General features: G+C 65.1%; 108 protein-coding genes, 2 tRNA genes and 1 pseudogene (2 of these 111 running past the window's edge). 68 read left to right on the top strand and 43 right to left on the bottom strand.

Annotated features, from left to right (window positions below; translation table 11 throughout):
- Window positions 1–826, top strand: partial view of a dTDP-glucose 4,6-dehydratase gene (gene rfbB, locus R3D65_RS03140; RefSeq protein ID WP_371273776.1) — the 3' portion only. 236 nt of this gene lie to the left of the window's left edge; the window shows 826 of its 1,062 coding nt (coding positions 237–1,062); its start codon lies off the left edge, out of view; the stop codon is at window positions 824–826.
- Window positions 823–1,734, top strand: coding sequence for a dTDP-4-dehydrorhamnose reductase (gene rfbD, locus R3D65_RS03135; RefSeq protein ID WP_371273775.1), 912 nt, complete (start codon window positions 823–825; stop codon window positions 1,732–1,734). Before rfbB ends, rfbD begins: the two co-directional genes overlap by 4 nt.
- 78 nt (window positions 1,735–1,812) lie before the next feature.
- On the opposite strand, the gene R3D65_RS03130 is transcribed toward rfbD, so the two are convergent.
- Window positions 1,813–4,569 carry a M10 family metallopeptidase C-terminal domain-containing protein gene (locus R3D65_RS03130; protein ID WP_371273774.1) on the bottom strand — a complete coding sequence of 919 codons (2,757 nt, stop codon included), beginning with the start codon at window positions 4,567–4,569 and terminating at the stop codon, window positions 1,813–1,815.
- Between the two features lie 312 nt (window positions 4,570–4,881).
- Between R3D65_RS03130 and R3D65_RS03125 the strand changes: the two genes are divergently transcribed.
- The 4 genes from R3D65_RS03125 (at window position 4,882) to cysQ (ending at window position 9,001) form a co-directional block, all read left to right on the top strand.
- A tRNA-Gln gene (locus R3D65_RS03125) sits at window positions 4,882–4,956 on the top strand.
- Window positions 4,957–5,346: 390 nt separating this feature from the next.
- Window positions 5,347–6,252 carry a sulfate adenylyltransferase subunit CysD gene (gene cysD, locus R3D65_RS03120; protein WP_371273773.1) on the top strand — a complete coding sequence of 302 codons (906 nt, stop codon included), beginning with the start codon at window positions 5,347–5,349 and terminating at the stop codon, window positions 6,250–6,252.
- The gene (gene cysN / locus R3D65_RS03115; protein ID WP_371273772.1) at window positions 6,252–8,165 is read left to right on the top strand and encodes a sulfate adenylyltransferase subunit CysN; all 1,914 of its coding nucleotides are present in this window, start codon (window positions 6,252–6,254) and stop codon (window positions 8,163–8,165) included. The genes cysD and cysN overlap by 1 nt, the downstream gene beginning before the upstream one ends.
- A 5-nt stretch (window positions 8,166–8,170) precedes the next feature.
- Window positions 8,171–9,001, top strand: a complete 831-nt coding sequence (gene cysQ, locus R3D65_RS03110) for a 3'(2'),5'-bisphosphate nucleotidase CysQ (protein WP_371273771.1) — start codon at window positions 8,171–8,173, stop codon at window positions 8,999–9,001.
- On the opposite strand, the gene R3D65_RS03105 is transcribed toward cysQ, so the two are convergent.
- Window positions 8,988–10,319 carry an HlyD family type I secretion periplasmic adaptor subunit gene (locus R3D65_RS03105; RefSeq protein WP_371273770.1) on the bottom strand — a complete coding sequence of 444 codons (1,332 nt, stop codon included), beginning with the start codon at window positions 10,317–10,319 and terminating at the stop codon, window positions 8,988–8,990. The genes cysQ and R3D65_RS03105 overlap by 14 nt on opposite strands.
- Before the next feature lie 29 nt (window positions 10,320–10,348).
- Complete coding sequence (locus tag R3D65_RS03100; RefSeq protein WP_371273769.1) at window positions 10,349–12,142, bottom strand: type I secretion system permease/ATPase; 1,794 nt, start codon at window positions 12,140–12,142, stop codon at window positions 10,349–10,351.
- 311 nt (window positions 12,143–12,453) lie between these two features.
- On the opposite strand from R3D65_RS03100, the gene R3D65_RS03095 reads away from it, so the two are divergent.
- Window positions 12,454–13,581 (top strand): DegT/DnrJ/EryC1/StrS family aminotransferase, encoded by a 1,128-nt coding sequence (locus R3D65_RS03095; protein WP_371273768.1) that lies wholly within the window; start codon window positions 12,454–12,456, stop codon window positions 13,579–13,581.
- Window positions 13,582–13,597: 16 nt separating this feature from the next.
- On the opposite strand, the gene R3D65_RS03090 is transcribed toward R3D65_RS03095, so the two are convergent.
- Window positions 13,598–14,845, bottom strand: coding sequence for an MFS transporter (locus R3D65_RS03090; protein WP_371273767.1), 1,248 nt, complete (start codon window positions 14,843–14,845; stop codon window positions 13,598–13,600).
- A 127-nt stretch (window positions 14,846–14,972) separates the two neighbouring features.
- Between R3D65_RS03090 and R3D65_RS03085 the strand changes: the two genes are divergently transcribed.
- Window positions 14,973–15,791 (top strand): methyltransferase domain-containing protein, encoded by an 819-nt coding sequence (locus tag R3D65_RS03085; RefSeq protein WP_371273766.1) that lies wholly within the window; start codon window positions 14,973–14,975, stop codon window positions 15,789–15,791.
- A 6-nt stretch (window positions 15,792–15,797) separates the two neighbouring features.
- On the opposite strand, the gene R3D65_RS03080 is transcribed toward R3D65_RS03085, so the two are convergent.
- From R3D65_RS03080 to R3D65_RS03055, 6 genes are all read right to left on the bottom strand, one after another.
- Window positions 15,798–17,408, bottom strand: a complete 1,611-nt coding sequence (locus tag R3D65_RS03080) for a GMC family oxidoreductase (protein WP_371273765.1) — start codon at window positions 17,406–17,408, stop codon at window positions 15,798–15,800.
- A 129-nt stretch (window positions 17,409–17,537) separates the two neighbouring features.
- Window positions 17,538–18,500, bottom strand: coding sequence for a fumarylacetoacetate hydrolase family protein (locus R3D65_RS03075; protein ID WP_371273764.1), 963 nt, complete (start codon window positions 18,498–18,500; stop codon window positions 17,538–17,540).
- Window positions 18,501–18,511: 11 nt separating this feature from the next.
- Window positions 18,512–19,282: a cyclase family protein gene (locus tag R3D65_RS03070; RefSeq protein WP_371273762.1), complete on the bottom strand. Its 771-nt coding sequence runs from the start codon at window positions 19,280–19,282 to the stop codon at window positions 18,512–18,514.
- Between the two features lie 61 nt (window positions 19,283–19,343).
- On the bottom strand, window positions 19,344–20,651 hold the full coding sequence (locus R3D65_RS03065) for a TRAP transporter large permease (protein WP_371273761.1): 1,308 nt from the start codon (window positions 20,649–20,651) through the stop codon (window positions 19,344–19,346).
- Window positions 20,651–21,193, bottom strand: a complete 543-nt coding sequence (locus tag R3D65_RS03060) for a TRAP transporter small permease subunit (protein ID WP_371273760.1) — start codon at window positions 21,191–21,193, stop codon at window positions 20,651–20,653. The genes R3D65_RS03065 and R3D65_RS03060 overlap by 1 nt, the downstream gene beginning before the upstream one ends.
- Before the next feature lie 98 nt (window positions 21,194–21,291).
- Window positions 21,292–22,356: a C4-dicarboxylate TRAP transporter substrate-binding protein gene (locus R3D65_RS03055; protein WP_371273758.1), complete on the bottom strand. Its 1,065-nt coding sequence runs from the start codon at window positions 22,354–22,356 to the stop codon at window positions 21,292–21,294.
- 139 nt (window positions 22,357–22,495) lie between these two features.
- On the opposite strand from R3D65_RS03055, the gene R3D65_RS03050 reads away from it, so the two are divergent.
- Window positions 22,496–23,185, top strand: a complete 690-nt coding sequence (locus tag R3D65_RS03050; RefSeq protein WP_371273757.1) for a TetR/AcrR family transcriptional regulator — start codon at window positions 22,496–22,498, stop codon at window positions 23,183–23,185.
- Here R3D65_RS03050 and R3D65_RS03045 read toward each other — a convergent pair.
- A complete protein-coding gene (locus R3D65_RS03045; protein WP_371273756.1) occupies window positions 23,125–24,093 on the bottom strand; it encodes a LysR substrate-binding domain-containing protein in 969 nt (322 codons plus the stop codon). The two genes, R3D65_RS03050 and R3D65_RS03045, sit on opposite strands and share 61 nt — an antisense overlap.
- Window positions 24,094–24,190: 97 nt before the next feature.
- Between R3D65_RS03045 and R3D65_RS03040 the strand changes: the two genes are divergently transcribed.
- Window positions 24,191–25,777, top strand: coding sequence for a trimethylamine methyltransferase family protein (locus tag R3D65_RS03040; RefSeq protein WP_371273755.1), 1,587 nt, complete (start codon window positions 24,191–24,193; stop codon window positions 25,775–25,777).
- An 88-nt stretch (window positions 25,778–25,865) separates the two neighbouring features.
- The gene (locus tag R3D65_RS03035) at window positions 25,866–27,911 is read left to right on the top strand and encodes an FAD-dependent oxidoreductase (protein ID WP_371273754.1); all 2,046 of its coding nucleotides are present in this window, start codon (window positions 25,866–25,868) and stop codon (window positions 27,909–27,911) included.
- 59 nt (window positions 27,912–27,970) lie between these two features.
- On the opposite strand, the gene R3D65_RS03030 is transcribed toward R3D65_RS03035, so the two are convergent.
- The 8 genes from R3D65_RS03030 to R3D65_RS02995 all read right to left on the bottom strand — a co-directional run bounded on the left by R3D65_RS03030 (window position 27,971) and on the right by R3D65_RS02995 (window position 33,515).
- Window positions 27,971–28,123, bottom strand: a complete 153-nt coding sequence (locus R3D65_RS03030) for a hypothetical protein (RefSeq protein WP_371273753.1) — start codon at window positions 28,121–28,123, stop codon at window positions 27,971–27,973.
- Between the two features lie 125 nt (window positions 28,124–28,248).
- A complete protein-coding gene (locus tag R3D65_RS03025; protein ID WP_371273752.1) occupies window positions 28,249–29,553 on the bottom strand; it encodes an O-antigen ligase family protein in 1,305 nt (434 codons plus the stop codon).
- A 260-nt stretch (window positions 29,554–29,813) separates the two neighbouring features.
- A complete protein-coding gene (locus tag R3D65_RS03020; RefSeq protein ID WP_371273751.1) occupies window positions 29,814–30,575 on the bottom strand; it encodes an SDR family NAD(P)-dependent oxidoreductase in 762 nt (253 codons plus the stop codon).
- Between the two features lie 42 nt (window positions 30,576–30,617).
- Window positions 30,618–31,652: a transketolase family protein gene (locus tag R3D65_RS03015; RefSeq protein WP_371273750.1), complete on the bottom strand. Its 1,035-nt coding sequence runs from the start codon at window positions 31,650–31,652 to the stop codon at window positions 30,618–30,620.
- A complete protein-coding gene (locus tag R3D65_RS03010; RefSeq protein ID WP_371273749.1) occupies window positions 31,649–32,500 on the bottom strand; it encodes a transketolase in 852 nt (283 codons plus the stop codon). Before R3D65_RS03010 ends, R3D65_RS03015 begins: the two co-directional genes overlap by 4 nt.
- Window positions 32,501–32,647: 147 nt before the next feature.
- On the bottom strand, window positions 32,648–32,911 hold the full coding sequence (locus R3D65_RS03005; RefSeq protein ID WP_371273747.1) for a DUF6522 family protein: 264 nt from the start codon (window positions 32,909–32,911) through the stop codon (window positions 32,648–32,650).
- The gene (locus tag R3D65_RS03000; protein WP_371273746.1) at window positions 32,908–33,018 is read right to left on the bottom strand and encodes a hexameric tyrosine-coordinated heme protein; all 111 of its coding nucleotides are present in this window, start codon (window positions 33,016–33,018) and stop codon (window positions 32,908–32,910) included. The genes R3D65_RS03005 and R3D65_RS03000 overlap by 4 nt, the downstream gene beginning before the upstream one ends.
- Window positions 33,019–33,098: 80 nt before the next feature.
- Window positions 33,099–33,515, bottom strand: coding sequence for an Rrf2 family transcriptional regulator (locus R3D65_RS02995; protein ID WP_371273745.1), 417 nt, complete (start codon window positions 33,513–33,515; stop codon window positions 33,099–33,101).
- A gap of 86 nt (window positions 33,516–33,601) precedes the next feature.
- On the opposite strand from R3D65_RS02995, the gene R3D65_RS02990 reads away from it, so the two are divergent.
- Together R3D65_RS02990 and R3D65_RS02985 are read left to right on the top strand one after the other, a co-directional pair.
- Complete coding sequence (locus tag R3D65_RS02990; protein ID WP_371273744.1) at window positions 33,602–34,024, top strand: group III truncated hemoglobin; 423 nt, start codon at window positions 33,602–33,604, stop codon at window positions 34,022–34,024.
- A gap of 90 nt (window positions 34,025–34,114) precedes the next feature.
- Window positions 34,115–34,816, top strand: coding sequence for a 5-formyltetrahydrofolate cyclo-ligase (locus tag R3D65_RS02985; protein WP_371273743.1), 702 nt, complete (start codon window positions 34,115–34,117; stop codon window positions 34,814–34,816).
- Between the two features lie 81 nt (window positions 34,817–34,897).
- Here the strand turns inward: R3D65_RS02985 and R3D65_RS02980 are convergent, their stop codons facing one another.
- Window positions 34,898–35,050: a hypothetical protein gene (locus R3D65_RS02980; protein WP_371273742.1), complete on the bottom strand. Its 153-nt coding sequence runs from the start codon at window positions 35,048–35,050 to the stop codon at window positions 34,898–34,900.
- 386 nt (window positions 35,051–35,436) lie between these two features.
- A tRNA-Pro gene (locus R3D65_RS02975) sits at window positions 35,437–35,513 on the bottom strand.
- Between the two features lie 205 nt (window positions 35,514–35,718).
- Between R3D65_RS02975 and R3D65_RS02970 the strand changes: the two genes are divergently transcribed.
- Complete coding sequence (locus R3D65_RS02970; RefSeq protein ID WP_371273741.1) at window positions 35,719–37,236, top strand: phosphomannomutase/phosphoglucomutase; 1,518 nt, start codon at window positions 35,719–35,721, stop codon at window positions 37,234–37,236.
- 25 nt (window positions 37,237–37,261) lie between these two features.
- The gene (locus tag R3D65_RS02965; RefSeq protein ID WP_371273740.1) at window positions 37,262–39,505 is read left to right on the top strand and encodes an AGE family epimerase/isomerase; all 2,244 of its coding nucleotides are present in this window, start codon (window positions 37,262–37,264) and stop codon (window positions 39,503–39,505) included.
- Window positions 39,506–39,509: 4 nt separating this feature from the next.
- Here the strand turns inward: R3D65_RS02965 and betB are convergent, their stop codons facing one another.
- From betB to betC, 3 genes are read right to left on the bottom strand one after another with little or no spacing between them, the layout of a single operon-like run.
- Window positions 39,510–40,973, bottom strand: coding sequence for a betaine-aldehyde dehydrogenase (betB, locus tag R3D65_RS02960; RefSeq protein WP_371273739.1), 1,464 nt, complete (start codon window positions 40,971–40,973; stop codon window positions 39,510–39,512).
- An 18-nt stretch (window positions 40,974–40,991) separates the two neighbouring features.
- Window positions 40,992–42,677, bottom strand: coding sequence for a choline dehydrogenase (gene betA, locus R3D65_RS02955; protein WP_371273738.1), 1,686 nt, complete (start codon window positions 42,675–42,677; stop codon window positions 40,992–40,994).
- A gap of 1 nt (window position 42,678) precedes the next feature.
- Window positions 42,679–44,205: a choline-sulfatase gene (gene betC, locus R3D65_RS02950; protein ID WP_371273737.1), complete on the bottom strand. Its 1,527-nt coding sequence runs from the start codon at window positions 44,203–44,205 to the stop codon at window positions 42,679–42,681.
- Between the two features lie 230 nt (window positions 44,206–44,435).
- On the opposite strand from betC, the gene R3D65_RS02945 reads away from it, so the two are divergent.
- Complete coding sequence (locus R3D65_RS02945) at window positions 44,436–45,602, top strand: acetyl-CoA acetyltransferase (protein WP_371273736.1); 1,167 nt, start codon at window positions 44,436–44,438, stop codon at window positions 45,600–45,602.
- Window positions 45,599–46,345: an SDR family NAD(P)-dependent oxidoreductase gene (locus R3D65_RS02940; protein ID WP_371273734.1), complete on the top strand. Its 747-nt coding sequence runs from the start codon at window positions 45,599–45,601 to the stop codon at window positions 46,343–46,345. Before R3D65_RS02945 ends, R3D65_RS02940 begins: the two co-directional genes overlap by 4 nt.
- On the opposite strand, the gene R3D65_RS02935 is transcribed toward R3D65_RS02940, so the two are convergent.
- Window positions 46,285–47,088, bottom strand: coding sequence for a DUF3750 domain-containing protein (locus R3D65_RS02935; protein ID WP_371273733.1), 804 nt, complete (start codon window positions 47,086–47,088; stop codon window positions 46,285–46,287). The genes R3D65_RS02940 and R3D65_RS02935 overlap by 61 nt on opposite strands.
- 76 nt (window positions 47,089–47,164) lie before the next feature.
- Between R3D65_RS02935 and R3D65_RS02930 the strand changes: the two genes are divergently transcribed.
- Window positions 47,165–48,172 (top strand): asparaginase, encoded by a 1,008-nt coding sequence (locus R3D65_RS02930; protein ID WP_371273732.1) that lies wholly within the window; start codon window positions 47,165–47,167, stop codon window positions 48,170–48,172.
- A gap of 17 nt (window positions 48,173–48,189) precedes the next feature.
- Here the strand turns inward: R3D65_RS02930 and R3D65_RS02925 are convergent, their stop codons facing one another.
- On the bottom strand, window positions 48,190–49,560 hold the full coding sequence (locus tag R3D65_RS02925; RefSeq protein WP_371273731.1) for a TIGR03808 family TAT-translocated repetitive protein: 1,371 nt from the start codon (window positions 49,558–49,560) through the stop codon (window positions 48,190–48,192).
- 109 nt (window positions 49,561–49,669) lie between these two features.
- On the opposite strand from R3D65_RS02925, the gene R3D65_RS02920 reads away from it, so the two are divergent.
- Window positions 49,670–50,884, top strand: a complete 1,215-nt coding sequence (locus tag R3D65_RS02920) for an AI-2E family transporter (protein WP_371273730.1) — start codon at window positions 49,670–49,672, stop codon at window positions 50,882–50,884.
- Between the two features lie 64 nt (window positions 50,885–50,948).
- Window positions 50,949–52,265 carry a phospholipase D family protein gene (locus R3D65_RS02915; protein WP_371274345.1) on the top strand — a complete coding sequence of 439 codons (1,317 nt, stop codon included), beginning with the start codon at window positions 50,949–50,951 and terminating at the stop codon, window positions 52,263–52,265.
- A gap of 207 nt (window positions 52,266–52,472) precedes the next feature.
- On the opposite strand, the gene R3D65_RS02910 is transcribed toward R3D65_RS02915, so the two are convergent.
- From R3D65_RS02910 to R3D65_RS02895, 4 genes are all read right to left on the bottom strand, one after another.
- Window positions 52,473–52,871: a type II toxin-antitoxin system death-on-curing family toxin gene (locus R3D65_RS02910; RefSeq protein WP_371273729.1), complete on the bottom strand. Its 399-nt coding sequence runs from the start codon at window positions 52,869–52,871 to the stop codon at window positions 52,473–52,475.
- Window positions 52,868–53,089: an AbrB/MazE/SpoVT family DNA-binding domain-containing protein gene (locus R3D65_RS02905; RefSeq protein ID WP_371273728.1), complete on the bottom strand. Its 222-nt coding sequence runs from the start codon at window positions 53,087–53,089 to the stop codon at window positions 52,868–52,870. The genes R3D65_RS02910 and R3D65_RS02905 overlap by 4 nt, the downstream gene beginning before the upstream one ends.
- A 73-nt stretch (window positions 53,090–53,162) precedes the next feature.
- The gene (scpA, locus tag R3D65_RS02900) at window positions 53,163–55,292 is read right to left on the bottom strand and encodes a methylmalonyl-CoA mutase (RefSeq protein ID WP_371273727.1); all 2,130 of its coding nucleotides are present in this window, start codon (window positions 55,290–55,292) and stop codon (window positions 53,163–53,165) included.
- Window positions 55,289–56,725, bottom strand: a complete 1,437-nt coding sequence (locus tag R3D65_RS02895; protein ID WP_371273726.1) for a methylmalonyl-CoA mutase family protein — start codon at window positions 56,723–56,725, stop codon at window positions 55,289–55,291. Before R3D65_RS02895 ends, scpA begins: the two co-directional genes overlap by 4 nt.
- A gap of 223 nt (window positions 56,726–56,948) precedes the next feature.
- On the opposite strand from R3D65_RS02895, the gene R3D65_RS02890 reads away from it, so the two are divergent.
- The gene (locus R3D65_RS02890) at window positions 56,949–58,541 is read left to right on the top strand and encodes a helicase HerA-like C-terminal domain-containing protein (RefSeq protein ID WP_371273725.1); all 1,593 of its coding nucleotides are present in this window, start codon (window positions 56,949–56,951) and stop codon (window positions 58,539–58,541) included.
- A gap of 71 nt (window positions 58,542–58,612) precedes the next feature.
- On the opposite strand, the gene R3D65_RS02885 is transcribed toward R3D65_RS02890, so the two are convergent.
- Together R3D65_RS02885 and R3D65_RS02880 are read right to left on the bottom strand one after the other, a co-directional pair.
- Window positions 58,613–59,368 carry a L,D-transpeptidase gene (locus R3D65_RS02885; protein WP_371273724.1) on the bottom strand — a complete coding sequence of 252 codons (756 nt, stop codon included), beginning with the start codon at window positions 59,366–59,368 and terminating at the stop codon, window positions 58,613–58,615.
- A 163-nt stretch (window positions 59,369–59,531) separates the two neighbouring features.
- Window positions 59,532–60,194, bottom strand: a complete 663-nt coding sequence (locus R3D65_RS02880; RefSeq protein ID WP_371273723.1) for a haloacid dehalogenase type II — start codon at window positions 60,192–60,194, stop codon at window positions 59,532–59,534.
- Between the two features lie 158 nt (window positions 60,195–60,352).
- Between R3D65_RS02880 and R3D65_RS02875 the strand changes: the two genes are divergently transcribed.
- The 4 genes from R3D65_RS02875 (at window position 60,353) to R3D65_RS02860 (ending at window position 63,524) form a co-directional block, all read left to right on the top strand.
- Window positions 60,353–61,219: a branched-chain amino acid aminotransferase gene (locus R3D65_RS02875; RefSeq protein WP_371273722.1), complete on the top strand. Its 867-nt coding sequence runs from the start codon at window positions 60,353–60,355 to the stop codon at window positions 61,217–61,219.
- Window positions 61,220–61,344: 125 nt separating this feature from the next.
- Window positions 61,345–61,947 (top strand): superoxide dismutase, encoded by a 603-nt coding sequence (locus tag R3D65_RS02870; protein ID WP_371273721.1) that lies wholly within the window; start codon window positions 61,345–61,347, stop codon window positions 61,945–61,947.
- Window positions 61,948–62,142: 195 nt separating this feature from the next.
- On the top strand, window positions 62,143–62,592 hold the full coding sequence (locus tag R3D65_RS02865; protein WP_371273720.1) for a cytochrome c: 450 nt from the start codon (window positions 62,143–62,145) through the stop codon (window positions 62,590–62,592).
- Window positions 62,593–62,615: 23 nt separating this feature from the next.
- Entirely contained in the window at window positions 62,616–63,524 is a 909-nt protein-coding gene (locus R3D65_RS02860; protein ID WP_371273719.1) for a cytochrome c, read from the top strand.
- Between the two features lie 42 nt (window positions 63,525–63,566).
- Here the strand turns inward: R3D65_RS02860 and R3D65_RS02855 are convergent, their stop codons facing one another.
- The 4 genes from R3D65_RS02855 to msrB all read right to left on the bottom strand — a co-directional run bounded on the left by R3D65_RS02855 (window position 63,567) and on the right by msrB (window position 68,362).
- On the bottom strand, window positions 63,567–65,066 hold the full coding sequence (locus R3D65_RS02855) for an MFS transporter (protein WP_371273718.1): 1,500 nt from the start codon (window positions 65,064–65,066) through the stop codon (window positions 63,567–63,569).
- A gap of 95 nt (window positions 65,067–65,161) precedes the next feature.
- Window positions 65,162–65,623 (bottom strand): YqaA family protein, encoded by a 462-nt coding sequence (locus tag R3D65_RS02850; RefSeq protein WP_371273717.1) that lies wholly within the window; start codon window positions 65,621–65,623, stop codon window positions 65,162–65,164.
- Window positions 65,616–67,721, bottom strand: a complete 2,106-nt coding sequence (locus R3D65_RS02845; protein WP_371273716.1) for a S9 family peptidase — start codon at window positions 67,719–67,721, stop codon at window positions 65,616–65,618. Before R3D65_RS02845 ends, R3D65_RS02850 begins: the two co-directional genes overlap by 8 nt.
- 245 nt (window positions 67,722–67,966) lie before the next feature.
- Window positions 67,967–68,362: a peptide-methionine (R)-S-oxide reductase MsrB gene (msrB, locus tag R3D65_RS02840; RefSeq protein WP_371274344.1), complete on the bottom strand. Its 396-nt coding sequence runs from the start codon at window positions 68,360–68,362 to the stop codon at window positions 67,967–67,969.
- A gap of 228 nt (window positions 68,363–68,590) precedes the next feature.
- Here msrB and R3D65_RS02835 point away from each other — a divergent pair, with 228 nt between their 5' ends.
- The 8 genes from R3D65_RS02835 to R3D65_RS02800 all read left to right on the top strand — a co-directional run bounded on the left by R3D65_RS02835 (window position 68,591) and on the right by R3D65_RS02800 (window position 75,197).
- On the top strand, window positions 68,591–70,936 hold the full coding sequence (locus R3D65_RS02835) for a putative monovalent cation/H+ antiporter subunit A (RefSeq protein WP_371273715.1): 2,346 nt from the start codon (window positions 68,591–68,593) through the stop codon (window positions 70,934–70,936).
- Window positions 70,937–70,939: 3 nt separating this feature from the next.
- Window positions 70,940–71,359, top strand: coding sequence for a Na+/H+ antiporter subunit B (locus tag R3D65_RS02830; RefSeq protein ID WP_371273714.1), 420 nt, complete (start codon window positions 70,940–70,942; stop codon window positions 71,357–71,359).
- Window positions 71,359–71,736 carry a Na+/H+ antiporter subunit C gene (locus tag R3D65_RS02825; protein ID WP_371273713.1) on the top strand — a complete coding sequence of 126 codons (378 nt, stop codon included), beginning with the start codon at window positions 71,359–71,361 and terminating at the stop codon, window positions 71,734–71,736. The genes R3D65_RS02830 and R3D65_RS02825 overlap by 1 nt, the downstream gene beginning before the upstream one ends.
- Before the next feature lie 8 nt (window positions 71,737–71,744).
- A complete protein-coding gene (locus tag R3D65_RS02820) occupies window positions 71,745–73,310 on the top strand; it encodes a Na+/H+ antiporter subunit D (RefSeq protein ID WP_371273712.1) in 1,566 nt (521 codons plus the stop codon).
- A complete protein-coding gene (locus R3D65_RS02815; protein ID WP_371273711.1) occupies window positions 73,307–73,780 on the top strand; it encodes a Na+/H+ antiporter subunit E in 474 nt (157 codons plus the stop codon). Before R3D65_RS02820 ends, R3D65_RS02815 begins: the two co-directional genes overlap by 4 nt.
- Window positions 73,777–74,109, top strand: coding sequence for a cation:proton antiporter (locus R3D65_RS02810; protein WP_371273710.1), 333 nt, complete (start codon window positions 73,777–73,779; stop codon window positions 74,107–74,109). The genes R3D65_RS02815 and R3D65_RS02810 overlap by 4 nt, the downstream gene beginning before the upstream one ends.
- Window positions 74,106–74,459: a monovalent cation/H(+) antiporter subunit G gene (gene mnhG / locus R3D65_RS02805; protein WP_371273709.1), complete on the top strand. Its 354-nt coding sequence runs from the start codon at window positions 74,106–74,108 to the stop codon at window positions 74,457–74,459. Before R3D65_RS02810 ends, mnhG begins: the two co-directional genes overlap by 4 nt.
- A 306-nt stretch (window positions 74,460–74,765) precedes the next feature.
- Window positions 74,766–75,197, top strand: coding sequence for a MucR family transcriptional regulator (locus tag R3D65_RS02800; RefSeq protein WP_371273708.1), 432 nt, complete (start codon window positions 74,766–74,768; stop codon window positions 75,195–75,197).
- A 125-nt stretch (window positions 75,198–75,322) separates the two neighbouring features.
- Here the strand turns inward: R3D65_RS02800 and R3D65_RS02795 are convergent, their stop codons facing one another.
- Window positions 75,323–75,601, bottom strand: a complete 279-nt coding sequence (locus R3D65_RS02795; protein WP_371273707.1) for a cytoplasmic protein — start codon at window positions 75,599–75,601, stop codon at window positions 75,323–75,325.
- 170 nt (window positions 75,602–75,771) lie between these two features.
- On the opposite strand from R3D65_RS02795, the gene R3D65_RS02790 reads away from it, so the two are divergent.
- Both R3D65_RS02790 and R3D65_RS02785 read left to right on the top strand, forming a co-directional pair.
- Window positions 75,772–76,230 (top strand): helix-turn-helix domain-containing protein, encoded by a 459-nt coding sequence (locus R3D65_RS02790; protein WP_371273706.1) that lies wholly within the window; start codon window positions 75,772–75,774, stop codon window positions 76,228–76,230.
- A 1-nt stretch (window position 76,231) separates the two neighbouring features.
- The gene (locus R3D65_RS02785; protein WP_371273705.1) at window positions 76,232–77,035 is read left to right on the top strand and encodes a DUF6456 domain-containing protein; all 804 of its coding nucleotides are present in this window, start codon (window positions 76,232–76,234) and stop codon (window positions 77,033–77,035) included.
- A gap of 45 nt (window positions 77,036–77,080) precedes the next feature.
- On the opposite strand, the gene R3D65_RS02780 is transcribed toward R3D65_RS02785, so the two are convergent.
- Both R3D65_RS02780 and R3D65_RS02775 read right to left on the bottom strand, forming a co-directional pair.
- Complete coding sequence (locus R3D65_RS02780) at window positions 77,081–77,518, bottom strand: SufE family protein (protein ID WP_371273704.1); 438 nt, start codon at window positions 77,516–77,518, stop codon at window positions 77,081–77,083.
- A gap of 172 nt (window positions 77,519–77,690) precedes the next feature.
- Window positions 77,691–77,924 (bottom strand): DUF5330 domain-containing protein, encoded by a 234-nt coding sequence (locus R3D65_RS02775; RefSeq protein ID WP_371273703.1) that lies wholly within the window; start codon window positions 77,922–77,924, stop codon window positions 77,691–77,693.
- A gap of 518 nt (window positions 77,925–78,442) precedes the next feature.
- Here R3D65_RS02775 and R3D65_RS02770 point away from each other — a divergent pair.
- Genes R3D65_RS02770 through R3D65_RS02760 form a run of 3 tightly spaced genes read left to right on the top strand, consistent with a single transcriptional unit; the run spans window position 78,443 to window position 81,442 of the window.
- Window positions 78,443–80,212 (top strand): sensor histidine kinase, encoded by a 1,770-nt coding sequence (locus R3D65_RS02770; RefSeq protein WP_371273702.1) that lies wholly within the window; start codon window positions 78,443–78,445, stop codon window positions 80,210–80,212.
- Complete coding sequence (locus R3D65_RS02765) at window positions 80,187–81,044, top strand: peptidoglycan-binding protein (RefSeq protein WP_371273701.1); 858 nt, start codon at window positions 80,187–80,189, stop codon at window positions 81,042–81,044. The genes R3D65_RS02770 and R3D65_RS02765 overlap by 26 nt, the downstream gene beginning before the upstream one ends.
- Before the next feature lie 50 nt (window positions 81,045–81,094).
- On the top strand, window positions 81,095–81,442 hold the full coding sequence (locus R3D65_RS02760; protein WP_371273700.1) for a DUF1491 family protein: 348 nt from the start codon (window positions 81,095–81,097) through the stop codon (window positions 81,440–81,442).
- Here R3D65_RS02760 and R3D65_RS02755 read toward each other — a convergent pair.
- Window positions 81,429–82,469, bottom strand: coding sequence for a hypothetical protein (locus R3D65_RS02755; protein ID WP_371273699.1), 1,041 nt, complete (start codon window positions 82,467–82,469; stop codon window positions 81,429–81,431). The genes R3D65_RS02760 and R3D65_RS02755 overlap by 14 nt on opposite strands.
- 166 nt (window positions 82,470–82,635) lie before the next feature.
- Between R3D65_RS02755 and R3D65_RS02750 the strand changes: the two genes are divergently transcribed.
- Window positions 82,636–82,809 carry a hypothetical protein gene (locus R3D65_RS02750; RefSeq protein ID WP_371273698.1) on the top strand — a complete coding sequence of 58 codons (174 nt, stop codon included), beginning with the start codon at window positions 82,636–82,638 and terminating at the stop codon, window positions 82,807–82,809.
- An 8-nt stretch (window positions 82,810–82,817) separates the two neighbouring features.
- Here the strand turns inward: R3D65_RS02750 and R3D65_RS02745 are convergent, their stop codons facing one another.
- From R3D65_RS02745 to R3D65_RS02735, 3 genes are all read right to left on the bottom strand, one after another.
- Window positions 82,818–83,372 (bottom strand): DUF1254 domain-containing protein, encoded by a 555-nt coding sequence (locus tag R3D65_RS02745; protein ID WP_371273697.1) that lies wholly within the window; start codon window positions 83,370–83,372, stop codon window positions 82,818–82,820.
- Window positions 83,365–83,949, bottom strand: coding sequence for a DUF1214 domain-containing protein (locus R3D65_RS02740; protein ID WP_371273696.1), 585 nt, complete (start codon window positions 83,947–83,949; stop codon window positions 83,365–83,367). Before R3D65_RS02740 ends, R3D65_RS02745 begins: the two co-directional genes overlap by 8 nt.
- A gap of 86 nt (window positions 83,950–84,035) precedes the next feature.
- Complete coding sequence (locus R3D65_RS02735) at window positions 84,036–86,222, bottom strand: transglycosylase domain-containing protein (RefSeq protein ID WP_371273695.1); 2,187 nt, start codon at window positions 86,220–86,222, stop codon at window positions 84,036–84,038.
- Window positions 86,223–86,516: 294 nt separating this feature from the next.
- Here R3D65_RS02735 and R3D65_RS02730 point away from each other — a divergent pair, with 294 nt between their 5' ends.
- From R3D65_RS02730 to R3D65_RS02590, 29 genes and pseudogenes are all read left to right on the top strand, one after another.
- Entirely contained in the window at window positions 86,517–86,963 is a 447-nt protein-coding gene (locus R3D65_RS02730) for a hypothetical protein (protein WP_371273694.1), read from the top strand.
- Complete coding sequence (locus tag R3D65_RS02725) at window positions 86,953–88,263, top strand: DNA-packaging protein (RefSeq protein WP_371273693.1); 1,311 nt, start codon at window positions 86,953–86,955, stop codon at window positions 88,261–88,263. Before R3D65_RS02730 ends, R3D65_RS02725 begins: the two co-directional genes overlap by 11 nt.
- A gap of 26 nt (window positions 88,264–88,289) precedes the next feature.
- Complete coding sequence (locus R3D65_RS02720) at window positions 88,290–89,513, top strand: phage portal protein (protein ID WP_371273692.1); 1,224 nt, start codon at window positions 88,290–88,292, stop codon at window positions 89,511–89,513.
- Window positions 89,506–89,850, top strand: coding sequence for a DUF6107 family protein (locus R3D65_RS02715; RefSeq protein WP_371273691.1), 345 nt, complete (start codon window positions 89,506–89,508; stop codon window positions 89,848–89,850). Before R3D65_RS02720 ends, R3D65_RS02715 begins: the two co-directional genes overlap by 8 nt.
- A gap of 8 nt (window positions 89,851–89,858) precedes the next feature.
- Window positions 89,859–90,524: an HK97 family phage prohead protease gene (locus tag R3D65_RS02710; RefSeq protein ID WP_371273690.1), complete on the top strand. Its 666-nt coding sequence runs from the start codon at window positions 89,859–89,861 to the stop codon at window positions 90,522–90,524.
- 2 nt (window positions 90,525–90,526) lie between these two features.
- A complete protein-coding gene (locus R3D65_RS02705) occupies window positions 90,527–91,795 on the top strand; it encodes a phage major capsid protein (RefSeq protein ID WP_371273689.1) in 1,269 nt (422 codons plus the stop codon).
- A gap of 118 nt (window positions 91,796–91,913) precedes the next feature.
- Window positions 91,914–92,483, top strand: coding sequence for a head-tail connector protein (locus R3D65_RS02700; RefSeq protein ID WP_371273688.1), 570 nt, complete (start codon window positions 91,914–91,916; stop codon window positions 92,481–92,483).
- A gap of 1 nt (window position 92,484) precedes the next feature.
- Window positions 92,485–92,820: a phage head closure protein gene (locus R3D65_RS02695; RefSeq protein ID WP_371273687.1), complete on the top strand. Its 336-nt coding sequence runs from the start codon at window positions 92,485–92,487 to the stop codon at window positions 92,818–92,820.
- Window positions 92,821–92,852: 32 nt separating this feature from the next.
- Window positions 92,853–92,999, top strand: coding sequence for a hypothetical protein (locus R3D65_RS02690; protein ID WP_371273686.1), 147 nt, complete (start codon window positions 92,853–92,855; stop codon window positions 92,997–92,999).
- Window positions 92,980–93,399, top strand: coding sequence for a DUF3168 domain-containing protein (locus tag R3D65_RS02685; protein ID WP_371273685.1), 420 nt, complete (start codon window positions 92,980–92,982; stop codon window positions 93,397–93,399). Before R3D65_RS02690 ends, R3D65_RS02685 begins: the two co-directional genes overlap by 20 nt.
- Before the next feature lie 74 nt (window positions 93,400–93,473).
- Window positions 93,474–93,887, top strand: coding sequence for a phage major tail protein, TP901-1 family (locus tag R3D65_RS02680; RefSeq protein ID WP_371273684.1), 414 nt, complete (start codon window positions 93,474–93,476; stop codon window positions 93,885–93,887).
- Entirely contained in the window at window positions 93,887–94,261 is a 375-nt protein-coding gene (locus R3D65_RS02675) for a gene transfer agent family protein (protein WP_371273683.1), read from the top strand. Before R3D65_RS02680 ends, R3D65_RS02675 begins: the two co-directional genes overlap by 1 nt.
- A gap of 29 nt (window positions 94,262–94,290) precedes the next feature.
- Window positions 94,291–94,455 (top strand): annotated as a pseudogene (locus tag R3D65_RS02670) (rcc01693 family protein); the annotation flags it as partial.
- Between the two features lie 18 nt (window positions 94,456–94,473).
- Window positions 94,474–95,040 carry a phage tail tape measure protein gene (locus tag R3D65_RS02665; RefSeq protein ID WP_371273682.1) on the top strand — a complete coding sequence of 189 codons (567 nt, stop codon included), beginning with the start codon at window positions 94,474–94,476 and terminating at the stop codon, window positions 95,038–95,040.
- A 10-nt stretch (window positions 95,041–95,050) separates the two neighbouring features.
- The gene (locus R3D65_RS02660; RefSeq protein ID WP_371273681.1) at window positions 95,051–95,686 is read left to right on the top strand and encodes a TIGR02217 family protein; all 636 of its coding nucleotides are present in this window, start codon (window positions 95,051–95,053) and stop codon (window positions 95,684–95,686) included.
- Complete coding sequence (locus R3D65_RS02655; RefSeq protein ID WP_371273680.1) at window positions 95,683–96,573, top strand: DUF2163 domain-containing protein; 891 nt, start codon at window positions 95,683–95,685, stop codon at window positions 96,571–96,573. The genes R3D65_RS02660 and R3D65_RS02655 overlap by 4 nt, the downstream gene beginning before the upstream one ends.
- Window positions 96,570–97,016 (top strand): NlpC/P60 family protein, encoded by a 447-nt coding sequence (locus tag R3D65_RS02650; RefSeq protein ID WP_371273678.1) that lies wholly within the window; start codon window positions 96,570–96,572, stop codon window positions 97,014–97,016. The genes R3D65_RS02655 and R3D65_RS02650 overlap by 4 nt, the downstream gene beginning before the upstream one ends.
- A gap of 13 nt (window positions 97,017–97,029) precedes the next feature.
- Complete coding sequence (locus R3D65_RS02645) at window positions 97,030–100,917, top strand: glycoside hydrolase/phage tail family protein (protein WP_371273677.1); 3,888 nt, start codon at window positions 97,030–97,032, stop codon at window positions 100,915–100,917.
- Window positions 100,918–100,933: 16 nt separating this feature from the next.
- A complete protein-coding gene (locus tag R3D65_RS02640; protein WP_371273676.1) occupies window positions 100,934–101,140 on the top strand; it encodes a hypothetical protein in 207 nt (68 codons plus the stop codon).
- 98 nt (window positions 101,141–101,238) lie between these two features.
- Window positions 101,239–101,541, top strand: a complete 303-nt coding sequence (locus tag R3D65_RS02635; RefSeq protein ID WP_371273675.1) for a hypothetical protein — start codon at window positions 101,239–101,241, stop codon at window positions 101,539–101,541.
- A 75-nt stretch (window positions 101,542–101,616) separates the two neighbouring features.
- Complete coding sequence (locus tag R3D65_RS02630) at window positions 101,617–102,282, top strand: winged helix-turn-helix domain-containing protein (RefSeq protein WP_371273674.1); 666 nt, start codon at window positions 101,617–101,619, stop codon at window positions 102,280–102,282.
- Between the two features lie 17 nt (window positions 102,283–102,299).
- On the top strand, window positions 102,300–103,676 hold the full coding sequence (locus R3D65_RS02625; RefSeq protein WP_371273673.1) for a sensor histidine kinase: 1,377 nt from the start codon (window positions 102,300–102,302) through the stop codon (window positions 103,674–103,676).
- 59 nt (window positions 103,677–103,735) lie between these two features.
- Window positions 103,736–104,167, top strand: coding sequence for an RT0821/Lpp0805 family surface protein (locus tag R3D65_RS02620; RefSeq protein ID WP_371273672.1), 432 nt, complete (start codon window positions 103,736–103,738; stop codon window positions 104,165–104,167).
- Between the two features lie 74 nt (window positions 104,168–104,241).
- Complete coding sequence (gene ccmI / locus R3D65_RS02615) at window positions 104,242–105,417, top strand: c-type cytochrome biogenesis protein CcmI (protein WP_371273671.1); 1,176 nt, start codon at window positions 104,242–104,244, stop codon at window positions 105,415–105,417.
- A 16-nt stretch (window positions 105,418–105,433) separates the two neighbouring features.
- Window positions 105,434–105,883 carry a cytochrome c maturation protein CcmE gene (gene ccmE / locus R3D65_RS02610; RefSeq protein ID WP_371274343.1) on the top strand — a complete coding sequence of 150 codons (450 nt, stop codon included), beginning with the start codon at window positions 105,434–105,436 and terminating at the stop codon, window positions 105,881–105,883.
- A gap of 25 nt (window positions 105,884–105,908) precedes the next feature.
- The gene (locus tag R3D65_RS02605) at window positions 105,909–107,903 is read left to right on the top strand and encodes a heme lyase CcmF/NrfE family subunit (protein ID WP_371273670.1); all 1,995 of its coding nucleotides are present in this window, start codon (window positions 105,909–105,911) and stop codon (window positions 107,901–107,903) included.
- Complete coding sequence (locus R3D65_RS02600; protein WP_371273669.1) at window positions 107,900–108,376, top strand: cytochrome c-type biogenesis protein CcmH; 477 nt, start codon at window positions 107,900–107,902, stop codon at window positions 108,374–108,376. The genes R3D65_RS02605 and R3D65_RS02600 overlap by 4 nt, the downstream gene beginning before the upstream one ends.
- Before the next feature lie 59 nt (window positions 108,377–108,435).
- On the top strand, window positions 108,436–109,671 hold the full coding sequence (locus tag R3D65_RS02595; RefSeq protein WP_371273668.1) for an alpha/beta fold hydrolase: 1,236 nt from the start codon (window positions 108,436–108,438) through the stop codon (window positions 109,669–109,671).
- A 121-nt stretch (window positions 109,672–109,792) separates the two neighbouring features.
- Window positions 109,793–110,686 carry the 5' portion of a Do family serine endopeptidase gene (locus R3D65_RS02590; RefSeq protein ID WP_371273667.1) on the top strand. Its footprint extends 639 nt past the window's final position, so the window shows 894 of its 1,533 coding nt (coding positions 1–894); its start codon is at window positions 109,793–109,795; the stop codon falls past the right edge of the window.

The following is a 110,686-nucleotide window of genomic DNA, read 5'->3' as shown; positions in this document are numbered from 1 at the left end:
CCTGGCCGCCGAAAGCCATGTCGACCGTTCCATTGACGGGCCGGAGGTTTTCATCGAGACGAACATTGTCGGCACGTTCCGGCTCTTGAAGGCCGCGCGCGCGCATTTCGAGAGCCTGGCGGGGGAGGCGCGGGAGCGTTTTCGATTTCATCACATCTCCACCGACGAGGTGTTTGGCGATCTGCCCTTCGACGAGGGCATCTTCACCGAAGACACGCCCTACCGTCCCTCGTCGCCCTATTCGGCATCCAAGGCGGCATCGGATCATCTGGTCCAATCCTGGCACCATACCTATGGGCTGCCGGTCGTGATGACGAACTGCTCCAACAATTACGGGCCGTATCATTTTCCTGAAAAGCTGGTGCCCAAGGTGGTTCTCAGCGCTTTGGAAGAGCGCGCGCTGCCTGTCTATGGCAAGGGCGAGAACGTGCGTGACTGGCTTTATGTCGATGATCATGCCGCCGCTCTGGAATGTGTCGCGATCACCGGGAAGGTGGGCCGCAGCTACAATATCGGCGGCCGCGCCGAGCGCAGGAACATCGAGGTCGTGCATGTGATTTGCGACATTCTCGACCGCAAGCGGCCGCGTGCTTCCGGCGCCAGTTACCGCGACCTGATCGCCTTCGTGACCGACCGCCCGGGCCATGACCGGCGCTATGCCATCGACCCGTCCCGGATTGAGAGCGAACTGGGCTGGTCGGCGGCCGAGACATTCGAAAGCGGCATGGAACGCACCGTCGATTGGTATCTGGACAATGAATGGTGGTGGCGGCCCTTGCACAACACGATCGGTGAACGGCTGGGAACGGGAAAGGCGGCGAAATGAGGGTTCTGGTGACCGGCAGGCACGGGCAGGTCGCACATGCCCTGGCTGAGCGCATGGCCTGTTCGGACGGGCTGTCGGCCGTTTTTGCCGCACGGCCCGAACTCGATCTGGCCGATCCGGATTCGATCCGGCGGACCATCGCCGCGCATCAGCCCGATGTCGTCATTTCCGCGGCCGCATACACGGCCGTCGATCTTGCCGAGGATGAGCCTGAGGCCGCCCACGCGCTCAATGCCGTTGCGCCGGGCGTGATCGCGCAGGCCTGCCGCGCCGCCGGCGCCCGGCTCCTCCATCTGTCGACCGATTATGTGTTTTCCGGTGAGGCCTCTGCGCCTTATCGCGAGGACGATGCAACCGCGCCGCTGGGCGTTTATGGCAGGACCAAGCTGCTTGGCGAGGAGGCCGTGCGCCAGGCCTTGCCCGATGCGCACATGATTGCCCGGACAGCCTGGGTCTACAGCCCGTTCGGCAAGAATTTCGTCAAGACCATGCTCCGGCTGGCCGAAACGCGCGATGAACTGGCCATCGTGGCGGACCAGTATGGCAACCCGACTTCGGCCTTCGATATCGCGGACGGGCTGCTTGCGGTTCTGGATACCTGGCGTGACGGCTCGAGGACAGGGCTTGGCGAGACATATCATCTTGCCGGAAGTGGCGAGGCGAGCTGGTATGACCTGGCGTCCCATGTCCTGAACGAAAGCGCGGCACTGGGCGGTCCCACGGCACGGGTCAGGCCGATCCCGGCATCGGACTATCCGACGAGGGCCAGGCGGCCGGCCAACTCGCGCCTCGATACGGGCCACTTCACAGCCGCATTCGGATATGCCGCGCCAGATTGGCGGCCGTCCAGCGCGGCGGTCGTGGCACGTCTGCTGAGCGGGCAAGCCGCTGCAGAACCCTTGACCTGAATGCCGAACGGGCGGCCCTGGGAGCCGCCCGCCTGCGTGGTCTCGTTCATGTTTGCCCGCGCAGAAGGGCAGGGCGGATCAGAACACGAAGTCGCTTGCGTCGAGGTCGGCGAGAGCGACATGGGCGAGCGTGATCGTGTCGCCGCCGCCCGCATCGATCAGCACATCGGTCCCGCTCTGGCTCATCATGCCTTGCAGGTCGGCGAAATCGGTGATCGCGGACACGCCCGACAGGTCGATCCTTTCGCCGGCGCTCGAAGCGTCGAAGTCGGTGATCCGGTCCTGGCCGAAACCTTCGGCGAAGACGAACAGGTCGTCGCCCGCCCCGCCGGACAGCACGTCATTGCCCGCCCCGCCGATCAGCGTGTCATTGCCGCCGCCGTCGATAATGGTGTCGTCGCCATCGCCGCCGTCGATCACATTGGCCCGCCAGTCGCCGGTCAGCGTGTCACCATGGGCCGAACCGGTGAGGTTCTCGAAGCCGATGGCCGTGTCGCCTTCTGCATCGCCGCCGGAGGCAAAGATCTTGCTGTAGCCGTACAGGCGAACATCCACCGCTGCGGACGATCCGGCATAGCTGAGCGTGTCCGTGCCGCCGCCGCCGTCGAGCGTGTCGGCGCCGCGCCCGCCCTCGATCGTGTCATTGCCCGCCCCGCCGCCGCCGGAAAGCGTGTCATTGCCGCCACCGTCGAGAATGGTGTCGTCGCCCGCGCCGCCGTCGATCACATTGGCCCTCCAGTCGCCGGTGAGCGTGTCCGAAAGGGCCGAGCCGGTGACATTCTCGAAGCCGGTGGCCGTGTCGCCCGCCGCATCGCCTCCCGAAACGATCGCCTCGCCCGCGCCGTACAGGCGCACATCCACCGCTGCGCCCGAGCCGGCATAGCTGAGCGTGTCCGCGCCGCCTCCGCCCGTGAGCGTGTCGGCGCCCGCGCCGCCTTCGATGACGTTGTCGCCATCGTCGCCGGTCAGGGAATCGGAAAGGGCCGAGCCGGTGAGGTTTTCAAAGCCCGACGATGTATCGCCCTGCGCGTCGCCGCCCGTGGCTGCCGTTTGTGAGTTCAGCGTCACGGTTACACCGGAAGCTGATCCGGCATAGCTGAGCGTGTCGATGCCGGCGCCGCCGGTGAGTGTGTCGGCGCCCGCGCCACCCTCGATCAGGTCATTCCCGTCGCCGCCATCGACGCTGTTGGCACCGGCATCGCCGAACAGCGCGTCGTTGAAAGAGGAACCGATGACATTCTCGAAACCCGTCGCCGTGTCGCCTTGCGCATCGCCCCTTAAGACAATGGCGGCGGCCGCGCCGTTCAGTGCGACGTAAACCTGGCCGCTGGAGGAGGCATAGCTCAGCGTGTCGATACCGTCGCCGCCATCGAGCACGTCCGCGCCTGCGCCCCCGTCGATCGTGTCGTCGCCCGCGCCGCCCGAAAGCGTGTTCGCCGCCGCATTGCCCTGGATCATGTCCGCGCCGGTGCCGCCAATCGCGTTCTCGATCACCGTGCCGCGGGAGATCGCCATGTTGTACGTGCCACCAAGGACACTGGACAGGGAACCGTCCCGCAGATCGATCGTCTGTGCCCGGTATTCGCCCGACATGTCGATGGTGTCGATGCCGCCGTCGTCATGCACCATGAAACTCGTGCGGTCGAAACTGGCCGCGAGGTCGAGCGCCGTGTCGCCGGTATTGGCGTTGAAGCCGTAGGTGGTATCGCCGGTGCGCGTATCCGTGCTGCGCCCGTAGAACGCTTCCGCCGCTATGGCGTCAGCGAGCATGGGCGTCAGCATGTCGTAAAATGTGCCTCCGACATAGGAATTTTCGTAGGGGCTGAAATACGACATGATCGTATAGACATGCGAGTCGTTCAGATAGAAATTGTCGGTGCCGTAACTCGCGCTGCCATTGTAGTTGCCGGAGTGATAAAGCCCGAGCGCATGGCCGATTTCATGAATATAGGTCTGGTAGGAATAGGTGTTGAAGCCGGTGCCATAGGTGTTGATCCAGTCCTCGGTCACCATGATGTCGGCATGTGAGAGATACCAGGCGCCGTTCACGGATGTGTATTGGCTGCGCGTATAGGCCGCCAGGCCGGTTTCCGAATCGTCGAACGTGATCTCGCCGCCGGTGTCGACTTCCACAAAGGCCAGGCCCGTCAGGTCTGACCATTGCTGCAGCGCCGCGCGGGCCAGCGCCTGACCATCGGTTGTCAGCGCCGTGATGTCCACCGAAATCCGGCCGTCCGTCCCGGCGTCGAAGGGCGATGGATAGCCGTCATGATTGATCAGTTGCCATGCGATTTCATCCAGCGTGAAATCCATTCCCGCGTCATTGGCCTTGACGGCGGTGAGAATGTAGTCGCCGGAATAGAAGTTCGAGGACGCCGCCTCGATGTAATAGGTTCCGCTTGTTTGCGCGGTGAACCCGATCCACGGATCGCGGGCGCCGCTTCCGTCATAGACCGTCGGGTCCGCATCGTCGTTCACGCTCAGGATTGTTCCATTCGCGTCCCGGACCCGCAGCAGCGAATCGAAGATGCCGTCATCACCGAATCCGTGAAGCCGGAATTCATAGGCCTGACCCGCCGTGAGATCGATTGCGTACCAGTCGTTATCCTCAGGCGTTTCGATCGTTCCGTAGAGCGAGATACCTGTATCGAGGATGCCGGCCGTGGCTGTGGTATCGCCCGCATCCCCGGTTTCAGAGGCCGGGCCGAGGCCGCTGGCCGCGATGCCGCCGGGCAGGCCGGTCTGGTCGAGCGCCGTGCCGGGCGCGTTCAGCGTTTCGCCTGGAACACCGATACAGCTCGGCGCGCCCGGGATGTTCGAGCACAAGGTACACATGATGTAAGCCCCCGCCTAAAATGCCGGTCCATCATGGCATCCGCACGAGCCGGCGATGGACTTTCAAGCCTTTCACCCGGCTGGACAACGAAACCGCACGACGCGTCCACCCGCTCACCTGTCGTATCGGGAATTTCTTTCGACGAGGTTCCTGATTTAAGAAGATTTTTCCGTAAGGCGCCTGTTTTCGGAGGGTCCCCGACAAGGGTGGGCGAGGGCAGGGTCTGCGCCAGGAAAAATCGGCGCCTTCAGGGCGCGCCAAGGCGTTGCAACCGCAGCGGCTTTGCGTTACATGGCCTGCCGAGGCCGCGATGGGGCGTAGCCAAGCGGTAAGGCAGCGGTTTTTGGTACCGCCATGCGCTGGTTCGAATCCAGCCGCCCCAGCCATCGGCCCTTCGCGGCCGTGCAAGGCCTGTTGCCCGGCCATCCCTTCCCGAATGACAGACAGCCCGTGCAAGCCTGCGCGGCCGGCTCCGCTTCGTCAGCGCATTTTCGCGGCAAGAAATAAGAAATACAGGTTAAACTTATGTTATTAAATAGTATTTGCATTGGTGCGGACTTTTGTGACAAGGCATTCCCTCGTTTCCGACGTCCACCGCCGCCTGGGCGCCATCATTGACGCTGCGCGGAGGCGATGGAAAGTTTTTGCCCGAATGGGGCAGATAAACGAAAGAAACCATCCTTGCCTGGTGCAGCACCGGCTGCCAAACAGGGGCAACAAGCGCATGACGGGCCGTATGGCGAGACGGAGCCTGCCCGAAACATTCAGGAAGACCGATGACACGACCCATGACGCACCTGGAAAGGCTGGAGGCGGAAGCCATCCACATTTTCCGCGAGGTTGCCGCCACGTTCTCAAAGCCGGTGATGCTTTATTCCATCGGCAAGGATTCCTCGGTGATGCTGCATCTGGCGCGGAAGGCCTTCTGGCCGGCAAAGCCGCCATTTCCGTTCCTGCATGTCGATACCGGCTGGAAGTTCCGGGAGATGATCGCGTTCCGCGACCGCATGGCCTCGGAACTGGGATTCGATCTCCTGGTTCACCAGAACGAGGACGGCCTGCGTGAGGGCGTTGGCCCGTTCTCGCATGGCTCCGGCACCCATACCCATGTCATGAAGACGGTTGCGCTGCGCCAGGCGCTCGACAAATACGGTTTCGATGCCGCATTCGGCGGCGCGCGCCGCGACGAGGAGAAGTCGCGCGCCAAGGAGCGCATCTTCTCCTTCCGCAATGCCAGCCATGGCTGGGATCCCAAGAACCAGCGCCCGGAAATGTGGAAGACCTACAACACGCGCGTGGGGCAGGGGGAATCGATCCGCGTCTTTCCGCTGTCCAACTGGACCGAGCTGGATATCTGGCAGTATATCTACCAGGAAAACATCCCCATCGTGCCGCTCTACTTTGCCGCGCACCGCCCCGTTGTCGAGCGCGACGGCATGCTCATCATGAAAGACGACGACCGGATGACGCTCAAGCCGGGAGAAAGCGCAGAGTCGCGCCTCGTCCGCTTCCGCACGCTGGGCTGCTATCCGCTGACCGGCGCCATCGAATCGGGCGCCGACACGCTGGAGGCGATCATCAAGGAAATGCTGATCGCACGCACATCCGAGCGCCAGGGCCGCCTGATCGACCACGACGAATCCGGATCCATGGAAAAGAAGAAGCGCGAAGGCTATTTCTGATGACCGCGAATACCCAGTCCCTGACGCCCGACCGGATTGCCGAAGATGTGCGCGTGTTCCTGGCCGAGCAGGAGCAGAAGTCGCTGCTGCGATTTCTTACCTGCGGTTCGGTGGATGATGGCAAGTCGACCCTGATCGGCCGTCTGCTCTACGATACCAAGCTGATCTTCGAGGATCAGCTCGCTGCCCTCGAACGCGATTCGCGCAAACACGGCACCGTCGGCGAGGACATCGACTTCGCGCTCCTGGTTGACGGGCTCGAAGCCGAGCGCGAGCAGGGCATCACCATCGACGTCGCCTACCGCTTCTTCGCCACCTCGAAGCGCAAGTTCATCGTCGCCGACACGCCCGGCCACGAGCAGTATACGCGCAACATGGCCACCGGCGCGTCAACCGCGGATCTGGCGGTGGTGCTGATCGACGCGCGCAAGGGCGTGCTTCAGCAGACCCGGCGCCATTCGTTCATCGCTTCCCTGCTGGGCATCCGGCAGATCGTGCTGGCGGTGAACAAGATCGATCTTGTGGATTATGACCAGGACGTCTTTGACCGGATCGTTGCCGATTACCGGGCCTTCGCCTCCGCGCTCGGGTTCGATGCCATCCAGGCAATACCGATGTCGGCACGCCATGGCGACAATGTCACGGCCAGGTCTGACCACATGCCGTGGTATGAGGGCCCGGTATTGCTGGAGCATCTGGAAACGGTCCGGGTGGACGAGGCGCTGGGCGGCAAGCCGCTCCGCATGCCGGTGCAATATGTCAACCGACCGAATCTCGATTTCCGTGGCTTCTGCGGCACGATCGCTTCCGGCGTGGTGAAGCGGGGCGATCCGGTCGTGGTCGCCAAGTCGGGCAAGGCGTCGAAAGTCAGGCGCATCGTCACCATGACCGGCGATCTGGACGAAGCACAGGCCGGGCAGGCGGTCACGCTGCTGCTGGAAGACGAGATCGATGTCTCGCGCGGCAACATGCTCGTCGATCCGGAAAACCGTCCGCATGTCGCCGACCAGTTCGAGGCGCGCCTCGTCTGGTTCGATGACAATGCCATGATTCCCGGACGGTCCTATATCCTGCGCACCGAATGCGACCAGGCGCCGGCCACCATCACGGCGCTGAAATACCGCATTGATGTCAACAGTTTCGCCCATGAGGCCGCCAGGCACCTCGATCTCAACGAGGTCGGAGTGGTCAACATTTCCGCCCAGGCCCCCTTCGCCTTCGATGCCTATGGCGACAATCGCGTCACCGGGGCTTTCGTGCTGATCGACCGGCTCAGCAACGCGACCGTCGGCGCCGGCATGATCACCCATCCGCTGCGCCGCGCGCTCAACGTGCATTGGCAGGCGCTGGATGTGAACAAGCAGGCCCGCGCTGCCCAGAAGCACCAGAAGCCGGCGGTGCTCTGGTTCACCGGCCTGTCCGGGTCCGGCAAGTCCACGATAGCCAACCTGCTGGAGAAGCGGCTGCATGCGGAAGGCCGCCACACCTATATCCTCGACGGAGACAATGTCCGCCACGGCCTGAACCGCGATCTCGGGTTCACCGAGGAAGACCGCGTCGAGAACATCCGGCGCGTGGGCGAGGTCTCGCGGCTGATGGCCGATGCCGGCCTGATCACGCTCGTCTCCTTCATCTCGCCCTTCCGGGCGGAGCGCCGCATGGTGCGTGAGATGATGGAAGAGGGCGAGTTCGTCGAGATCTTCGTCGACACACCCTTCGAGGAATGCGCCCGCCGCGATCCCAAGGGACTCTATGCCAAGGCCCTGCGCGGCGAGATCAAGAACTTCACGGGTGTGGACTCGCCCTATGAAGCGCCGCAAAATGCCGACATTCACCTGCGTACAAGCGGCCGCGCGGCAGAGGAACTGGCGGACGAGATCGAAAGCTGGCTGAAGGAGCGGGGCTATTGCTGAATGACATGAAGACAGTCGGCATCGCTGATCCGGCCGCCATTCTGGGCGTGTTCGAAGCCCTGGCGCTGGCAGCCGGCGCCGAGATCATGGAGGTCCGCCGCACGGGCGTTTCGGCGGAAACCAAGGCTGACGACTCACCGGTGACCCAGGCTGACCGCCGCGCCGAGGCGGTCATTCTGCGCGGGCTTGCCCAGTCCTTTCCCGAAGTGCCGGTCGTGGCCGAAGAGGAAGTGGCTGCCGGGCGGGTGCCGGACACAGGGAAGGGGCCTTTCATCCTGGTCGATCCGCTTGACGGCACCAGGGAGTTCATTGGCGGCAAGCCTGACTTCACCGTCAATATCGCGCTTGTCATGGGCGGCGAGCCGGTGATCGGCATCGTTCACGCGCCGCAGCGCGGGCAGGTATGGACGGGGCGGCCGGGATTGGCCGAAACCGCAGCCGTGGTTGGCGGCAAGCTGACCGGCCGACGGCCGGTTGCCGGCGCGGCCTGCGCCGAGCCGCCGCGCATGGTGGCTTCACGCTCGCACCGCACCGCCGAGACCGACGCCTTCATCGCCCGTTTCGGCAATTGCGAAACCGTTGCCGTGGGTTCGTCCCTGAAGTTCTGCCTTCTGGCCGAGGGCACGGCTGACATCTATCCCCGCTTCGGACGAACGATGGAATGGGACACGGCGGCCGGGGACGCGGTGTTGCGCGCCGCCGGCGGCGTGACACTGTGCACCGATGGCGCCCCATTCCTCTACGGCAAGCGCAACCAGTCCGGCGATTCGGACTTCGCCAATCCGCATTTCATCGCTGTCAGCGGTCAGGCGCGCGCGCGCCTCATTCTTCCCTGAAGGCGCGGCTGACCGAGTCCATGATCGGCTTGGCCAGGTATTCCGCGAAGGTTCGTTCCTCTGTGCTGATGAAGGCTTCCACCGGCATGCCGGGGAGGATCTGGTCTGCCGATAGCGCGCTCGAAGCCGCCGCGTCGATCTTCAGGCGGGCGACGTAATAGGACGTCTGCTGCCGCGCATCGGTGATCCGGTCGGCGGAGAGATAGACCAGTTTGCCGGGAAGCTCAGGCGTCGTGCGCGTGTTCAGGCCCGACAGGCGCAACTTCGCATCCTGTCCGACATGAAGATTGTCGATCTCGCGCGGGTCGATCTGCGCTTCGACGATCAGGTCGCGCGTGGTGGGCAGGATTTCCAGGATGTCCTTGCCCGGGGCGATCACCGTGCCGGGTGCGTTTGCCATGGAGCGGACAACGATGCCGTCGACATTCGAGCGGATTGCGGTGCGGTCGAGGACGTTCTGAGCCGCGAGGATCTGCTCCTCGACATCGGCCAGCTTGTTCCGTGCATCGGTCAGCTCCGTCACGGCCGATTCGACCCGTTGGCTGGTCAGCCGTTCCTGCTGCTCCTGCGCCTCCACGACCTGGATGCGGGTTCTGGCCAGTTGCGATTCCATTTCCCCGAGGCGTCCGGTCAGGTCGGCCTCGGTGCGCACCAGCGCTGTATATTCGGAACGGTTGGTCAGTCCCTGGTCAAGCAGACCCTTCTTGCGCGCCATTTCCTCCGCGATCACCGCAATCTGGGCCGTCAGGGATGTCTTCTGCGCCGCAAGGCCGGTCTTGTTGGCTTCCAGCGCGGTCTTGCGCTGATCGAGGATGCTCAGCTCGGTCTGGTGGCGACCGAGTTTCGCCTCGAACTGGCTTGTCTGTTCCACCATGGCCCGCTGGAAGTCGCCGTTGCCGGCGAGCGGATGGTTGTCCGGCGCGGACAATCCGGCGGCGCCGTCGCGTTCGGCTTCCAGCCGCAGGATTTGCGCCTGCAGGCCGGCCGCCTGTTTCTCCAGCCGGTTCAGGTTGACCCGGGCGAGTGTGTCGTCGAGATGCAGCAAGACCTGCCCGGCCACCACCCTGTCGCCTTCATTGACATGAATCTCGCTGGCGATACCGCCTTCCAGATGCTGGATGACGATGTTCTGGCCTGCCGCGGCGACGATGCCCGGCGCAATCACCGCGCCGTCCAGCGGAGCGGTGAACGACCAGATGCCGAAGCCGCCGGCGATCACGGCCACTGCCAGATAGCCGGCCTTCACCAGCGACCCGCTCGACCGGTTGATGGACCGGGTCCATTGCGTGCCGCGTTCTGCGGTTTCGTCCTGTTTCACGGCTTGGAACCTTCCGGGATGTGCGTTCATCAGGCCTGCTCCGCATGGCTTGGGATGGTCATGCCTGCCGCCTGCTTCCGTGGCGCCGGTTCTGTCCGGGTCCGTGGCGCGTGGGCCGTGGCCGGTGCAGCGGGCATCCGTGCCGCCGGGACGGGGGAGGCGCGTTCACCCTTCGCCAGCGCTTCGAGCACGGAGTGCGTCGGACCAACCATGTCGATCATGCCCCGATTCATGACCAGCAGCCGGTCGCATAGCGGTGCGATCGAGGTGCGGTGCGTGATGATGATCACGGTGCGCCCGTCGGCCTTGGCATGGCGAAGGGCCGTCTCAAGCGCCGCATCGCCTGCATGGTCGAGATTTGCGTTCGGCTCGTCGAGCACGAGGATCGCGGGGTCGCCATAGAGCGCGCGTGCCAGCGCCAGCCGCTGCCGCTCGCCGCCGGACAGGCGTTCGCCATTGCCGCCGATATCCGTGTCATAGCCTTTCACCCGCCCCACGATCAGGTCATGGGCGCCGGCCTTTCGGGCTGCGGCGATCACGTCCTCGTCACGGAAACCGGGCTCGAAGCGCGCGATGTTCTGGGCGATGGTGCCGGGGAAGAACTCGATCTCCTGACCGAGATAGCCGACATGCCGGCCCCGGTCGGCGTCGACCCATTGCTTGATATCGGCGTTGTCATAGGAAATGCTGCCCTGGCCGGGCCGGATCGCTCCGACGATGAGCCGCGCCAGGGTGGATTTTCCCGCCCCGCTCGGCCCGACAATGCCAATGCATTCGCCGGCCCTGATGTCGAGGCTTGCCCGCTTGACGACCGGTTCGGCGCCCGGCGCCGCATGCGGCAGGGAATAGGTGACATTGTCCAGCGTGATCGCTCCGGTGGGCGCGGGAAGGAGAACGGAGGTCTCGTTCCGGTCGCCATCCAGATCCGCCAGCGGCATGATATGGCGCAGCGCCGTCCACGCGGTCTGGATGCTGCGCCATGCACCGATCACCTGGTCGAGCGGCTGCAGGGCGCGCCCGGAAATGATGGAGGCGGCGAAAATCATGCCGGCCGTCATCTCGCCCTCAAGCACGTAATAGGCGCCGACCCCCAGAATGCCGATTTGCAGCCCCATCCGGATGAATCGCGAAAGGCCGGAGAACAGCGCGTTGATGCGCTGGTAACGGTCGTTTTCCGCAACTGCTTCACCCATCTTGCCGCCCCATTGCTCGATGACGTTGAACGTCATCCCCATGGCGCGGATCGTCTCGTTGTTGCGCGCATAGGTTTGCGCCAGTGCGTTGCTTCCGGCCATCGCCCTGGTGTGGCGCGAAAGCCGGCCGCGCGTCATGAGCTGGTTGGCGACGGTGATGGCGACGAGCAGAATCACGCCCGAGAAGGTCAGGTAGAAAAGCGCCGGATGAACGAAATGGAGCAGCAGCAGGAAAAGCGGCGCAAACGGCAGGTCGAAAAGGAAGAACAGCGTCCGCGAGGTGATGAAATTGCGCACCGTTGCCAATTCGTTGACCGGCTGGATGTCGCCCGTCCCCGCCTTCGGCCCGTACATGGCCAGATGCAGCGCCTTGGAGGCCAGTGCCGCGTCGAGCCTGTTGGCGACCCGTGAGGCATAGATCGAGCGGACCGCTTCCAGAAAGCCCATCAGCATGAAGGCGGCCATGAAAATGACCGTGATATAGAAGAGGGTGCTCATGCTGCCCGATGTCAGAACGCGGTCGTACATCTGGAGAAGATAGAGCGGCTGCACCATGAGAAGCGCGTTGACGATCAGAGAGAACAGGCCGATCTCCAGGATCGCTCTGCCGAAAATGCTCTTGAGGCTCATCCCGCGAACTTTCTGCGTCTCGCCGCCGAACCGGGCCGGGAGGGTCGCTCCAGGTTGTCCGGGGCCAGGTCGGTTTCCCGTCAGGCGCACTGTCGCAGTGCACGAGCCGGTGGGTGGAACCATTGCCTCCGATGAGAGGAAATGGCGTCGTGGGGGCGACTGCGTTTGTGAAGAATATTTCTTAACATGCAATGAAACGTGTTCCCCCCGATAAGCCGGATCGGCTAAACCGGCGCCATGATTTTGCCGGCCGACGAGGCTCTCCGCGCACCGCCCGGCCGGTTCAACACGTATCGGGGCAGAGACAGGGCATGGGTATTCCGTTTATCGATCTGGGCGCGCAACAGGCAGGCATCCGCAGCCGCATTGACGCGGCCATCGCCGAGGTGCTGGACAGCGGCGCCTATGTGATGGGGCCGAAAGTGGCCGCCTTTGAAAAGGAACTGGCCGCCTTCTGCGGAGCGAAACACGCCTTGGCCTGCGCCAATGGCACGGACGCGCTGATGTTGGGCCTGATGGCCTTCGGCATCCGCGCTGGAGATGCGGTTTTCGTACCGTCCTTCACCTTCGCCGCGACGGCGGAAGTCGTGCCCTGCATGGGGGCGGTTCCCTTCTTCGTCGATATCCTGCCCGGCACCTTCAACATGGACCCGCAGAGCCTGAAGCGCTGCATCGTGGCGGCGCGCGACATGGGGCTCAACCCGCGCATGGTCGTGCCCGTGGACCTGTTCGGCCTGCCCGCCGACATGGCGGCCATCCAGCCGGTTGCCGACGAGGCCGGCCTCGTCGTCATGTGCGACAGCGCGCAAGGCTTCGGCGGACGCATCGGCAACCGCATGACCGGAACCTTCGGCAAGTTGACGACGACGTCTTTCTTCCCCGCCAAGCCGCTCGGCTGCTATGGTGATGGCGGCGCGATCTTCACCGATGATGATGAGATCGCCGCGCTGGTCGACAGCTACCGTATCCATGGCAAGGGAACGGACAAGTACGACAATGTCCGCATCGGCATGAATTCGCGCCTCGATTCCATCCAGGCGGCGATCCTCTCGGTCAAGCTGTCGATCTATGCCGAGGAAATCGAGGCGCGCAACCGCATTGCCGCGCGCTATAACGCGCTTCTGAACGACAAGGTCATCGTGCCGCAGGTCGCTGAAGGATTCGAATCTGTCTGGGCGCAATACACCATCCGCATGCCCGACGCGCGTACCCGCGGCGAAGTGCAGGCGCACCTGTTTGCCAACGGCATTCCCACCGCGATCTACTATCCGATCCCGCTGCATCGCCAGACCGCCTACGATGCCTTCCCCTCCGATCCGGCAGGAATGAAGGCGACCGATCTGGCCGCCGACGAGGTGCTGAGCCTGCCCATGCACGCCTATCTCGACGAGAAGACGCAGGACCGCATCGTCAACACGCTGGCCGAGGCGCTCGCCTGACCGGCGCCGGCCTGGCTCAGGTCGGCAAGGCCCGGTCGCGCCGCGGCCGTCCGCGCCAGAGCAGGAAACCCATGACCGCGACATTGACCAGGTTCCAGGCAATGCCGTTGACGAACGCGGCCTGGTAGGATCCGGTCATGTCGTAGATGGCGCCCGACATCCAGCCGCCAATGGCCATGCCGATGATCGTTGCCATGATGACGAGCCCGGTTCTCTGTCCGGCTTCGGCCGCCGGCATGAACTCGCGGACGATGATCGCATAGCTCGGCACGATTCCGCCCTGCGACAGGCCGAAGATGAACGAGACCACATAGAGCGAGGTCAGGCCGTCCGATGGCAGGTAGAGCACCAGCGCCAGGCCCTGGCCGAGCGAGCCGATGAGAAGGGTGCGAACCCCGCCGATCCGGTCGGCCAGCCAGCCCGACGCAAGGCGCGAGAAAATTCCCGCGCCCAGCATCAGCGCCAGCATGTCTGCGCCGCGCGCCACGCCATAGCCAAGATCGGCGCACAGCGCCACGATATGCACCTGCGGCATCGACATGGCGATGCAGCACGCCAGCCCCGCGATGAACAGCACGGATTGAAGCGAGGCCGGTGACAGTCCCGCATCCATCGGCTGGAAACCCGCTGGCCGTGCCCCGGCGGCTGGCGGCAGGCCGCGCGGCGAGGCACGGCGCATCAGGCCGGTCAGCGGGATCATCAGCGCGACGCAGGCCACGCCGATGACGGCATAGGTCAGCCGCCAGCCGCCCGCTGCCATGAGCGGCTGCATGATCAGCGGCCAGAACGTGCCGGCCAGGTAATTGCCGCAGGCGACGACCGCGATGGCGATGCCGCGCCGCCGGGCGAACCAGTGCGAGATGTCTGCCAGCAGCGGTGCGAAGGCAGCCCCTGCACCAAGCCCGATCAGGCATTGCAGGCCGGCGACCAGCCAGAAGACAGGTGAGGCGGCGCACAGCAGGAAGCCCGCGCCCAGCAGCGTGGCGGCCAGCGCCAGCGGCAATGCCGTCCCGTGCCGGTCGATCAAGCGGCCGACCAGCAGGTTGCCGAGCGCGAAGCCGACCATCGTCAGCGTATAGGCGAGCGACGCCTCGGAGCGGTCGAGGCCGAATTCCGCCTCCATGGCCGGCAGGACGACGACGACGGACCACATGCCCGCACCGCCAACCGTGCCATAGGCCAGGCAGGCGGCCATGCGCAGCCATGCATAAGACCCGTCAATGTCGTCGCCCGTGCCGGGCGCCGCTGAAAACCAGGGACGCATCAACGCCTCCGTTACCCATGTCGTTTGGGGCTTTCCGTCCCGTGGCAGCCGGGCTAAAGCCTTGGTGGCAGGAAGGTATGCCGGTTGCCTCCGCACGAAAAGCACGAAATGGCGCAGGATCACGGATATGACGGAATTCGATGAGGACAGGCTGGCGGAAGCCTATGAGCGTGCGCTGAGGCTGGAAAAGGCCGGCGACATCGACGGCGCCGAAGCGGCATGGCGCGAAGTGCTGGCGCTCGATCCGGCCGACCATTGCGGCGCCTCCGTGCGCCTGGCCGCGCTCGGCCGCGCGCCCGATCCCGACAAGGCGCCCGACGCCTATGTCGAAACCCTGTTCGACCAGCACGCCGCCGCCTTCGACGACATTCTCGTGGAGCAGCTTGGTTATGCCATCCCGCTGCAACTGCGCCAGATGCTGCTCGATCATGCGCCCGGACCCCACGCGCGCGGTCTGGATCTGGGCTGTGGAACGGGGCTGACCGGCAGCGCCCTGGACGGCATGGTTGCCGACTTCATCGGTGTCGATATCTCGGAGCGCATGATAGAGATGGCCGACGAGCGGGACGTCTATGACGGCCTCTATGTCGCCGAGGCCGTCGATTTCGTGGAGAATGTCGAGGACGAAGCGCCCTGGGATTTCGTCGCCGCCACCGATGTCATGCCCTATCTTGGCGATCTGGAGCGTATCGTCGCGGGCGTGGCGAAACGCACCAATCCCGGCGCCATTTTCGCCTTCTCCACCGAGACCATGGCCGATGAGGCAATCGGGGAAAAGGGCTGGAAGGTCACGCCGAAGCACCGCTTCGCCCACAATCCCGCCTATTTGCAGGCGGTGCTGTCGCGGCACGGATTCACCATCACGCATATCGAGCCGGTCACGGTGCGCATGGACGAGGGTCAGCCCATTCCCGGCCATCTCGTGCTGGCGCGCAAGGTGAACTGAGCGCGCTCAGGCCGCCTTCGCATCCGCACGGATCATGTCGGCGGCCTTTTCGGCGATCATCAGCACCGGCGAATTGGTGTTTCCGGACGTGATCGTCGGCATGACGGAGGCATCCGCCACGCGCAGGCCTTCCAGCCCATGCACCTTGAGCCGCCCGTCCACCACCGCCATCGGGTCCGATCCCATCTTGGCCGTGCCCACGGGGTGGAAGATGGTCGTGCCGATGGCGCCTGCCGCCTCCACCAGGTCCTCGTCGCTCTGGAATTGCGGCCCCGGCATGAATTCCTCCGGGTGGTAGCGCTGCACCGGTTCCTGCGACACGATCCCGCGCGTGATGCGGATGGCGCGTGCTGCCACCTGCTGGTCATGGGCAGTGGACAGGTAGTTGGGCTGGATCGCCGGATGATCCGCCGGATCGGCCGAGCGGATCCGCACATGGCCGCGGCTGTGCGGGCGCAGGTTGCATACCGAGGCGGTGAAGGCGGGGAAGGGGTGCAGCGGCTCGCCGAACTTGTTCAGCGACAGCGGCTGCACGTGATATTGCAGGTCCGGATAGTCCAGAGCCGGGTCGGATTTCGTGAACGCGCCAAGCTGCGAGGGCGCCATCGACATCGGCCCGGTGCGCCGCAACATGTATTCCAGCCCGATTCGCGCCTTGCCGAAGAGCGAGGCAGCGCGCTGGTTCAGCGTCTCGACGCCGCTCACCTTGAAGGCCATGCGCAATTGCAGATGATCCTGCAGGTTCTCGCCCACGCCGGCCAGGTCGTGCAGCACGTCGATTCCATGTCCTTGCAGCACCGCGCCGGGGCCGATACCAGAAAGTTGCATGATCTGGACGCTGCCGAGCGATCCGGCCGACAGGATCACCTCGCCGCGCGCCCTCGCTTCCATGGCCTGCCCGTTGCGCCTGAAGGCCACCCCGGTCACCCGCTTGCCGTCCAGGATCAGCCGGCTGACCTGTGCGTTCGTCATGACGGTCAGGTTGGGCCGGTTCATGGCCGGCCGCAGAAAGGCCTTGGCCGTGTTCCAGCGCCAGCCATTGCGCTGGTTGACGCGGAAATAGGCGACGCCCTCGTTGTTGCCGCGGTTGAAATCGTCGGTGGCGGGAATGCCGGCGGCCACGCAGGCATCGCGGAATGCATCGAGAATGTCCCAGCGAAGCCGCTGTTCCTCCACCCGCCATTCCCCGCCCGCGCCGTGCATCTCGTCCGGCCCGGCATAATAATCTTCCGACTTCCTGAAATAGGGCAGAACGTCATCCCAGCCCCAGCCCGTGTTGCCGAGCTGGCGCCAATGGTCATAGTCGCCCTTCTGGCCGCGCATGTAGATCATGCCGTTGATGGAGGAGCAGCCGCCCAGCACGCGCCCGCGCGGATAGAGCAGCGAGCGCCCGTTCAGGCCCTTCTCCGCCTCGGTGGAATAGCCCCAGTCGGTGCGCGGGTTGCCGATGCAGTAGAGATAGCCGACCGGCACATGCACCCAGATGTAATTGTCCTTGCCGCCGGCTTCCAGCAGCAGGACCCGTTTGCCCGCGTCTTCCGACAGACGGTTGGCCAGCGCGCAGCCCGCCGTGCCCGCGCCCACGATGACATAGTCGAATTCGCCGATCGGAGCCATGGCCTCCCCTCCTGAACGCCCGCTGCCGGAACCGCCGGCATCCTCTTGATTTCCATGATGGACCGAGTGGCGCGCCAAGGAAAGGGCAGCATGTGCAAACCGGATGGCGCTTCCTTGCACGCCGCCGCTTCACCCTTGCGCGATGACCATGTTCCGCAAGGTGCCGATACCCTCCACCTCCAGTTCCACGATGTCGCCGGATTGCAGGTAGCGGTTCTGTTCCAGCCCGCAGCAATTGCCCACCGTGCCGGAACCGATCACTTCGCCCGGATGCAGCGTCTCGTCGGCGCTGACATGGGCGATGATTGCGTCGAAGCCGTGCAGCATGCCCGACGTGTCCGACGTCATCCAGGGCGTTCCGTTGACGCGCACCTCCACCTTGAGCGCCTGCGGGTCGGCGATCTCGTCACGCGTCACGATCCACGGGCCGAGCGCATTTCCGCTGTCGAAGCTCTTGCCCTTGGCCGGGCCGAGCATGCCCTGCATCTCCTTCAATTGCGCATCGCGCGCGGAGAAGTCGTTGAAGATCGTGTAGCCGAAGACATGCTCGAAGGCGGCGTCCTTCCCGATATTCTTGCCGCGCCGGCCGATGATGGCGGCGAATTCCAGCTCGAAATCCATGAATTTCGAATAGCGCGGCCAGGTCACGGTTGCTTCCGGCCCGATCACCGAGAATCGGTTGGTGATGTAGTAGATCGGCAGGTCGCGATAGACGGCGGGCACGTCGTCGGGCAGAGCCGTCTCGGGTTCCGGCTGGCCTTGCAGTTTCGCCGCCAGTTTCTGCATCCCTGCCGGTGCCTGGCGCACATGCAGCGGATAGACCGAGGCGTCGCGCATCTGCGGCGGCACGGGCAGGGGCGCGAGCAGCTTCACGTCGGCCATGGCGATCCGGTGCTCCGGGCCGGCCCGCTCCAGCGCCATGCGGGCAATCGCCATGCCGTCCTCGCCCGCCTCGATCAGCGTCAGCATGGTGTCGAGAACCCCGCGTGACTCTGCCCCGGCGGCCGCCTTCAGGTCGATCATGGCGGCGCCGTCATCGATCACGGCGCCGATTCTCTGTTGCAGGTCTTTCTCGTAAGTCGCGAGTTTCATTTTGCTTTCCTTCAATCGCGGAAAATGGCGACCGGCCGGCACCAGCCCGCGCTGGCCGCCTTCACCTTCACGGGGAAACACGCCACTTCGAAACCGGTTGCAGGAAGGCTGTCGAGATTGGCCAGTTTCTCGATATGGCAATAGCCATGCACCATGCCGGCGCGGTGGCCCTCCCAGATCAGCGAGGCATCGCCGGTTTCCGCCACCCGCTTCGCCGTATGGACGAAGGGCGCATCCCAGCTCCAGGCATCCGTGCCGCAGACCCGCACGCCCCGGTCGGTGAGATAGAGTGTCGCATCGCGGCCCATGCCGCAGCCCGTCGCCACGTAATGCGGCTGCCCGTAGGCGGCCCCGGCAGCGGTGTTCACGAGCACGATGTCGCCGGCGGCAAGCTCGTGGCCGATGGCCTTGAAGGCGGTCTCCATCTCGTCTGCCGTCACCACGTGGCCGTCTGCGAAATGGCGGAAGTCGAGCTTCACGCCACGTCCCCAGCACCATTCCAGCGGCACCTCGTCGATGGTGATGGCGCGCTTCCCGCCATCCATGGTGGAGTGGTAGTGATAGGGCGCGTCGATATGGGTTCCGTTGTGTGTGGACAGCGTCACCTGTTCCACCGCCCAGCCTTCGCCGCCGGGAAGCTGGTCGCGCGTGACGCCGGGAAAGAAGGACAGAAGCTGTTCCGCCGTGTCGTTGTGCCCGAAATAGGCGATCTTGGGACCGAGGCCCGGCGGATCGGCATAGTCGGTATTTTCCAGCGGGTTGGACAGATCGACGAGTCTCATGGTCTCTCTCCGTTTGTGCCGGGCCCGGATCGCCCGTCTTGGCTGCGGGAAGGGCGCATGGCTACCGCCCCAGGATGAATGTGACGATGGCCGGAAAGGCGATGACGGCAATGAGCGTGACCGCCATGACCAGCGCGAAGGGCGCTGCCCCGATGAACACGTCCTTCAGTTCCACGCCCGTGCCCCTCAGCGTCGAGGTGACGACGAAGACGGAAATGCCGAGTGGCGGCGTCAGCAGGCCGATCTCGATGGCCATGACGGTGATGAGGCCGAAATGCACCGGGTCGATCCCCAGCCCCTGGGCGATGGGAAAGGCCAGCGGCACGGTGACCAGCATGATCGACGCGCTGTCGAGAATGGTGCCGAGCACGACGAGGATGGCGCTGAACAGGAGCAGGAAGCCGAACGGCCCGAGGCCGGCCTGCGTGGCCCAGTTCGTCACCGCGCCCGGCACGCCGGAAAAGGCCAGCATCCGGCCATAGATCGCCGCGCCGATGATGAGAAAGCACACCGCGGCCGTGATATGGCCTGTCTGGACGGTAATGCGCCAGGCCGAGGTCGCATCGAGACGGCGCATGGCGAACGCGATGGCCAGTGCGGCGAAGGCGCCGACGGCGCCGGCCTCCGTCGGCGTGAAGAAGCCCAGATAGATGCCGCCCAGAACGATGGCGGCGAGAAAGACCACCGGCAGCAGCATGCGCCGGCGAACGGGATCGCCTTCGGCATCGCCGGCAAGCGCGCCCTTGCCCACCCGCTCCGGCCGCGTCAGCCCGATGAACACGATCCAGGCGGCAAAGCCCGCGGTCAGCAGCAGGCCGGGACCGATGCCGCCCAGGAACAGTTCGCCGATGGAACTGTCGGTCAGCACCGCGAAAAGGATGAGCAGCAGGCTCGGCGGGATCAGCATGCCGAGCACCGAGGATCCGGCCACCACGCCCGCAGCGAGGCGCTTGTCATAGCCCGCGCGGATCATTTCCGGCACCGAGACCTTCGCGAAGACGGCCGCCGAGGCGATGGAAATGCCGGTGATTGCGGCAAAGACGGCATTGGAGAAGACCGTGGCGATGCCAAGCCCGCCGGTAATGCCGCGCAACAGGCGCGAGATCACCGCGAACGTGTCCCGCCCCAGCCCCGTCTCGGAAACGGCGATGCCCATCAGCACGAACAGTGGCACCACGCCGAAGGCATAGTCGGCGATGGAATCGGTAGCGGCCAGCGCCACGAAGTTCAGCGCCAGCTTGAGCTTGCCGGTGATCGCCCAGACACCGAACAGCGAGACGGTGGCCAGCGCGATGGCCACATGCATGCCGCCCCAGATCAGCACGAGAATGGCGGCCAGCGACACGATTCCGATGGTCAGCGGCTCCATCAGCGGTCCTCCGCCGGTGCTGCGCCCGTTCGCGCCCGGTCAACGGCCTGCCAGCACTGGATGAGATAGGACAGGGACAGCAGCGCCGAACCGGCGACGATGATCGCGAGAAACGGCCAGACCGGGAGCACGAAATGGCCGACCGCGCCCTCGAACTCGCCACGTTCATACGCCTTGATGAGGCGCGGCCAGACGGTCCAGGCAAGGGCTGCGGTCAGCGCCGCGCCGGTCGCTTGCGCGAAGGCATCGAGCCCGTGCCCCAGCCGCGGCTTGCGCCGGATCAGGGCGGCAAGAAGCCCGTCGGACCGGATCATCTGCCCGGACACATGCGTATGCGTGATCTGCAGGAAGACGATGCCGACAATCGAGAATTTCACCATTTCCGGCACCCCGGCAATGGGTGAGGCCAGAAAGTTCCGGCCTAGCACATCGGCGACGATCAGAACCATCAGCAGGATGATCCACGCCGTCGCGGCCACATTGGCCAACACGGTGACGCCGGAAAAGACGCGCGCAAAGGCATTGGTCGATTGTCTGGACATGGCAGGCCTTACGCGGCTGGCTATGGCTCGATGGCAGGGCGGGAGCGCGGGCCGGGGGCGGATGCCGCGCCCCCGGTGAGGGGCTCAGGTGAGCCGCCTCATTCCTTCGACCAGTCGCGGATCAGGTCCTCGCCCGCGGCCTGCTGTTTCGCCATGAAGGCCTTCAGCACCTCGGTACCCGCCAGTCCGGCGGCATCCTGTGCCTTGGCCCAGTCCATGGCGATGTTGGGCAGCGCGTCGGCCCAGCGCTTGCGCTCGCCCGCCTCCATCTCGGAGATTTCTGCGCCCGCAGCCTCGAGCGCCTTGTAGGCGCCGGCGACCCGCGCTTCCAGGCCCGAACGATAGGCCTTGGCATAGGCCGCCACGCCGGCGCGGATGGCCTCCTGCACCGCTTCGGGCTGTTCCTCGAACCAGCTCTTCTTGGCCACCAGGGCGCCTGCATATTGCGCGCCGAAATGCACCTTGGTGATGTATTTCGCCTGCTCGGCCAGCTTGGCCGGCGCTGCCGCCGTCGGAAACACCACCACGCCATCGATGACGCCGGTCTGCAGGTCGTTGTAATAGGTGGTGAGGTTGCCGGACACGCCGACCGCGCCCGTTTCCTTCAGCCAGTTGACCGCCGGTCCCGGCGCGCCGATCTTCTTGCCCTTCAGGTCGTCGATGGAGGAAACCGGGAATTTCGTGATGAGAAAATAGTCCTCCAGCCCGAAGCCGCCGGAGAGGTATTCCAGATCCTTGTCTTCCCACAGCTTGCGCATGTCGGGAATTTCCTCGTGCATCTGCTCGATGGCATCGAACACGACAGCGGCATCCGGCGAATGGAAAGGCGTGACATAGGACACGTTCTGCAACGGCAGCAGCGACGCCTCGAACAGGCTGGAGACGACGCCGATCTGCGCCAGTCCTTCCTCCATCGCCTCCAGTTCGCCGCCCACCTTGGCCAGCGTGCCGCCATAGGCCTCGGTCCAGTTTACCGTGTGGCCGGTGCCTTCCAGCGCCTTCTCGACGGCCGGGATGAAGGCTTCCGGGATGAGCTTGACCCAGAGAAAGACCGGCGGGTGGCCGGCCACGGTCGTGATGTCGATCTCGTCCGCATGTGCGGCAGGTGAAGACAGAAAACTGGCGGCGAGCAGGCTCGCGGCCATGAAGGTTCTGCGAAGCATGACGGTCCTCCCAAATGACCTGATCGGATGCCGGGCCTCCCAACCCGGACGCTCTCCCGCGCGGCATCCGCCATGCGCAGGGACTGGAAAACTATCTGTACGTATGTATTAATTGTCAAGACGAAGTCGGGAGGCCGATGTGAAGGCAGGAGGCAGGCAGCGGGAGGACGGCCGGGTGCTGCGTGGCGAGGCGACGCGCGAACGTGTGCTGGACGCCGCCGAGCGGCTGTTTGCCGATCATGGCTTCGATGCCGTCTCGATCCGCCAGATCGCCCAGGAAGCGGAGGTGACGCTGGGCGTTGTCGGCTTTCACTCCGGCTCCAAGGAAGCGCTCTTCTCCACCATCCTGAAGCGCCGGGTGGACATGCTCTCGGCCGGCCGCCGGGCCGCGCTCGACCGGTTGCTGGCTGAAAAGGGCAGGGGGGCGATCACCCTGCGCGATCTCATGGCGGCCTATATCGATCCCTATATCGATTGCGCCTGCGCCGGCGATCCGCAATGGCTGGCCTATGCCCGCCTCATTGCGCACACCGCCGGCGACAGCCGCTGGTACCCGGCCGTCAAGGATCTCTATGACCCGATGGCCCTTGTCTATCTCGACGAGATCGCCGCGCTGTGTCCGCAGGCATCGCGGGAGAAACTGGCCGCCGCTTTCGTCATGTCGGTGGCCGCCATGCTTTCCACCGTGGCCTCCACCACCCGCATGGCGGCACTGGCTTCGGACGGGGGCACGCTTCCGGTCGGCGACACGGCCGAGCGGCTGGCCCGTCACCGCGGCACATTGATCGATTTCTGCGCGGGCGGGATCGAGCGCGCCGCATCCGCCTGAGCCTTTGCCGCTTCCTCCGCCATCCAGTCGCGCACCCGCCGTGCCTGCGGCGAGAGATCCTTGCCCTTCGGCCAGAGGATGTGAAATCCGTAGGACGTCGACAGTTCGTGGCCGGTCACCCGCACCAGCAGGCCGGCATCGACAAGCCGCTGCACCAGGTGCCGCCAGCCGAGCGCGATGCCCTGTCCTTCCATCACGGCCTGGATGACAAGCACATAGTCGTTGATGAGCAACGCGCGCGGCGCGACATTGTCCGCCACGCCCGCGCTTTTCAGCCAGTCCTTCCAGTCGGTGGCGTCGCGATAGGGCTCTTCGAGGTGAATGAGCCGGTGATGGATGAGGTCTTCCGGCGTTTCCGGCAGGCCGTGGCGCTGGGCATAGAGCGGGCTGGCGACGGCATAGATCTCCTCCGCAGCGAGCAGCATGCTGTCATAGGCCGGCCATTGGGCGGGCACACCGCCGCGAACACCCAGCGGGATGTTCTCAAGCTGGAAATCGATGTCGCGGTCCGAGGTCTGGATGCGGATGTCGATATCGGGCAGCGCCTCGCGGAAATCCTGCAGCCGTGGCATCAGCCAGAACGAGGCAAAGGCCGTGGACGCCAGCACGGTGACATTGCGTCCCGTGCCCAATGAGCGCAACTCCTCGGCCGACTTGCGGATATGGTTCAGGCCCAGCGTGACATCGGTGAAGAAGCGTTCACCGGCCTCCGACAGCCGCACCCTGCGGTGCTCGCGCAGGAAAAGCGGCACCCCGAGCTGTTCCTCCAGCCCGCGCACCGCATAGGAGACTGCGGCCTGGCTCATGCCCAGTTCGCGCGCCGCGCGCGTGAAGGAAGACAGCCGTCCTGCGGCTTCAAAGACGATCAGGGCGCCCGCGGAGGGCAGCAGGTGGCGAAGGCTTTGCATAAGGCCAGCTTATACAAATGATGAGGATTTTCCAGCGTCACGCGCAGGCGTCGAGCGTTTACCGTGATCAGGTCGATGCATTTGTCAGGAGGGGACGATGGACGCTGGCTCGGGAGTACAGACATTGGCCGAACATGAAGCCGCAGCCACCGCGCCGGCCCGCCGCGAACGCCGTGGCCGCAATGCCCGCGTGGAAGCCCGGACACACGGGCCGCAGGGCATCGGCCGGCCCTACATCGTGCGCAACATCCCCACCTATGACATCTTGGGCGAGGAAAGCCTGGTCCGCATCGAGGAGACGGCCGAGCGCATCCTGGCCGAGATCGGCATCGAGTTCCGCGGCGATCCGGCCGCGCTCGACCTCTGGCGCAACGCCGGCGCGCAAGTCACAGGCGAACTGGTGAAGTTCCCGAGGGGCATGCTGCGTGAAATCCTGAAGACCGCGCCGGCGGAGTTCACCCAGCACGCGCGCAACCCGGCCAACACCATCCGCGTCGGCGGCCGCAATGTCGTCTTCGCCCCGGCCTACGGGTCGCCCTTCGTGATGGATCTCGACAACGGGCGGCGCTACGGAACGATCGAGGACTTCCGCAATTTCATCAAGCTCGCCCAGTCCTCGCCCTGGCTGCACCATTCCGGCGGGACCATCTGCGAGCCGGTCGACGTGCCGGTCAACAAGCGCCATGTCGACATGGTCTATGCGCATCTGCGCTATTCCGACCGGCCGTTCATGGGCTCCATCACGGCCGAGGAGCGCGCCGAGGATTCCATCGAGATGGCGCGTCTGGTCTTCGGCGCCGGTTTCGTGGCGGAAAACTGCGTCATCATGGGCAATGTCAACGTCAACTCGCCGCTGGTCTGGGATGCCACCATGACGACGGTGCTGCGGGCCTATGCCCGCGCCAACCAGGCCGGTGTGGTGGTGCCCTTCATCCTGGGCGGTGCCATGGGGCCGGTCACCAATGCCGGCGCCATCGCCCAGGCCCATGCGGAGACCATGGCCGGCTGTGCCCTGACCCAGCTTGAACGGCCCGGCGCCCCGGTCGTCTATGGCAACTTCCTGTCCTCCATGTCGCTGCGCTCCGGTTCGCCCACCTTCGGCACGCCGGAACCGGCCATCGGTTCCATGGTCATCGGGCAGCTTGCCCGCCGGCTGAACCTGCCCTTGCGCTGTTCCGGCAATTTCACCACGTCGAAACTGCCGGACGCCCAGGCGATGAACGAGGGCACGATGTCCATGCTTGCCGCCGTTCATTGCGGCGCGAATTTCATCCTCCATTCGGCGGGTTTTCTCGATGGGCTCCTGTCCATGTCCTACGAGAAGTTCATGATGGATGCGGACCTGTGCGGGGCGCTTCATTCCTATCTCGATGGCGTGACGGTGGATGACAACAGCCTGGCATTCGACGCCTTTGCCGAAGTCGGTCCGGGCAATCATTTCTTCGGCTGTGCGCATACGATGGGCAATTACCAGTCGGCCTTCTGGGATTCCGAAATCGCCGACAACGATCCGTTCGAGAAGTGGGAACTGGGCGGCTCCGTCGATGCCATGACGCGGGCCAACCGGCTTTGGAAGACGCGGCTTGCCGAATATGAGGCGCCGCATCTCGATGAAGGCGTCGACGAGGCGCTGCGCGATTTCGTCGACCGGAAGAAGGCGTCGATGGACGACGCATGGTATTGATCCGCCTTCGCCCGGCAGGCAGCATGGACCACCTGAACGGCGGCGCGCCGCGGCACGATTGAAACCAATTGCCCAGGCCCACGTGACCATGTCCAACGATCCTATCCTCCAGCCCTTTCAACTCAAGCATCTCACGCTGAAGAACCGTCTCATGTCCACCGCGCATGAACCGTCCTACTCCGAGGACGGAATGCCGAAGGACCGTTACCGGCTCTATCACGTGGAAAAGGCGAAGGGCGGCATCGCGCTGACCATGACCGCCGGATCGGCCATTGTCTCGCCTGACAGTCCGCCGGCCTTCGGCAATCTCTTCGCCTACAAGGACGGGATCGTGCCCTGGCTCAGGCGCCTTGCCGATGATTGCCACGAGCACGGATGCGCGGTGATGATCCAGCTCACCCATCTCGGCCGGAGGACGAACTGGAACAAGGGCGACTGGTTGCCGGTGGTTTCGCCGTCACCGGTGCGCGAGGCCGCCCATCGCGCGTTCCCGAAGGAGATCGAGGACTGGGACATCGAGCGCATTGTCGCCGATTTCGCCGCCGCCGCCGGTCGCATGAAGGCTGCCGGCCTCGACGGCATCGAGATCGAGGCCTATGGCCACCTCACCGATGCGTTCTGGTCGCCCAACACCAACCGCCGCGAGGATGGCTGGGGCGGGACGCTGGACAACCGCATGCGCTTCTTCTGGGCCGTCACCGATGCAATTCGAGCGGAAGTCGGCCCCGACTTCATCGTGGGAACGCGCATGGTCGCCGACGAGGACTGGGAAGGCGGCCTGAGCCGTGCCGAAGGCATGGAGATTGCCCGTCGCGTGGCCGCGTCCGGCAAGCTCGATTTCATCAACCTCATTCGCGGCCATATCGACCACGACGCGCCGCTGGCCGATGTCATCCCGCTGGCGGGAATGCGCTCGGCACCACATCTCGATTTCGCGGGCGAGGTGCGTGCGCAGACGGGCTTCCCGGTTTTCCACGCGGCCCGGATTTCCGATGTTGCCACCGCCCGCCATGCCATCGCCGAGGGCAAGCTCGACATGGTCGGCATGACCCGCCCGCATATTGCGGAGCCGCATATCGTGCGAAAGGTGACGAGCGGCGAGGAACACCGAATCCGCCCCTGTGTCGGCGCCACCTATTGCCTCGACCGCATCTACGAGGGCGGCGAGGCGCTTTGCATCCACAATGCCGCAACGGGCCGCGAGGCGACCATGCCGCATGTCATTGCGCCGGCGCAGGGAGGCAAGCGGCGCGCCGTTGTTGTCGGCGCGGGCCCGGCCGGGCTGGAGGCCGCCCGCGTGCTGGGCGAGCGCGGCCATGCCGTCACCGTCCTTGAGGCATCCGGCCAGGCCGGCGGGCAGGTGCGCCTTGCCGCGCAGAACCCGCGCCGGCGCGAGTTTCTCGGCATCATCGACTGGCGTCTGGCGGAACTCGGCCGCCTCGGCGTGGAGATCCGCTACGACACATGGGCAGAAGAAGAGGATGTGCTGGCGCTCGGGCCGGACCTGGTGGTGATCGCGACCGGCGGCGTGCCGCAGACCCCGCCGATGAAGGAAGGAGCCGATCTCGTCTTGTCCACCTGGGACATCCTGTCTGGCGGCGTGAAGCCGCAGGGCGAGGTGCTGATCTACGACGATCACGGCGGTCACCAGGCGATGAGCGCAGCCGAGGCGGTCACGCGTGCCGGCGCATCCCTGGACCTCGTTTCGCCGGAGCGTTTTTTCGCGCCCGATGTAGGCGGCATGAACCTCGCGCCCTACATGAAGGCGCTCCAGTCGGCTGGAGCCCGCATCACCGTGGCGACGAAACTGCTCGCCGTGCACCGCGAAGGCAACCGCCTGGTCGCGATGCTGGGTTCACCCTATGACGACGCGTACCGCGAAGAGCGCCGCGCCGACATGGTCGTTGTCGAGCATGGCACGGCGCCGCTCGACGACCTCTATCATGCGCTCAAGCCGCGATCGCGAAACCTGGGTGCGGTCGCTTATGACCGGCTTGTCGCCAATGCCGGCGACATCTTCCCCGAAAGGCAGGCCGATGCGCCTTTCGATCTGGTGCGCATCGGCGATGCTGTCGCCTCGCGCAACACTCATGCGGCCATCTATGACGGTTTGCGGTTCATGAAGGATGTCTGAGAGCCGGATGTTCCGGCAGGACGGAAAACCCGAACCCGCGGGCCGCCGGCCCGCGCCGGTCAGCGGTCGCTCCCGGCGGCCTCCGCGTCCTGGCTCGCGCGGTACCACTGCTCCTGACTCTTCGGATCGGTAAAGCGCACCAGCACCGTGACGACGCAGGCGGTAAGGGCAAAACCGAGAGTGAGGGCGAGCAGAAGATCCAGAATCATCATGGAAACGAGTTTACATGACTGTATAGTAAACTCAATACCATTGGCTTTGCCGTGGGCCTCATCACGGCGCGTGAAGCCCATGACTGTCGCGCAAATGCAACAGGCGGCGGTCGTGCCGCGGGCCGTCAGCGCATGGCAAGCCGCAGGTCAGGGGCTTGTCCGTCATCGCCCTGCCGTTCGTCATCCTGGCCGGGGAAGGAGGCCTGGAGACAAACCACGCTGAGCCCGATGAAAAGCGCATCATGGATGTCGTGGCCGAAGACAAGCCCCGTGACGCCACTGAGGCAATAGGGCAGGTAGACGGCAATGCCGGCCGTCAGGGCCGCCCGTCCGTGAACGCTGTGCCGGTTGATCCACAGCAACACGAGCGGCGCGAGAAACGCAGCCAGAAAGCCCGCCAGGTTGACGATGCCGCCGCGCACGAGGACGTTCAGGATCGCATTGTGGAAATGCGTGAAGGCGAAGGTGTATCCGCCCGTTTCGGCGTTGCGCTCGGCCATCAGGCCGGGAATGTCGCCCCCGCCATGTCCGAAGACCGGCTTTTCGCGGATCAGTTGCCGCGCGGTCTCCCAGACCACGAATCGTTGGCCGAGCGACGTGTTCAGATCGCTGTTGCGGGCTTTTTCCAGGTCGGTGGAGACCGCTTCGATGCGTTCCTGCACCACCGGCAGATAGGTATAGGCCAGGAAGGCGGTCGCGCCGGCCGTCAGCACCATGCCTGCCAGAACAAGGGCCTTCGTCCGGGTGGCGCGCATGTGGACAGCGGCCATGGCAACCGGCATGGCAAGCAGTCCGAACCAATAGGTCCGGCTTTCACTCGAAATGACAAGGAAGGCAGCGGCCATTGCGCCTGCAAGGCAGATATTGCGCTCCCATCCGCGCAAGCGCAGGGCGCCGGCAAGCGCCAGGCCGTTCATGACGGAAGCCGCCAGCGCGAGCACAAGCGGATTGCCCGCCATCAGTTCCAGCCTTTTGTCCGGCTGGAAAAGCAGAAAGCCCAGTGCTGCGGCGCCAGCCAGCAAGCCGCCGGCCGCGGCTGCCAGATACAGCGTCCGCAAGAGGGTCGCGGGCCGGGCGGTCATCAGCGCGAAAAGCGGCAGGACGCCCAGGAATGGCAGGTTTTCGGCGATTTCCTGCATCCCGTCGCTGGAAAATCCGGAAAGCCCGGTGGCAAGGGCTTCCGTGATGAAGAAAAGCGCGAATGCCCCGGCTGCCAGCCATGCCTGCCGTTGGGCCGGAAAGGCGAGCCGCTTGCCCGCAAGCAGCAGGATGCCCCAGCACATGGTGACGGCAACGACGACGGAGACGCCGCTGCCGGCAAGCGGTGTGAAGCCGGCAAGAAGTGCGGCGAACACGATATTGCCCCTGGCCAGTGCCGTTCCGCCGGGCGAGGTCAGATAGCGCAGGATGGCGGTGGGCAGGGCAGGCATGGACTCCGGCTCTCGATCATGACAAACGCCGCCGGCTGCGGTCTGGCTTCCCCGGCGGTGTTTACCGTCCGCTTAGAGCATGTTGCACCGAAAAGGCAAATCAGCTTTTCTTTCATTCCTCAAGGTAGCATGAATGGTGTGGCCATATTGTCATGGTTGTGACGACCGGGGCATGCCGCTCTTCCGTTCGATGCATCACCACATCGCCTGAAAGCCGGGGCCGGCCGGGTCTGCCGGCTCCCTTGTTCAGGATGGTCGGGTCAGTGGATCAGCGAACCACCGTTCACATCCACTTCGGTGCCGGTGCAATAGGCTGAAAGGTCGCTGGCCAGGAAAAGCGCGCAACCCGCCACGTCGGATGCCTCGCCGGCCCGCCCCATGGGAATGCCTTCGAGGATTTGCTCCTTCATTGCCGGTGTCAGCTTGCCGGCGGTGATGTCGGTGGCGATGAAGCCGGGGCAGATGGCGTTGACGCGCACGCCGGCCGGCGCCAGTTCGCGCGCCATGGCCTTGGTCAGGCCAAGGATGCCGGCCTTCGCGGCGGAATAGTGCGGCCCGCCGAATATGCCGCCGCCGCGCTGCGCCGAAACCGACGACAGGTTGACGATCGCGCCGGCCTTGCGCTCGCGCATGCCCGGAATGGCGGCCTGGCTCATGTAGAGCGTGCCGCGCAGGTTCACGTCCAGCACGGCGTCATAATTGTCCGGCTGGATGTCCATGATCTTCAGCGGCTGGGTGATGCCGGCATTGTTGACGAGCACGTCGATCCGGCCCCAGAGCCTTTCCAGGTCCGCGACCGCCTTCTCGCAGGCCTGCTTGTCGGTCACGTCGCAGGCAAGGCCGGTATGGCCTTCGCCCGGCAGGTCGGCGGCCGCTGCCTTCGCCGCCGCCTCGTCGAGGTCGAGAATGGCAACCCTCGCACCGTGCTCGGCGAACAGTCTCGCCGTGGCCTTGCCAAGCCCGCGCGGGCTGGCTGCACCGGTCACGATTGCATGTTTTCCTTCAAGCAGGCCCATGGCCATCATCTCCTGTCTGGTTTGCCTGGTAGAAAGGTCGGCCGGCGGTCAAAGCCAGCCCGTGATCCGTTCGGCCACTTTCGCGGTCGAAATGCCGTACATCTCGTGCAGGGTCGGCAGGGCGCCGGCCTCCAGGAATTCGTCCGGCAGGCCGATCATGCGGAAGGTCGGCGTCACGCCATTGACGAGCAGCGTGCGCGCCACTGCCTCGCCGAGCCCTCCATTGACCGTGTGGTTTTCCGCCGTGACCACCAGCCGCGTGCCCCTGGCGGCTTCGCGAACGATGGTCGGCGTGTCGAGCGGCTTGATCGTGGGAACATGCAGGACCGCGACCTCGATGCCCTTTTGCGCCAGCATGACTGCGGCATCGAGGGCGCGCATGGTCATGATGCCCGTGGAAATCACGAGAACGTCGCGCCCCTCGCGGATCATCTGCGCCTTGCCGAGGCGGAAGCGGTAATCGGGCTTGTGCCGGGTCAGCACCGAAGGCACCTTGCCGCGCAGCAGGCGGGTGTAGACGGGTCCGTCATGGGCGGCGATCTGCGGCACCATGCCGGCAATGTCGTCGGCATCGCAGGGATCGATGATGGTCATGTTCGGCAAGCCGCGGAAGATCGCCAGATCCTCCGTCGCCTGGTGGCTCGGGCCATAGCCCGTCGTCAGGCCGGGCAGGGCGCAGGCGATCTTGACCGGCAGGTTCTCCTCCGCGATCGCCATGGCGATGAAATCGTAGGCGCGCCGCGCGGCGAACACCGCATAGGTCGTGGCGAAGGGCAGAAAGCCCTCGCGTGCCATGCCTGCCGCCGCCGACATCAGGATCTGCTCGGCCATGCCCATCTGGTAGAAACGGTCCGGCATCGCCTCGGCCAGGACGTGCAGGTCGGTATACTTGCCGAGATCGGCGGTCAGCCCGACAATCCGTTCGTCCTTGCGGGCAAGGTCGACCAGCGCGTGGCCGAAAGGCGCGGACACCGTGTCATATCCTTCCGCCGCAAGCGAGGCGATCATCGCCGATGTGGCGGCATTGCCACCGCGCGCCGGCTTGCGCGGCTCGTATTTGCGGGCCATCGAGGCAAGCGTCATGCCGGTTTCCCCCTATCCAGAACGGCCAGGGCTTTTTCCCATTCATCCGGCTCGACGCGGACGAAATGCGTGATTTCCCGCGTCTCCAGGAAATCGACCCCCTTGCACATGGCCGTGTCGAAAATGATCACGCGTGGCCGCGCCGCGGCGATATCGCGCGCTGTGTCGAGCGCGGCCACGACGGCGTCGAGGTCGTTTCCATCCACCCGCTGCGCATGCCAGCCGAACGCCGCCCACTTGGCTTCCTCCGGCACGCGGGCCAGTGCGTCGGTGGTCTTGCCATCGGCCTGCTGATCGTTGAAATCGACAAGGCAGATCAGGTTGTCGAGCCCGTGCTGCACGGCCGACATGGCCGCTTCCCAGGTGGAGCCTTCGCCCAATTCGCCGTCCGACATGAGATTGTAGACAAAGGCCGGGTTTTTCTTGCGCTTCAGCGCCATTGCCGCGCCCACGGCAATTCCGAGTCCGTGCCCGAGCGAACCGCCGGTGATTTCCATGCCCGGCGTATATGACGCCATGCCGGACATCGGCATGCGGCTGTCATCCATGCCATAGGTTTCCAGTTCCTCCTCCGGCAGGATGCCGGCTTCCATCAAGGCGGCATAGAGTGCAATGGCATAGTGGCCGATGGATAGGTAGAAGCGGTCGCGCCCCTCCCATTCAGGATCCTCGGCGCGATAGTCCAGTGCATGGAAATAACTGGCCGCCAGGACGTCGGCAATGCCCAGCGCCTGGCCGACATAGCCCTGGCCCTGGACTTGCGCCATGAGCAGCGCCTTGCGGCGGATGTTCCATGCCCGCAAGGCCAGCGGCACGTTGGAGGCGCGGTGCGCGCGGTCGGCATCCATGCAGGGCTCCTCCGTCGGTTGGCCGGACGCCATGTTGGATACACAATCCGTGCTCTTCGGTCGTTCTCGAAAAATTACATAGGAGTGAAGATTATCTGAAGTGATGCGCCGCCGGCAGAAGGCACGTATCGCGCCGGCACGGACCCTTTATCCGGCGCGGTTCGGCACCGGAAACGTGCCTCTTGTCCTGATGCTGTGGTCAGCGTTAAGGACCAGCCGCAAGGCCAGGTCTCCATGGTAGAAGGTGATGCGCCAGCGGCCTTCGTCTTCGCCTTCGCCGATTTCGGAAATTGAGGTGATCCGGCCTTCCTGCATCAGCCTCCTGATCTCCTGCACCGGCAGCCTGAACCCTGACGCCAGCACGGCCGCGTCGACCACGAAGCCGTCGCCATCCCGCTCCACGTCGCTCATGTTGCCTCCCGCCCATAGGTGTTGGCCGCGACCCCGGTCAGCTTCACCGCAAGGTCACAACCTTCCTCGGGCGTGGCCGTGCGCAGCGTTGGCATCCAGCTTGTCATCGTGGTGTCCTTTCGTTTCAGGTCTTCCGCAAGAGCGCTGAAGCGGCGTGGCCGGGGTGGCGGGGTGGGGCCTTTGCCCATCATGCCGCCGCCGGTTCGGGCAGGGCGATATCGGCCAGCGTGGATGTGTTCAGATCGTCGATGAAGGCCGTTTCGGCACGCCGCAGCCGTGCCTTGAGACGGCAGCAGCCCTCGATGGTGCAGGCGCTTTCGGCCTGCTGAAAGCAGCCGGCAAGCGCCTGGCCCTGTTCCAGCAGCCGCACCACGTCCCCCAGCCGGATATCGGCAGGGGCACGGCGCAGGATTGCCCCGCCGCTGCCGCCGCGCCGGGTTTCGACGATGCCGCCAAGAACGAGCCGCTGCATGATCTTGGTCAGGTGATGGCGCGACAGGCTGAACTCGTCGGCCAGTTCTCCGGTCGAAAATGCCCGTTCGGGAGCACTGGCCATGCGCATCAGCATGCGCAATCCGTAATCGGTGAAAGACGTCAGTCGCATCCACGTCGCCATTCGTTTGAATAGGTATTTACAATACCAATTAACACGGATAGACGGAGATGCAACCCCAGGCACGGGAGCCGGCCATGGCCGCCACCGACACGCATATCGTTTCCGCCCGCCCGAAGATGACCGCCGAGATCATGGCGAAGACAGGACTGGACGAGGAAATCCTGTCCGGGCTGGTGCGTCGCTTCTATGGAAGGGTCCGTGCCGATGCGGTTCTCGGGCCCATATTCGCTGACAGGATTTCCGATTGGGACCCGCACCTGGAGAGGATGGTGGCGTTCTGGTCCTCCGTTGCGCTGTTGACCGGGCGCTACCGGGGCGCACCCGTTCCCGCACATGCCGAATTGCCCATTCAATGGGACCATTTCGAGCGTTGGCTGGCGCTGTTCCGCGAGACAGCCGTCGAGGTCTGCCCTCCGCAAGGTGCTGCCCATGTCATCGAACGTGCCGAGCGGATTGCGGGCGCATTGCACCGGGCCGTCGAGGACGCGAAAAGCTGACCCGCCATTTCCAGACTGAAGGCGCCGGGATCGCGTGAGGCTGCCGGTGCTCGTCGGGGGAGCGGTCACGGTGAAATCAAGGGAGGCAACATGAAGGACAAATCCGGAAAGGCGCCCCTGCGCGCAAGCCATGCCTCGCCGCTCTCGGAGATTGCACCGGGTTATATCGACCCGCTCACCGTCGATCCGCAGCAGGCCGGAGACGTTGCCCGATGGCGAAAAGCGGAGCGAACCCGGCTGCGCAATCAGCGAATGGCGCTGTCCGTGGCCGAACGCAAGCATGTCGGCGAGATGCTGGCCGCACATCTTCGCCAGATCCTGCATGCCCGCCAGGAAAGCGCTCGGGGCCTTGTCTTTTCGGCCTATTGGCCAATCAAGGGCGAACCGGATCTGCGACCGCTGATGAAGGAACTGCACGAGGAAGGGGTGACTGTCGCCCTGCCTCTGGTCGAGACAAGGGCTGCGCCTCTCACCTTCCGCCGCTGGACCCCCGAAACGAAAATGGTCCGGGGCGATTGGGGCATCCCGGTCCCGCCGCCGGACGCCGCGCAAGTCATTCCCGCGATCACGCTGGCACCGCTCGTGGGCTGGACCGGTGACGGCTACCGTCTCGGCTATGGCGGTGGGTATTTCGACAGAACGCTCGCGGCGATGAGGCCCCGTCCCGTCACGATCGGTATCGGCTATGAACGCGCGAAGCTGAACACCATCTTCCCCCAGCCCCACGACATTCCCCTTGATGTCATCCTGACCGAGGCCGGCTTGGGATACGAAAGGCCCGCCCGCCCTTGACTGTTGCGATGAACGGGGCTCCGTCAAGCGGCGAACCTTGGCCGTCCAATGCAACGGGTGTCGCCCTGCGGGGAGGGCGGTTCACCTGTCCTTGCGCGCGCCGTTTTCGGGATCGGTATCCGGCTGCTCCTCGGTGATCGGTTTCGCCGGGTGGGGCTTTTTTCGCGGTTGCGTCTTGCTGTCCTCGCCAGGTTCAGGCTGCTCGGCAGTGATGGGTTTGGAACTGTTGGCCATGGGAACTCCATTGCAGGTTTGGCGATGACGCGCGATGCAAGACGCATGTTTCCGTCATTTGCCACATCGTTTCGCATGTCTGGTGCAGCACCGGTTGCCGCTGTGGCGGATTGCAGGGCCTTGAAGCCTGTTCCCGCCACCGCTCGCTTCCGCCTGGGTGGGCGGTGCGTATCGCCGTGACGGACTGTGCATCCAACAGTCCCGTCACGGTTTTTGTTCCCCGCTGGCGCGTTCGCAGGTCCCGGTTTGCCCTGCACGGTCGGCGGCAGATGCCATGCGGGAGACGCACCGGCAGAAAACGCAGGCGCGGACAGGGCGAGTGACGGAGAAAGCGGGGAATCTCGGGCAGAAAGATCGGGGAAAGGACCCGAAGTCCTTGATCTGGCTGGTCGGAGTGGCAGGATTTGAACCTGCGACCCCCTCGTCCCGAACGAGGTGCGCTACCAGGCTGCGCTACACTCCGTGAACCAGTCGGCGGTTCTATAGCGGCAGGGTTGGCGTCCTGCAAGCGCCGGAAGAGAAAAAATGCGCAAAATTCGGATGCGCCGGCCTTGTTGACCGGTCTGTGTCCCGGCGGCGTTTTAAAGGGTGTTTTCTTCCGGCTTAATCGGCCATAAGGCAATGGCCTGTAGAAGGGCAGAACAGACCGTCAGTTTTTGGAAGCGTTCATGCACAAGCCTGTCGCCGATGCCAGACCGAATACCTTGGCTTTCGAGACCGTCCCGCTCATCAAGCCGACCGGATTTCGCGAATATGACGCGCGGTGGTGGTTCGGCCATCCGGGCGCACAGAAGCCGCCGGAACTGAACCTGCTTGGCGTGCAGGCGCTGGGCATGGGCCTTGGTACGCTGATCCGCCGGCGCGGTGCGGGGCCGGACATCGTCACCGGGCATGATTTCCGCTCCTACTCGCTGTCGATCAAGCTGGCGCTTGCCCAGGGGCTCATGGCCGCCGGCGCCCGCGTGAAGGATATCGGCCTGGCGCTTTCGCCCATGGCTTATTTCGCCCAGTTCGCGCTCGATGCCGCCTCCGTGGCCATGGTCACCGCCTCGCACAACGACAATGGCTGGACCGGCGTGAAGATGGGTTGCCAGCGCCCGCTGACCTTCGGCCCCGATGAGATGGCGCAGTTGCGCGATATCGTGCTCAACGGCGATTTCGACCTGCCCGGTGGCGGAGCCTACGAAACGGTGACCGGCATGCGCGAACGCTACCTTGCCGATCTGGCCGGCGGCCTGCAACTCAAGCGGCGTCTCAAGGTCGTCGCCGCTTGCGGAAACGGAACCGCGGGCGCCTTTGCGCCTGACCTTCTGGAGCGCATTGGCTGCGAGGTCATTCCGCTGGATTGCGACCTCGATTACACCTTCCCGCGCTACAACCCCAACCCGGAAGACATGGAAATGCTGCATGCCATCCGCGACGCGGTTCTGGCGCACAAGGCCGATATCGGCCTTGGTTTCGATGGCGACGGTGACCGCTGCGGGGTGGTCGACAACGAGGGCAACGAGATCTTTTCCGACAAGGTCGGCGTCATGCTGGCGCGCGACATGTCGGCGGAGCGGCCTGGCGCGCAATTCGTCGTCGATGTGAAATCGACCGGTCTTTACAGGACCGACCCGGTGCTGGCGGCCAATGGCGCGAAAACCGATTACTGGAAAACCGGCCATTCCTACATCAAGCGGCGGGTGAGCGAACTGGGCGCGGTCGCCGGGTTCGAGAAGTCCGGCCACTTCTTCTTCAATGCGCCCCATGGCCGCGGATATGACGACGGCCTCGTCACGGCCACCGCCATCTGCCGCATGCTGGAGCGCAATCCCGGCAAGTCGATGGCCGACCTTTACCGCGATCTGCCGCTGACTTTCGGTTCCCCCACCATGTCACCCCATTGCGCCGACGAGGAGAAATATGACGTGGTGGAGAGGGTCGTGGCCCGCTTTGCCGGGATGAAACGCAACGGGGAGACCCTGGCGGGCGAGCGGATCGAGAGCCTCGTGACGGTCAATGGCATCCGCGTGGGCCTGTCGGATGGAAGCTGGGGCCTCGTGCGCGCGTCGTCCAACAAGCCCGAACTCGTTGTCGTGGTGGAAAGCCCGGTGTCGGAGGAGCGCAAGCGCGCCGTGTTCCACGCCGTTGATGCAATCCTGCGTGAAAATCCGGAAGTCGGCGCCTATAACCAGTCGATCTGAAGCAGCAGGCCGGGGGAAGACCAGCATGAGTGCGCGTATTGTCAGCTTTGTCATGAGCGGTGGCATCGGGTCGCGGCTCTGGCCCCTGTCGCGGGAGGACAATCCGAAGCAGTTCCACGACCTGTCCGGCGGTGGATCCATGATCCATCAGACGGTCCGGCGCATGGCTGCGCGCACCGCAGGCGCCGGCCCCGTCTGCATCATTGCCACCGAGCGCCATGCCGGGCGGGTCAATGCGGAACTGGCGGGCCAGGATCTCAGGGGCGGACGCGCGCTCTACGAGCCCATGGGCCGCAACACCGCCGCCGCCGTGGCCCTGGCCGCGCAGGTGACATTGCGCGATTTCGGCGACGACCTCGTCCTCGTGGTGCCTTCCGACCACGTGATTGCCACCGATGCCGATTTCTGGGCTACGGTGGAGGATGGCGTGGAGGCGGCCCGGGCAGGGCGCGTCGTGGTCTTTGGCGTCCGTCCCACCCATCCGGAGACCGGCTACGGCTATATCGAGGCCGGAGCTGACACGGGCGCACCGGTGCGCGACGTCGCCCGTTTCGTCGAGAAGCCGGACCATGCCACCGCCGAGGCCTATCTTGCCGACGGCAATTTCTACTGGAATGCCGGCATTTTCCTGTTCCGCGCCTCCGCCATGCGCGATGCATTCGAAGCCCTGGAACCGGGCATCTGGTCCGCCGTGGCAACGGCGCTCGCCAACGCCCGCGACGAAGTGGGCGGAACCTTCCTGCACGAGGACGATTATCTCGCCGTCCGCTCCGATTCCATCGATTACGCGATCATGGAAAAGCTCGATGGCATTGCCATGGTCGAGGCCCGTTTTCGCTGGAACGACCTGGGGTCATGGCAATCCCTGCTCGATGTGGCGGATGCCGATGAAGACGGGAACGTGATCGTCGGCGATGTTGTCGCCATCGATTGCCAGCATTGCTACCTGCGCTCTTCAGGCCGCCTTCTCTCCGTCATCGGCCTGAAGGACGTCGCCGTGGTGGCGACTGCCGACGCGACTTTCGTGGCGCCCGTCAGTGAAAGCCAGAACGTCAAGAAAGTGGTGCAACAGCTTGAGAAAAGCGGCCGGCTGGAAACCCGCTACACGCCCAGCCACGATGGCGTGATCGAGGCGGGCGCCTTTGTCAGCCGGGTGCGTCACTGGCTGTTCGAGGAGACGCTGCCGCTCTGGTCGACCGCCGGCGTGGACCGCGTCCATGGCGGGTTTCACGAGACACTGGGCTTTGACGGCCAGCCGCGCCTGAAGCCCAAGCGCATGCGCACCATGGCGCGCCAGGTCTACGCGTTTTCCGTGGCCAAGGCCCACGGCTGGCAAGGTCCGGCCGACGAACTCATCGCCCATGGCATCGATTTCATGGCCACCAGGGGCCGAACGCGGCGCGGCGGCTGGATCCGTGCCTTCAACCCGGACGGATCGGTACTCGATCCGGTCGAGGATACCTATGACCATGCCTTCGTGCTTCTGGCGCTGGCACATGCCCACGCTGCCGGCCATGCCGATGCGCTGACACTGGGGCGCGAGACCTTCGACTTCCTCGACGAGCATCTCGAAGACGCAAACCTGCGCGGCTACCTGGAAACCTCCGATGGCGAGAACCTGCGCCGGTCCAACCCGCACATGCATCTGCTCGAGGCATTCCTTGCCTGGTACCACGCCACCGGGGAACGGACCTATCTGCGCCGCGCGGCACGTATCGTCGACCTGTTCCGCCACGTGCTTTTTGATGCCGAGACATGGACTCTGGGCGAATTCTTCGACGGCGGCTGGAAGCCGGAGCCCGGCGAGCGCGGGGCATGGACGGAGCCTGGCCACCACTTCGAATGGGCGTCACTGCTGACCGATTTCGCCGAAGCGACCGGCCAGACCGATCTCGTGCCCTATGCGCGCAAGCTCTATGCGTCCGCCGTCGCGCACGGGCTGAACAGGGCCACGGGCCTGGCCTACAATGCCGTCTCGCGCTCCGGGGTTCCGCTCGATCAACTGTCCCGTTCCTGGCCGCAGACCGAGGCGATCAAGGCGGCCATCGCGCTTGACAGCGAAGGCGGCGGACCGGACATGAAGCCGGAAATCGAATCGCGGGTCGCCCGCCTGTTCCGCTGGCATGTCGATCCGGCGCCGCGTGGCCTGTGGATCGACCTGATCGACGAAAAGGGCGCAGCCCGCGCGGCGGACGTGCCGGCCTCGATCTTCTATCACCTCGTCTGCGCGCTGACGCGTTACCTCGAAGTCCAGCCCAGGGCCGGATAGACGCTCAGTAGGGGCTGTCCACCGGCCCGTCTGCCACGTAGACACTCTTGATCTGGCTCCAGGCAGCCAGCGCCTCAAGGCCGTTTTCCCGGCCCATGCCGGACTGCTTGACGCCGCCGAACGGCATGTCGGCGGGTGTCAGGTTGTAGGCGTTGATCCAGCAGGTGCCGGCCTGAAGGCGGTGGACGACGCGCCTGGCCCGCTCCATATCCGCCGAGAACACGCCGGCAGCCAGCCCGAACGGCGTGGCATTGGCGCGCGCGATCACCTCCTCCTCGTCGCGGAAAGACAGTACGGCCATCACCGGCCCGAAGATCTCCTCACGCGCGATGGTCATGGAATCGGTGACGCCGGTGAAAACCGTTGGCTCCACGTAATGCCCGGCTTCCAGCCCTTGGAGATGTGGACGGTCGCCGCCGCAGGCCAGATTCGCGCCTTCCGCCTTGCCGGCCTCGATATAGCCGGTCACCTTTGCAAGCTGCGCCGCCGAGACCAGCGGCCCCATCTGCGTCGCCTCGTCCATCGGGTCGCCGATGCGGATGGCGCGCGTGCGTTCGACGAGCCGCTCGACGAACCGGTCATGGATGGCTTCATGTACGAAAACGCGTGTGCCATTGGAGCAGACCTGGCCTGAGGAATAGAAGTTGCCCAGCATGGCGCCTCCGATGGCGCTTTCCAGATCGGCATCCTCGAACACGATCAGCGGCGACTTTCCGCCCAGCTCCATCGTCGCCGGTTTCATCAGGCTGCCGGCCTTGGCGAGCACTTTCTTGCCGGTCGGCACCGAGCCGGTCAATGAAACCTTCGCGATCACCGGATGTTCGACCAGCCTCGCCGCCACGTCGCCGAAGCCCTGGACCACGTTGAAAAGGCCGGCCGGCAGCCCGGCCTCGACATAGATTTCCGCCAGTTTCAGCGCCGACAATGGCGTGACCTCCGACGGCTTGAAGATCATCGCATTGCCCATGGCCAGCGCCGGCGCCGATTTCCAGCAGGCGATCTGGATCGGGTAGTTCCACGCCCCGATGCCAAGCGTGACGCCGAAGGGCTCGGGCCGGGTATAGGCATGGGGTCCGCCAAGGTCGATGTGCCGCCCGGCATACCCGGCCACCACGCGCCCCATGTAGTCGAGGCATTCGGCCCCCGAGGCGGCATCGGCCACCAGCGTCTCCTGAAGCGGCTTGCCGGTGTCGAGCGTCTCCAGTTCCGAAAGCGCGCGGTTGCGTTCCGTCAGGATCGCGGCGGTCCTGCGAAGCACCGCGCCGCGTTCCTCCGGCGGCCGCGCGGCCCACGCGGCCTGAGCGCGCGCCGCGCTCTCCGCCGCAGCCTCGATCACAGCATCGGTCGCGCCATGCAGCCGTGCAATGACTTCGCCGCTCGCCGGATGGCGGCTTTCGAGAATTGGGCCGGATGTGTCCTCGAACGGCTTGCCGTCAATGAAATGGGAAGCGGAAGGTTGCGCGCGCATGGTGGATCGGTCTCTCGGCTATCGGTCGCTGACCTGCCAGCGCGGATTGATCCACGGCTCCAGGTTGGAGGCGGGCAGGGGCTGGCGGCCGAGGATGTGGTCGGACGCCTTTTCGCCCACCATGATCGACGGCGCATTCAGGTTGCCGTTGGTGATGCGCGGGAAGATGGAGCTGTCGGCCACACGAAGGCCCTCCACGCCGATGACGCGGTTTTCCGGGTCGACAACCGACATGGGATCGCTGGCCGCACCCATGCGGCAGGTGCCGCACGGGTGATAGGCGCTTTCGGCATGGTCTCGGATGAAGGAATCCAGCGCCTCGTCGCTCTGGACATGGTCGCCCGGCGAAATCTCGCGGCCGCGAAACGGCGCCATCGCTGCCTGCCCGAAAATCTCGCGCGTCAACCGGATGCAATGGCGGAACTCGCTCCAGTCGTCGGGATGGCTCATGTAGTTGAAGCGGATGACCGGGTTGTCGGATGGATCGGCCGAGCGAAGGGTGACCGATCCCCGCGATTTCGAGCGCATCGGCCCGACATGGGCCTGGAAACCGTGGCCTTTTGCCGCCGCCTTGCCGTCATAGCGGATGGCCCCGGCCAGAAAATGGAACTGGATGTCGGGATAGTCGACACCGGCCGCCGACCGCACGAATCCGCAGGCCTCGAAGTGGTTGGTGGCCCCGTCGCCGCGCTTGAGGAACAGCCATTCCGCCCCGATCATCGCCTTGGAGATGAGGCCGAGCTTGGCATTCAACGTGATCGGCTGCGTGCATTCCTGCTGGATGTAGAGTTCCAGGTGGTCCTGGAGGTTGGCGCCGACGCCTGGCCGGTCAGCCACCACATCGATGCCGAGATCGCGCAGATGTGCTGCCGGGCCGATGCCCGACAGCATGAGCAGCTTGGGCGAATTGATGGCCGAGGCCGCCAGGATCACTTCACGTCTTGCATGAATGGTTCGAGCGTGCCCGCCCGCCTCGATCTCGATGCCGCTGGCCCGCTGGTTCTCGATCACGACGCGCCGCGCAAGGCCCCTGACGAGATGAACGTTGGGCCGCCCGAGGGCAGGGCGCAGATAGGCCTTGGCGGCCGAGAAGCGCTCGCCCTTGTGAATGGTCTGCTCGAAGGCCGCAAAGCCTTCCTGCTTCTGCCCGTTGTAATCGCCGGTCACTTCGAAACCGGCCTGCCGGCCCGCTTCGATGAAAGCGCCGTAGAGGGGATTGTCCATGCGCGCCCGGCGCACATGCAGCGGCCCGTCCTTGCCGCGCCAGTCGGCCTCGCCGGAATCGGCGTTCTCCATGCGCAGGAAATAGGGCAGCACATCGGCATGGGACCATCCATGCGCGCCGCTTTCCGCCCAATGGTCGAAGTCGCGGGCATGGCCGCGCACATAGACCATGCCATTGATGGAAGAGGAACCGCCGATCACCTTGCCGCGTGGCGTGACGAGCTGGCGCCCGCCCAGATGCGGCTCCGGCTCGCTTTTCATGCCCCAGTCATAGAGCTTCATGTTCATGGGATAGGAAAGCGCAGCGGGCATCTGGATGAACGGGCCGGCATCCGTGCCGCCATGTTCGACGACGATCACCGAGTGCTTCCCGTCCTCCGACAGCCGGTACGCCATGGCGGAACCGGCCGAGCCCGACCCGACGATCACATAGTCGGCGGCAAGCTGTGCCGCATCGTCGAAATGCTTGCCGGATGTCATGTCACTCGCCCCTCGGATAGCGCTTGTTCTCCTCAAGCACGTTCAGATCCATGTGGTTGCGCATGTAGCGTTCCGATGCCTTCTGCAGCGGCTGGAAATCCCACGGGAAATAGGCCCCGTTGCGTAGCGCCGGATAGACCACCCAGCGCCGCGCCTGGCTCTGGCGTACCTCCGCGTCATAGGCCGCCATGTCCCATGTCGCGCGCACCCGCGTCATGAAGGCCTGCACGACCTCCTCGTGGCCCGGATCGGGTGCCAGGTTTTCCAGTTCCAGCGGATCGTCCGCCAGGTTGAAGAGTTGCGGCGGGTCCAGTTCGCAGTGGACGAATTTCAGGTGGCCTTCGCGGATGCAGACCAGCGGCGCCTGGGAACCTTCCGCCGCATACTCGATCAGCACGGGTTCCTTGCGGGCATGGCCCTCCATCTGCGCAACCAGGCTTTCCCCGTCTGTCCAGGGCATGATGCCCTCCAGGTCGATGCCGGCCAGATCGGCCAGCGTCGGCAGGATGTCCATGGTCGAGACCGGATCGGTGACGAGGCGGCCAGGCCGGCCCGGCACCGCGATCATCACCGGCACGCGCGCCGAGCCTTCGTAGAAATTCATCTTGAACCACAGGCCGCGCTCGCCCAGCATGTCGCCATGGTCGGAGCAGAACACGATCACCGTGTCATCGGCCATGCGCGTGGCCTCCAGCACGGCCAGCAATTCGCCCACCTTGTCGTCGAGATAGGAAATGTTGGCGAAATAGGCCTGGCGCGATCGGCGGATGTCCTCGTCCGAAATATCGAAATTCGTGTAGTCATTGGCCTTGTAGAGCCGTTGCGAATGCGGGTCCTGTTCTTCGAAGGGGATCGCGGGAACGGATGGTTCCAGGTGATCGCAATCGGCATAAAGGTCCCAGTATTTGCGCCGCGCCACATAGGGGTCGTGCGGATGGGTGAAGGAAACGGTGACGCACCATGGCCGCCGGTCGGCATCGTCATTCTCGCGGGCAAGCTGGTAGAGCTTCTGCGCGCCGTGAAAGCAGACCTCGTCGTCATATTCCATCTGGTTGGAGATTTCGGCCACGCCCGCGCCGGTGACCGAGCCGAGATTGTGATACCACCAGTCGATGCGCTCGCCCGGCTTGCGATAGTCTGGCGTCCAGCCGAAATCGGCCGGGTAGATGTCGGTCGTCAGCCTTTCCTCGAATCCGTGCAACTGGTCCGGCCCGACGAAATGCATCTTGCCCGACAGGCAGGTGTAATAGCCCGCCGCGCGCAGGTGGTGCGCATAGGTGGGAATGTCCGAGGCGAACTCCGCGGCATTGTCATAGACGCGCGTGCGCCGCGGCAATTGGCCCGACATGAAGGAGGCACGGCCCGGCGCACAAAGCGGCGAGGCCGTATAGGCATTGCGAAACCGTGTGGAGCGCGCGGCCAGCCGTTTCAGGTTCGGTGCATGCAGCCAGTCCGCCGGGCCATCGGGAAACAAGGTTCCGTTCAACTGGTCGACCATGATGACGAGGATGTTCGGCTTCGCGGGCACGGGCTTGCACTCCGGTCGGGGGTGGTGGAATTTTTATTGAATAGTCATTCAATGTGGCCGGAATTTGCCATGGCGCGCCGGCTCCTGTCAATTCCGCCTGCGGGCGTGCTGGCGCATTCATGCACAGCAGCTTACGCATGCCCGAAGGCTTTACGTTCATCGAAAGCCGGTCCAGATTGTCGCCCATGACGGGGCCGGCCTGCCCGGCCCGGACAACCGGGAGAGACGATATGACCGCATGCATCGTGGGCTGGGCGCACCTGCCCTTCGGCAAGCATTCCGACATCACGCTGGAAGACATGATCGTGAAGGTCGCGCGCGAGGCGCTGGACCATGCCGGCCTTGAGGCCGGTGACGTGGACGAGATCGTGCTCGGCCATTTCAATGCCGGCTTCTCGCAGCAGGATTTCACCGCGTCGCTGGTCCTGCAGGCCGATGACGGCTTCCGCTTCAAGCCGGCAACGCGCGTCGAAAATGCCTGTGCCACCGGTTCGGCCGCCGTGCGCCAGGGCATCCGCGCCATCGAGAGCAAGGCCGGCCGCGTGGTCCTCGTCGTCGGCGCCGAGCAGATGACCACGACGCCGGGGCCGGAGATCGGCAAGAACCTGCTGCGCGCCTCCTACCTGCCCGAGGATGGCGATACGCCGGCCGGCTTCGCCGGTGTCTTCGGCAAGATCGCCCATGCCTATTTCCAGCGCCATGGCGACCAGTCCGACGCGCTGGCCTCCATCGCCGCCAAGAACCACCGCAATGGTGTCGGCAATCCCTATGCCCAGATGCGCAAGGATTTCGGCTTCGAATTCTGCCGCACGGAAAGCGAGAAGAACCCCTTCGTCGCCGGGCCTCTGAAGCGCACCGACTGCTCGCTTGTCTCCGATGGCGCCGCCGCCATCGTGCTGACCGATGTGGAAACGGCGCTGTCCATGAAACGGGCCGTCGCCATTCGCGGCAATGCCCATGTGCAGGATTTCCTGCCCATGTCGAAGCGCGACATCCTGCTGTTCGAGGGCTGCACCCATGCCTGGGCGCAGGCCATGAAACAGGCCCGTGTCGGCCTTGAAGACCTGTCCTTCGTCGAAACCCACGACTGCTTCACCATCGCCGAACTGATCGAATATGAGGCGATGGGACTGGCAAGGCCGGGCGAGGGCGCGAAGGTGGCGCTGGAGGGCCAGACGGAGAAGGGGGGGCGCCTGCCTGTCAATCCGTCGGGCGGGCTGAAGGCCAAGGGCCATCCGATCGGCGCCACCGGCGTCTCCATGCATGCGCTCACCGCGATGCAGTTGATGGGCGAGGCGGACGGCTTTCAGGTGGAGAATGCCACGCTGGGCGGCATCTTCAACATGGGTGGCGCCGCGGTGGCCAATTACGTGTCCATCCTGGAGCGCATCAAGTGAACCGGGTCGCCGTCGTCACCGGCGGCGCTTCCGGCATCGGCCTCGCCGTTGTCGAGCGCCTGCTGGGCGATGGCTGGTCGCTGGGAATCGTTGACGCCAACCGCGCCGCGCTGGCGGAAGCCGAGGCGGAACTGGAGGGCGAGGACGCGCTGTTCATCGCCTGCGACATCACCGACGAGGACGAGGTGGGCGAGGTTTTCGACCGCATCGCCGACACGCTGGGACCGCTCTCCGCCCTCGTCAACAGCGCGGGCATTGCCCGTGACCTGCCGGCCATGGAAACCTCGGCCGAACTGTTCCGCCAGATCCTCGACGTCAACCTGGTGGGTTCCTTCATCGCCTCCAAGGCGGCGGTGGAGCGGATGGGCGATGATCTGGCCATCGTCAACATCTCGTCGGTCTCCGGCCTGCGCGCCAACAAGGGCCGCGTGGCCTATGGCGCGTCCAAGGCCGGCGTGAAGATGATGACCGAGGTCATGGCCGGCGAACTGGGCACGGCGCGCGTGCGGGTGAACTGCATCGCCCCCGGCCCGGTGGAAACGCCCATGGTTTCGCGCCTGCACACAGCCGCCGACCGGAGCCAGTGGCTGCCGCGCCTGCCGCTGGCCCGCTATGGCGATCCCGACGAGATCGCGGCCGCCGTGGCCTTCCTCGTCTCCGAGGAGGCGAGCTTCATCACCGGTCACACGCTGGCCGTCGATGGCGGCTTCCTGTCCGCCGGCATCCTGGAGGACAGGGCTTGATCGCCTGACATCCCCACCCGGCCAATGCCGGGAATTTTCAGGGCAGGGCGCCGCAGGTCGAAGCCGGCGACGAGGCCGAACATGTGCACTTCGAGGCCCGAGCGCAGGCCGGCGGCAAATCCCATCAGCCCGCCGAGCGAGAAATGCATGTCCGCGCCGTCGGGGGCGATGTCGAAGGCGAACAGGCCCGGCCGCCAGTCCCGCCCCACCGCGTGCGGCGGCAGCACGGCGTCGAGTTCGGGCACCGCGCGCAGCACATGGGCGACGAAGGAATTGGAATTCGGCCCCGGCCAGATCGTGTAGCCGCCGCGGTGATTGTAGGGATAGGCGGCGATCGCCGCTTCGATCCTGGGGATCAGCCGCGCCGCGTCCGCGCCGCGCACGGTCTTCACGAAAAACGGCGTGTTGGAATACCAGCGGGCATCGGCGGCATAGGCATTGCGGCGTACCGGCTGCCCCCAGCCCACCTTGTCATAGCGGTTGTAGCGGCCTTCCGCCGGATCGAACGTGACGATCCAGCTATGCACCGAAAGCGCGCCCTTGAGGCCGCCCGTGCGCGCCGCCATGACATGGATGACCGGTTCGTCAAGCGTTGCGGCGGGTGGCAGCACACCGGACGATGTCCAGTCGGCCTGCCGCCATGAGCCGGGCCGCTCCACCGACATCCACCACGCGGCAGAGGCCAGCGAGGGAAGCAGGAAGAAGACGGTGAAGAGGATGGAAAGCCGCTTGAAAAATCGCATGCGCTCGGGTCCGTATGGCATCCTGACCGGCAATGGCCGTTTGAACGGTATCTGGAATGGAAAATGAGGTCAAAACATGGACAATCCCGTGCTGGTTGAAGTGACGCGCGGCAACCGGGTGGAAAGCCGGCATCGCGGCGCCTTCGTGATCATCGACGCCGGCGGCCAGATGGTTGCGGCCAGCGGCGATATCGAACGCCCGGTCTTTCCGCGCTCCGCCGTCAAGGCCATACAGGCCTTGCCCCTCGTCGAAAGCGGCGCGGCCGACGCGTTCGGCTTCGGCGAGGCCGACCTGGCGCTGGCCTGCGCCTCCCATTCCGGCGAACCGGGCCACGTGGAGCGCGCCGCCGCCATGCTGGCCAGCGCCGGCCTGTCCGAGGCCGATCTGGAATGCGGCAGCCACTGGGCGGCGGACCCCGCCGTGCTGATCGAACAGGCCCGCGCCATGGACCGGCCGGGCCAGTTGCACAACAATTGCTCCGGCAAGCACGCGGGCTTCCTGTGTACCTGCCGCCACCTCGACTTCGGAACAAGTGGCTATGTCACGCCCGGCCACGCCGAGCAGCGCCTCATCGCCGAGACCATGACCGCCGTCACCGGTGCGGCCCATGACGCCGGCAATGCGGCCACCGACGGCTGCGCCATCCCCACCTATGCCGTGCCGCTGACGGCGCTGGCCGAAGGCTTCGCCCGCATGGCGACGGGGCAGGGGCTCGAACCTGTCCGCGCCGCCGCCGCGCGCCGCCTCCTTGCCGCCTGCATGGCCGATCCCTGGTTCATGGCCGGCACGGATCGTTTCGACACCCGCGTCATGCAGGCCGCGCCCGGCAGGGTTTTTCTGAAGATCGGCGCGGAAGGCGTGTTCTGCGCTGCCCTTCCGGACCTGGGCCTTGGCATTGCGCTGAAGGCCGACGATGGCGCCGAGCGCGCCGCCGAGACCATGGTCGCCGCCGTGCTGGCTTACGCCGCGGCCGGGCGCGACGATGATCTCGCCGCCTGTCTGGAAACCTTCGCCCGCCGCCCCGTGCTCAACCGCAACGGCGAAACGGTGGGCGAAATCCGCCCCGCCGCGCCGCTGGCGTGATCGCCGCATGAAGCGCCTCACCCGGTCGCGTTGCGCTCCACGGTGAGATGCGGCCAGCCGGCCGCCCCCCGGATGGCCAGGTCGCCGGTGACCGCCTCGCTCCAGCGATAACCGACGATGGCGCCGTTTGGCGTGTCCGCGATCATGTTCCCGGAAATCACGGCCCGGCCCGCGCCCTCGGCCACGCTGACGGCGATGCCGGTGCCGCAGGCGCGGATGACATTGCCGCTGGCCACCACATTGCGCAGAAAGGCACCCCAGCCCAGATGCAGCCCGTAGCGAGGCGCGCCTTCCACCGTGTTGCCGGAAACGGACGTGTCCGCCTCCGCCGTGATGGCGACGCCGAAGCCGGGCGCATCGGCCGGGTAGGGGCCTTGCGTGGAAAGGTTGCGTACCAGGTTGCCCTGGATCACGGCCAGCCGCCCGCCCTCGTTGAAATTGACCGCCGAGATGCCGTTGGCCGCACCATCCACGATATTGCCGGCGATCACCGCGCCCTCGAAGGCGAATTCCGTGTAGAGCGCGGTCTCGCCCGAGCGCAGGCAGGTATTCCCCTGGGCGATCATGTTGGACGCCGAATTGGCGCGGATGGCGGAAAAGGCGCAGTCCGACACGCTGTTATTGGCGATTGTCACGCCGCCGGCGCGAAACAGGTTGATGCCATTGCCATATTGCCCGGTGCCACCCTTGCGCGCGCCGATGCGCGCAATCCGGTTGTTCGTGACGAACGACCCGTCATGGGCGGCCTGCCAGCGATGGATGAGCAGCCCGCCATTGCCGCAATCCTCCACCGTGTTGCCGGTGACGGTGAGGCCGGCCGACTCCACCGCGTAAAGCGCATGATCCTGCGCGCCGGAAAGGGTGCTGCGCTCGATGCGCCCGCCACAGCGTTCCATGACGATGGCGCTCTTGCCCGCACCGGTGATCTCGCAACCGTCAATGGTGACGCTGGCCACGCGCCTGAGGTCGATCAGCCCCTGCGTCTGGTCCGACAGCCAGCGGTTCTGTCCGTCGATGGTGAGGCCCGTCAGCGAGAGAGACGCGCAGTCCTCGCCGGCGAACAGGTGACCATTGCCGGTATAGACGATGCGCGTGGCCCCCGGCACACCGGAAAGCCGCAGCCGGTCCGGCAAGGTCAGGTTGGAAACGGCATAGTCGCCCGGCGGCAGGAAAACCGGCTGGTCGCGCCGCGCCGCCTCGTCCAGCATGCGCTGGAAGACGCGCGACTGGTCATCGAGCGCGCCGGGCCGCACGCCCATTTCGCTTGCCGGTATGGAGCCGCGCATGGCAGCATTCTCGAACAGGCTCCGCGCGCTGGCCGGAATTGGCACGGCCGCCGCGGCTGCGGCGGGCACAAAAGCGGAGAAAAACCGGCGTCTGTCCATCATTGGCACAAGTCCCGTTGTCAAACCGGTTGACATGCGCGGACCGTGCCAGGAAGGATGAACCACCTGTATCGCAGCGTGGTTCGGGAAGGGGCGGCAGAAGATGGTGTCGGTGGCCGATAGCGCCCGCAATCTCGCGTTCATCCTTCTGGTCGTCTGCCTGACGGGCTGGCTGTTGTGGATCGGCTCGGCCGTGCTCTGGCCCATCTTCGCGGCCATTCTGAGCGCCTATATCCTGACCGGCGCGGCGGAATTCATGAACCGCGTGCCGGTGCTCAAGCTGGCGCCGCGCTGGCTGCGCAATCTGGCGGTCGCGGCCGCCTTCGCCGCCGTGCTGCTGCTGTTTGCCGCCATTGTCGGCTCGACGGTGGACAGCCTGATCCGCGTGGCGCCCACCTATCAGCAGAATCTCGTCAGCCTGGCAGGCCAGCTTGGCCGGTGGGCCGGTTTCGAGCAGACGCCGACCTGGGAAACCCTGCGCACCTGGCTTGCAGGCCGCGTCAGCCTGCAGGCCTTCATCACCGGAACACTGGGGCAGGTGACCGCCATGGGCGGCCAGCTCATCCTCATCGTCTTCTACGTTGTTTTCCTGATGGCCGAACGCGGCCAGTTCGCCGCCAAGCTGACCAGCGTTGCCGGCGATGCGGAGCGCGCGCGCCGCGCCCACGACGTCATTGCCTCGATCAACCGGTCGATTACCGATTACCTGGCCGTCAAGACGCTGATCAATGTCGTCCTCGGCATCGTGTCCTATCTCATCATGGTGGCCATAGGTATTGATTTTGCAGCCTTCTGGGCCATCCTGATCGGGTTGATGAATTACATACCCTATATCGGCTCGATTGTCGGCGTGGCCTTCCCGGTCCTGCTCAGCCTTGCGCAGTTCGGCTCCCTGGCGCAGACCGCCATGGCCGCCGTCGCGCTGACCGCGGCGCAGATGGCCGTCGGCTATGTGGTGGAGCCGCGCATGATCGGCCAGTCGGTCAATCTCAGCCCCTTCGTCGTCATGGTCGCCCTGACCGTCTGGGCCGCGCTGTGGGGCGTGCCCGGCGCCATCCTGGCCGTACCACTGACCGCCATCCTGTCCATCGTGCTGGCGGCCTCTCCGTCCTGCTCTCGGCCGATGGCAATGCGCCGTCGCCTGACCGGGCGGTGGCGCGATGAGGTTGCTGATGGCCGGCATTTTCCTCGCCATTGTCCTGATCGCCGCCGGTCTCGGCGCGTTGCGGCTCGCCTTTCCGCCGCCTGCTGCGGCCGGTCAGTCGTCCACCGCCTTGCCGCCGGCCGGTCACGGCCTGCTGGCCGAAGGGCTGAAACCGCTGCTTGAGGCCAATCCCGGCCTGACCGGCATCCTGCCCTTGTCGGAGGGCATCGACGCCTTCATCGCCCGCATGGCCCTCGTGCGCGCGGCCACGACCTCCATCGATGCGCGCTACTACATCTGGCACCGCGACATGACGGGCATCGTCCTGATGCGCGAATTGCTGGCAGCGGCCGAACGCGGCGTGAAAGTGCGCCTGCTGGTCGATGACAACGGCACGCCCGGTTTCGATGCCGAGATGGCCGCATTCGCCCGCCATCCGAACATGGAAGTGCGGATCTTCAACCCCTTCATGCTGCGCCGGCCGCGGCTGCTGAATTATGCCTTCGATTTCTTCCGCCTGAACCGGCGCATGCACAACAAGTCGCTGACCGTCGACGGCCTGGCCACCATCGTCGGCGGCCGCAATGTCGGCGATGAATACTTTGCCGCCGGCGACAGCCTGTTCATCGATCTCGATGTCCTGGCGGTCGGCGATGCGGTTCCGGCCGTGGCCGACGACTTCGACGCCTACTGGGCAAGCCGGTCCGCCATTCCCGCCCGGACCGTTCTTGCCGGCCAATCCGGTTCCACCGATGGCCTGCTGCGCGACGCCGCCGAGCAGGACCGGGCGCAGGCCTTTGCCGACTACCGGTCGGCCCTGCGCCAGAGCAAGCTGATCGGGCGGGTGGCGCGCGGCGAGGACATTTTCCGCTGGCGCAAGGCGCAGCTCTATTCCGACGATCCGGCAAAGGGGCAGGGGCCGGTGCCGGAAAACCGCCTGCTGATCGCCCGCCTGTTCGAAGGCATCGGCGAGCCGGCCACAAGCGTCAACCTCGTTTCCCCCTATTTCATTCCGGGCAGGATCGGTGCGGCCGCGCTGTCGGACTGGGCGGGGCAGGGTGTGACTGTGTCCGTTCTCACCAATTCGCTGGAAGCCACGGATGTGTCAGCGGTTCATGCCGGTTATGTGAAATACCGCAAGGAACTGCTCAAGGCCGGCATCGGCCTGTTCGAACTGCGGCGCGAAACCGGCGTGCCGGGCGGTCATGGCCGGCTCGGCCTTGCCGGTTCTTCCGCCTCCAGCCTGCATGCCAAGACCTTCTCGGTGGACGGGCGGCACATCTATGTCGGTTCGTTCAACTTCGACCCGCGCTCGGCACTGCTCAACTGCGAAATGGGCCTTGTCGTGGAGGATGCCGCGCTGGCCGGGGAGCTGGACAAGGCCTTTGCCGACACGGTTCCCGCTGCTGCCTGGGCGGTCTCGCTGGCGGAGGATGACAGCCTGCTTTGGCGCGGACAGGAAGAGGGCCGGACGATCACGCGGCGTGACGAACCGGGAGGGTCCGTGCTGCGCTCGGTCCTGCTGACAGTGATCGGTTGGCTGCCGGTTGAGTGGTTGCTCTGAAGCAATTTCAGCGAAAGTTGCAGACTTTCGCGCTCGCGAAATTGCGTTGAGGGGTGCAGCAATTTCAGCGAAAGTTGCAGCCTTTCGCGCCCGCGAAATTGCGTTGAGGGGTGAAGCAATTTCAGCGAAAGTTGCAGACTTTCGCGCTCGCGAAATTGCAGGGAAAAAGGCGGCAACGCAAGCCGGCGCACCGCCGCCAGGCACCCGTCAGGGCTGAAGATCGGCGATCGGAACGGTGTGGTCGTGCAGGAAGCGACGGGCGCCATCCTCGTCGATCTCGCCGGCCGCGACTCCCATCACCAGTTCATAGACGAGGTTGTCATTGGCTGTTAGCGCGTAGCCGTTGTCGAGCAGGAAGACGCCGCAGACGACCAGCGCCGTGCGTTTGTTGCCGTCCACGAAAGGGTGATTTTTCGCCATGCCGAACAGGTAGGCTGCGGCAAGCTCGAAGACGTCAGGATCACCGTATGCTGCCTTGTTCCGGGGACGATCAAGGGCACTCTCCAGTGCATTTGCATCACGCAATCCCTGACCGCCGCCATGGCGGCGCAACTGTTCCCTGTGCGCTGCCTCTGCGAGGTCGCGGTCGACAAAGTTCCAGGTCACTTCGCCAGTTCCGACAGGGCCACCTTGTACTGGTCCATGATCCTGCGAGCCGCATCCATTTGGCGGGCGAACTTGTCGTTTGCCGGCCGTATGATCAGGCCATTCTCGGTTTCGACGAAATCGATGGAATCACCGCTCTTGAGGTTCAAACGCTCCAGAATTTCCTTGGGAATGATGACTCCTTCGGAATTGCCAATCTTGCGGATGGTAGCGGTCATGCTCTGCCTCCGATGTTGCAACATGCATTATAACATTGGCGCAGCGCTGTTACAACGCCTGTTGCAACAGGCGTCAGTCCTGCGCCATCAGCAGCGAGACGACCTCGCCGGCCGCTTCGGCGATCACCGTGCCGGGTCCGAATATGGCTGCCGCTCCTGCTTCACGCACCGCCGCGTGGTCCTGCGGCGGGATGACGCCACCGGCCACGACCAGGATGTCGCCGCGTCCGCGCGCCTCCAGCGCCGTCTTCAGTTCCGGGATCAGCGTCAGATGGCCGGCGGCCAGCGAGGATGCGCCGACCACATGCACATCATGCTCGACGGCCAGTTCCGCCACTTCCTCCGGCGTCTGGAACATGGCGCCCACGACCACGTCAAAGCCCAGGTCGCCGAACGCCGTGGCAATCACCTTCTGGCCGCGGTCATGGCCGTCCTGGCCCATCTTGGCCACGAGAATGCGCGGGCGTTCGCCCTTCTTCTCCTCGAATGCCTCCACCTGCTCGATCGCCGCCTCCACCCGCGGGTCGTCGCCGGCGGTACGGCGATAGACGCCGGCAATCGTGCGGATGTCTGCGACATGGCGCCCGAAGGCCTTTTCCAGCGCCAGGCTGATCTCGCCCACGGTCGCCTTCGCGCGGGCGGCGCGAATGGCAAACGCCAGCAGGTTGCCATCGCCGGTTGCCGCATCCGTCAGTGCCGAAAGCGCGGCCTCCACGGCGGCAACATCGCGTGTGCCTTTCAGTTCCTGAAGCTTGGAAAGCTGGCGCGCGCGCACCTGCGCATTGTCCACCTTGAGTACGTCGACGGCGCGGTCCTCCTCGGGCCGGAATGCATTGACGCCGATGACCGGCTGCTGTCCGGTGTCGATGCGCGCCTGCGTGCGCGCTGCGGCCTCCTCGATGCGCATCTTCGGCACGCCCTTTTCGATGGCTGCGGCCATGCCGCCGAGGTTTTCCACTTCCTCGATATGGGCCAGCGCGCGCACCGCGAGATCCTGCGTCAGCCGTTCGACGAAGGCAGAGCCGCCCCAGGGGTCGATCATCCGCGTGGTGCCGGATTCATGCGCCAGGACAAGCTGGGTGTTGCGGGCGATCCGGGCGGAATGGTCGGTCGGCAAGGCCAGCGCCTCGTCGAAGGCATTGGTGTGCAGCGATTGCGTGTGGCCCTGCGTGGCCGCCATGGCCTCCACCATGGTGCGCATCACGTTGTTCCAGGGATCCTGCGCCGTCAGCGACCATCCCGAGGTCTGGCAATGGGTGCGCAGCGACAGCGAGCGCTCATCGCGCGGGGTGAACTCCTTTTGCATCAGCGTGGCCCAGATCAGGCGTGCCGCCCGCAACTTGGCCACTTCCATGAAGAAATTCATGCCGATGGCCCAGAAGAAGGAAAGGCGCGGCGCGAACGCATCGATGGGAAGTCCGGCCGCAACCCCCGCGCGGGCATATTCGATGCCGTCGGCAATCGTGTAGGCCAGTTCCAGATCCGCCGTCGCCCCGGCTTCCTGCATGTGATAGCCTGAAATGGAAATGGAATTGAATCGCGGCATGTGCGCCGAGGTATAGGCGAAGATGTCGGAAATGATCCGCATCGACGGCTTGGGCGGATAGATATAGGTGTTGCGGACCATGAACTCCTTGAGAATGTCGTTCTGGATGGTCCCGGACAGCTTCTCCTGCGAAACGCCCTGTTCCTCCGCCGCTACGACATAGAGCGCCATGATCGGCAGCACGGCGCCGTTCATGGTCATGGAAACGCTCATCTCGTCGAGCGGAATGCCGTCGAAAAGCTGGCGCATGTCGAGAATGGAATCGATGGCAACACCCGCCATGCCCACATCGCCGGCCACGCGCGGATGGTCGGAATCATAGCCGCGATGGGTGGCCAGGTCGAAGGCCACCGACAGCCCCTTCTGGCCGGCGGCCAGGTTGCGCCGGTAGAAGGCATTGGAGTCCTCCGCCGTGGAGAAGCCGGCATATTGGCGGATCGTCCAGGGCCGCTGTACATACATGGTGGGGTAGGGGCCGCGCAGGAAAGGTGGCGCGCCGGGCACGGTGGAAGCGATGGCAAGGCCCCGCAGATCCTTCTCGCCATAGGCATGGCGCACGTCAATGCCTTCGGGGGTCGTCCATGGCTCGCCTTCGGCAAGGCGCGAAGGAACGCTGCCTGGCCGCTTCCATGCCGTCCTGGTGAAATCCGGGATCATGACGCCCCTCCGGCCAATTGTTCGATGCGCGCCACGTCCAGCCGCTCGCAGCGCACGGTTCCGTCCGTCGGCATGGGCCGGCGTTGCGCGTCGAGCACGTCCACCGTCCGGTCCTCGGCTGGCGGGTAGAGCGTGGCGCCGACCAGCACGCGGCTGCCCTCGCGATAGGCGCGTGCCCGCGTCTCGCCGGCCGCTTTCACGCGGGCCTGGAAATGACCGCCCAGCAGGCTTTGCAAAATGCCGCCTTCCGCCTCGATGGCCTGGAATTCATTCCATGCCGCTTCACACAGCCCGTCCGTCAGCGCTTCCACGGCGCCCGAACCCGAGGCCGGATCGGCGACGAACCACAGGCGGCTTTCTTGCGCCAGCACAAGCTGGGTGTTGCGGGCCAGGCGGCGCGCGAAGGCATCGGGAAGGCCATGGGCAAAGGTGTGCGGCAGGACCGAGATCGTGTCCGCACCGCCGGCCGCCGCCGCGAAACAGGCAATCGTGTTTCGCAACAGGTTCGTTTCCGCGTCCCTCGACGTCAGCATGCGGAAGGATGTCTCCGCATGGATCGACGTGGCCGACGGATCGATGCCGCAGGCTTCCTGCAGGCGTGTCCACAGCAGGCGCAGCGCCCGGATTTTCGCCATGGTCATGAACTGGTCGGCATCCGCCGAGACGCAGAAGCCGATATGCGGCGCGGCATAGACGAGCGGCTGGCGCGCCTCCTCGAACATGCGCATGTGACTGGCCGCAAGCGACAGCATGGCCGCCAGTTCCTGCGCCTCCGTTGCCCCGGCATTGTGGTAGACCCGCCCGTCCGCTTCCAGCAGCACGCCCGGCACCTGCATGGCGAAGAAATGCGCCAGCGATTGCGGCATGGAGGCCCGCAACGCCTCGATCGACATGCGCAGGCGCCCCGTTCCGGCGAAGACGGCGGCCGGATCGATGCCGAAGGAGAGCGACAGCGAAGCCGGGTTGACCCGCTTCCTGGTCATCAGCGCCACCATCCAGTCCAGCGAATTGCGGCTGGAAGGATGCACGTCGATGCGCAGATGCGTCTTGTCCAGCGGTGTGGCCTCCAGCACGGCGGCCAGCGAATCGGCTGACGCCGGCAGGCCGTAGCCGAAGGCATTCGGCGCACCCTCGAAGACGAGCGCCAGACCCGTGGCGCCACCCTCCAGGTCGGCCGCGATCTGCGCTTTCGCGCGATCGATGTCAGGATCGTCGACCCGTTGCACCCGCGTCCATGGGCTGCCGGCATTGTGGCCGGCGATCAGGCGCGGTTGCGCTGCCTGGGATAGCGGCTCGATGCGGATGCCGTCATCGCTGCGCGAGACCAGCGTTTCCTCGAAATCAGCGCCTTTCAGCGCCTTTTCCGCCAGCCTTCGCCAGTCGTCCAGTCCCAGTGCCTCGAATGTTGATTGCTTGAGGACCGCCGCGTCCATTCCACCTCCGATCCGGCATGGTTGCGATGCCGTCGCCAGACTTTATGGTCGTGCCTTGCGGGGGGCAATGCCACATTCGCCAAAGCGTGTCATCGGCGTTCGGGCGCGGCGTGCCTGCAACACTTTTTCGCATGACGTGAGCGCGGGCGTTCCGACGCGCCATTGTGGCAGCGCCGGGCCTTGGCTATACCCGCTACAGGTCGGGCGCGAATGGAGGGCAGCTATGAGTGCGGCGGACAGGATATTCCTTGGCGCGAGCCGGACACCGGACGATGCCTGGCAGCGGCCTGAAGAGCTGCTGCTCAAATATGCCAACCGCCATGGGCTGATTACCGGCGCCACGGGCACGGGCAAGACGGTGACGCTGCAAATCCTGGCGGAAGCCTTTTCCAATGCAGGCGTTCCGGTCTTCGCCGCCGACATCAAGGGCGACCTGTCGGGCATCGCCGCCATGGGCGAGCCGAAGGACTTCCTCGCCAGGCGGGCCGAGACCATTCGTCTTGACGGCTATGCCTTCCAGGAGTTCCCGGTCATCTTCTGGGATCTGTTCGGCGAACAGGGACACCCGATCCGCACCACGATCTCGGAAATGGGACCGCTTCTCCTGGCGCGCCTGATGGACCTTTCGGAAGCCCAGGAAGGCGTGCTCAACATCGCCTTCCAGATCGCCGACGAACAGGGCCTGCTGCTGCTCGACATGAAGGACCTGCAATCGCTTCTGGTTCATGTCGCCGATCATGCCGACGAGATCTCCAAGCGCTATGGAAATGTCCACAAGGCGTCCGTCGGCGCCATCCAGCGTTCGCTTCTGGTGCTGGAGCGCCAGGGCGGGACCCATTTTTTCGGCGAGCCGGCGCTGCGCATCGCCGACATCATGCGCACCACGCCGGACGGGCGCGGCGCAGTCAATGTCCTGGCCGCCGACAAGCTGATGATGAATCCGCGCCTTTACGGCACGTTCCTGCTCTGGCTGCTTTCCGAACTCTTCGAGGAATTGCCCGAAGTGGGCGATCCGGACAAGCCGCGCCTGGTCTTCTTCTTCGACGAGGCGCATATCCTGTTCGACGAGGCGCCGCGAATCCTGCTCGAACGTATCGAGCAGGTGGTCCGGCTGATTCGCTCGAAGGGCGTGGGCGTCTTTTTCGTCACGCAGAATCCGCTCGATGTGCCCGACACCGTGCTTGCCCAGCTCGGCAACCGAATCCAGCATGCCCTGCGCGCCTACACGCCGCGCGAACAGAAGGCGGTGAAGACGGCGGCCGACACGTTCCGGCCGAACCCGGATTTCGACACCTACGAACAGATCACGCAACTTGGCGTCGGCGAGGCACTGGTCTCCACGCTTGAGGCCAAGGGCGTGCCATCGATGGTTCAGCGCACGCTGATCCGTCCGCCATCGTCGCGCCTTGGGCCGATCACCGATCAGGAGCGCCGGAAGATTCTCGCGCTGAGCCCCGTCGCCGGCCAGTATGACGAGGCGGTGGATCGGGAATCTGCCTATGAGACGCTTCAGAAGCGCGCCAGGCAGGCCGCACTGGAAGAAGAGGAGGCGCGCAAGCGCGAGGAGGAAGAGGAGCGCCGCGAGGCCGAACTGCGCGACCGCGAGCGCGATGAGCGCGAAAGCTCCGGCGGCTGGACCATTCCGGGATGGGGCTCCGACGATGACAGCCGCCGCTCGTCACGCAAGTCGTCGCGGCGCGGTTCCTACAAGCGCCAGAGCGTCACGGAAGCGGCCATCAAGTCCGTGGTCCGCTCTGTCGGCTCATCGCTCGGCCGCGCGCTGGTGCGCGGAATCCTGGGCAGCCTGCGCCGCTGAGCGGGGCGTGGCGGGCGACAGGAAAGCCGGCGGCACGTGCCGGCTTTCCCGCATTGCCGGTTGGCAGTGCGTCAGGCCACCGGGCCGTAGAGATTGGCTGTCACCACGACCGGCGTCTGTTCGGGGACGCGGTTGTAAAGGTCGATGATGTCCTGGTTCATCAGGCGAACGCAGCCCGACGAGACGTTCTTGCCGATCGACCACCATTCCGGCGAGCCGTGCAGGCGGTAGAGCGTGTCCTTGCCATCCTCGTAGATATAGAGGGCTCGCGCGCCGAGCGGGTTGTCCGGCCCGCCTTCCATGCCGCCGACCCACTGGTCGTTCTCGCGGTCATAGGTCGTGCGGTATTTTTCCAGTTTCGGTTCGCGGTCGATCATTTCTTCCGGCGGATGCCATTTCGGCCAGACGGCCTTGCGCTCGATATAGCCGCGCCCGGTCCATTCGAATCCCTCGCGCCCGAGGCCCACGCCATAGCGCATGGCACGGCCGTCGGCCTGGGTGAAATAGACGAAGTGATTGTTGGTATCGACCACAAGCGTTCCCGCGGGTTCGCCGGTCACGTTGGGAACGATCTGCCGGTGATATTTGCGCGGCACTTTCTGCCATGGCACGGCGGGCACCCGGAAGCCGTTGTCCGAGACCGGCGCATACATGAGCGCGGGATCGGCCAGACCCGTCACGGCCTGTTGCGGCGCCGGCGGGGCGACAGGCCGGGCCGATTTCGATCCGCCGCGCGATGTGGAGCACCCGGCAAGGGCTGTCGCCGCAACCGCGCCGGCTCCGGTGAGGATCTGCCGCCGCGACAGGGTTGCGAGGGTTCGGGTCATCTTCTGTTTCGTCTCCAGTGTCTGCATGGCCTGTGAACGCCCGGTTTCCGGCTCCGGTTCCGGGGCGTTCACTTCCTGCACGGCTGATTGGGGCCATTGTGTGAAGCCGCGCCGGAGCGAATCGTTCCTGTTGTGGATAACAATCCTGCCCGGCAACCGACAGTCACATCGCCGTGACCAGCCCGTCGAGCGAGGGCAGGATCAGGCTTGCCGGCATGTCGGCATATTCGTCCGGCTGTCCGGTCCGGTTGATCCAGACGGTATGGAAGCCGAAATGCGAGGCGCCGGCAATGTCCCAGCGGTTCGACGACTGGAAGGAGACCGCTTCGGGGTAAAGCTTCCAGTTGGCCGAGACGAGATCGTAGACCTCGAATTTCGTCTTGAAGGTGCGCAGCGGATCGACCGAGAAGATGTCGTCGAGCAGGAGGTCGAGGCCGGACGATCTGGCCGCTGCCTCCAGCATGGCCGGCGAGCCGTTCGACAGGATGGCAAGGCGCGCGCCCTTCTGCTTCAGCGCCTTCAGCACCCCGGGCACTTCCGGATAGCAATCGAGTTTCCAATAGGCGTCGAGCAGCCGCTGGCGCAGGCTCCGGTCAACGCTGGGAACCTTCTGGAAGGCGTAGTCCAGCGCTTCTTCGGTCAATTGCCAGAAGTCCCGGTAGGTGCCGGTCATGGCCCGGATCCACGAATATTCGAGTTGCTTGGCCCGCCAGATCTCCGATAGCGCCTGGCCATCCGGCCCGGCTTCGCCTGCATGCTGGCGCACTGCGGCATGAACGTCGAAAAGTGTGCCGTAGGCGTCGAAGACAAATGCTTTGTGCGACATGGAATTCTCCCTCGCTGCGACTTTTCCGCCCGGTGTCCGTCCGCGTCAAGGCCGCGGCGCGTGAAATGCGCTGTGTTTCAGAAAGCAAAGGATTGACGTGCAACGGATTTGGGCTTTCGATGGCGCCCGCAAGAGGAAGACAAGGACGGGCATCCACCATGGCAGTCGATACGAGCGCGCAATCCGCAACCTGGACCTGGGTCGATGGGGAATGGCACGAGGGCAATCCCCCTCTGATCGGCCCGCGCACCCATGCGATGTGGCTGGGCTCGACCGTTTTCGACGGCGCGCGCTGGTTCGAGGGCGTGGCGCCCGATCTCGACCTGCATTGCCAGCGCGTCAACCGCTCGGCCGAGGCACTGCTGATGAAGCCGACCATGGGCGCCGACGAGATCGAGGCGCTGACATGGGAAGGCATCAGGCGCTTCGATGGCAACACCGCCATCTACATCAAGCCGATGTACTGGGCCGAACATGGCGGCTACATGGGCGTGCCGGCCGACCCGGACTCCACACGCTTCGCGCTTTGCCTGTTCGAAACGCCGATGATCGCGCCGGCCGGCTTCTCGGTCACGGTCTCGCCCTTCCGCCGGCCCACCGTGGAATGCATGCCGACCAACGCCAAGGCCGGCTGTCTTTATCCCAACAACGCCCGCGCCGTGCTGGAAGCCCGCGCCCGCGGTTTCGACAATTGCCTGGTGCGCGACATGCTGGGCAATGTCGCCGAAACCGGCACGTCGAACATTTTCATGGTGCGCGATGGCGAGGTCTTCACGCCCGCGCCCAATGGCACCTTCCTGTCGGGCATCACCCGCGCACGCACGATCGACCTCTTGCGCGAGAAGGGCATGACGGTGACCGAAAAGGCGCTGACCGTGGACGACTTCATGGGCGCCGATGAAATCTTCTCCACCGGGAACCATTCCAAGGTCGTGCCCGTCGTACGGATCGAGGATCGGGAATTGCAGGCCGGCCCTGTCGCCCGCACCGCGCGTGACCTCTACTGGGAGTGGGCCCACGCCTGATCCGCAGCTGCGGGTTTGCAAGCGGCGGATTTTTCTGGAAATAAGGGAGCCGGTTTCTTGCCGTCAGCCGTTGACACCTTATGTCTGTCGGCAGTCGCATTCCACCATTGCCAGAGGAGATGAAGATGGCTTTTGAACTTCCTGACCTGCCGTATGACTATGAGGCCCTCGCACCCTACATGTCGCGCGAGACGCTCGAATATCATCACGACAAGCACCACAAGGCCTATGTCGACAACGGCAACAAGCTGGCCGAGGAAGCCGGCATGGCCGGCCTGTCGCTGGAAGATGTCGTGAAGCAGAGCCATGGCAAGATTCCGGGCCTCTTCAACAATGCCGCCCAGCACTACAACCACGTTCATTTCTGGAAGTGGATGAAGAAGGACGGCGGCGGAAGCGCGCTGCCCGGCGCGTTGCTGAAGGCGGTCGATTCCGATCTCGGCGGCTACGACAAGTTCCGTTCCGACTTCATCAATGCCGGCGTCACCCAGTTCGGCTCCGGCTGGGCCTGGATTGCCGTGAAGGACGGCAAGCTGGAAATCATGAAGACGCCGAACGGCGAGAATCCGCTCGTCCACGGCGCATCGCCGATCCTGGGCGTCGATGTGTGGGAGCATTCCTACTACATCGATTATCGCAACGCCCGCCCGAAATATCTCGAGGCCTTCGTCGACAACCTCGTCAACTGGGACTACGTGCTTGAAATGTACGAGAAGGCGACCGCCTGATCGTCTTCCCGCAAGCCCCGGCGCATCCCGCCGGGGCTTTTTTCTTGCGCTGTCGCCAATGGGTGAACGTACTGTTCCCTTATGTCGCACACCACCTCACGCAAGCGTGATCCCCTTCGCGCGGCGAATCCATAAGATGATGGACGTCCGTGGCCGGAAGCCCCGGCAGGTTGAAACCAAGAGAGGACTGCTTTGATGAAGAAGATTGCCCTGGCTCTTTCCGCACTTGCCTTGTCGGCCGCTGCCGCGACGGCCGCCGACGATCCGATTGCCGTCCGCAAGGCGCTCATGCAGGCCACCGGCGCATCCGCCGGCACCGCCGGTGCCATGCTGAAGGGCGACATGGATTACAATCCTGCCGTCGCCAAGGCGTCCATCGCCACCATGGCCGCCGTTGCCAAGGCCTATGGCGACTATTTCCCGGAAGGTTCGGACATGGGTGTGGATACGACCGCGTCCCCGAAGATCTGGGAAGACATGGCGGGCTTCCAGGAAGCGCTCGCCAAGTTCCAGGCCGATACCTCGGCAGCCATGCAGGCCTCGGGCAAGGATGGCCCGGCCGATCTCGATGCCTTCAAGGCCGCGATGGGCCCGGTGCTGGGCAATTGCAAATCCTGCCATGAAGGCTTCCGCGTCAAGAAGTGACGTATGGCGCGGGACGTCAGACCATGATGCGCAAGCTCGTCCTTCTGATGGTGCTGCTCGCCGCGGGCGGCGGGCTTGCATTCTGGTTCGTGACGGCGCCAAAAACGCTTTCGGCAAGCGAAGCAGCCATACTTCCGGCGGGCAACGCGCAAGCCGGCGAACGGGTTTTCCATGCAGCCGGCTGCTCCTCCTGCCATGCCCGGCCCGACGCGGTGGGCGAGGCGAAGCTGGAACTGGCCGGCGGCCACCGCTTTGCAACCGGGTTCGGAACCTTCGTGGCCCCCAACATCTCGCCCGATCCGCAAGCGGGTATCGGGGCCTGGACGCCGGTCCAGTTCGCCAATGCGCTGCTGCATGGCGTTTCGCCATCCGGCGCGCATTTCTACCCGGCCTTTCCCTACACATCCTATGCCCGGATGACGCAACAGGACGTGGCCGACCTCTTCGCCTATATGCAGACCTTGCCGCCGGTGGCGCAGAGGGCGCCGGAAAACGAGGTTTCCTTCCCGTTCAATATCCGCCGCGCGCTCGGCGGCTGGAAGTGGCTGTACATGCGCGCCGGTCCGATCGCGGCGCTGCCCGCCGATGCAAGCGATCTGGTCCGCCGCGGGCAGTATCTCGTCGAGGGACCGGGCCATTGCGGCGAATGCCACACGCCGCGCAATGCGCTCGGCGGGCCGGACTATGCACGCTGGCTGAAGGGCGGACCCGCGGCCGAGGGGGAGGGGAAAGTGCCCGACATCACGCCGTCCGGCATCGGGTCCTGGTCGCAGAAGGACATCGCCTATTATCTTGAGAGCGGTTTCACGCCGGATTTCGACAGCGTCGGCGGCACCATGGTGGCCGTGCAGGAAAACATGGCAAAACTGCCGGCCTCCGACCGCGAGGCCATCGCCGCTTATCTGAAGGCGCTTCCCGGCGCCGGCGAATGACAGGAAGCCGGCTCCCCGCCATCGCCCGACGCGCAAACCGCCTCACGCCTCGGCAGGAGCCGGCGGCTGACCCGTGGCGCTTCTGTGGTCGGAAGCTGCGGGCGGAACCTTGAGAAAGGTCACGAGCACGGCAACCGCCAGAAAAGCCGCGATCTCGTAGGTCAGGGCAGATTTCAGCGCACCGATGAAAGCCGGGTGGGCGTCCATGCCCGCGTCGCGATCCGTCGCGAGCGTGGCGAAGAAGAGCTGCCCGCAGACGGCAATGCCCATCGCATTTCCCATCTGCTGGAAGGATTGCAGCGATCCGGATCCCGCTCCAGCATCCCTGTGCGGAACACCGGCCAGGATCGTCTGGAAAAGTGACGCAATGCCGATGCCAAGGCCCAGCCCGCCAATGAACAGCGGACCGGCCATCATGAGGCGCGGCGCGGTGTCGCCCATGGCAGAAACGACCATGTCGAGAACGCCCATGCCGGTGGCCATCAGCACCGCGCCCGCGATCAGACGCTGGCGGGGAAAGCGGCCTTTCAGGCGGCCGGACAGCAACGAGGCCAGCAATACGCCCACGGGAAAGGGAAGGGTCGTCAGGCCGGACTGCAACGGCGTCAGGCCGAAACCCGTCTGCAGGAAGATCGCCAGCACCATGAAGAATCCGGCCACCCCGGAAAAGAACAAGGTGGCGATGCCGGCGCCGAGCATGAAGTTGCCGTTCGACAGCAGCGAATAGGGGATCAGTTGCGGCTTTCGGCGGGCCTCCTGGCGCCGGATATGGTGGACGAAGAGGGCGAAAAGCCCGAATGCCGCTGCCATCAGCAGGAAGAACCACGCCGGCCATCCGAAATTGTATCCCTCGACCATGGGAAAGATCAGAAGGAAGACACCAAGCGCGGCAATCAGAACGCCCTTGACGTCGGTCCCGACATCGGGATGGCCGGGCAGGTCCGGAATGATGCGCTGACCGATGAACAGGACGGCGATGCCGACGGGAATGTTGACCAGGAAGATCGGCCGCCAGTCCAGCCCGAAGAGATCTGCGCCGATCAGGGTTCCGCCGAGAAGCGGCCCGACGACCGAGGCGAGGCCGGCTGCCAGGCCGAACAGCGAAAAGGCCTGGGCGCGTTCACGCGGCGCAAAGATGACCTGGGCGATAGCCAGCACCTGTGGCGTCATCATGCCGCCCGCCAGACCCTGCAGCGTGCGGGCCACGATCAGCGTCTCGATATTCGGCGCAAGGCCGCAAAGGGCGGAGAACAGCGTGAACAGCAGCACGCCAAGCATGAACATGCGCTTGCGTCCGGCCATGTCTCCAAGCCGCCCGAAGGGCAGCAGTGCCAGCGCGAATCCCAGCACGTAGACCGCGACCACCCACTCGATCTCGCTTGGTCCGGCATGCAGGTTTTCCTGCAAGGTCGGCAGCGCGACATTCACGATCGTCACGTCGATCAGGTTCATGAAACTTGCTGTCAGCAATGTGAAGAGCGCCGGCCAGCGCTGTGGATGGCCTTCCATCCCGGAGGCATCGAGGGGGCGGGCTTGGGTCATGATCCGGTTTCCAGGCTGGTTGCGGGGCGCCCGACAGGGCGCCGGAGCTACATAACGCGTTCGTCCGATTCTGACAGGGGCAGGCTCTCAGGGACTTACCCGTGCAACCCGCTTGCCACAAGGCCGGCAGCGAGCGCTGCATAGCGCCCGGACTTGGCCAGGGTGACGATGGCGAGAAAGCGCCAGAACGGTTCGCGCATCGCACCGGCAACGAGCGTCAAAGGATCGCCGACAATCGGCACCCAGGAGGCCAGCAGCGACCAGTATCCGTATCGGTTGTACCAGGCCCGTGCCCGGTCCAGCCGGCGGGACGACTCGTGACCAGGCTGCGCCGGCGCCATCCGCGCCGCCTGCATGCCCAGCCACCAGTTCACGCAGGAGCCGAGGACATTGCCAACCGATGCGACGGCCACGGCGCTCAGCACGGGCACCAGCCCCGCCGCCAGCAGGCCCGCCAGAACGCCTTCCGATGTTCCGGGCAGCAGCGTGGCGGAGGTGAAGGCCGAGACGAACAGGCCGGCAAGGCCGGCATCGCCGGCCAGCGGCAGATCAGTCATCCGCCTTGCCGGTCACCTTCAGCGCGAAGGCATAGGTATAGGCGATTTCCTCCAGCCTTGAGAAGCGGCCGGATGCGCCGGCATGGCCGGCATCCATGTTGATCCGGAACAGCACCGGATTGCCGGAGGTGGAGAATTCGCGCAGCTTCGCCACCCATTTGGCCGGCTCCCAATAGGTCACGCGCGGATCCGTCAGCCCGGCCACGGCCAGGACCGGCGGATAGGGCAGGGCAGCAACATTGTCATAGGGGCTGTAGGCGGCAATCGTGGCGTAATCCGCCGGCGATGTGATGGGATTGCCCCATTCCGGCCATTCCGGCGGGGTCAGCGGCAGCGTGTCGTCCAGCATCGTGTTGAGCACGTCCACGAAGGGCACTTCGGCGATGATCGCGCCGAAATCGGCCGGAGCCATGTTGGCCACCGCGCCCATCAGCATGCCGCCGGCCGAGCCGCCATGCGCGACGATGCGGTCATGGGCAGTAAAGCCTTCCCCGACCAGATGCCGTGCCGCCGCGATGAAGTCGGTGAAGGTGTTGACCTTCTTCTCCCGCTTGCCATCCTCGTACCAGTGATAGCCCTTGTCCTTGCCGCCCCGGATATGGGCGATGGCATAGACGAAACCGCGATCGACCAGGCTCAGGCAATTGGTGTTGAAGGCGGCCGGAATGGTGATGCCGTAGGATCCGTATCCATAGAGCAGGCAGGGCGCGGTGCCGTCGAGCGGCGTGTCCTTGCGGTAGAGCAGCGAGACGGGCACGGTCTCGCCATCGGGCGCTGGCGCATGGATGCGCCGCGTCACATAGGCGTCCGCGTCATGGCCGGAAGGCACTTCCTGGGTCTTCAGCAGCACCCGCTCGCGCGTTGCCATGTCATAGTCGAACACCTGTGAGGGCGTCGTCATGGACGAATAGGAAAAGCGGATGATATCCGTATCGTATTCAAGCGACCCGATCAGGCCCAGCGAATAGGCCTCCTCGTCGAAGGCGATGGCGTGTTCCGTCCCGCTGGCCCGATCGCGGATGACGATGCGCGGCAGGCCATCCTTGCGCTCCAGCCGCACCAGGTGTCGCGCAAAACCCATGATGGAGAGGATCAGTCGGCCCGGCTCGTGCGGCACGAGTTCCACCCAGTTTTCCGGAACCGGATTGTCGGCCGGCGCCGTCATCACCTTGAAATCCTTGGCACCGTCGGCATTGGTCAGGATGAAGAAGATGTCGCCGCCTTCTTCCAGGTCATATTGCATTCCTGCCTTGCGGGCGGCCACGAGTTTCGGTTCGAAGGACGAACCGTCGGCCGGCAGAATGCGGTATTCCGATGTCTCGTGATCGTGGATCGAGATCAGGATATGGCGGTTGTCACGGGTTCCGCCGCAGCCCATGAAGAAGCCGGGATCGGTCTCTTCATAGATCAGCCGGTCCTGCGAAACGTCGCTGCCGACACGGTGATAGAGAAGCCTGGAGGGGCGATGGCTCTCATCGAGGCGTGAATAGAAGAAGCCCGTGGACTGCGCGTCCCAGGTGCCGCTGCCGCCCGTATCCTCCACCCGGTCCACGAGATCCTGGCCGGTGGAAAGGTCGCGCACCGTCAGGGTGTAGAATTCCGACCCCTTGTCGTCATGCCCCCACAGCAGTCGGGCATGATCGGGCGAATGATCGGCGCTGGCGAGCCGGAAATAGGCCTTGTCCTCGGCTTCCCTGTCGCCGTCGAGCAGCATGTCCCGGTCACCGCCCTCGCGCGGAGTGCGGAAAAAGCGCGGTTGCTCGCCGCCGGTGACGAAGGAGGAGCCATAGGCGAAGGGGCCGTCCTTCATCGGGACCGACGAATCGTCTTCCTTGATGCGGCCCTTCATTTCGGCGAACAGGGTCTCGCGCAGCGCTTCCGTATCGGCCATCCAGGCGGTCTGGTAGTCGTTTTCCGCTTCCAGGTGGGCGCGAATCTCCCCGTCAAGCCGGGAGGGATCCTTGAACATGTCCTGCCAGTTCTCCGCCCGCATCCAGGCATAGGCATCGCTGCGCGTGACGCCGTGACGCGTGTCGCTGACGGGGTGCTGGGGCGCGTGAGGTGCGGGCATGTCGCGAAGGGGTCGTGCTTTGGTCATGGTGTCCCGGTTTTTCGCTGGGGCGGAAAGTGGAGGCGCGCGCGAAGCGCTGACGGCCTCAGACATAATGGCAAAGCGCGCGCAAGGAAACCTCGGGCAAGCGGGCAAGCGCCGGGCAAGCCCGGCATGGGAGGTTGTGATCGGGCGCCATGGACCCCTGTAGCGCCGGAAGGCTCCGGCAGGGCTTGCTCCCGGCCCGGCCGGAGCCCTTTTCAGCGATCCGCACAAGCGGCGCCCGCGCTGCGTCAATCCTCGTCCGGGTGGAAATCCAGCGCCAGCCCGTTCATGCAATAGCGCAGACCCGTCGGCGCCGGACCGTCATTGAACACATGGCCCAGATGTCCGCCGCAATCGGCGCAGCGAACCTCGGTGCGGCGCATGAACCACGACCGGTCCTCGTGCTGGCTGACGGCGTCCTCTCCGGCCGGCGCGTAGAAACTTGGCCAGCCGGTGCCGGATTCGAACTTCGCCTCGGAACGGAACAGCGGCTTTCCGCAGCCCGCACACCGGAACATGCCGGCCCGTTTTTCGCCGTTGAGCGGGGATGTGCCGGCCCGTTCCGTGCCGTGTTCGCGCAGAACGTGATATTGCTCCGGCGTCAGTTCCTCGCGCCACTCGGCATCGCTTTTCTCGATCTTCATCTTTTCCACGCCGTGAAATCTCCTCTTTCCGTCTCTGACGGTTCTGCTCGTAATATAGGATTGGCAGTTGCTTTTTCATCCGGGTGCGGGGACGTTTTCGTTGAATAAACCGCGCGGAAACGGCTTTGCCAGCCCGGCTGCCCTTGCCGCGCGGCCAACATTTCCATAATTGAAAAGGAGCGGGCGCGCCGGGGGGCGGGCCAGAACGAAAAGAAACTGGAACCGGACATGGCGTCAGCCCCGTCTCTCACCTTTCTTGTGCTTCTGCTGCCCTTTCTGGCTGCGGCGGCCGCTCCGTCACTGACCCGGGCCTTGAAGCACAATGCGGCATGGCTCCTGGCACTGGTGCCCTTGTTCAATGTGGCGCATTTCGCGGGCTTCCTGCCGGAGATCGCCGCCGGCAATCCGGTGACCGGCGGCTATGCCTGGGTGCCGGACTTCAATGTCAATTTCTCCTGGTATCTGGACGGCCTGTCGCTGACCTTTGCCCTTCTCGTCACGGGAATCGGCACGCTGATCGTGCTCTATGCCGGCGGATATCTGAAGGGGCATGCGGATCAGGGCCGCTTCTTCTCATTCATCCTGATGTTCATGGGCGCCATGCAGGGCCTTGTTGTCGCGGACAATTTCCTGACGCTCTTCGTGTTCTGGGAACTGACGTCGATCACGTCCTTCCTGCTGATCGGCTTCGACCATTCGCGCGAGGCTTCGCGCCGCGCCGCCATTCAGGCGCTCGTGGTGACGGGCCTGGGCGGGCTGTCGCTGCTGGCCGGTCTTCTGCTCATCTGGAACATCACCGGCGTTTCGGAACTTTCGCTGCTGCTGGCCACGGGCGATACGCTGCGCGATAGCCCGTTCTATCTGGCCGCCTTCCTGCTCATCCTTGGCGGGGCCTTCACCAAGTCGGCGCAGTTTCCGCTGCATTTCTGGCGTCCCAACGCCATGGAAGCGCCCACGCCCGTGTCGGCCTATCTGCATTCCGCCACCATGGTGAAGGCAGGCGTCTACCTCTTGATGCGGCTGAACCCGGTCATGGGCGAGACAGTGCTGTGGGAAACGGTGCTGCCGGTCTTCGGTGGAACGACGCTGCTTGTCGGCACTTTCCTGGCCGTTCGCCAGACCGATCTGAAGCTGATGCTGGCTTATACGACGGTGGCCTCGCTCGGCCTGCTGGTCATGCTGACCGGGTTCGGCAGTGAACAGGCCATCGCCGGGGCCGTGCTCTACCTGATCGCCCATTCCATGTTCAAGGGCGGGCTGTTCATGGTCGCCGGGCTTGTCGATCATGAATCCGGCACGCGCGACATCACCCGCCTTGGCGGATTGCGCAAGGCCATGCCGGTGACTTTTGCCGCAGCCCTGCTGGCAGCCCTCTCGATGGGCGGCCTCCCGCCCTTCTTCGGCTTTCTTGCCAAGGAAGAGATGTACTACGCGCTGGCCAGGGGTGATGTCTGGAGCATGGCCGTGCTGGCGACCGCTGTTCTCGGCAATGGCCTGATGTTCGTGATCGGCTTCGCTGTCGCGCTGAAGCCCTTCCTCGGCGCTCCGGTGGAAACGCCCAAACACGCCCATGAGGGGCCGGTCCTGCTCTGGCTGGGGCCGCTGACGCTGGCCCTTGCCGGTCTCGGGGCCGCCATTTTCTCCGGTGTCAGCCACCATTTCTTCTCGTCCCCGATGGCCGGTGCGGTCGCCGGTACGCCCGTACCCGTCGAGATCACCGTGGTGCCCCATGCCGGTGCCGCACTCTACCTTTCGCTGGCAACGATTGCCCTCGGCATCGTCCTGTATCTGGCTCTGGACCGGCTGCGCCATGCAATGACCACGGTGCTGAACGCCATCGGATGGGGTCCCGACCAGGGCTTCGACCAGGTCATGCGCGGCCTCGTGCGCATGGCGAACGCGGTGACCCGCCACATTCACAACGGCCGCATGGAAGTCTACATGACGGTGACCTTCGCCGGCATCGCTGCCGCGTTGCTGCTGCCGATGTGGCTTTTCGGCGAGGGGCCGTCATGGCCCGCCTTCCCGGAACTTCCCTTCTACGAGTGGACCATTCTCGTCATTGCCGTGATCGGGATCGGCGCTGTCATCTCGGCCAAGAACCGCCTGACGGCCATTGTCTCGCTCGGCATCCAGGGCTTCGCCGTGGCGGTCATCTTCATGCTCCTCGGGGCGCCGGACCTGTCCTTCACCCAGTTCATGGTGGAAACGCTGTCCGTCGTCATCCTCGCCCTTGTCATGACACGGCTTCGCCTGTCGCCGGCCGACCACAGGCCGACGGGCGAGAAACTGGTGGACATGGCGATCGCGGGTGCGGCCGGCGCGGGCTTCGGCCTGGCGCTTCTCAAGGTCACGCAGATGCCGTTCAACACGGAGCTGACGGACTTCTTCAACACCTATGCGCGGGCGATTGCCCATGGCCGCAACATCGTCAATGTCATCATCGTCGATTTCCGCGGGCTGGACACGCTGGGCGAGATTGCCGTCGTCATGGTCACCGGGCTCGCCATCCTTGCACTGATCCGCATTCGCAAGCCGCGCAGGGAAACGGCCGCCGGACCGGGGGAGGGATAGGCCATGCGCACGATCATTTTCCGCACCGTCGCGCCCTTTCTGGCCAGCCTCATGGTCCTGTTTTCGCTCTTCGTGCTGCTGCGTGGCCACAACGAGCCGGGCGGCGGCTTCATCGGCGGCCTGATCGCGGCCTCGGCCTTCGCGATCTACGGTATCGCCTGCGGCGTGTCGCCGGTTCGCCGGGCCATGTATTTTCACCCGATGGCGATTTCCGGCTTCGGCTTGTTCATGGCCTCCATGGCCGGCATCGCCTCCTTGTTTGCTGCTGTCCCCTTCCTGACGGGTCTCTGGACGGAGCCGGAAATATTCGGCGTCAAGCTCGCCCTGTCGACACCGCTGGTCTTCGACATCGGGGTCTACCTCGTGGTCGTGGGGTCCATCACCTCCATTGCACTGGCACTTGAGGAAAGGGAGGACGACTGATGGAAACCGCCCTGGCCGTTCTGGTCGGCCTGTTCTTTGCCGTCGCGATCTACCTGCTCCTGTCGAGGCATACGATCCGCATACTGCTCGGGGTCGCGTTGCTCGGAAACGCCGTCAACCTGCTGATCTTCACGGCCGGAAGGGTGCTGCGCGAAACGCCGCCCATCATTCCGGAAGAGTTCTACACGCCGCCCACTGAAGTGGCGAATGCGCTGCCCCAGGCCCTGATCCTGACCGCGATCGTGATTTCCTTCTCCTTCTTCGCCTTCCTTCTGGTGCTGGCCTACCGTGCCTATCAGGACATCGGTACCGACGACACCGACGAGATGCGGCTTGCCGAGCCGGAAAGCGATCGCATGCCACCCCTGGGATACTGAGGCGAAAGATGGCCGCTGCCGCAGAAAAAACCGTTGATCTTGCAAGCGCCATGGTCATGGAGCCCGTGGCGGCTGCCGATTGGCTGGTGATTGCCCCCGTCGTCATCCCGCTCGTCTTTGGTGCCGCGCTGCTGATGTTCCGCAAGGAAACCTGGCAGCACGCAAGCGTTTCGGTCGTCGCCTTCGCCTTGCTTGCGCTTGCCGATGCGGGCCTGCTCTGGCACGTCTTGCAGAACGGGCCCGTTGTCATGACGATGGGCCGCTGGCTTCCGCCTTTCGGCATCACCTTCCAGGCCGATGTGCTGGGCGCCAGCCTTGCGGCGGCAGCCGGTATCGTCGCCTTTGCCGCCGTCCTGTTCTCAATCAGGGACATCGATACGACAGGGCGGCGCTACGGCTTCTACACGTTCTTCCTGCTGATGATGGCCGGTGTCCACGGCGCCTTCCTGACCGGAGACATCTTCAATCTCTATGTCTGGTTCGAGGTCCTGCTGATCGCCTCTTTCGGTCTTCTGGTTCTCGGTTCGGAGCACGAGCAGATCGACGGGGCGGTCAAGTACGCTTTTCTCAATCTTGTTGCCACAACGCTTTTCCTGATTTCCGTCGGCCTGCTTTACGGCTCCTTCGGCACGCTCAACATGGCCGACCTGACGATGAAGATCGCCGCCGGCGGCCATGACGCGCCGGTGATGACGCTGGCGACAATGTTCTTCTTCGCCTTCGCCATGAAGGCCGCGGCATTTCCGGTCAATTTCTGGCTCCCGGCGTCCTATCACACGCCACGCATCATCGTGTCGGCGCTGTTTGCCGGGCTGCTGACGAAGGTCGGCGTTTACGCCTTGCTGCGCGTGCTGGTCATGCTCTTTCCGGGCGAGCGCGACATGCTGGCCCTGCTCATCGCATGGGTGGCGGCCTTCACCATGGTGCTGGGCATATTGGGCGCGCTGGCCCAGTCCGACCTGCGCCGCGCCATGGGCTTCGTCGTCATTTCGGGCATCGGCGTCATGCTGGCCGGCCTTGCGCTTGGCAGCGAACTCGGCCTTGCCGCCGCCATCTTCTATGCCGTTCACTCGATGATCGCCATGACGGCCATCTACATGCTGGTCGGGCTGATGGGGGAGGCGGCCGGATCGGTCTCTCTGCACAGCATTGCCGGGTTGTATCGCGCGCATCCCTTCATGGCGGCACTGGCGCTGGTCCTGTTTTTCGCCGTGGCGGGGTTGCCGCCCTTTTCCGGCCTCTGGCCGAAGGTCTTCGTGGTCAAGGCATCGCTTGATGTGGGTGCCTGGTGGCTGGCCTTCGCGGTGCTGCTCACCGGCCTGCTGACAACGATCACGCTCGGGCGCATCTTCGCGCTCGCCTTCTGGCGTAACAGGGCCGGCGAACCCGCCAGCATGGTGCCCGGCGAGCCGTTGACATGGGGTGCCTACGCGCCGGTTCTCATTCTCACCGCGGCGGTCGTGGCGATCGGTTTCTGGCCGCAGCCGTTGCTGGATATTGCCAATGCGGCGGCGCGCACCATCCTGTTCCCGTCCGGTTATGTCGACGCAGTCCTGCCGGGAGGTGGCGCATGAACCTCTACCTGATCAACATTCTGCTGGCATTGACCTGGGGCCTGATGTCCGGTTCCTTCTCGCTGGTCAATCTCGTCTTCGGCTTCGTTCTGGGCATGGGCGCGCTCTACCTCATCCGCGAGCAGGTCGGTTCGCTGGGTTATTTCCAGCGCGCCGGCCGTGTGCTCTCGCTCGCCATGCTTTTCTTCTATGAGCTTGTTCTTTCGGCCTGGAAGGTGGCGGTCATGGTCATGTCGCCCGACATGAAGCTGAAGCCGGGAATCTTTGCCTATCCCCTCAAGGTGGATCGCGATTTCGAGATCACGCTGCTGGCAAACCTGATCACGCTGACACCCGGCACGCTATCGGTGGACGTGTCGGAAGACCGCTCGATCCTTTATGTCCACGCCATCGATTGTTCCGATCCCGATTCCACCCGCGCCGACATCGCCGAGGGTTTCGAGCGCAAGATCATGGAGGCGTTTCGATGAACGTGCATGAGACGTTTCTCGACATTGCCGAACTCGTGTCTCTGGGCCTGCTCAGCGCGGCCTTTCTGTTGACGGTCTATCGCGTCGTGCGCGGCCCCACGCTGCCGGACCGGATCCTTGGCCTGGACATGCTGGTCGCCGCCGCAATCGGCTTCATCGCGGTGATCGGCATCCGGACCGGTTACACGCTTTACGTCGATATCGCGATTGCCCTGGGCCTTGTGGGTTTCCTTGCCACCGTGGCCTTCGCCCGCTTCGTGCTGGCGCGGGGCAGGACGGAAGGGGTGCAGCAGGCCACTGCCGCCAAAGAAACCGGGAGCGATGCATGATCGAGATCCTTGCCAATTACCTGACCGGGCTTTTACTTATCATTGGATCAGCTTTTTCTTTGGTTGCCGCGATCGGAATCAACCGCTTGCCCGATGTCTACAGCCGCATGCATGCCGCTTCCAAGGCCGGAACACTGGGTTCCGGCCTCATGCTCATCGCCTTGGCGATCTATGCCGAGGATGCCGGAACGACCTTGCGCGCGCTCGCCGGAGTGGTGTTTTTTCTGCTGACAGCGCCCATTTCCTCGCATTTGCTGGCGAAAGCTGCCTATGCGGTGGGCTATCCCATGTGGAAAGGCACTGTTCTCGATGAAATGCCGCCGGAGGCCCGGGTCAACCGCGAGCGTTAAAAAACCGGGCCTCTGCAGATCCTGCCCCCCGCGAATTCGCCCCCGAATTATTTAGGGAAAGTTCATATTTGTTGGCTTTTGTGCAACAATCTTTCCGTGCACGACTTTGCTTATGCGCTGTTTAGCAAAGCGCAGCTTGCGAGAAACTATATTCGAAAAAGAATGTGATAATTCTAGTCTTGCATTTTTTATGAAAGCGGCAATATAAGAACGCAGCATTCGTGAATCATTGCGTTGTGCCCGAGGGGCCAATTCGCTCTTGCGATGCAAATAAGAAGAAATCTCCGAACAACTGGGGCAAGCAATATGGAAAATTCACCTGTACCCGAGTCATCGGGCGACAACCTGATCGAACTGACCGCCGATGTAGTGGCCGCCTATGTCAGCAACAACGTGGTTCCGGTTACGGAATTGCCGGTCCTGATTGCCGATGTTCACGCCGCCCTTGGCCGCGCCGGTGGCGCCCGCATCGAGGCTGCGCAGGCGACGGAAAAGCAGAAGCCGGCGGTCAACCCGAAGAAGTCCGTGCACGACGACTTCATCGTCTGCCTGGAAGACGGCAAGAAGTTCAAGTCGCTCAAGCGCCATCTCATGACCCATTACGGTCTGACGCCGGAAGCTTACCGCGAGAAGTGGGGCCTCGATCCCAACTATCCGATGGTCGCGCCGAACTATGCTGCGGCACGGTCGCGTCTCGCCAAGGAAATGGGCCTCGGCCGCAAGCCGAAGGGCAAGTAAGCAATCGCATCTTCTGAATTCCGGAAGCCGGGCGCAAGACGATGCGCTCGGCTTTTTGCTGTCCGGCCTTTGCGCGCCCTGCGAGGTCGCGAAACGGCTCTCGCCGCTTGCCTCTGCACCGGCGTCTAGACTTGCGGCCCAGCCTCTTCCATCCGGTCTCGAAGCCGTTTCAGGGCAATATGGCGGTTGAGATCGTAGCTCCAGTGGCCCTGCAATCCTTTCAGCCGTTCCTTTTCCAGCAGCCGGTTCAAACGCGTGCGTTCCAGGCCTGCTGATTTCCCGGATCCTTGCATCGCCGGCACATCGAAGCCGTATGCCGTCGCAATGGCGACTGTACCGGCATGCAGCCTTTCCTGTTCCTTGCGCTTCCGGAAGGCGCGCACTTGCGCCGCGAGATCATCCATACCCGGCCTCCTTGTGTCTTGGCTGCCAGATCATGCGCGCCGCTTTCGGATGCGTGGACAGGCGAAAGCTGTTTTTCGGGATTCTTGCAACCAAAAATGTTCATGGTCTGTTCACGTCTGCGCCAGTTCCGCTATAAGGAAAATATACCTGTACGAAGGGAGTGCGGAACGTGGCGCAGGCGTTGAAGACCGATACGGAAGACACCAGGGCGGCAGGATGGACGGCCGCCATTTGCGAACAACAGCCGTTGACGGCCTTGAGCCGGTTCCGGTTGCCTGCACCGCTGCCCAAGCGGCGCGATGAATATGCAGCGGCTGTCTGCGACGGGATGATTGATCTGGCCGCTGAACTTTTCAATGTGCCCGGCCGGGAGCTGCGTGCGCCGGGCCGCAATGTCACCGCGGTCGTGCGTGTGCGCCAACTGGCCATGTATGTGGCCCATGTCGCCCTGCAATTGACCATGGGTGAAGTCGGGAAGGGCTTCGGAAGGGACCGCACCACGGTGGTTCATGCCTGCCACCTGATCGAGGATTTGCGCGACGATGCCGATTTCGATGCCGTTGCCAGCCGGCTTGAGCGCGCTGCCACATGCTTGTTCGGCCGGGCGGATGAAGATCGGAGCGCATGAGATGAGCCAAACCGATCTGCATTTGCTCCGCCTTCTCAGATGTTTGCGCAAGCAGGGCCTGCGCCCTGAACAGGGGGCTGGGGCGGGCAGGGTCACGCTGCCCGGACCGTCCGGCGGTGTGCTCTGCTTCCGCCGCGCAACGCTGGAAGAAGCCCGCCGCGCCGGCCTGGTCCGTCTGTCGCCCGACGGTCTGCTCCATCTTTCACCAGGCGGGCGCAGGCGGCTGGTTTCGTCAGAGAGCCTGCCGTCCGGGGAGGGGGACCGGACGACCGCGCCCGCGGGTGCCCTCCGGATCAACGCGGCGGAATCGCCGCTTGCGCTTCTCGCGCGGCGCAAGGGCAAGGATGGCCAGCCGTTCCTCACGGCGGGGGAAGCCGAGGCGGGCGAACGGTTGCGGCTTGATTGCGAAAAGGCGCGGCTCAGCCCGCGCCTGGGCCCCGCTTGGGATTCAGGCGCGGCGGCGGGCCGCGGCGGCGGCGCACGCTGCGGCCCGGAAGATCTGACTGCCGCGGCCATGGATGCGCGGCGCCGTGTCGGCAGGGCGCTCGACGCGGCAGGACCCGAACTCTCCGGCCTGTTGCTTGATGTCTGCTTTTTCCTGAAGGGTCTGGAGCAGGTGGAAATGGAACGGCAATGGCCCCGGCGTTCCGCCAAGCTCCTGCTCAAGACAGGGCTTGCGCTGCTTGCCCGCCACTACGGAACCGTTCCCCGCGCGACCCGGCCATCGCAAGCGATCCTGCACTGGGGGGCTGAGGATTTCAGGCCCGCATTGCGAAGCGGGGGCGGACAGGATCAGACCGGGTGAACAGGCAGTCTCGGCCCAAAGGGCAAGGCTGGCGCGCCGGGGCGCTCAGCCCTCCAGCCTTGTCTCCGCTTCCTTGCGGATGCGCTGGATCATCGCGCGAACGCCATTGGCCCGCTGCGGCGTAAGATGCTCGTCAAGGCCGAGTTCGCGCAATGTCCCTTCCGCATCCGTGGCGAGGATTTCGCTGGCATGCTTGCCCGAATGCAGTGCGATCATGATGGCCACGAGGCCCCGTACGATATGGGCGTCGGAATCCGCGCGCAAGGTGATGACCGGGTCCGGACCAGAACCGGCATCGGTGACCAGCCACACCTGACTGACGCAGCCCTGGACCTTGTTGGCGTCGTTGTGCTCGTCATCGCTGATCGGCGGCAATTCGCGGCCGAGGTCGATCACGTAGCGGTATCTGTCTTCCCAATCGTCGAGAAACGAAAAGTCCTCTCGGATGGAATCGATGCTGGGCAGGGTCTTTGTTCCGGTCATGGCAGGCATATAGCGCACCCGCTGGCGGGATTGAACAGCCCATGGCGCCCAGGTGCAAGAAAAGACGTCGCGAAAGCGGGAAAGGCATGCGCGGAGGCGCTGCCCGGGTCATTGTTCCGGCAAGACCACCGGGCGCGTGCATGACCCGGCGGTCGTCCCGCGCGGGTGCGGTTCAATTGGCGACGGTGCCGGTATGGATGGTCTCGTCGGGCGCCGGCGCATTCTGGCCGATGGCCTCATAGGCCGCACGGGCAGCAACGCGGGCCCGCTCACTCACCGTCGAGATCAGCTCCCGGCCGCGTTCGCATGCTTCGGGATTGCGCTCGCACATCTGGCTCAGGTCGGTCACCATCTCGCGCACGGTGGTAACGGCCTCCACCGGGCTCGCCATATCCACAGGCGTCATGGACCCGTCTCCATCGAGGGGAATGACAAGCAGGATCAGCGCACCCCAGAATGCCAATCGCAACAAAGTGAACATTGAACAGCCCTTTCGCGGTTCTGGCCGCGTTTCTCGTTTTCACCGGACGCGGCTCGATGAACACGCAAGTGCTAGGGCAAGGATGCAAAGGCCGGTTTGCAGCCGGGCGCGGCATTTGACCTGTTTTTGATTCAAATCCCGCAAGAACGCCTTTATCTCAAATTCGACTAAAATCGAGCCACCCGGATACGCCCGTCGTGAACGATGCAAGTCGTTGATTTGGCGCTCGGTCCGGTCTTGCACCAGTCCATGGGCGGCCTGCCGCGCGGCCTTTCAGCGTCTTTACGCGCCATTAACCATGATCCCGATTGCGTGTCTTTTCACCGATGGCAGGCGATATCCGCGCTTTCATCCCCGCCGGCTTATCCTTTCCTTAAAGCATAGGTGGCAGTTTCGGGTGAGCCCTCGGGCGCGCGTATTCAAGAGTATCGGGTACCCCCTCAGTGACCGAACCGCAGACACATTCACCGGACTGGAGCGAAAGCCTGAAGAGCCTCGGCGAGCGCCTGGTTCATGCCAGCGTGACGGACGCCGGCGAACGGGACGCGCAATTGCGCCTCTTCGCGGTCGCCCTTGCATCGCAGCCGTTGATCGCCTTCGCCGTTTTTTCAGCCGTATCGGGTGCTTTGCCCGTGGCCTATGTGCTGGCCATGGCCGGCCTGGCCGCCGGAACGGCGCTTGCCGCTGCCTGTGCCGTTTCGATGAGCGGAAACTCCGTATTCGCCGGTATTGCCGGCCTGCTTGTCCTGTCCGTGCTTTGCGCCACCGCCATTGCGGCGGGGGGCGGCATGGCCGGTCCCATGGCGGTCCTCGCCGCCGTGCCGGCCGCGGAAGCCTGGTGGGTGCGCCGGAGCCGCGGCGCCCTCATCACGGGTGCCGCCTTCTCTGCCAGCGTCATGGCCGCGCAGGCGCTGTTGGGCCCGCTTGGGACGCAGGCCGCGCCGGCCTGGCTCGTCATCCCGCCGCTGCTGTGGATCGCGACCCTGCTTGTCCGGCTGAATATCGCGCAAGGCGGCCACTTCAAGGCACGGCAGGAAGCCGAGGAAGCCGCGGCCCAGGCGGACCTGCTGCCCGTTGTCGTGTTGCATCTGGATCGTGACGGCCTGGTCGAAAGCGCGTCCGCAAGGGCGCGGTCGGTTCTGGGGCTGCATCCCGGTCTCCTGCTGGGGGATGGCCTCTTCAAGCGCTTGCACGTGACCGATCGTGTCTCTTGGCTGACCGCCGTTGCGGACCTGCGCGACGGCGCGTCCGGCGGCGAGGCGGTGCTGCGCATCCGGCTGCCGGAACGCGGTGACGCCGAAGCGCCGGCCATGCAGGCTTTCCACGCCCGCTTCGCCCGTGCGCGCAACGGAGACATGATCGTCTTCCTGGCCGATGACAGCCGCAACGAGGATCTGCGCCGCCAACTGGAAACCGTACGCGAGAATGCCGAGAGCGGTTCCATGGCGAAAAACCGCTTCCTGGCCTCTGTTAGCCACGAATTGCGCACACCCCTCAACGCGATCATCGGCTTCGCCGACATACTGGACCAGGAACTGTTCGGCGGTTTCGAGGATGCGCGCCAGAAGGAATATGTCGGCCTGATCTCCCGGTCGGGTCAGCACCTGCTATCGGTTGTCAATGCCATTCTCGATGTCTCCAAGATCGAATCCGGCACCTATGCCATTCACGCCGAAGCCTTTGATTTCGCGGAAGCGGCGGCCATGCCCTGCTCGATTGCCGAGCAGCAGGCAGCGCCCAAGCGCATTACCCTTGTCACGTCCCTCGCGCCGAAGATGGACGAACTTGTGGCCGACCGTCGCGCGGTCCAGCAAATCCTTATCAATCTCCTGTCCAATGCCGTGAAGTTCACGCCGGAGGGCGGTCAGGTGACCCTTGGCGCACGGCGCGCCGGCGATCATTTCACCTTCTGGGTCAACGACACAGGCATCGGCATTGCCGAACAGGATCTGAAGCGGCTCGGGCAGCCGTTCATGCAGGTCCAGAACGATTACACCCGGCAGTTCGAAGGCACCGGCCTCGGTCTCTCGCTGGTCAAGGGGCTGGTCCAGCTCCATGGCGGCATGATAGCCATCGACAGCGCGCCGGGGGAGGGAACCTGCGTTTCGATCACGCTGCCGGCAACCGGTGTCAGGAATGCGCCCCATCGCCTGCCTGACGCCGCAAGAGAGGAGGAGCGGACCAGCCATGCCCCGTATCGCAAGACAGCCTGATCTGGATCCGGGTCTCGCCGACGTGTTCAATGCGGCAGCAGGTTCGCTGGGTGCGTTCGTGCTGCGCAATCCTGTTGTTGTCGGTGGAGCCGCGGCATTCGCGGTGACGCTGTTCTTCGTCACTGCCAATGCGGTGTGGTACCAGCCGGGAGCCCATGGCTCGCCGCTCTTCGCCACCCGCGATTTCTCCGGCTATCGCGCGCCTGAACCCGTCGACCCGGTTTTTCAGGAAAGCCGCTCGCGCATCGTCATTCGCGATGACGCGCAGCCAGCGCGGCCCGCCCCTGTCGAGGGCGATCCCCAACTGGCCCGCGTCCAGTCCGTCCTTGCCGGGCTGAAGCTTTACGATGGCGCGGTCGACGGCCTGAACGGGCCGAAGACGCGCGAGGCGGTCATGACCTATCAACGCATCATCGGCCTTCCGGCGACCGGTGAAGTGTCGCCGCAACTCCTGGCCCAACTGGATGGCCGCACGGTGGCGGTTGCAAACATACCGGACAATGTTTCGCTGGAGCCGACAGGCGCCGTGCCCGCGCCCACTCCGCGCCCTGACATGGTGAAGCGGGAAGAGGCCGCGCAAGCTGCCGCGCCAGCACCGGTCCCGCTGCCGGAACCGGCTGTGCTGCAGGAGGCGGCGGGGGCAGAACGGATCAAGCGCGTGCAGGCGGGTTTGCGCAGCTTCGGCAATGATCACATCGTCATCGACGGCCTGACAGGTGCCAGGACCCGCAGCGCGATCCTGGAATTCCAGACGCTGTTCGGCCTTCCGGAAACCGGCGAAGCCGATGATGCGGTGATTTCCAAGATGCGGGAAATCGGCCTCATCAACTGACACGGGCCGGCCGCGACCGGCCGCCGCCATAAACGGATAGCGGACATGCCATGCGCCTGACCTCTGAAATCTGGGTGTCCGCCCTGGTGCGCCGCGTCTTCGCCCAGGGCGGTTTCGCCGCTATCGAGCGGCGGGGCGCAATGGAAGCCGGAGCCATCTTCATCAAGTGGAGAGACAGGGACGGAGGGCTGCGCCTGTTCGCCCCGGCCCCCCAGGCCGGCTATGGCGAGGAGCGCCCCCAGGAGCGCATGTTCGTTGCCGTGGACCTGGACGGCGACCCCTTCGCCGCCGATGACCGGCTTGCCCGTGAACTGCGTTTCGACCCCGATCTCTGGATTGTCGAGATTGAGCCGGCGCACGAGCCGGAGGAACCCTTTTTCCCGGTCACGACGCCCTGAGGCTTGGCGCCCGCTTGTCGTCATTGCGCTCTGCTTCGCGCTCATGGCCCGTAAACCGTTCGCGGCGCGCTGCCTCGTCCGATTCGTCGCGCCATGCCGCCACCCGGTCGCGCGCCGCATCGATGGCGGTATTCCGGTAGCGCGCCAGGAAGCGGGCCACGGAACTGCGCCGGGCGAAGGCGCCGGGCCATAGCGCGGCGGCAATGACGAAGGCTTCCTCGGCGAGCAGCGGGATGGAGCGCAGCGCCATGATAAGGCCCGCCTGGCCCTCTTCCTCCACAATGGCGGCGGCCTTCGGATGGGGCAGCTCCAGCGCGTCGGCGAGCGCGGTGGTGAAGAAGGCCGGATTGTCCATCAGCGCCGTCGGCTGCAACCGCGATTGCGGGGATTTCTGCGCAGGGGTGACGGTTTCGGGAAGCATTGGCCGGCCGGAATTGGCCGCCATGGCACCGCGCAGCGCCGCACGCACATCCTCCAGTGATCCGTTGTGGACGGCGCGTGCGGGCCTGGCCGCAACGGCCGTGTCGCGGCCGGCCGGCGAAGCGGCGGCCTGCATGGCTGGCTCGTCGATCTTCGCGGCCCCGCCCTCGTTTTCGGCTTGCTGGATATAGACCGACAGCAACGCGCGCAGCGGCGGTTCCAGATCCGTGCGCTGGGCGAGGAGGCGGGCGTGGGCGATGCCATGGCGGGCGATAAGGGGCGGGATGTCGCGCGCTTGCAGCACCGGCGATCTGGCAAGCAGGGGGGCTGCGACGCCGGCGGGCTCGTTGGCCAGTTTCCAGACGAGTTCGCGCGGGGCGAAGGCATTGCCGGCGATCATGACGGCGGCGTGCCGTTTCGCCGATTCCGGCACCCGGTCATAAAGCGCCAGCGAGAGGTCCTGGAATTGCTGTACCTCGGTCTTGGTCGGGCGCGACAGCGAGGCGAAGGCACTGGAAGACGCCCTGAAAAGCTGGCAGGCGCGGCTGCCGGCCCTTGGTGTTTCCAGCCTGCGGAAATCGTTGTTGAGGGCATTGGCGTCGGACATCGGATCACGCTGTACTCGTTGCCGGCCGCAGATACAGGAGCGGCCGCTTTACACATTGTGCGAAATTGCACCAAATCCGTTAGCAAGTTGTTAACCGCGCTCTGGCCTGATGACGGTCGTGAATGTGCCCCCGCGTATTGGTTTGGGAACCGGACGGAGACGGGTAATGGCAACGATCCTGACTTTCTCGACGCACAGCCGGCCATCGGCAAGACGGATGCGCGACAAGCCTGCAAAGGTCATCATCTTTCCCGGTGTGCGCTATGAACGCATGGCGGCGGTGATGGCGGCGGCCACGGCTTCGCAGGCAAAGACGCCACGCAAGGCACCGCTGCGCTGACCGCCTGTCTATTGGAGCGGGTAGGGCGCGCAGGCCGCCCCGTCCAGCATGGCACTTGCCGCCTGGCGGTTGCCGGGATCGGGCTCGAAAAGCCTGAGGACAACCATGCCCCGGCTCAGGTCCGCTTCCACGAAGATGGAGTCGGCAAAGGCGTCCGGCAGATCCTTGCGCAATTCCACCATCTGCACCGGCGTGGCAATGGCCAGATCCAGCGCGCCGGATGAGGAATTCCTGTCATTGAAGGAATAGATGCTCTGTCCCCGGTCGTTGAAGATGGAGACCGACCAGAAGCGCAGGTCGAGCTCCGCCGTGACATGGACCGGGCCGCCCCCCAGGTCGAAGCGGCAGGCGGCAATCGCGAATTCCGGATCATGCACCTCGATCACCCCTGACGATGACCGCCCGGCGGGCTCGACAAGGGCGAAGTCATGCTCCGGGCCGAGCGCTGCGATCCGGCTCCAGGCGTCATTGCTGGCAAAATGGGGAACGAGCAGCAGCGCCGCGATGTGAACGATGCCTGCGCCGGCAAGCCCGAGGGCGATGGCGTGAAAGAGCCTACCCATCGCAGCCCTCGTTCAGGATTTGCGGCATGGCGATTTCGCGCGCGGCCGTGCTGGCGGAAATTTCCCCGTCATAGAAGGTCATCACCAGATGAAACCCTGGCGGTGCCGAAAGCGCCAGCCAGTTGCCGGGCGCGGGCCGGCGCGACACATGGATGCTGACCGAGCCGTCGCTGTTGTAGAGGACGTCCCGCGAGTGGCGCGCCGATGGCAGCAGCGGCCCGGCATGGACCGGGCGCATCCGCTGGTCCGCCACATGGACCGTCCATAGCCGCGCCGGCGGCAGGCCGCCCTCGATCCGGTAGCGGCACTCGGGGCGCAGCGGGTCGCCGGCGGTGTCGCGGCGCGCGCTGAAGGCCACGCCTTCTCCCGCACCCAGCGGCAATTCCGCGTTCCGTGCGATCCGGGCCTTGGTGTAGGGATCGGCGCCCGGCGTTCCGGCCTGCACATAGGCGATCCAGGGGCCGACCTGCAGCGCGCCCGGCCGCCATTCCGAATTCATCAGCGCCCAGACACTCCAGCCGCCGCCGCCGAATGCGATGGCAAGGGCGAGCGCGGCCAGGATGAGGTTTCTGATCATGGGGGCCGTTTCGCAGGGCGCAAGGGGTTCTTCGGGGCTTGGTCAGGGTTTATCCGAGGCGCCTTGCCGCTGGCAAGCGCTACGTCTCAGCGCCGGGCCGTACCGGAAGTGTCGGTCGGATCGATCGCGGTCAGTCGGGCGGAGGGCGCGGGGCCGGGCAGGGGGGCGGCCCTGCTGAAACGCTCTGCAAGCGCCCGCAGCACCCTGGCACTGTCGGCCGAAAGCACCAGCGGACGCTCATTGCCCGGCGCACCGTCTTCACCCGCCACGGCCGTGCCGTCTTCGGGCTTGTCCGGGGCGTCGGGAACCGGCCGTCCGGCTCCGGGAATGGCCTTCAGTTCGATTCCCTGGTGGGCATATTCCATCACGCGTTTCCATGTCATGGCCGGCAGGGAACCGCCGGTAAGCCGGTTGGTTGGCGAATAGTCGTCATTGCCCATCCAGACGGCTGCCGTGAAATTGCCGGTGAACCCGACGAACCACGCATCGCGATAGGCCTGCGTCGTGCCTGTCTTGCCCGCGGCTGGCGTGAAGTCGAGCGCCGCCCGGCGCGCGGTGCCCCATTCGGGAATCTGGACGAGAATGGAATTCATCGATTCCACAGTCTTTTCCGACAGGACGCGCTCCGGTTCCGGTGCGTCGCGTGAATGATCGTACAGCACATCGCCGGAATAGGTCGTCAATTGCGTGATGCCGTGGCGCTTGCCGGCATAGCCGCCATCGGCGAACGTCAGATAGCCCGTCGACTGGTCAAGCACGGTCATGCCCGAAATGCCGAGCGCCATGGTCTTGTGGGTCGAGATTTCCGATTCCACGCCCATGGCCTGTGCCAGGGCCTTCACCGTCTTCGCGCCGCCGGGAATGTCGTCGCGCAGCATGCGCACGGGAACGGTATTGATGGATTTCACCAGCGCGGTTGTCAGCGGTACCCGCCCGGCATAGCCGCGAGAATAGTTCTGCGGCGACCACCGTCCCCACGAAATCGGCGCATCGGGGATGACCGTCTCCGGCGTCAGGCCGGCCTCCATGCCGGCGGCATAGACATAGGGCTTGAAGGAGGAGCCGGCCTGGCGCAGCGCCTTGGTGGCGCGGTTGAACTGGCTCTGGCCATAGTCCCTGCCGCCGACGATGGCGCGCACGGCCCCGTTGTTCTCCAGCACCACCATGGCGCATTGCTCCACCCTGTAGCTCTTGCCGAACTGGCGAAGGTGGAATTCGCAGGATTCCTCGGCAGCCTTCTGCAGGTTCATGTCGATGGTGGTACGCGCGATCAGCGCGTGATTCGGAATGCCGGCTGCCAGTTCCTTGACCTGCTCGAAGGCCCAGTCGAGATAATAGTCGGGCGTCTCGCCGCTTTCGCGGTCCACGGGTGTCGCCGGGTGCCGGCGCGCCGCGATCACCTGGCCCTCGGTGAAGAAGCCGCTTTGCACCAGGTTGGTCAGCACCTCGTTTGCCCGCGCGCGCGCGGCCGGGAGGTTGACATGCGGCGCATAACGCGCCGGCGCCTTGAACAGGCCTGCCAGCATGGCTGCTTCCGGCATCGTCAGGTCGGCGACATCCTTGTTGAAGTAGAATTCCGCCGCGGCCGCGATGCCGAACGTGCCGCCGCCCATGTAGGCGCGGTCGAGATAGAGCTGCAGGATCTCCTTCTTCGTCAGGTTTGCCTCCAGCCAGAGCGCCAGGAAGGCTTCCTTGATCTTGCGCTCGATGGTGCGCTCGTTGGAGAGGAACAGGTTCTTGGCCAATTGCTGGGTCAGCGTCGAGCCGCCCTGCACGACGGCATTGGCGCGGGCATTTTCGAACATGGCACGGGCAAGCCCGACCAGGTCGATGCCGAAATGCTCGAAAAAGCGGCGGTCCTCGGTGGCCAGCACCGACTTGATGACCACGTCGGGCATTTCGTCGACCGGCACGGAATCGCGCTGGAGAATGCCGCGCTTGCCGATCTCGTTGCCGTAGCGATCGAGGAAGGTGACGGCGTAATCGTCCTGAGCCCGCCAGTTTTTCGTCGTTTCCTCGAAGGCCGGCATGGCCAGCGCCAGCATGACCACGGACCCGGCAGCCCCGAGCGTGAAGCCTTCCGACAGCAGTTCGAAGACGCCGCGCCGCCAGCCGGTGGCGCGGAACCGGCGGAAGAAGATGGTGATGTTTTCCCAGGTTTCGGATGCCGAGAACTGCGCTTCATACAGGGTCGAATCGATCCACGCGTCGATCTCGAGCAACCGGGACGCCTTGGGACCTCTGGATTTTCGCTTCTCGAACGGGTTCTTCATGTCTTGTTGTCCACGCGGCGCCACGGCCTTGCGCGTGCTGCGAAATCGCCCCTTTCAGCTCGCCTGCACTCTTTCGCATTTGCCCGGTGACGGCAAGTGAAAAGCCGCACAAGTCCAACCCTTGCGCGCGGCTTTCTGCCGTCAGGGTTTACGCGCGCCCGCCTGTGCGAAGAATTTTCTGCCGCCGGTTTTTCCACACCGTGACGGGGCAATGCTAGTCTTTGGCTACGGTCGGACAGTTGCGCCAGGGGGCGCCTGACCGGCGGGTTTCAGAACGATTGACGAGGTGACCACATGGCCATGACCGTTGCCGGCGCATGGGCGATCGCGCGCGCCTGGGCCGAGGGCGTGCCCTTCGATTACGGGCTGGCCGCAGGACTGGCCGGCGTCGAGGAAAGCCACGTGCGTGACCTGGCCCGCAGGAAGGGCTGGGTCGTGGCGCAGCCTGGGCGTGGCGGCAAGGCGCGGCTGACGGCGTTTCGCGATTGCCTCTGGCGGCGTGCCGAGCGCATCTTCGCCGTGCCGGCCGATCAGCCCATCGACAAGACGGAACTGGACCAGTTCCAGTTGCTCATGAAGATCATGGAGCGGCTGGAGCCCGAGGACGCCGGCGAGGCGGCAACCGCCTCCGACAGCCGGCGCAACGCGATTGCCGCGGCGCTGGACCTGATCGACCGGCGTATTGGCGCCCTTGCCGCCGCCCACGCGGCACGGCCGGCGGATGTGCCGCATGAAGACTGACGAAAGCGCCGGTCACGGAACCGGGGCCGGATGGGCGCGCGCCCATTTGCCTGCCTCGCTTGTGCTTGAACTGGCCGGGGAATGGTTTGCCTGCGCCCATCCCGGCCAATATCCGCTCAACATCCGGCCGGCCACCTGGCTCGTCATCGGCGGGCGCGGCTCCGGCAAGACCCGCCTTGGCGCGGAATGGCTGCGCGGCCTCGTGCTCGGCCATGCGCCTTTTTCGAGTGCGAAATACGGCCGCCTGGCGCTGATCGGCGAGACGCTGGGCGATGTGCGCGAGGTGATGATCGACGGGCCTTCGGGCATCCGCGCAATCTCGCGGGATGACCGGCCCCGCTACGAGCCGACGCGGCGCCGCCTGCTCTGGGACAACGGCGCCGTGGCGCAGGCCTTCTCGTCGGAGGATCCCGACAGCCTGCGCGGACCGCAATTCGATGCCGCCTGGTGTGACGAACTGGCGAAATGGAAAAACATGGAGACCGTGTTCGACATGCTGCAATTCGGCCTCAGGCTGGGAGATAGCCCGCGCCAGCTCTACACGACGACACCGCGCCCGGTGCCGCTCGTCAAGCGCCTGGCGGCCGATCCGGCGGTTCACGTCACGCGGCTGAAAACGGAGGACAACGCGGCGAATCTGGCGGCCGGCTTTCTCACGGCCGTGCGCGGCCGCTATGGCGGCACCCGGCTCGGCCGGCAGGAACTGGACGGGGAGATCATCGGCGACCGCGAAGGCGCGCTCTGGTCGCGTGAGGCGATCGAGCAGGCCTGCGTCCGCCGCTTCGGCCCGGCCAGCCGCATCGTCGTTGCAGTGGATCCGCCCGCCGGTTCCGGCAAGGGCTCGGATGCCTGCGGCATTGTCGCGGCCGGCGCCGACGGGCAGGGGCAGGCGACTGTCCTGGCCGACGCAAGCGTGGAAAAGGCGCGCCCGCACGAATGGGCAGCGGCCGCCATCAGGCTTTATCACGCGCTGGAGGCCGATTGCCTTCTGGCCGAAGTCAACCAGGGTGGCGAAATGGTAGCCAGCGTCATAGCGTCGGTGGACAAGGGCGTGCCGGTCAAGGCCGTGCGCGCCACGCGCGGCAAGTTCTCCCGCGCCGAGCCGGTTTCCGCGCTCTACCAGCAGGGCAGGGTTGCCCATGCCGCCCGCTTTCCCGCGCTGGAAGACGAAATGTGCGACTTCACCGCCGCCGGCCTCTCGTCAGGACGTTCGCCCGACCGCATGGATGCGCTGGTCTGGGCGCTGAGCGAACTGCTTCTGTCCGGACCGGGGCGGGCGCCGCGCATCCGCCACGTCTGACCCACACCTGAAACGGAAACAACAACATGGCTTTACACTGGCCCTGGGCTCAGCGCCCGGGCGGGGCGGCCGCGTGCGCCCCGGATTCACACAAGGCCGGCGAGCCCGGCGTCACCAAGGCGGCCGGCGGCTTCGGCTTCGTCGCCCTTCATCTGAATGGTGCGGCCGCCTGGACCGGCCGCGATTATGCCGGCCTTGCCCGTCACGGCTACATGACCAATCCGGTGGTCCATGCCTGCGTCCGCCTGGTTGCCCAGACGGCTGCCGCCATTCCGTGGCTGCTCTATGAGGGGGTGACGGAACATGACGAGCATCCGGTGCTAGCCATGCTGGCGCGGCCCAATCCGCGGCAATCGGGCATGGCCTTCATGGAGACGCTCTACCTGCATCTGCTGATGGCCGGAAACGCCTATGTCGAGCGGATCGACGGTGGCCGTACGGCACAGCTCCACCTGCTGCGTCCCGACCAGGTGGACGTGGAGACCGACAACGCCGGCTGGCCGGCGGCGCTGCTTCATCGCGTTGGTGCGACCAGCCGCCGGGTGGAAACCGCCAGCGAAGGCGCGCGCGGCCTGCATGTGCGCCTTGCCAATCCGCTCGATGATGTCGCCGGATTCGCGCCGCTGGAGGCCGCGCTGACCGCCCTCGACACGCACAACGCGGCCGGCGCGTGGAACAAGGCGTTGCTCGACAACTCGGCCCGTCCCTCCGGCGCGCTGGTCTATGCCCCGAAGGAGGGCGGCAATCTGACCCCGGAACAGTTCGACCGTCTGCGCGAGGAACTGGAGACCGGCTACGCGGGCGCCGCCCGCGCCGGCAGGCCCATGCTGCTGGAAGGCGGACTGGACTGGAAGGCCATGGCGCTGTCGCCGAAGGACATGGATTTCATCGAGGCGCGCAATGCTGCCGCCCGGGACATCGCGCTCGCCTTCGGCGTGCCGCCCATGCTGCTCGGCATTCCCGGCGACAATACCTATGCCAATTACCGCGAGGCCAACCGTGCCTTCTACCGGCTGACCGTTGTGCCGCTGGTGACGCGGCTGGCCGGCGAGTTCTCGCATTGGCTGGCCCCGCTCCATGGCGGGCGCATCCGGCTGTGGTTCGACGCCGACCAGGTGGATGGCCTGTCGGGCGACCGGGACGCACTCTGGGAGCGGCTCAATGCCGCGTCCTTCCTGACCGTCGACGAGAAGCGCGAGGCTGCCGGTTACCAGCCGCTCGGAATGGAGGAAAGGACCGGCCATGTCTGACACCCATGTCATGTGGGTCGCGAAGGGGGCGGGTGCCATTGCCGGCTCTGCCATTTCGCTGGCCTATCTGCTGCCATCGGGCCGGCGCGAGGCGGCGTTGCGATTCTTTGTCGGCCTCGTCTCGGGTCTGGTCTTCGGCTCCGTCGCCGGCCTGGCCTTCGTGCGCCGCCTTGGCGTGGAAGCGCTGCTTTCGCCGGTCGAGATCGCGATCGCCGGCTCGGCCTTCGCCAGCCTGTCGGCGTGGTGGGCGCTGGGCCTGCTGATGCGCCTGATGGCCCGTCACGACCCCCGCGACGACACCGCAACCGGTTTCTCAGGATCCGGAATCAGGAAGTGAGGCGGCTCATGGAATCCCTTGAACTTGAACGGAAATATGCCCCGGTGACATTGCAGGACATGCATGCGGACGGCAGTTTCTCAGGCTATGCGAGCCTCTTCGGCGAGGTTGACCTGGGCAATGACATGATGGAGCGCGGCGCCTTTGCCCGCTCGCTCAGGAGCCGCGGGGCAGGTGGGGTGCGCATGCTCTTTCAGCATGACCCGGCCCAGCCCATCGGGCGCTGGGCAGAACTTCGGGAGGATGACCGCGGCCTTTTCGTGCGCGGCCAGCTCTCTGTTTCCTCTGCCAGGGCGCGCGAGGTGCTGGGCCTGATGCGCGAAGGAGCGATGGACGGGCTCTCCGTCGGCTTTCGCACCGTTCGCGCCCGCAAGGGCGAAGGCGGTGTGCGGCGCATCCTGGAAGCCGATCTCTGGGAAATTTCCGTCGTCACCTTTCCGATGCTCCCCGGCGCGCGCATCGGCGAGGTCAAGCAGGCCGCGCGCCTGCCCACCACACGGCAATTCGAACGCTGGCTCACGCGGGATGCGGGCCTGACGCGCGCCGAGGCCCGGACGGTCATCGTCAAGGGCTTTGGCGAACTGGTGCGCGAGCGGGATGCCGCGCGCAACACACCCGAGGGCCTTGCCGGCGTCATCCGCCGCGCGGCCGAAACGCTTTCAAGAAGGATATGATCATGACGACCAGCACCACCGCCAGGCCGGGCAGGACCGCGCCCGAGATCAAGGCCGCTTCCGGTTCGCCGCAGGAGGTTGCCGAGGCCTTTGACGAGTTCATGGGCGCATTCGAGGCCTTCAAGGCGGCCAATGACGAGCGCCTGAAGGAAATCGAACAGCGCGTCAGCGCCGACGTGCTGACCACCGACAAGGTGGACCGCATCTCCGCTGCCATGGACGAACAGAAGGCCGCCATGGACCGTTTCATCCTGCAGCGCGGCCGGCCGGCCCTTGGTGGCGCCGCACCGGTGGCCGATCTGGCCCGCAAACAGGCGTTCTCCGCCTATATGCGCTCCGGTGACGAGCGCCCGATGCGCGCCCTTGACACCAAGGCGATGTCCTACGGGTCCGGTCAGGACGGCGGCTATCTGGTGCCCGACGAGACCGAGACCGCCATCGGCAAGCGCCTTGCCGCGCTGTCGCCCGTGCGCTCCGTGGCATCCGTGCGCCAGGTTTCGGGCGCGGTGCTGAAGAAGCCGTTCTCCATCACCGGGCCGGCTGTCGGCTGGGCTGGCGAGACGGCGGCGCGGCCGCAGACCGATTCCCCGGTTCTGGCCGAGTTGCAGTTTCCGACCATGGAGCTTTACGCCATGCCTGCGGCAACGGCTTCGCTGCTCGACGATGCCGCCATCGACCTCGACCAGTGGATCGCATCGGAAGTGGAAGCGGCGTTCGCCGAGCAGGAAGGTGCGGCCTTTGTCTCGGGCGATGGCGTCAACAAGCCGCGCGGCTTTCTCGACTACGGCTCGGTTGCGGAAAGCGCCTGGGCCTGGGGCCAGCTCGGCCATGTTGCCACCGGCCTGGCCGGCGCGCTGCCCGACGAGCATGCCTCCGACGTTTTGATCGACACGATCTATGCGCTGAAGGCCGGCTATCGGCAGAATGCGTCCTGGATGATGAACCGCAAGACGCAGGCCGCCATTCGCAAGCTGAAGGATGCCGACGGCAACTATCTGTGGCAGCCGCCGGCCATGCCGGGCGGGCGGGCCATGCTGATGGGTTTCGGCGTGGTCGAGGCCGAAGACATGCCGGATGCAGCCGACAACGCCACGCCGGTCGCCTTCGGTGACTTCGCCCGCGGCTACCTGGTCGTGGACCGCACCGGCGTGCGCGTGCTGCGCGATCCCTATTCCGCCAAGCCCTACGTGCTTTTCTATACGACGAAGCGTGTGGGCGGCGGCGTGCAGGACTTCGACGCCATCAAGCTGGTGAAATACGGCGCGGCATGACCGTGAAGCCGGCGGCGCGCTTCCTCCCGCGCGCCGTCGGTTCGCGCCGCACGCGGCCCCGGTCTCCTCCCGCCGGGGCCGCGTTTCGCCTTCAGGATCAATCCGGAAAGTCCTTGCGATGATTCATTTTCTGAGCGGCCCGCCGCAGGCCGAGCCGGTCTCCGTGGCCGAGTTGAAAAACCATTTGCGCCTCGACCACGCCAGCGAAGACACGCTTCTCCAGACGCTGCTTGCGGCGGCCCGCGACGATGTGGAGCGCCAGACGGGCCTCGCGCTGTTTCGTCAGACATGGCGTGTGGTGATTGGCGAACTGCCGCCGGACCGCCGTGTATCGCTCACGCGCTATCCGGTCATGCAGGTCGTCTCGGTCACCGCCTTTGCGGCCGATGGCGAAGCGACGGCCGTGCCGCCGGCGCAATGGCATCTCGACCGCTTCACACGTCCGGCCTCTGTCAATTTCTCCGCCCTGGCGCCGGGCACGGATGTCTCGAACGGGATCGAGATCGACTACGAGGCAGGGCATGGCGACACGGGCGCCGATGTGCCGGATCTCCTCAAGCGCGCCATTCTTCTCCTTGCCGCGCATCTCTATGAACATCGCTCCGGTTCGATGACAGATGGTCAGGTGACGGCCTGGCCATCCGGTTACGGGCGCCTGATCGCCCCGTTCCGGCTCGTGAGGCTCTGACATGACGGTCTTCTTCATCGATCCGGGGCGCTTTCGCGCGCCCCTGGCCCTGGATGTGGCCGACCTGGAACCGGACGGCGCGGGCGGCCTGACCGGGGGATGGACCGAGACGGCGAGCTTTTACGGCCGTGTCGAACCTGTCGCCGCGGGGCCTCGTTTTGCAGGCGACCAGTTCCTGGAGGACACGACCCACCGCATCACCATCCGCCATCGCGCCGATGTGAAGGCAGGGATGCGGCTGCGCAAGGCCGGGCGCCATTTCGCGATCCTGTCGGTTCATGATCCCGACGAAAGCGGGCGCTATCTTGTCTGCCTGGCCAGGGAGGAGCAGCTTTGAAACTGTCATTCAGACTGACCGCGGACGGGCTCGTGCGCGCGCTCGCGATGCAGCGCCACCGCCTTGCCGATCAACGCGATGTGAATGGCATTTTGCGGCAGGCGGACAAACGCGAAACCATATCGAAGCGCATGACCCGCCCCAACCGGAGACCGGACAATGGCCAGCGCAGCCGCTGAATTGCAGAAGGCGATACACGCCGCCCTGACCGGAAACGAGGATGTGACCCGCCTGACAGGCGGCCCCCGTGTCTATGACTTCGCGCCGGAGCGTGCCCGCTTCCCCTATATCACCATCGGACGGACCAGCGTCTATGACTGGTCCACCGGTGACGATAGCGGATCGGAGCACCTCGTCACGCTGCATGTCTGGTCGCGCGCCCGCGGCAAGGCCGAGGCCCATGCCATTATCGAGGCCGCCGAACAGGCATTGCGGGATTTCTCGCCGGACCTGGAGGGACATCGACTGGTCGGCCTCTTCCGTGAATTCGCAGAGGTCTATTTCGACGTGGAGATGGAGCTTCAGCACGGCCTTCTTCGCTATCGCGCACTTGTGGAGGAAAGGGCCGGCGCGGCCTGACCGGGCCCGGACGCAACTGCCTCCCGGAACCGGAAAACAAGACTTTATATCCGAAAAAACATGGAGTTTTTCCAATGGGTGCTCAAAGGGGCAAGGATCTGCTCGTCAAGCTGGATGGCGACGGACAAGGCCAGTATGTGACAGTGGCGGGCCTGCGGGCCCGCCGTATTGCCTTCAATGCGGCGACGGTGGACGTCACCGATTCCGAATCTGCGGGCCGCTGGCGCGAATTGCTGGGCGCAAGCGGCGTGCGGCGCGCCTCCGTCACCGGAAGCGGCATTTTCAAGGATGCCGCCTCCGATGCCCTTGTCCGCCAGGCCTTCTTTGATGGGGCGGTGGCGGCCTGGCAACTGGCCATACCCGATTTCGGCACGGTGTCCGGTCCGTTCCAGGTCACCGCGCTGGAATATGCCGGCAGCCACGATGGCGAGATCACCTTCGAGATCGCTCTGGAATCGGCTGGCGCGCTCGCCTTCGAGGCCGCGTGATGGCGCCGCTTGCAACACCTGCCAACCGGCGGCGCGGCGAGGTTTCCGCCCGCCTCGACGGACGGGACTACCGCCTTCGCCTGACGCTCGGCGCATTGGCCGAACTGGAGGACGCCTATGGGGCGGAAGACCTGCAGGCGCTGGTCGCGCGTTTTTCCGCAGGCCGCTTCTCCGCGCGCGATCTCATCCGCATCATCGCAGCCGGCCTGCGCGGTGGCGGCCATGATGTCGCCGATGCGGATGTGGCGGCCATGCAGGGCGGAAACGGCGTGGCCGGCCACGCCAGGCTTGCCGCCGATCTGCTGGCTGCCGCGTTCGGCGGTGCGGCCGGCCCGGCCGTTGCCGACGCGCCCGCAAACCCCGATCAGCCGTAGCAGGGCAGGGGGCACGGCCCTTCCCCTGGGACGAGGCGATGCGTCTCGGCCTGACCCTGCTGCGGCTGCCGCCTGACGCCTTCTGGGCCATGACCCCGCTTGAACTGGCTGCCTGCCTGCCGCCGCGTGCGACGCCCGGCGGCTGTTCGCGCGCGGGGCTGGAGGCGCTGATGCACCGCTTCCCGGACACGTGAGAAAGGACACCACCCGCCATGGCGGAGACACTCGAAGTGCGGCTGGAGGCCGATACCACACCGTTGGAAACGGCACTCAAGGACATGGAAAAGCTGGCTGAACGCTTCGGCAGCCAGATGACGGGCGCGCTGAAAGGCGCGGTCGTTTCCGGCAAGGAACTGGATGACGTTCTGCGCCAGGTGGCGACCAGCCTTGCCTCCATGGCGCTCGACCAGGGTCTGAAGCCCTTGCAGGGCGTCATCTCCTCGGCCTTCAGCGCGCTGGCCGGCGGCATCACGCCCTTTGCCGATGGTGGCGTGCCGGGACGCGTCTTGCCCTTTGCCAACGGCGGGGTGGTGGCCTCGCCGACCTTCTTCCCGATGGGCAGCAATCTGGGCCTCATGGGCGAGGCTGGCGCGGAGGCCATCCTGCCCTTGAAACGCGGCGCGGATGGCAGCCTCGGCGTTGCCGCGCCGGGCGGTGGCGGCGCGGTAAACGTGACCTTCAATGTCCAGGCCGCCGATGCCGCGTCCTTCCGCAAATCCGAGGCGCAAATGACCGCGATGCTTGCGCGCGCTGTCAGCCGCGGCACGCGCCACCTGTGAGGCACTTTCCATGAACGCATTTCACGATGTCCGCTTTCCTGTCGCCATCGGCTTCGGTGCGACAGGCGGGCCGGAGCGTGTCAACGAGATCGTGCGCCTGACCAGCGGTCAGGAGCGGCGCAACCAGCGCCGTGCCCATGCCCGCCGCCGCTACGACGCCGGAACGGGACTGCGCGGCCTGGCCGACCTGGAGGCGCTGGCGGACTTCTTCGAGGCCCGCCGCGGCTCGCTTCATGCCTTCCGCTTCCGCGACCCGTTCGACTGGAAGTCCTGCCCGCTGGCGCGCGATCCACGCCCGGAAGACCAATGGATCGGAACGGGCGATGGCGTGGCAACTGCCTTTCAGCTCGTCAAGCGCTACGGCGAAGGCGCGGATGACTACGCCCGCACGGTCACAAAGCCGGTGGCCGCAACCGTTCGCATAGCGCTCGATGGTGCCGAGCTTCCCGCCGGGACCGGCTTTGCCGTCGATACCCTGACCGGCATTGTCATGTTGAACCAGCCTCCCGCGGACGGTGTGCGGGTGACCGCCGGCTTTGCCTTCGATGTGCCGGTTCGGTTCGATACCGAACATCTGGTCCTTTCCCTGGCGGCCTTCGAGGCCGGCCAGCTTCCTTCCGTTCCCCTTGTCGAGGTGCTGTCATGACCCGCTTTCCGCAGGCATTGAGCGACCACGCGGCCGGTGAGGCCACGACACTGTGCCAGTGCTGGCGGGTGCGCCGCGCCGATGGAACCGTTCTCGGTTTCACCGATCATGACGAAGCCCTGGTGTTCGACGGAATTGCGCACCGGCCACGCACCGGCTTCTCCGCCTCGGAGGCGCGCCAGAGCCTCGGCCTCGCCGCCGATGCGAGCGAGATCGAGGGGGCCTTGTCGGATGATGAAATCCGGGAAGAGGACATCGAGGCCGGGTTGTATGACAACGCGGCGGTGGAGACCTGGCTTGTCAACTGGTCCGAACCGGCCCAGCGGGCCCTTCTGCGCTCCACTGTCATCGGCCGTGTGACGCGCCGCGACGGGCGGTTCCTGGCCGAGTTGCAGAGCCTTTCGGCCAGCCTGGACAAGCCCCGCAGCCGTGTTTTGCGCCGCGCCTGTTCGGCCGAACTGGGGGACCGGGCCTGCGGCATCGATCTCGCTGCCGAAGGCATGACGGCCACGGTCACGGTCTGGCAGGTCGTCCCGCCGGTAAGCCTTTCCATTCAACCCACGGCCGGGCCGGTCGGCTGGCTCGTCAATGGCTGGCTGGAGACAAATCCGCAACCGCCTGCCGCGCAACGCCGCTATCGCATCCGCGCGCATCTCGCCGAGGGAGCGGGCGAAAGGCTGGTCCTGGCCGATCAGCCGCAACCGGCACTCGAAGCCGGCGATTCCGTGCGCCTTGTCGCCGGTTGCGACAAGCAATTCGCCACATGCCGTGACCGCTTTGGCAATGCGCTGAATTTCCGCGGTTTTCCGCATCTGCCCGGCAATGATGCCGCATTCGGCTACGTGACGGAAGATCTGCCGCTGGACGGAAAGCCGGTGGTGCCGTGAGCGCGCAAGGTGACGGCCTGCGCCTCCGTGTCCTGGCCGAGGCAAGAAGCTGGCTGGGAACACCCTATCGCCACCAGGCCGGACGCAAGGGCGTTGGGTGTGATTGCCTGGGCCTGGTGCGCGGTGTCTGGGCCGCTGTCTACGGCAACCCGGCGCCGGAACCCGGGCCATACGGTGCCGACTGGCTGGCAGGCGGGGAGTCGGACCGGCTTCTCGATGCCGCACGAACCCTCTGCGGCGCTGGATTCCCGATGCCGGAGGCCAGGCCCGGCGATCTCCTGGTCTTCCGCTGGCGGCCGGGCCTGCCTGCCCGCCATGTCGGCATCCTGTCGCGGCATGGCCGTTTCATTCACGCCTATTCAGGCGCCGGCGCCGTGGAATCAGCGCTTGTTCCCGGCTGGCGGCGGCGCGTTGCCGTCGCCTTCGCCTTTCCCGATCCGTAGAGGACACTGAACCATGGCCACCATCCTTTTGCAGACGGCGGGCGCGTTTCTCGGCAGTTTCCTCGGCCCGGTCGGCACGGCCATTGGTTCGGCCGCCGGCGCCATGGCTGGTTACGCCATCGACAATGCCGTCATCCAGTCCACCCGGCGCTACGAAGGGCCTCGCCTGTCCGGCATGCGGCCTTTCCAGGCGGAGGAGGGCGCCGTGCTGCCACAGGTTTTTGGCGCCGCCCGCATCGCCGGCTCCATGATCTGGGCGACACGGTTCGAAGAGACCCGCACCACCCGCCGCCAGGGCGTGAAAGGCGGGCCGAAGGTGACGGAATACAGCTACTTCGCCAATGTCGCCTTTGCGCTGTGCGAAGGCCCGGTTGCCGGGGTGCGCCGCGTCTGGGCCGATGGCCGCGAACTGGACCTGACCGGGGTCGACATGCGCGTCTATACCGGGGCGGAGGACCAGCTTCCCGATCCGCTGGTCGAGGCCAGGCAGGGCACGGGCAATGCGCCGGCCTATCGCGGCACCGCCTATGTGGTGTTTGAACGGCTGGCCCTTGACGGCTTCGGCAACCGCGTTCCGCAATTGCAATTCGAGGTCCTCGCCCCGGCCGGAACCTTCCATGAGGAAATCCGCGCCGTCACGCTCATTCCCGGCGCCACCGAATACGGCCTGTCACCTTCGCTTGTCACGCGCGATGTCCGCGCCGGCGAGCGCGAAACGCTCAATCGCCATGTCCTGCATGGCGAAAGCGATTTTACCGCCGCGCTGGACGAATTGCAGGCCCTGTGCCCGAACCTGCGCCATGTCGCGCTGGTCGTGCCCTGGTTCGCGAGCGATCTGCGCGCCGGCCATTGCCGTATCGAACCCTGCGTGACCGAAACCGCGTTGGCGGGCACGAGCCTGGCCTGGTCGGTGGCCGGTATTGGCCGTTTGCAGGCCCGCCAGGTCAGCCGTGTCGACGGCCGCGCCGCCTATGGGGGCACACCGGCGGATGCCACCGTGATCGAGGCCATCCGCGACCTTGGTGCGCGTGGGCTGAAGGTGGCGTTCTATCCGTTTTTGCTCATGGATATTCCGGCCGGCAACGGCCTGCCTGACCCATGGGGCGGCAGCGAACAGCCCGCCTATCCCTGGCGCGGCCGCATAACGGCGTCCGACGCGCCCGGGCAGCCGGATTCGCCCGACGGCAGCGCCGCTATCCGCGCCGAACTGGCCGAATTCCTTGGCCGGGAGGATGGTCCGGGCGCAATACGCCTGGCGGGTGCGCCGGACTGGTCCAGCGCCGCCAATGGCGCGGGCTACCGCCGCATGATCCTTCACTATGCCCGGCTTTGCGCGCAGGCAGGCGGCGTGGATGCCTTTCTGCTGGGATCGGAACTGCGCGGCCTGACGTCTTTGCGCGATGACAGCGACGTCTTCCCCTTCGTTCATGGCCTTCGCGAACTCGCCCGCGAGGCGCGGACAATCCTGGGTGCGCAAACCACGATCACCTACGGGGCGGACTGGTCGGAATATTTCGGTCACCAGCCGGCTGACGGCTCCGGCAATGTCTATTGGCACCTCGACGACCTGTGGATGGACGAAGCCGTCAATGCGGTCGGCATCGACAATTACATGCCCCTGTCGGACTGGCGCGACAACGATCTGGAGGGTGGCAATCCCGATGCCGCGCAATCGGCGCAGGACGGCGAAGCCATGCGCAGGGCCATTGCCGGTGGCGAAGGCCATGACTGGTATTATGCCGGCGCCGCCGCCCGCGCCCTCCGCGAACGCACGCAAATCACCGATGGCGCCCACGGCAAGCCCTGGGTCTACCGCTACAAGGACCTGGCAGGCTGGTGGCTGAACGCCCATGTGGAGCGGCGCGGCGGCGCGGAAACGTCTGTCCAAAGCCCGTGGATCCCCGGTGCGAAGCCCATCTGGTTCACCGAAATCGGCTGTCCTGCCATCGACAAGGGTGGAAACCAGCCGAATGTGTTTCTCGATCCAAAATCGTCTGAAAGCTTCGTGCCCCATTTCTCGTCCGGCGGACGCGACGACCTCGTCCAGCGCCGCTTCCTGCAAGCCCATTTTGCCCACTGGAACAGCGGCGGGCAGGCCAATCCGCCTTCGCCGCTGAACGGGTTGCCGATGGTCGACACCGGCAGGCTCTATTGCTGGGCCTGGGACACGCGCCCGTTCCCCGCCTTTCCCCGCGACGGCGAAACCTGGGCCGATGGCGGCAACTGGTCGCGCGGGCACTGGCTGAACGGCCGGCTGGAGGCAGTCTGGATCGGCGATGTCATCAACGCGGTCCTCGCCCGCCACGGCCTGCCCGCCGCCGATGTCGAGGCGGTGGATGCCATGGCCTGCGGCATCGTGATCGACAGCGCCGCCAGCGCGCGGGAAACGCTGGAACCGCTGGTCATGATCCATGGCCTGTCCGTGCATGAGCGCGACGGCCACCTCGTCTTTGCAAGCCAGGACCGCGCGGCCGCCCCGCGCGGGATCGCGGATGTGATCGAGGCTGGCCGGGATGCGGCGATGGAGACCGAGCGGGCTGCCAGCGGTGACATTCCCGATGTGGCGGTGCTGGCGTGCAGGGATCCGTTCAGGAACTATGAAGGTGCCGTCACCCGCGTCGCCGCGCAAGCGGACGGCAGTGCGGAAGCCAGCCTTTCCTATCCCGGCATCCTGCATGAAGGGATGGCAAGGTCACTGGCTGCCGGCTGGCTTGCCCGCATCCGCAACGCCCGTGAGGACCGGCGGTTTTCACTCCCGCCGGCCAGCGGCGTCGAAGTCGGCCAGCGCCTGGTCTTTCCGGACAAGCCCGGCCGGATGTTTCTGGTCACGGAAGTCGAGGAAGGGCTGACGGACATGGTCCGGGCGCGCCGGGTGGTGCCATTGCCGCCCGAGCCCGACATCGCCGGAACCGGTGCGCCGGTTTCAAGCCGGGTAGCCGCGCTTGCCGTGCCGGACGCGGTACTGATGGACCTGCCGATGACCGAGGCGTTCGCCGACGTGAGCGAGGCCTTCTGTGCCGCTGTCTGGTCAAGGCCATGGCGCACGCATCTGCTTGAGGCCTCGCCCGAATCCTCCGGTTATGCCTTGCGGGCGACACTGGATCGTCCTGCTGCCATCGGCATGCTTGTCACTGACTTGCCGCCGGGCCTGGGCGCATTGCGCGAGCGCGGCGCCTCGATCGAGGTCGCCTTTCCCGACGCCGAGCTGGAATCGGTTTCCGATCTCCAGCTTTTTTCCGGCGCCAATGCCGCTGCGGTGCAGGTGGGCACGGAAGGCTGGGAGATCCTGCAATTCCAGAAGGCCGAGGAAGTCCGCCCCTCGGTCTGGCGCTTGTCCTGCCTGTTGCGCGGCCAGGCGGGAACCGAAGACCTGATGAGCGGCGCGCCCGCCGGGACAACGGTCGTCCTGCTCGACGCTGCGGTGAAGCCTGCCGGCCTGCGCGCAAGCGAATCGGGGCTCGACCTGTCCTGGCGCGCCCGGCCGCTCGCCCCGTTCGTCACGGGCGATGAGGCGGCGGTCATCAGGGCGAAGGGTGGTTTGCGCGCACTCACGCCCTTGAGTCCGGTCCACCTGCGCGCCGCCCGCGCGACAGGAGGCGCAGTCCGCTTTTCCTGGATCCGGCGGTCACGGATTCGCGCCGATGGATGGGATGAGGTGCCGCTGGGTGAAGAGCGGGAATCCTATGCCGTCCGGGTCATGCGCAACGCCTCCGGTGTCATGCTGGCCGAAGCCGAGGTCGCCGAACCCGTCTTCCTCTGGCCCGCCGAAGCCGTCGCCGCGGCGCGCGATGTCGATATCGCCGATATCCGGCTGACAGTCCGTCAGGCCGGGGGGGCGGCCGGTCACGGATTGCCGGCAGATGCTGTCTTCAACCTGAAGAACCTTGTTTCAACATCATGAAAGGAAAGGATTTCCCATGAACGACACCAAGCCGTGGTATCTCTCCAAGACCATTTGGGCCTCGCTCGTGACCATTGCCAGCGCGGTTGCCGGAATGGCCGGCCTGCCGGTCGCCGGTCTCGATGGTTCGGCCCTCGCGGAGACCATTCTGCAAGCGGTGACGGCACTGTCGGGTCTTGCCGCCATCATCGGCAGGCTTTCCGCGCAGACCGTCATCGACTGAACGCGGCTGGCCATGGAACGGCTCCGGCCTTGGAGGCCCGCCGTTCCATGGCCTAATCATTCATGTCATGTTCAGCCGCGAGCCGGTATACCCGCCCCATGATGAAGAGAAACACCCTGATCCGTCTCCTTGCCGCTGGCGCATTGGCCCTTGCCGCCATATCGCCTGCCGCTGCATGGAGCTTGCCGCGGCCGGACCTTGCGCCGGCAATTCCCGCAATCCAGGCGGCCGGTGGCTGCTATGCCGTCGGCCAGCGGGTGGCGTCGCAGAAAGGCGGGCAGCTTGCCAAGGCGACCCAGGAAACGCGGGGCGGCCAGTCGGTCTGCGTCATCGTTGTTCTTGTGCCGCGCGGCGGCGGACAGCGTCCGAGCCGGCAGGAAATCGTTGTTCCCTATCAATAGGCACGGGCTCGGGCCGGATTGATCGGACGCCGGATTCCGGCACAATGGAAGCAGTGCACGAGAGGATTGCCACCCATGCGGATACTGGTTGTCGAGGATGACAAGGACCTCAACCGTCAGCTTTGCGAAGCCCTGGCTGAAGCCGGCTATGTGACCGATTGTGCATTTGACGGCGAGGAAGGGCATTTTCTTGGCGATAACGAACCCTACGACGCCGTCGTACTCGACCTTGGCCTGCCGCAAATGGACGGCCTTTCCGTGCTGGAGCGCTGGCGCCGCGAAGGCCGCACCATGCCGGTGCTCATCCTGACCGCCCGCGATCGCTGGAGCGACAAGGTCGCCGGCATTGATGCCGGCGCGGACGATTATGTCGCCAAGCCGTTCCATATCGAGGAAGTCCTGGCCCGCTTGCGCGCGCTGATCCGCCGGGCCGCGGGTCATGCCTCGTCAGAGATCACGTGCGGGCCCCTGCGCCTGGACACCCGCAATTCCAAGGCGGACGTGAACGGACAGCCGCTGAAGCTGACGTCGCATGAATTCCGCCTGTTGTCCTATCTCATGCATCATCCGGACAAGGTGGTTTCGCGAACCGAACTCGTGGAGCACCTTTACGATCAGGATTTCGATCGCGATTCGAACACGATCGAGGTGTTTGTCGGCCGCCTGCGCAAGAAGATGGGCGTCGACCTGATCGAGACTGTCCGTGGCATGGGTTACCGCCTGCGCGCCGACGCCGGTTGAGCGGCGTTTCGGATCGCATGGGCTTTCTTCCCAAATCGCTGGCCCTGCGGGTCACGCTTCTGTCCACCGTCCTCGTCGTGGTTGCCTTGCTGGTCATCGCCACGGTGATCGCCACGCTCTACAGCCGTGCCAGCGTCAGGAATTTCGACCAGTTGCTGTCCGCGCACCTGTTCAACCTGATCGGCTCGGTCGGCCTTGATTCCGAGTCCCGGCTGGATGGATCACCCGATTTCGGCGACATCCGCTATTCCCAGCCTCGATCGGGCTGGTACTGGTCCGTGGAGCCGGTCACCGGCGACATAGAGGCGCCGCTGTCCTCGCCCTCGATGACCGGACCAGTTGCGGCGCCGCCGCCCGCTCGCGTTCCCTTCGACAGCATGTTTCGCCGGACCTACGTGACCGACGGCCTTGCCGGCGAGCGCGTCAGGGTGTTCGAAAGCGAGTTCGAACTGGGCGGCACGGGAGCGGCTGCCCGCTTCCGCATCATGGGCAATGAATCAGAATTGCGCGCGGACATTGCCGCCTTCCGGCGTCAGATCTGGACCTATTTCGCCATTCTCGGCCTGGCGCTCGTGGCAATCAATGCCATGGCGATGCGTTATGGCCTGCGCCCGCTCGACCGGGTCCGGATGGCGCTGGGCGACATTCGCGAGGGCAGGGCGCACCTTCTGGCGGGTCCATTCCCCCACGAGATCGAACCGCTGGCCGAGGAGATGAACGCCCTCATCGAGAACAATCGGCGCATTGTCGAGCGCTCCCGCACGCAGGTCGGCAATCTCGCCCATTCGCTGAAGACGCCCCTTGCCGTGATCGTCAACGAAGGAAATGCCCTTGGCGGCGACAGGGGGCGGATCATCGGGCAGCAGGCCGAAGCGATGCGTTCCCAGGTGGAGCACTATCTTCAGCGCGCCCGCATCGCTGCCCAGCGGGAAAGCGTGATCTACCGTGCCGATGCGGCCGCCGTTCTTGAGCGCCTGGCGCGTGTGGTCGCCAAGCTGAACCCGGACAAGGACATCGCGACCGATCTTCCCGACCGGCCTGTCATCTTCGCCGGGGAGGAGCAGGATCTCGAAGAAATTGTCGGCAACCTTCTGGAAAACGCCGTGAAATGGTCGCGCCATGCCGTCACGCTTGCTCTTGCGGAAGATGGCGAAGGCCGGCTCGTCGTGCGCGTGGCCGATGATGGTCCGGGCATTCCCGCCGAAAGAGCCGCCGAGGCCCTGAAACGGGGCAGGCGGCTTGACGAACAGGTGCCGGGCAGCGGCCTCGGCCTTTCCATCGTTTCCGAGCTGGTCAGCGAATATGGCGGACGCCTCTCGCTGGGAAGGGCCGCATTGGGCGGATTGGAAGCAAAGGTGGAACTGCCTGTGGCGAAAGCATGGCGTATGTCCTAATTCGGACATAAGCTGCGGTTATCGGGCAATGTCGCTGCCAAGATTCGAGGGATGAAATCATGCAGATGATCCGGCTTCTGGCTTTGGCCCCTGTTCTGCTGGCCGCCGGCTGCGCGACCGGTTCGGTCACGCGGACAGCCTTTGCGCCGGCCCAAGCCCTTCCGCGTGGCGCAGCCGCGGTGGAGCGAAACCTGCTGGCTCCGCTGGGCGGCGGTCTCGTGGCGCAAGGCAATTTGCTTGAGGCGGGATCGAGCGACCAGCGCCGTGCGCTGGAGGCGGAATATCGCGCGCTCGAATATGCGCGCGGTGGGGAAAGCGTGGCCTGGAAGGGCTATGGCGTGTCGGGCACGGTGACACCGGCCCAACCCTATCAGGTCGGGTCGCAGAATTGCCGCCAGTATACCCATGTCCTCGACCGCAAGGGCGAAGTGTCCGAATTTCGCGGTGCTGCCTGCCGCAATCCCGATGGAAGCTGGACCCTTTTGAACTGATGGCGCCCCTGTGGCGAAATGTGCCACCGATAATCAACTTTGCACTGGTTGGCAGCGGCCTTGGCAATGGCTAAATGAACGTCATGACGATCTGGATTGTTGCCATTTTCCTGACCCTTGCCGCAGCCGTGGCGCTCCTGCGCCCGATGCTGCGTGCGCCTGCAGCCGCCGACAATGCCGCGGCCTATGACCGCGAGGTCTACAAGGACCAGCTCAAGGAACTGGAGCGCGACGAGGCGCGCGGCCTGATCTCGGGCCGTGAAGCAGAAGAGGCGCGCGCGGAGATCGCACGCCGGCTCCTGAAGGCGGATGCCGAGGCAAAGGCCGCACACACGGTTTCTGTCGCCCGAATGTCCCGGGTTGTGGCCGGCTTGGCGATCCTCTCGATTCCGGTTGTCAGTTGGGGACTCTATTCTGCACTCGGCTCGCCCTCCTTGCCTGATCAGCCGCTCGCCATGCGGATGCAGCAGAACCCGGCCAACGCCTCGGTTGCCGAACTGGTGGCCCGTGCCGAAGATCATTTGCGGCGCAATCCCGACGATGCGACCGGCTGGGAAGTCCTGGGTCCGATCTACATGCGCCTTGGCCGGTTTGACGATTCGGCCAATGCCTGGCGCAATCTCATCCGGATCAGGGGCGAGAACGCCCAACGCCTCAATGGCCTTGGCGAGGCGCTCGGTGCCGGAGCGCAGGGCATCGTCGATGGCGCGTCGCTTGAAGCGTTCCGCAGGGCGCTCGCGCTGGAGCCTCGAAACGAGAAGGCGCGTTTCTTCGTTGCCGTCGGCGCTGCCCAGGCCGGACGCCTGGAGGAAGCGCGCGCGGCCTGGCGGGAATTGAGCGAGACGGCCGCGGATGGTTCGCCCTGGCGCGCGGCTTCGGTCAATGCCATCCGCGAATCCGGCGCAGAGGCTCCCGCCTTGCCGGAGACGGCGCAATCGGGCGCCCCTGCGCCTGAACGCGGACCGACTGCCGAGGATGTGGCTGCCGCCCAGCAGATGAGCGCACAGGACCGCATGGCGATGATCGAGGGAATGATCTCCCAACTCGACGAGCGCCTGAAGGAAAACCCGGACGATGCCGCAGGCTGGCAGCGCCTTATTCGCGCCTATGCCGTGATGGGGCGCAAGGATGATGCCGCGGCGGCCTTGAGCCGGGCGCTGGCAGCATTCGAGGACAAGCCGGAGCAGGCCGGCGAACTGGCGGCCTTTGCGGCTTCGCTGGGCATTCAGGCACCGGTCAGTACGCAATGAGGTAACGACGATGGCAATGACCAGGAAACAGAAACGGCTTTCCGTCATTTTGGGCGGGCTGGCATTTCTCGGGCTTGCAGCCGGCCTTGTGCTGGTGGCGTTGAACCAGAAGATCGTTTTCTTCGTCACGCCGTCCGATCTGACTTCCATCGAGGCTCAGGCAGGGCAGCGCATGCGTCTTGGCGGTCTCGTGAAAGAGGGAACGGTTGTGCGCGGGGAGGGCACGCGGGTAAGCTTCGCGGTAACCGATACGCTCAAGGATGTGTCGGTTACCTATGACGGCATCCTTCCCGACCTTTTCCGTGAGGGTCAGGGTGTGGTGACAGAGGGCCTGTTCAATGGCGACGGGCAGTTCGTCGCCGACACGGTGCTGGCCAAGCATGACGAGAACTACATGCCCAAGGAAGTTGTCGACAGCATGAAGGAAAAGGGCGTCTGGCAGCAAACCGGGGAAGGCGAGCAATGATGCTGGCGGTTGGGGAGGCTTGAGCATGGTGGAGATCGGACATTTTGCGCTGGTGCTTGCACTGGCTGTTTCACTGGTCCAGTCGGTGATCCCGGTCTATGGCGCGCGCACCGGTGACGAGCGGCTGATGGGAATGGCGGCGCCGGCCTCTTTGACTGTGCTGGCACTGATTGCCATCTCCTTTGCCGCGCTCGTCCAGGCCTATGTCACATCCGATTTCTCCGTCCTCAACGTGGTCGAGAACTCCCATTCCGCCAAGCCACTGATTTACAAGGTGTCCGGCACCTGGGGCAATCATGAGGGCTCGATGCTGCTCTGGGTCCTCATCCTCTCGATATTCGGCGGCCTTGTGGCGCTGTTTGGCGGCAACCTGCCATCGAGGCTGAAGGCGCTTGTCATCGCGGTTCAGGGATGGATCGGAACCGCGTTTCTGCTGTTCATCCTCTTCACGTCCAATCCCTTCGCGCGTGTGGCGAATCCGCCCGTCCAGGGACAGGATCTCAACCCGATCCTCCAGGACATCGGGCTCGCGATCCATCCGCCGCTTCTCTATCTCGGCTATGTCGGGTTTTCGATCAGCTTTGCCTTTGCCGTGGCGGCCCTCATAGATGGCCGCGTCGATGCGGCATGGGCGCGCTGGGTTCGCCCCTGGACGCTCGCCGCCTGGATATTCCTCACCGCAGGCATCGCGATGGGCTCCTATTGGGCCTATTACGAACTGGGCTGGGGCGGATACTGGTTCTGGGATCCGGTGGAAAACGCGTCGTTCATGCCCTGGCTCGCCGGCACTGCGCTGCTCCATTCCGCGATCGTCATGGAAAAGCGTTCCGCGCTCAAGATATGGACGATACTGCTCTCCATCATCACCTTTTCGCTGTCGCTTCTGGGCACTTTCCTGGTGCGCTCGGGCGTTCTCACCTCGGTTCATGCCTTCGCCACCGATCCGTCGCGCGGCGTCTTCATCCTGATGATCCTGATGGTCTTCATCGGCGGATCGCTGGCCCTGTTTGCATGGCGAGCCGGTTCCCTGAATGCCGGCGGACTGTTCCAGCCGGTCTCGCGTGAAGGCGCCCTGGTCCTCAACAACCTGTTCCTGACCACGGCCACGGCGACCGTGCTTATCGGCACGCTCTATCCGCTTTTGCTGGAATCGGTCACCGGCGAAAAGATTTCGGTCGGCGCGCCATTCTTCAACCTCACTTTCGGGCCGCTGATGATCCCCTTGCTCATCGCCGTTCCATTCGGCCCGTTGCTGGCCTGGAAGCGTGGCGATCTCTGGGCGGCAACGCAACGCCTTTTCGTGGCGTTCGCCCTGGCCTTGGCGGGCGTGGCCTTCGTCCTGTTGTTCGTTGATCGCAACGCCCTTTTCGCGGCCCTTGGCACGGGTCTCGCCGTTTGGCTTTTTGCCGGCAGCCTGACCGATCTCGCCCTGAAAGCCGGTGTCGGCAAGGCGGCGTTTCCCGTCATGCTGCGCCGCTTGCGCGGCCTTCCGGGCTCGGCCTTCGGCACCGCGTTTGGCCATTTCGGTCTTGGCGTGACGCTTCTGGGAATAGTCGGGGTCAGCGCATTCCAGACCGAAAACATCCTGACGATGGAAAAGGGCGATACCCTGCCTGTGGCCGGATATACGCTTCGTTTCGACGAGATGGCGGCCATACAGGGCCCGAACTTCCAGGCTGACGAAGCGCGTTTCTCGCTGCTCGACGGCAAGGGAGCGAAAATGGCCGATATCGCCTCCGCAAAGCGGGTCTACACGGCCAGCCGCATGCCGACGACCGAGGCGGGCATACATACCTTCATCTTCTCGCAATTGTATGTCTCCCTTGGCGATCCCGCATCCAATGGCGGCATGGTGGTGCGCGTCTGGTACAAGCCTCTGGTGACCCTGATCTGGCTTGGTGGCCTGGTCATGATGGCCGGTGGTGTCCTTTCGCTGGCGGATCGCAGGCTGCGCGTCGGTGCGCCCTCCCGGTCCGGCCGCAAGGCTGCGCCGCAGGCTGCCGCAGAGGCGAAGGCATGAGTCCCTCCCGCCGTTTTCTGGCAGGTTTCGCGGCATGCCTGTTCGTCGCTCTTCAGTCACTTCCCGCGCTGGCCGTCCGGCCCGACGAGATGCTGGCCGATCCGAAACAGGAGGAACGGGCCCGCGAAATCTCGGCCGGGCTGCGTTGCCTTGTTTGTCAGAACCAGTCGATCGATGACAGCGATGCCGATCTGGCGCGCGACCTGCGTGTGCTTGTGCGGGAGCGGATCAGCGAAGGCGACTCGAATGAGGAAGTGATCGATTTCGTGGTCTCGCGCTATGGCGATTTCGTGCTTCTCAAGCCGCGTTTCTCGGCGCAGACACTGCTGCTTTGGGGCACGCCCTTGCTCGTTCTGCTGTTTGGCGGTTTCCTTGTCGCCATGAATGTGAAGAACCGCCGCCGCGCCGCGCCTGCCGGCCTCAGCGTGGCGGAAGACGCGGAACTGAAGAAAATCCTGTCCGAAGGTGATTGATGCCATGTGATGCCATGTGCATGCATTGATCCGTGACGGGCACTCGGGGGGAGCAGACCATGGTTTCCACATGGAGACGTATCGAGTTCAGCGGCCATTCGGGGGGCAAACTGGCTGCCCGGATGGACATGCCGGATGGCCCGGTGCGCGCCTATGCGCTTTTTGCCCATTGCTTCACCTGCTCCAAGGACATTCTCGCCGCCCGGCGCATCGCTGCCGACCTGGCGCGCGAAGGCATCGCCGTGCTGCGTTTCGATTTCACGGGCCTGGGATCTTCGGAGGGCGAATTCGGCAACACCAGCTTCTCCTCCAACTGCGCCGATCTGATCGCGGCCGCCGACTGGCTGCGCGACAACCACGCCGCCCCTGCGATTCTCATCGGCCATTCGCTGGGCGGCGCGGCAGTGCTGGCGGTTGCCGGCCGGATTGAGGAGGTCCGGGCCGTGGTCACCATCGGCGCACCCGCCGACGCCGATCACGTTCTGCAGAACTTCCACGCCTCGCTGGATGCTATCCGCGCGAACGGATCGGCCGAGGTCGTGCTGGCGGGCCGCCGCTTCACGATCTCCCGCGAGTTCGTGGAAAATGTGGAAGCGGCCAATGTCCGCGACGCCGTCGGTCACATGCGCAAGCCGCTGCTGATCCTCCATTCGCCCCTCGACGAGACGGTCGGCATCGACAACGCCGCCGCGATCTTCCAGGCTGCGCGCCATCCCAAGAGCTTCATCTCCCTCGACCATGCCGATCACCTGCTGACAAAGCCGCGCGACGCGCAATTTGCCGCCTCGGTCATTGCCGGATGGGTTTCGCGCTACCTGCCGGAGGATCGTGCCCAGGGCGAGAGCGTGCGTGAACATGTGCGTGTCTCCGAGACCGGGCAGGGGACCTTCCAGAACTCTGTTCTGGCCGGCCGGCACCGTCTCTTCGCCGATGAACCCGAAAGCGTTGGCGGTCTGGATACCGGGCCATCGCCCTACGACTTCCTGTCGGCCGCACTTGGCGCCTGCACCTCCATGACCCTGCGCATGTATGCCGACCGCAAGAAGCTGGCGCTCGGCCGCGTGACCGTCGATGTCAGTCATGCGAAGGTTCACATGGCCGATTGCGCGGAATGCAGTGACGAGGAGAAGGCGAAGGGCGGCCGGATAGACCGGTTTGAGCGCGTCATAACGGTCGAGGGCGGCGTGCCGGAAGCCCTTCGTGACAAGATCGTCGAGATCGCGGGCAAGTGCCCTGTTCATCGCACACTGGAGCATGGATCGAAGGTCGCCACCCGCGTGAATGGCGACGGGTGACGCTCTGCCGCGCACATTACAAAAGTTTCATTCGCCGGAAAGAGCGAGGTAATGTCGCGTGACCTAGATATCGCCTTGAAGGTGCCGGCAAGGCGCCGAACGAGGAAAGGATATCTGACACATGACCTCAACCAATTCAAAGCTGCGCATCCGCTTCATGGCCGCTGCCGCCGCGACCGCCATCGCCGCGGGAACGGGCATGGCAACGCTTTCGCCGGTTGCCCATGCCGAGGCGGTGCGCGTCGAGACGGCCCAGGTCAATCCGGGCTTTGCCGACGTGGTCGAGAAGGTCTCGCCCGCCGTCGTTTCGGTGCGCGTCAAGAGCGACGTGCAGAACACCAGCAACAACAATGGTTTCTCCTTCTCCATTCCGGGCATGCCGGGCATGGAGGATCTGCCGGACGATCATCCGCTCAAGCGGTTCTTCCGGGAATTCCGTGGCGACGGCAATGATCGCAATTTCAATGACCGCCGCAGCAATCGCAACAGGCCGCACCGTCTGCGTCCCACGTCCCAGGGCTCCGGCTTCTTCATTTCCGAGGACGGGCTTCTGGTCACCAACAATCACGTCATCAAGGGTGGTTCTGCCTATTCCGTCGTCATGGATGATGGCACTGAACTCGATGCCAAGCTGGTCGGCACCGATCCGCGCACCGATCTGGCCGTGCTGAAGGTCGAGGATGCCCGCAAATTCACCTATGTCGACTTTGCGGATGACAGCAAGGTACGCGTGGGCGAATGGGTCGTGGCTGTCGGCAATCCGTTCGGCCTTGGCGGCTCGGTGACAGCCGGCATCGTCTCGGCGCGCGGACGCGACATTGGCGCCGGCCCCTATGACGATTTCATCCAGATCGACGCTGCCGTGAACCGCGGCAATTCCGGTGGCCCGGCCTTCAACCTCAAAGGTGAGGTGATTGGCATCAACACCGCCATTTTCTCGCCGTCCGGCGGAAACGTGGGCATCGCCTTCGCCATCCCGGCCTCCATCGCCAAGGATGTCGTCTACGACCTGATC

Origin of the sequence: Zhengella sp., from assembly GCF_041397485.1 — a bacterium.
Taxonomy (GTDB): domain Bacteria; phylum Pseudomonadota; class Alphaproteobacteria; order Rhizobiales; family Rhizobiaceae; genus Zhengella.
This window is presented reverse-complemented; position numbering and strand designations above follow the sequence as displayed.

Bases quoted from the DNA above. Each gene is read 5' to 3' on its own strand.
- rfbD (WP_371273775.1), top strand. From the start codon at position 823: ATGAGGGTTCTGGTGACCGGCAGGCACGGGCAGGTCGCACATGCCCTG.
- R3D65_RS03130 (WP_371273774.1), bottom strand. From the start codon at position 4,569: ATGTGTACCTTGTGCTCGAACATCCCGGGCGCGCCGAGCTGTATCGGT.
- cysD (WP_371273773.1), top strand. From the start codon at position 5,347: ATGACACGACCCATGACGCACCTGGAAAGGCTGGAGGCGGAAGCCATC.
- cysN (WP_371273772.1), top strand. From the start codon at position 6,252: ATGACCGCGAATACCCAGTCCCTGACGCCCGACCGGATTGCCGAAGAT.
- cysQ (WP_371273771.1), top strand. From the start codon at position 8,171: ATGAAGACAGTCGGCATCGCTGATCCGGCCGCCATTCTGGGCGTGTTC.
- R3D65_RS03100 (WP_371273769.1), bottom strand. From the start codon at position 12,142: ATGAGCCTCAAGAGCATTTTCGGCAGAGCGATCCTGGAGATCGGCCTG.
- R3D65_RS03095 (WP_371273768.1), top strand. From the start codon at position 12,454: ATGGGTATTCCGTTTATCGATCTGGGCGCGCAACAGGCAGGCATCCGC.
- R3D65_RS03090 (WP_371273767.1), bottom strand. From the start codon at position 14,845: ATGCGTCCCTGGTTTTCAGCGGCGCCCGGCACGGGCGACGACATTGAC.
- R3D65_RS03085 (WP_371273766.1), top strand. From the start codon at position 14,973: ATGACGGAATTCGATGAGGACAGGCTGGCGGAAGCCTATGAGCGTGCG.
- R3D65_RS03080 (WP_371273765.1), bottom strand. From the start codon at position 17,408: ATGGCTCCGATCGGCGAATTCGACTATGTCATCGTGGGCGCGGGCACG.
- R3D65_RS03075 (WP_371273764.1), bottom strand. From the start codon at position 18,500: ATGAAACTCGCGACTTACGAGAAAGACCTGCAACAGAGAATCGGCGCC.
- R3D65_RS03070 (WP_371273762.1), bottom strand. From the start codon at position 19,282: ATGAGACTCGTCGATCTGTCCAACCCGCTGGAAAATACCGACTATGCC.
- R3D65_RS03065 (WP_371273761.1), bottom strand. From the start codon at position 20,651: ATGGAGCCGCTGACCATCGGAATCGTGTCGCTGGCCGCCATTCTCGTG.
- R3D65_RS03060 (WP_371273760.1), bottom strand. From the start codon at position 21,193: ATGTCCAGACAATCGACCAATGCCTTTGCGCGCGTCTTTTCCGGCGTC.
- R3D65_RS03055 (WP_371273758.1), bottom strand. From the start codon at position 22,356: ATGCTTCGCAGAACCTTCATGGCCGCGAGCCTGCTCGCCGCCAGTTTT.
- R3D65_RS03045 (WP_371273756.1), bottom strand. From the start codon at position 24,093: ATGCAAAGCCTTCGCCACCTGCTGCCCTCCGCGGGCGCCCTGATCGTC.
- R3D65_RS03040 (WP_371273755.1), top strand. From the start codon at position 24,191: ATGGACGCTGGCTCGGGAGTACAGACATTGGCCGAACATGAAGCCGCA.
- R3D65_RS03035 (WP_371273754.1), top strand. From the start codon at position 25,866: ATGTCCAACGATCCTATCCTCCAGCCCTTTCAACTCAAGCATCTCACG.
- R3D65_RS03030 (WP_371273753.1), bottom strand. From the start codon at position 28,123: ATGATGATTCTGGATCTTCTGCTCGCCCTCACTCTCGGTTTTGCCCTT.
- R3D65_RS03025 (WP_371273752.1), bottom strand. From the start codon at position 29,553: ATGCCTGCCCTGCCCACCGCCATCCTGCGCTATCTGACCTCGCCCGGC.
- R3D65_RS03020 (WP_371273751.1), bottom strand. From the start codon at position 30,575: ATGGCCATGGGCCTGCTTGAAGGAAAACATGCAATCGTGACCGGTGCA.
- R3D65_RS03015 (WP_371273750.1), bottom strand. From the start codon at position 31,652: ATGACGCTTGCCTCGATGGCCCGCAAATACGAGCCGCGCAAGCCGGCG.
- R3D65_RS03010 (WP_371273749.1), bottom strand. From the start codon at position 32,500: ATGGATGCCGACCGCGCGCACCGCGCCTCCAACGTGCCGCTGGCCTTG.
- R3D65_RS03005 (WP_371273747.1), bottom strand. From the start codon at position 32,911: ATGAGCGACGTGGAGCGGGATGGCGACGGCTTCGTGGTCGACGCGGCC.
- R3D65_RS03000 (WP_371273746.1), bottom strand. From the start codon at position 33,018: ATGACAAGCTGGATGCCAACGCTGCGCACGGCCACGCCCGAGGAAGGT.
- R3D65_RS02995 (WP_371273745.1), bottom strand. From the start codon at position 33,515: ATGCGACTGACGTCTTTCACCGATTACGGATTGCGCATGCTGATGCGC.
- R3D65_RS02990 (WP_371273744.1), top strand. From the start codon at position 33,602: ATGGCCGCCACCGACACGCATATCGTTTCCGCCCGCCCGAAGATGACC.
- R3D65_RS02985 (WP_371273743.1), top strand. From the start codon at position 34,115: ATGAAGGACAAATCCGGAAAGGCGCCCCTGCGCGCAAGCCATGCCTCG.
- R3D65_RS02980 (WP_371273742.1), bottom strand. From the start codon at position 35,050: ATGGCCAACAGTTCCAAACCCATCACTGCCGAGCAGCCTGAACCTGGC.
- R3D65_RS02970 (WP_371273741.1), top strand. From the start codon at position 35,719: ATGCACAAGCCTGTCGCCGATGCCAGACCGAATACCTTGGCTTTCGAG.
- R3D65_RS02965 (WP_371273740.1), top strand. From the start codon at position 37,262: ATGAGTGCGCGTATTGTCAGCTTTGTCATGAGCGGTGGCATCGGGTCG.
- betB (WP_371273739.1), bottom strand. From the start codon at position 40,973: ATGCGCGCGCAACCTTCCGCTTCCCATTTCATTGACGGCAAGCCGTTC.
- betA (WP_371273738.1), bottom strand. From the start codon at position 42,677: ATGACATCCGGCAAGCATTTCGACGATGCGGCACAGCTTGCCGCCGAC.
- R3D65_RS02945 (WP_371273736.1), top strand. From the start codon at position 44,436: ATGACCGCATGCATCGTGGGCTGGGCGCACCTGCCCTTCGGCAAGCAT.
- R3D65_RS02935 (WP_371273733.1), bottom strand. From the start codon at position 47,088: ATGCGATTTTTCAAGCGGCTTTCCATCCTCTTCACCGTCTTCTTCCTG.
- R3D65_RS02930 (WP_371273732.1), top strand. From the start codon at position 47,165: ATGGACAATCCCGTGCTGGTTGAAGTGACGCGCGGCAACCGGGTGGAA.
- R3D65_RS02925 (WP_371273731.1), bottom strand. From the start codon at position 49,560: ATGATGGACAGACGCCGGTTTTTCTCCGCTTTTGTGCCCGCCGCAGCC.
- R3D65_RS02915 (WP_371274345.1), top strand. From the start codon at position 50,949: ATGGCCCTCGTGCGCGCGGCCACGACCTCCATCGATGCGCGCTACTAC.
- R3D65_RS02905 (WP_371273728.1), bottom strand. From the start codon at position 53,089: ATGACCGCTACCATCCGCAAGATTGGCAATTCCGAAGGAGTCATCATT.
- scpA (WP_371273727.1), bottom strand. From the start codon at position 55,292: ATGATCCCGGATTTCACCAGGACGGCATGGAAGCGGCCAGGCAGCGTT.
- R3D65_RS02895 (WP_371273726.1), bottom strand. From the start codon at position 56,725: ATGGACGCGGCGGTCCTCAAGCAATCAACATTCGAGGCACTGGGACTG.
- R3D65_RS02890 (WP_371273725.1), top strand. From the start codon at position 56,949: ATGAGTGCGGCGGACAGGATATTCCTTGGCGCGAGCCGGACACCGGAC.
- R3D65_RS02885 (WP_371273724.1), bottom strand. From the start codon at position 59,368: ATGACCCGAACCCTCGCAACCCTGTCGCGGCGGCAGATCCTCACCGGA.
- R3D65_RS02880 (WP_371273723.1), bottom strand. From the start codon at position 60,194: ATGTCGCACAAAGCATTTGTCTTCGACGCCTACGGCACACTTTTCGAC.
- R3D65_RS02875 (WP_371273722.1), top strand. From the start codon at position 60,353: ATGGCAGTCGATACGAGCGCGCAATCCGCAACCTGGACCTGGGTCGAT.
- R3D65_RS02870 (WP_371273721.1), top strand. From the start codon at position 61,345: ATGGCTTTTGAACTTCCTGACCTGCCGTATGACTATGAGGCCCTCGCA.
- R3D65_RS02865 (WP_371273720.1), top strand. From the start codon at position 62,143: ATGAAGAAGATTGCCCTGGCTCTTTCCGCACTTGCCTTGTCGGCCGCT.
- R3D65_RS02860 (WP_371273719.1), top strand. From the start codon at position 62,616: ATGATGCGCAAGCTCGTCCTTCTGATGGTGCTGCTCGCCGCGGGCGGC.
- R3D65_RS02855 (WP_371273718.1), bottom strand. From the start codon at position 65,066: ATGACCCAAGCCCGCCCCCTCGATGCCTCCGGGATGGAAGGCCATCCA.
- R3D65_RS02850 (WP_371273717.1), bottom strand. From the start codon at position 65,623: ATGACTGATCTGCCGCTGGCCGGCGATGCCGGCCTTGCCGGCCTGTTC.
- R3D65_RS02845 (WP_371273716.1), bottom strand. From the start codon at position 67,721: ATGACCAAAGCACGACCCCTTCGCGACATGCCCGCACCTCACGCGCCC.
- msrB (WP_371274344.1), bottom strand. From the start codon at position 68,362: ATGAAGATCGAGAAAAGCGATGCCGAGTGGCGCGAGGAACTGACGCCG.
- R3D65_RS02835 (WP_371273715.1), top strand. From the start codon at position 68,591: ATGGCGTCAGCCCCGTCTCTCACCTTTCTTGTGCTTCTGCTGCCCTTT.
- R3D65_RS02830 (WP_371273714.1), top strand. From the start codon at position 70,940: ATGCGCACGATCATTTTCCGCACCGTCGCGCCCTTTCTGGCCAGCCTC.
- R3D65_RS02825 (WP_371273713.1), top strand. From the start codon at position 71,359: ATGGAAACCGCCCTGGCCGTTCTGGTCGGCCTGTTCTTTGCCGTCGCG.
- R3D65_RS02820 (WP_371273712.1), top strand. From the start codon at position 71,745: ATGGCCGCTGCCGCAGAAAAAACCGTTGATCTTGCAAGCGCCATGGTC.
- R3D65_RS02815 (WP_371273711.1), top strand. From the start codon at position 73,307: ATGAACCTCTACCTGATCAACATTCTGCTGGCATTGACCTGGGGCCTG.
- R3D65_RS02810 (WP_371273710.1), top strand. From the start codon at position 73,777: ATGAACGTGCATGAGACGTTTCTCGACATTGCCGAACTCGTGTCTCTG.
- mnhG (WP_371273709.1), top strand. From the start codon at position 74,106: ATGATCGAGATCCTTGCCAATTACCTGACCGGGCTTTTACTTATCATT.
- R3D65_RS02800 (WP_371273708.1), top strand. From the start codon at position 74,766: ATGGAAAATTCACCTGTACCCGAGTCATCGGGCGACAACCTGATCGAA.
- R3D65_RS02795 (WP_371273707.1), bottom strand. From the start codon at position 75,601: ATGGATGATCTCGCGGCGCAAGTGCGCGCCTTCCGGAAGCGCAAGGAA.
- R3D65_RS02785 (WP_371273705.1), top strand. From the start codon at position 76,232: ATGAGCCAAACCGATCTGCATTTGCTCCGCCTTCTCAGATGTTTGCGC.
- R3D65_RS02780 (WP_371273704.1), bottom strand. From the start codon at position 77,518: ATGACCGGAACAAAGACCCTGCCCAGCATCGATTCCATCCGAGAGGAC.
- R3D65_RS02775 (WP_371273703.1), bottom strand. From the start codon at position 77,924: ATGACGCCTGTGGATATGGCGAGCCCGGTGGAGGCCGTTACCACCGTG.
- R3D65_RS02765 (WP_371273701.1), top strand. From the start codon at position 80,187: ATGCCCCGTATCGCAAGACAGCCTGATCTGGATCCGGGTCTCGCCGAC.
- R3D65_RS02760 (WP_371273700.1), top strand. From the start codon at position 81,095: ATGCGCCTGACCTCTGAAATCTGGGTGTCCGCCCTGGTGCGCCGCGTC.
- R3D65_RS02755 (WP_371273699.1), bottom strand. From the start codon at position 82,469: ATGTCCGACGCCAATGCCCTCAACAACGATTTCCGCAGGCTGGAAACA.
- R3D65_RS02750 (WP_371273698.1), top strand. From the start codon at position 82,636: ATGGCAACGATCCTGACTTTCTCGACGCACAGCCGGCCATCGGCAAGA.
- R3D65_RS02745 (WP_371273697.1), bottom strand. From the start codon at position 83,372: ATGGGTAGGCTCTTTCACGCCATCGCCCTCGGGCTTGCCGGCGCAGGC.
- R3D65_RS02740 (WP_371273696.1), bottom strand. From the start codon at position 83,949: ATGATCAGAAACCTCATCCTGGCCGCGCTCGCCCTTGCCATCGCATTC.
- R3D65_RS02735 (WP_371273695.1), bottom strand. From the start codon at position 86,222: ATGAAGAACCCGTTCGAGAAGCGAAAATCCAGAGGTCCCAAGGCGTCC.
- R3D65_RS02730 (WP_371273694.1), top strand. From the start codon at position 86,517: ATGGCCATGACCGTTGCCGGCGCATGGGCGATCGCGCGCGCCTGGGCC.
- R3D65_RS02725 (WP_371273693.1), top strand. From the start codon at position 86,953: ATGAAGACTGACGAAAGCGCCGGTCACGGAACCGGGGCCGGATGGGCG.
- R3D65_RS02720 (WP_371273692.1), top strand. From the start codon at position 88,290: ATGGCTTTACACTGGCCCTGGGCTCAGCGCCCGGGCGGGGCGGCCGCG.
- R3D65_RS02715 (WP_371273691.1), top strand. From the start codon at position 89,506: ATGTCTGACACCCATGTCATGTGGGTCGCGAAGGGGGCGGGTGCCATT.
- R3D65_RS02710 (WP_371273690.1), top strand. From the start codon at position 89,859: ATGGAATCCCTTGAACTTGAACGGAAATATGCCCCGGTGACATTGCAG.
- R3D65_RS02705 (WP_371273689.1), top strand. From the start codon at position 90,527: ATGACGACCAGCACCACCGCCAGGCCGGGCAGGACCGCGCCCGAGATC.
- R3D65_RS02700 (WP_371273688.1), top strand. From the start codon at position 91,914: ATGATTCATTTTCTGAGCGGCCCGCCGCAGGCCGAGCCGGTCTCCGTG.
- R3D65_RS02695 (WP_371273687.1), top strand. From the start codon at position 92,485: ATGACGGTCTTCTTCATCGATCCGGGGCGCTTTCGCGCGCCCCTGGCC.
- R3D65_RS02685 (WP_371273685.1), top strand. From the start codon at position 92,980: ATGGCCAGCGCAGCCGCTGAATTGCAGAAGGCGATACACGCCGCCCTG.
- R3D65_RS02680 (WP_371273684.1), top strand. From the start codon at position 93,474: ATGGGTGCTCAAAGGGGCAAGGATCTGCTCGTCAAGCTGGATGGCGAC.
- R3D65_RS02675 (WP_371273683.1), top strand. From the start codon at position 93,887: ATGGCGCCGCTTGCAACACCTGCCAACCGGCGGCGCGGCGAGGTTTCC.
- R3D65_RS02665 (WP_371273682.1), top strand. From the start codon at position 94,474: ATGGCGGAGACACTCGAAGTGCGGCTGGAGGCCGATACCACACCGTTG.
- R3D65_RS02660 (WP_371273681.1), top strand. From the start codon at position 95,051: ATGAACGCATTTCACGATGTCCGCTTTCCTGTCGCCATCGGCTTCGGT.
- R3D65_RS02655 (WP_371273680.1), top strand. From the start codon at position 95,683: ATGACCCGCTTTCCGCAGGCATTGAGCGACCACGCGGCCGGTGAGGCC.
- R3D65_RS02645 (WP_371273677.1), top strand. From the start codon at position 97,030: ATGGCCACCATCCTTTTGCAGACGGCGGGCGCGTTTCTCGGCAGTTTC.
- R3D65_RS02640 (WP_371273676.1), top strand. From the start codon at position 100,934: ATGAACGACACCAAGCCGTGGTATCTCTCCAAGACCATTTGGGCCTCG.
- R3D65_RS02635 (WP_371273675.1), top strand. From the start codon at position 101,239: ATGATGAAGAGAAACACCCTGATCCGTCTCCTTGCCGCTGGCGCATTG.
- R3D65_RS02630 (WP_371273674.1), top strand. From the start codon at position 101,617: ATGCGGATACTGGTTGTCGAGGATGACAAGGACCTCAACCGTCAGCTT.
- R3D65_RS02625 (WP_371273673.1), top strand. From the start codon at position 102,300: ATGGGCTTTCTTCCCAAATCGCTGGCCCTGCGGGTCACGCTTCTGTCC.
- R3D65_RS02620 (WP_371273672.1), top strand. From the start codon at position 103,736: ATGCAGATGATCCGGCTTCTGGCTTTGGCCCCTGTTCTGCTGGCCGCC.
- ccmI (WP_371273671.1), top strand. From the start codon at position 104,242: ATGAACGTCATGACGATCTGGATTGTTGCCATTTTCCTGACCCTTGCC.
- ccmE (WP_371274343.1), top strand. From the start codon at position 105,434: ATGACCAGGAAACAGAAACGGCTTTCCGTCATTTTGGGCGGGCTGGCA.
- R3D65_RS02605 (WP_371273670.1), top strand. From the start codon at position 105,909: ATGGTGGAGATCGGACATTTTGCGCTGGTGCTTGCACTGGCTGTTTCA.
- R3D65_RS02600 (WP_371273669.1), top strand. From the start codon at position 107,900: ATGAGTCCCTCCCGCCGTTTTCTGGCAGGTTTCGCGGCATGCCTGTTC.
- R3D65_RS02595 (WP_371273668.1), top strand. From the start codon at position 108,436: ATGGTTTCCACATGGAGACGTATCGAGTTCAGCGGCCATTCGGGGGGC.